108 protein-coding genes, 1 other RNA gene and 2 riboswitches (2 of these 111 only partly in view) are annotated in these 115,343 nt (G+C 58.1%); of the genes, 37 read left to right on the top strand and 72 right to left on the bottom strand.

Annotation, left to right across the window (positions count from 1 at the left end; genetic code table 11):
* Together BFP70_RS08060 and BFP70_RS08055 are read right to left on the bottom strand one after the other, a co-directional pair.
* On the bottom strand, positions 1-1,919 hold the 5' portion of the coding sequence (locus BFP70_RS08060; RefSeq protein ID WP_066010831.1) for a malate synthase G. 235 nt of this gene lie to the left of the window's left edge; only the first 1,919 of its 2,154 coding nucleotides appear in the window; it begins with the start codon at positions 1,917-1,919; the stop codon falls past the left edge of the window.
* 128 nt (positions 1,920-2,047) lie between these two features.
* Positions 2,048-2,437, bottom strand: a complete 390-nt coding sequence (locus tag BFP70_RS08055) for a hypothetical protein (RefSeq protein ID WP_066010830.1) — start codon at positions 2,435-2,437, stop codon at positions 2,048-2,050.
* 105 nt (positions 2,438-2,542) lie between these two features.
* On the opposite strand from BFP70_RS08055, the gene pepN reads away from it, so the two are divergent.
* Both pepN and gatB read left to right on the top strand, forming a co-directional pair.
* Entirely contained in the window at positions 2,543-5,089 is a 2,547-nt protein-coding gene (pepN, locus tag BFP70_RS08050) for an aminopeptidase N (RefSeq protein WP_066010829.1), read from the top strand.
* A 95-nt stretch (positions 5,090-5,184) separates the two neighbouring features.
* On the top strand, positions 5,185-6,702 hold the full coding sequence (gene gatB / locus BFP70_RS08045; RefSeq protein WP_066010828.1) for an Asp-tRNA(Asn)/Glu-tRNA(Gln) amidotransferase subunit GatB: 1,518 nt from the start codon (positions 5,185-5,187) through the stop codon (positions 6,700-6,702).
* 53 nt (positions 6,703-6,755) lie between these two features.
* Here the strand turns inward: gatB and BFP70_RS08040 are convergent, their stop codons facing one another.
* Positions 6,756-7,382, bottom strand: coding sequence for a DnaJ domain-containing protein (locus BFP70_RS08040; RefSeq protein WP_066010827.1), 627 nt, complete (start codon positions 7,380-7,382; stop codon positions 6,756-6,758).
* 116 nt (positions 7,383-7,498) lie between these two features.
* Between BFP70_RS08040 and BFP70_RS08035 the strand changes: the two genes are divergently transcribed.
* Positions 7,499-7,768, top strand: a complete 270-nt coding sequence (locus BFP70_RS08035; RefSeq protein WP_255356640.1) for a BolA family transcriptional regulator — start codon at positions 7,499-7,501, stop codon at positions 7,766-7,768.
* A gap of 10 nt (positions 7,769-7,778) precedes the next feature.
* On the opposite strand, the gene BFP70_RS08030 is transcribed toward BFP70_RS08035, so the two are convergent.
* The 3 genes from BFP70_RS08030 to BFP70_RS08020 all read right to left on the bottom strand — a co-directional run bounded on the left by BFP70_RS08030 (position 7,779) and on the right by BFP70_RS08020 (position 9,751).
* Positions 7,779-8,228, bottom strand: coding sequence for a DUF4177 domain-containing protein (locus BFP70_RS08030; protein WP_066010826.1), 450 nt, complete (start codon positions 8,226-8,228; stop codon positions 7,779-7,781).
* Positions 8,229-8,372: 144 nt separating this feature from the next.
* Positions 8,373-8,774 (bottom strand): VOC family protein, encoded by a 402-nt coding sequence (locus tag BFP70_RS08025; RefSeq protein WP_083217397.1) that lies wholly within the window; start codon positions 8,772-8,774, stop codon positions 8,373-8,375.
* Entirely contained in the window at positions 8,771-9,751 is a 981-nt protein-coding gene (locus tag BFP70_RS08020) for a DUF808 domain-containing protein (RefSeq protein ID WP_066010825.1), read from the bottom strand. The genes BFP70_RS08025 and BFP70_RS08020 overlap by 4 nt, the downstream gene beginning before the upstream one ends.
* 248 nt (positions 9,752-9,999) lie before the next feature.
* On the opposite strand from BFP70_RS08020, the gene cobS (BFP70_RS08015) reads away from it, so the two are divergent.
* The 7 genes from cobS (BFP70_RS08015) to BFP70_RS07985 all read left to right on the top strand — a co-directional run bounded on the left by cobS (BFP70_RS08015) (position 10,000) and on the right by BFP70_RS07985 (position 17,523).
* Positions 10,000-10,971 carry a cobaltochelatase subunit CobS gene (gene cobS / locus BFP70_RS08015; RefSeq protein ID WP_066010824.1) on the top strand — a complete coding sequence of 324 codons (972 nt, stop codon included), beginning with the start codon at positions 10,000-10,002 and terminating at the stop codon, positions 10,969-10,971.
* A gap of 53 nt (positions 10,972-11,024) precedes the next feature.
* Entirely contained in the window at positions 11,025-11,387 is a 363-nt protein-coding gene (locus tag BFP70_RS08010) for a hypothetical protein (RefSeq protein ID WP_176715515.1), read from the top strand.
* Between the two features lie 53 nt (positions 11,388-11,440).
* Positions 11,441-11,827 (top strand): hypothetical protein, encoded by a 387-nt coding sequence (locus BFP70_RS08005; protein ID WP_066010822.1) that lies wholly within the window; start codon positions 11,441-11,443, stop codon positions 11,825-11,827.
* Between the two features lie 90 nt (positions 11,828-11,917).
* Positions 11,918-13,786 carry a cobaltochelatase subunit CobT gene (gene cobT / locus BFP70_RS08000; RefSeq protein ID WP_066010821.1) on the top strand — a complete coding sequence of 623 codons (1,869 nt, stop codon included), beginning with the start codon at positions 11,918-11,920 and terminating at the stop codon, positions 13,784-13,786.
* Complete coding sequence (locus BFP70_RS07995) at positions 13,786-15,582, top strand: aminopeptidase P family protein (protein ID WP_066010820.1); 1,797 nt, start codon at positions 13,786-13,788, stop codon at positions 15,580-15,582. Before cobT (BFP70_RS08000) ends, BFP70_RS07995 begins: the two co-directional genes overlap by 1 nt.
* A 157-nt stretch (positions 15,583-15,739) precedes the next feature.
* The gene (locus BFP70_RS07990) at positions 15,740-17,137 is read left to right on the top strand and encodes an FAD-binding oxidoreductase (RefSeq protein WP_066010819.1); all 1,398 of its coding nucleotides are present in this window, start codon (positions 15,740-15,742) and stop codon (positions 17,135-17,137) included.
* On the top strand, positions 17,134-17,523 hold the full coding sequence (locus tag BFP70_RS07985; RefSeq protein ID WP_066010818.1) for a DUF4440 domain-containing protein: 390 nt from the start codon (positions 17,134-17,136) through the stop codon (positions 17,521-17,523). Before BFP70_RS07990 ends, BFP70_RS07985 begins: the two co-directional genes overlap by 4 nt.
* A gap of 125 nt (positions 17,524-17,648) precedes the next feature.
* Here BFP70_RS07985 and recN read toward each other — a convergent pair whose 3' ends face one another.
* From recN to BFP70_RS07920, 13 genes are all read right to left on the bottom strand, one after another.
* On the bottom strand, positions 17,649-19,301 hold the full coding sequence (gene recN / locus BFP70_RS07980; protein WP_066010817.1) for a DNA repair protein RecN: 1,653 nt from the start codon (positions 19,299-19,301) through the stop codon (positions 17,649-17,651).
* Between the two features lie 24 nt (positions 19,302-19,325).
* The gene (locus BFP70_RS07975) at positions 19,326-20,168 is read right to left on the bottom strand and encodes an outer membrane protein assembly factor BamD (protein ID WP_066010816.1); all 843 of its coding nucleotides are present in this window, start codon (positions 20,166-20,168) and stop codon (positions 19,326-19,328) included.
* 227 nt (positions 20,169-20,395) lie between these two features.
* The gene (gene lpxC, locus BFP70_RS07970; RefSeq protein ID WP_066010960.1) at positions 20,396-21,313 is read right to left on the bottom strand and encodes a UDP-3-O-acyl-N-acetylglucosamine deacetylase; all 918 of its coding nucleotides are present in this window, start codon (positions 21,311-21,313) and stop codon (positions 20,396-20,398) included.
* A gap of 297 nt (positions 21,314-21,610) precedes the next feature.
* Positions 21,611-23,383: a cell division protein FtsZ gene (ftsZ, locus tag BFP70_RS07965; protein WP_066010815.1), complete on the bottom strand. Its 1,773-nt coding sequence runs from the start codon at positions 23,381-23,383 to the stop codon at positions 21,611-21,613.
* Between the two features lie 268 nt (positions 23,384-23,651).
* Entirely contained in the window at positions 23,652-24,989 is a 1,338-nt protein-coding gene (ftsA, locus tag BFP70_RS07960) for a cell division protein FtsA (protein WP_066010814.1), read from the bottom strand.
* 10 nt (positions 24,990-24,999) lie between these two features.
* Positions 25,000-25,908 carry a cell division protein FtsQ/DivIB gene (locus BFP70_RS07955; RefSeq protein ID WP_066010813.1) on the bottom strand — a complete coding sequence of 303 codons (909 nt, stop codon included), beginning with the start codon at positions 25,906-25,908 and terminating at the stop codon, positions 25,000-25,002.
* Positions 25,896-26,819, bottom strand: coding sequence for a D-alanine--D-alanine ligase (locus tag BFP70_RS07950; RefSeq protein WP_083217396.1), 924 nt, complete (start codon positions 26,817-26,819; stop codon positions 25,896-25,898). The genes BFP70_RS07955 and BFP70_RS07950 overlap by 13 nt, the downstream gene beginning before the upstream one ends.
* Before the next feature lie 75 nt (positions 26,820-26,894).
* Entirely contained in the window at positions 26,895-27,842 is a 948-nt protein-coding gene (gene murB / locus BFP70_RS07945; RefSeq protein WP_066010812.1) for a UDP-N-acetylmuramate dehydrogenase, read from the bottom strand.
* A gap of 41 nt (positions 27,843-27,883) precedes the next feature.
* Positions 27,884-28,699, bottom strand: coding sequence for a transglutaminase family protein (locus tag BFP70_RS07940; RefSeq protein WP_066010811.1), 816 nt, complete (start codon positions 28,697-28,699; stop codon positions 27,884-27,886).
* A 135-nt stretch (positions 28,700-28,834) separates the two neighbouring features.
* A complete protein-coding gene (locus tag BFP70_RS07935; RefSeq protein WP_066010810.1) occupies positions 28,835-29,086 on the bottom strand; it encodes a DUF2484 family protein in 252 nt (83 codons plus the stop codon).
* A gap of 261 nt (positions 29,087-29,347) precedes the next feature.
* Positions 29,348-30,775, bottom strand: a complete 1,428-nt coding sequence (gene murC / locus BFP70_RS07930) for a UDP-N-acetylmuramate--L-alanine ligase (RefSeq protein ID WP_066010809.1) — start codon at positions 30,773-30,775, stop codon at positions 29,348-29,350.
* Positions 30,772-31,875 carry a UDP-N-acetylglucosamine--N-acetylmuramyl-(pentapeptide) pyrophosphoryl-undecaprenol N-acetylglucosamine transferase gene (locus BFP70_RS07925; protein WP_066010808.1) on the bottom strand — a complete coding sequence of 368 codons (1,104 nt, stop codon included), beginning with the start codon at positions 31,873-31,875 and terminating at the stop codon, positions 30,772-30,774. Before BFP70_RS07925 ends, murC begins: the two co-directional genes overlap by 4 nt.
* 13 nt (positions 31,876-31,888) lie before the next feature.
* The gene (locus tag BFP70_RS07920; protein ID WP_066010807.1) at positions 31,889-33,055 is read right to left on the bottom strand and encodes a putative peptidoglycan glycosyltransferase FtsW; all 1,167 of its coding nucleotides are present in this window, start codon (positions 33,053-33,055) and stop codon (positions 31,889-31,891) included.
* A gap of 200 nt (positions 33,056-33,255) precedes the next feature.
* Between BFP70_RS07920 and BFP70_RS07915 the strand changes: the two genes are divergently transcribed.
* Positions 33,256-34,188 (top strand): L-lactate dehydrogenase, encoded by a 933-nt coding sequence (locus BFP70_RS07915; protein ID WP_369820194.1) that lies wholly within the window; start codon positions 33,256-33,258, stop codon positions 34,186-34,188.
* Here the strand turns inward: BFP70_RS07915 and BFP70_RS07910 are convergent.
* The 11 genes from BFP70_RS07910 to BFP70_RS07855 all read right to left on the bottom strand — a co-directional run bounded on the left by BFP70_RS07910 (position 34,185) and on the right by BFP70_RS07855 (position 47,053).
* Positions 34,185-34,784: a class I SAM-dependent methyltransferase gene (locus BFP70_RS07910; protein WP_083217395.1), complete on the bottom strand. Its 600-nt coding sequence runs from the start codon at positions 34,782-34,784 to the stop codon at positions 34,185-34,187. The two genes, BFP70_RS07915 and BFP70_RS07910, sit on opposite strands and share 4 nt — an antisense overlap.
* Entirely contained in the window at positions 34,781-36,196 is a 1,416-nt protein-coding gene (gene murD, locus BFP70_RS07905; RefSeq protein WP_066010806.1) for a UDP-N-acetylmuramoyl-L-alanine--D-glutamate ligase, read from the bottom strand. Before murD ends, BFP70_RS07910 begins: the two co-directional genes overlap by 4 nt.
* A gap of 133 nt (positions 36,197-36,329) precedes the next feature.
* Positions 36,330-37,154: a leishmanolysin-related zinc metalloendopeptidase gene (locus BFP70_RS07900; RefSeq protein ID WP_066010805.1), complete on the bottom strand. Its 825-nt coding sequence runs from the start codon at positions 37,152-37,154 to the stop codon at positions 36,330-36,332.
* Between the two features lie 135 nt (positions 37,155-37,289).
* Positions 37,290-38,372, bottom strand: a complete 1,083-nt coding sequence (gene mraY, locus BFP70_RS07895) for a phospho-N-acetylmuramoyl-pentapeptide-transferase (protein ID WP_066010804.1) — start codon at positions 38,370-38,372, stop codon at positions 37,290-37,292.
* 1 nt (position 38,373) lies between these two features.
* Positions 38,374-39,813 (bottom strand): UDP-N-acetylmuramoyl-tripeptide--D-alanyl-D-alanine ligase, encoded by a 1,440-nt coding sequence (gene murF / locus BFP70_RS07890; RefSeq protein ID WP_066010803.1) that lies wholly within the window; start codon positions 39,811-39,813, stop codon positions 38,374-38,376.
* Entirely contained in the window at positions 39,813-41,297 is a 1,485-nt protein-coding gene (locus tag BFP70_RS07885; protein ID WP_066010956.1) for a UDP-N-acetylmuramoyl-L-alanyl-D-glutamate--2,6-diaminopimelate ligase, read from the bottom strand. The genes murF and BFP70_RS07885 overlap by 1 nt, the downstream gene beginning before the upstream one ends.
* Positions 41,298-41,402: 105 nt before the next feature.
* On the bottom strand, positions 41,403-43,193 hold the full coding sequence (locus BFP70_RS07880) for a penicillin-binding protein 2 (protein WP_066010802.1): 1,791 nt from the start codon (positions 43,191-43,193) through the stop codon (positions 41,403-41,405).
* The gene (locus BFP70_RS07875; RefSeq protein ID WP_066010801.1) at positions 43,190-43,555 is read right to left on the bottom strand and encodes a hypothetical protein; all 366 of its coding nucleotides are present in this window, start codon (positions 43,553-43,555) and stop codon (positions 43,190-43,192) included. The genes BFP70_RS07880 and BFP70_RS07875 overlap by 4 nt, the downstream gene beginning before the upstream one ends.
* A complete protein-coding gene (rsmH, locus tag BFP70_RS07870; RefSeq protein WP_066010800.1) occupies positions 43,552-44,580 on the bottom strand; it encodes a 16S rRNA (cytosine(1402)-N(4))-methyltransferase RsmH in 1,029 nt (342 codons plus the stop codon). Before rsmH ends, BFP70_RS07875 begins: the two co-directional genes overlap by 4 nt.
* Before the next feature lie 9 nt (positions 44,581-44,589).
* Positions 44,590-45,066 (bottom strand): division/cell wall cluster transcriptional repressor MraZ, encoded by a 477-nt coding sequence (locus tag BFP70_RS07865; protein WP_255356639.1) that lies wholly within the window; start codon positions 45,064-45,066, stop codon positions 44,590-44,592.
* A 916-nt stretch (positions 45,067-45,982) separates the two neighbouring features.
* Positions 45,983-47,053 (bottom strand): Mrp/NBP35 family ATP-binding protein, encoded by a 1,071-nt coding sequence (locus tag BFP70_RS07855; RefSeq protein ID WP_066010797.1) that lies wholly within the window; start codon positions 47,051-47,053, stop codon positions 45,983-45,985.
* Between the two features lie 283 nt (positions 47,054-47,336).
* On the opposite strand from BFP70_RS07855, the gene BFP70_RS07850 reads away from it, so the two are divergent.
* Positions 47,337-47,537, top strand: coding sequence for a DUF1127 domain-containing protein (locus BFP70_RS07850; RefSeq protein WP_066010796.1), 201 nt, complete (start codon positions 47,337-47,339; stop codon positions 47,535-47,537).
* 4 nt (positions 47,538-47,541) lie between these two features.
* Here BFP70_RS07850 and BFP70_RS07845 read toward each other — a convergent pair whose 3' ends face one another.
* Complete coding sequence (locus tag BFP70_RS07845; RefSeq protein ID WP_066010795.1) at positions 47,542-47,919, bottom strand: hypothetical protein; 378 nt, start codon at positions 47,917-47,919, stop codon at positions 47,542-47,544.
* A 210-nt stretch (positions 47,920-48,129) separates the two neighbouring features.
* On the opposite strand from BFP70_RS07845, the gene BFP70_RS07840 reads away from it, so the two are divergent.
* Positions 48,130-48,909 (top strand): 23S rRNA (adenine(2030)-N(6))-methyltransferase RlmJ, encoded by a 780-nt coding sequence (locus BFP70_RS07840; protein ID WP_066010794.1) that lies wholly within the window; start codon positions 48,130-48,132, stop codon positions 48,907-48,909.
* Between the two features lie 28 nt (positions 48,910-48,937).
* On the opposite strand, the gene BFP70_RS07835 is transcribed toward BFP70_RS07840, so the two are convergent.
* The 3 genes from BFP70_RS07835 to BFP70_RS07825 form a co-directional block, all read right to left on the bottom strand.
* Positions 48,938-51,358: an ATP-dependent helicase gene (locus BFP70_RS07835; protein ID WP_066010793.1), complete on the bottom strand. Its 2,421-nt coding sequence runs from the start codon at positions 51,356-51,358 to the stop codon at positions 48,938-48,940.
* A gap of 215 nt (positions 51,359-51,573) precedes the next feature.
* Positions 51,574-52,662: a GTP cyclohydrolase FolE2 gene (gene folE2 / locus BFP70_RS07830; protein ID WP_255356638.1), complete on the bottom strand. Its 1,089-nt coding sequence runs from the start codon at positions 52,660-52,662 to the stop codon at positions 51,574-51,576.
* 86 nt (positions 52,663-52,748) lie between these two features.
* Positions 52,749-53,927: an aminotransferase class V-fold PLP-dependent enzyme gene (locus BFP70_RS07825; RefSeq protein ID WP_066010792.1), complete on the bottom strand. Its 1,179-nt coding sequence runs from the start codon at positions 53,925-53,927 to the stop codon at positions 52,749-52,751.
* Positions 53,928-54,069: 142 nt separating this feature from the next.
* Here BFP70_RS07825 and BFP70_RS07820 point away from each other — a divergent pair, with 142 nt between their 5' ends.
* Entirely contained in the window at positions 54,070-54,621 is a 552-nt protein-coding gene (locus tag BFP70_RS07820; protein ID WP_066010791.1) for an isochorismatase family protein, read from the top strand.
* 19 nt (positions 54,622-54,640) lie between these two features.
* Here BFP70_RS07820 and BFP70_RS07815 read toward each other — a convergent pair whose 3' ends face one another.
* A complete protein-coding gene (locus BFP70_RS07815) occupies positions 54,641-55,270 on the bottom strand; it encodes an inner membrane-spanning protein YciB (protein WP_066010790.1) in 630 nt (209 codons plus the stop codon).
* Positions 55,271-55,309: 39 nt separating this feature from the next.
* Positions 55,310-56,410, bottom strand: a complete 1,101-nt coding sequence (gene ftsY / locus BFP70_RS07810; protein ID WP_066010789.1) for a signal recognition particle-docking protein FtsY — start codon at positions 56,408-56,410, stop codon at positions 55,310-55,312.
* A 178-nt stretch (positions 56,411-56,588) separates the two neighbouring features.
* On the opposite strand from ftsY, the gene BFP70_RS07805 reads away from it, so the two are divergent.
* A complete protein-coding gene (locus BFP70_RS07805; RefSeq protein WP_066010954.1) occupies positions 56,589-57,002 on the top strand; it encodes a hypothetical protein in 414 nt (137 codons plus the stop codon).
* A gap of 154 nt (positions 57,003-57,156) precedes the next feature.
* Here BFP70_RS07805 and xseA read toward each other — a convergent pair whose 3' ends face one another.
* Complete coding sequence (xseA, locus tag BFP70_RS07800) at positions 57,157-58,698, bottom strand: exodeoxyribonuclease VII large subunit (RefSeq protein ID WP_066010788.1); 1,542 nt, start codon at positions 58,696-58,698, stop codon at positions 57,157-57,159.
* Between the two features lie 226 nt (positions 58,699-58,924).
* On the opposite strand from xseA, the gene purD reads away from it, so the two are divergent.
* On the top strand, positions 58,925-60,187 hold the full coding sequence (gene purD / locus BFP70_RS07795) for a phosphoribosylamine--glycine ligase (RefSeq protein ID WP_066010787.1): 1,263 nt from the start codon (positions 58,925-58,927) through the stop codon (positions 60,185-60,187).
* Positions 60,188-60,292: 105 nt separating this feature from the next.
* Here purD and BFP70_RS07790 read toward each other — a convergent pair whose 3' ends face one another.
* Positions 60,293-61,672: an L-serine ammonia-lyase gene (locus BFP70_RS07790; RefSeq protein ID WP_066010953.1), complete on the bottom strand. Its 1,380-nt coding sequence runs from the start codon at positions 61,670-61,672 to the stop codon at positions 60,293-60,295.
* A 182-nt stretch (positions 61,673-61,854) separates the two neighbouring features.
* Between BFP70_RS07790 and BFP70_RS07785 the strand changes: the two genes are divergently transcribed.
* Complete coding sequence (locus BFP70_RS07785; RefSeq protein WP_066010786.1) at positions 61,855-62,880, top strand: Hint domain-containing protein; 1,026 nt, start codon at positions 61,855-61,857, stop codon at positions 62,878-62,880.
* An 80-nt stretch (positions 62,881-62,960) separates the two neighbouring features.
* Complete coding sequence (rpiA, locus tag BFP70_RS07780; RefSeq protein WP_066010785.1) at positions 62,961-63,746, top strand: ribose-5-phosphate isomerase RpiA; 786 nt, start codon at positions 62,961-62,963, stop codon at positions 63,744-63,746.
* Between the two features lie 167 nt (positions 63,747-63,913).
* On the opposite strand, the gene scpA is transcribed toward rpiA, so the two are convergent.
* Positions 63,914-66,043: a methylmalonyl-CoA mutase gene (gene scpA, locus BFP70_RS07775; protein ID WP_066010784.1), complete on the bottom strand. Its 2,130-nt coding sequence runs from the start codon at positions 66,041-66,043 to the stop codon at positions 63,914-63,916.
* Positions 66,040-67,080, bottom strand: coding sequence for a hypothetical protein (locus BFP70_RS07770; protein ID WP_141693129.1), 1,041 nt, complete (start codon positions 67,078-67,080; stop codon positions 66,040-66,042). Before BFP70_RS07770 ends, scpA begins: the two co-directional genes overlap by 4 nt.
* Here BFP70_RS07770 and BFP70_RS07765 point away from each other — a divergent pair.
* Entirely contained in the window at positions 67,052-67,570 is a 519-nt protein-coding gene (locus BFP70_RS07765; protein ID WP_066010782.1) for a DUF4174 domain-containing protein, read from the top strand. The two genes, BFP70_RS07770 and BFP70_RS07765, sit on opposite strands and share 29 nt — an antisense overlap.
* Positions 67,571-67,653: 83 nt before the next feature.
* Here BFP70_RS07765 and BFP70_RS07760 read toward each other — a convergent pair whose 3' ends face one another.
* The 8 genes from BFP70_RS07760 to BFP70_RS07735 all read right to left on the bottom strand — a co-directional run bounded on the left by BFP70_RS07760 (position 67,654) and on the right by BFP70_RS07735 (position 73,831).
* Entirely contained in the window at positions 67,654-69,657 is a 2,004-nt protein-coding gene (locus BFP70_RS07760) for an acetyl/propionyl/methylcrotonyl-CoA carboxylase subunit alpha (RefSeq protein ID WP_066010781.1), read from the bottom strand.
* 180 nt (positions 69,658-69,837) lie between these two features.
* A complete protein-coding gene (locus BFP70_RS07755; protein ID WP_066010780.1) occupies positions 69,838-70,047 on the bottom strand; it encodes a hypothetical protein in 210 nt (69 codons plus the stop codon).
* Between the two features lie 376 nt (positions 70,048-70,423).
* Positions 70,424-70,813 (bottom strand): hypothetical protein, encoded by a 390-nt coding sequence (locus BFP70_RS07750; protein WP_066010779.1) that lies wholly within the window; start codon positions 70,811-70,813, stop codon positions 70,424-70,426.
* Positions 70,814-70,900: 87 nt separating this feature from the next.
* Entirely contained in the window at positions 70,901-71,071 is a 171-nt protein-coding gene (locus BFP70_RS20985) for a hypothetical protein (protein ID WP_176715514.1), read from the bottom strand.
* A gap of 132 nt (positions 71,072-71,203) precedes the next feature.
* On the bottom strand, positions 71,204-71,326 hold the full coding sequence (locus tag BFP70_RS21370) for a hypothetical protein (RefSeq protein ID WP_255356637.1): 123 nt from the start codon (positions 71,324-71,326) through the stop codon (positions 71,204-71,206).
* Positions 71,327-71,516: 190 nt separating this feature from the next.
* The gene (locus BFP70_RS07745; RefSeq protein WP_255356636.1) at positions 71,517-71,948 is read right to left on the bottom strand and encodes a DUF6497 family protein; all 432 of its coding nucleotides are present in this window, start codon (positions 71,946-71,948) and stop codon (positions 71,517-71,519) included.
* A complete protein-coding gene (locus tag BFP70_RS07740; RefSeq protein WP_066010778.1) occupies positions 71,930-72,271 on the bottom strand; it encodes a hypothetical protein in 342 nt (113 codons plus the stop codon). Before BFP70_RS07740 ends, BFP70_RS07745 begins: the two co-directional genes overlap by 19 nt.
* A 27-nt stretch (positions 72,272-72,298) precedes the next feature.
* Positions 72,299-73,831: an acyl-CoA carboxylase subunit beta gene (locus BFP70_RS07735; protein ID WP_066010777.1), complete on the bottom strand. Its 1,533-nt coding sequence runs from the start codon at positions 73,829-73,831 to the stop codon at positions 72,299-72,301.
* A 429-nt stretch (positions 73,832-74,260) separates the two neighbouring features.
* Between BFP70_RS07735 and ffs the strand changes: the two genes are divergently transcribed.
* The 8 genes from ffs (at position 74,261) to BFP70_RS07690 (ending at position 81,740) form a co-directional block, all read left to right on the top strand.
* An RNA gene (ffs, locus tag BFP70_RS07725) (signal recognition particle sRNA small type) lies at positions 74,261-74,359 on the top strand.
* A gap of 185 nt (positions 74,360-74,544) precedes the next feature.
* Entirely contained in the window at positions 74,545-75,762 is a 1,218-nt protein-coding gene (locus tag BFP70_RS07720) for an efflux RND transporter periplasmic adaptor subunit (RefSeq protein WP_176715513.1), read from the top strand.
* A 45-nt stretch (positions 75,763-75,807) separates the two neighbouring features.
* Complete coding sequence (locus BFP70_RS07715; protein WP_255356635.1) at positions 75,808-77,700, top strand: MacB family efflux pump subunit; 1,893 nt, start codon at positions 75,808-75,810, stop codon at positions 77,698-77,700.
* Positions 77,701-77,767: 67 nt separating this feature from the next.
* Complete coding sequence (locus tag BFP70_RS07710; RefSeq protein WP_066010773.1) at positions 77,768-79,642, top strand: DNA polymerase III subunit gamma/tau; 1,875 nt, start codon at positions 77,768-77,770, stop codon at positions 79,640-79,642.
* A 10-nt stretch (positions 79,643-79,652) separates the two neighbouring features.
* Positions 79,653-79,997: a YbaB/EbfC family nucleoid-associated protein gene (locus tag BFP70_RS07705; RefSeq protein ID WP_066010772.1), complete on the top strand. Its 345-nt coding sequence runs from the start codon at positions 79,653-79,655 to the stop codon at positions 79,995-79,997.
* A gap of 3 nt (positions 79,998-80,000) precedes the next feature.
* Positions 80,001-80,600, top strand: coding sequence for a recombination mediator RecR (recR, locus tag BFP70_RS07700; protein WP_066010771.1), 600 nt, complete (start codon positions 80,001-80,003; stop codon positions 80,598-80,600).
* Positions 80,600-80,959 (top strand): TfoX/Sxy family protein, encoded by a 360-nt coding sequence (locus BFP70_RS07695; protein WP_066010770.1) that lies wholly within the window; start codon positions 80,600-80,602, stop codon positions 80,957-80,959. Before recR ends, BFP70_RS07695 begins: the two co-directional genes overlap by 1 nt.
* Positions 80,960-81,074: 115 nt before the next feature.
* Positions 81,075-81,740 carry a glutathione S-transferase family protein gene (locus BFP70_RS07690; protein WP_066010769.1) on the top strand — a complete coding sequence of 222 codons (666 nt, stop codon included), beginning with the start codon at positions 81,075-81,077 and terminating at the stop codon, positions 81,738-81,740.
* A gap of 55 nt (positions 81,741-81,795) precedes the next feature.
* On the opposite strand, the gene BFP70_RS07685 is transcribed toward BFP70_RS07690, so the two are convergent.
* The 5 genes from BFP70_RS07685 to murI form a co-directional block, all read right to left on the bottom strand.
* Positions 81,796-82,287 (bottom strand): holin family protein, encoded by a 492-nt coding sequence (locus BFP70_RS07685; RefSeq protein ID WP_066010768.1) that lies wholly within the window; start codon positions 82,285-82,287, stop codon positions 81,796-81,798.
* Positions 82,278-82,889 (bottom strand): holin-associated N-acetylmuramidase, encoded by a 612-nt coding sequence (locus BFP70_RS07680; RefSeq protein WP_066010767.1) that lies wholly within the window; start codon positions 82,887-82,889, stop codon positions 82,278-82,280. The genes BFP70_RS07685 and BFP70_RS07680 overlap by 10 nt, the downstream gene beginning before the upstream one ends.
* Before the next feature lie 73 nt (positions 82,890-82,962).
* Complete coding sequence (gene ccmE, locus BFP70_RS07675) at positions 82,963-83,406, bottom strand: cytochrome c maturation protein CcmE (RefSeq protein WP_066010766.1); 444 nt, start codon at positions 83,404-83,406, stop codon at positions 82,963-82,965.
* Between the two features lie 30 nt (positions 83,407-83,436).
* The gene (gene argC, locus BFP70_RS07670) at positions 83,437-84,465 is read right to left on the bottom strand and encodes an N-acetyl-gamma-glutamyl-phosphate reductase (protein ID WP_066010765.1); all 1,029 of its coding nucleotides are present in this window, start codon (positions 84,463-84,465) and stop codon (positions 83,437-83,439) included.
* Between the two features lie 145 nt (positions 84,466-84,610).
* On the bottom strand, positions 84,611-85,423 hold the full coding sequence (murI, locus tag BFP70_RS07665; protein ID WP_066010764.1) for a glutamate racemase: 813 nt from the start codon (positions 85,421-85,423) through the stop codon (positions 84,611-84,613).
* 318 nt (positions 85,424-85,741) lie between these two features.
* On the opposite strand from murI, the gene BFP70_RS07660 reads away from it, so the two are divergent.
* Together BFP70_RS07660 and purL are read left to right on the top strand one after the other, a co-directional pair.
* Positions 85,742-86,644, top strand: coding sequence for a LysR family transcriptional regulator (locus BFP70_RS07660; protein ID WP_066010763.1), 903 nt, complete (start codon positions 85,742-85,744; stop codon positions 86,642-86,644).
* A 359-nt stretch (positions 86,645-87,003) separates the two neighbouring features.
* On the top strand, positions 87,004-89,166 hold the full coding sequence (purL, locus tag BFP70_RS07655) for a phosphoribosylformylglycinamidine synthase subunit PurL (RefSeq protein ID WP_066010762.1): 2,163 nt from the start codon (positions 87,004-87,006) through the stop codon (positions 89,164-89,166).
* Between the two features lie 107 nt (positions 89,167-89,273).
* Here purL and cobF read toward each other — a convergent pair whose 3' ends face one another.
* The 7 genes from cobF to cbiE form a co-directional block, all read right to left on the bottom strand.
* On the bottom strand, positions 89,274-90,029 hold the full coding sequence (cobF, locus tag BFP70_RS07650; protein ID WP_066010761.1) for a precorrin-6A synthase (deacetylating): 756 nt from the start codon (positions 90,027-90,029) through the stop codon (positions 89,274-89,276).
* 79 nt (positions 90,030-90,108) lie between these two features.
* On the bottom strand, positions 90,109-90,774 hold the full coding sequence (locus BFP70_RS07645; protein ID WP_066010760.1) for an energy-coupling factor ABC transporter permease: 666 nt from the start codon (positions 90,772-90,774) through the stop codon (positions 90,109-90,111).
* Positions 90,775-90,807: 33 nt separating this feature from the next.
* Positions 90,808-91,027: riboswitch (cobalamin riboswitch) on the bottom strand.
* Between the two features lie 20 nt (positions 91,028-91,047).
* Positions 91,048-91,794 carry a uroporphyrinogen-III C-methyltransferase gene (gene cobA / locus BFP70_RS07640; RefSeq protein WP_066010759.1) on the bottom strand — a complete coding sequence of 249 codons (747 nt, stop codon included), beginning with the start codon at positions 91,792-91,794 and terminating at the stop codon, positions 91,048-91,050.
* The gene (locus BFP70_RS07635; RefSeq protein ID WP_066010758.1) at positions 91,794-93,101 is read right to left on the bottom strand and encodes a cobyrinate a,c-diamide synthase; all 1,308 of its coding nucleotides are present in this window, start codon (positions 93,099-93,101) and stop codon (positions 91,794-91,796) included. The genes cobA and BFP70_RS07635 overlap by 1 nt, the downstream gene beginning before the upstream one ends.
* Positions 93,098-93,886 (bottom strand): precorrin-4 C(11)-methyltransferase, encoded by a 789-nt coding sequence (gene cobM / locus BFP70_RS07630; protein ID WP_066010757.1) that lies wholly within the window; start codon positions 93,884-93,886, stop codon positions 93,098-93,100. Before cobM ends, BFP70_RS07635 begins: the two co-directional genes overlap by 4 nt.
* On the bottom strand, positions 93,883-94,299 hold the full coding sequence (locus BFP70_RS07625) for a cobalamin biosynthesis protein (protein WP_066010756.1): 417 nt from the start codon (positions 94,297-94,299) through the stop codon (positions 93,883-93,885). Before BFP70_RS07625 ends, cobM begins: the two co-directional genes overlap by 4 nt.
* On the bottom strand, positions 94,296-95,489 hold the full coding sequence (gene cbiE / locus BFP70_RS07620) for a precorrin-6y C5,15-methyltransferase (decarboxylating) subunit CbiE (RefSeq protein ID WP_066010755.1): 1,194 nt from the start codon (positions 95,487-95,489) through the stop codon (positions 94,296-94,298). The genes BFP70_RS07625 and cbiE overlap by 4 nt, the downstream gene beginning before the upstream one ends.
* Here cbiE and BFP70_RS07615 point away from each other — a divergent pair.
* Entirely contained in the window at positions 95,488-96,252 is a 765-nt protein-coding gene (locus BFP70_RS07615) for a cobalt-precorrin-6A reductase (protein ID WP_066010754.1), read from the top strand. The genes cbiE and BFP70_RS07615 overlap by 2 nt on opposite strands.
* On the opposite strand, the gene cobJ is transcribed toward BFP70_RS07615, so the two are convergent.
* The 7 genes from cobJ to BFP70_RS07580 are packed head-to-tail and all read right to left on the bottom strand — an operon-like array spanning position 96,222 to position 104,125.
* A complete protein-coding gene (gene cobJ / locus BFP70_RS07610; protein WP_066010753.1) occupies positions 96,222-96,959 on the bottom strand; it encodes a precorrin-3B C(17)-methyltransferase in 738 nt (245 codons plus the stop codon). The two genes, BFP70_RS07615 and cobJ, sit on opposite strands and share 31 nt — an antisense overlap.
* Positions 96,956-97,705: a precorrin-2 C(20)-methyltransferase gene (locus BFP70_RS07605; RefSeq protein WP_066010752.1), complete on the bottom strand. Its 750-nt coding sequence runs from the start codon at positions 97,703-97,705 to the stop codon at positions 96,956-96,958. Before BFP70_RS07605 ends, cobJ begins: the two co-directional genes overlap by 4 nt.
* Before the next feature lie 5 nt (positions 97,706-97,710).
* Positions 97,711-98,340, bottom strand: a complete 630-nt coding sequence (locus tag BFP70_RS07600) for a precorrin-8X methylmutase (RefSeq protein WP_066010751.1) — start codon at positions 98,338-98,340, stop codon at positions 97,711-97,713.
* Positions 98,337-99,479, bottom strand: a complete 1,143-nt coding sequence (gene cobG / locus BFP70_RS07595; protein ID WP_066010750.1) for a precorrin-3B synthase — start codon at positions 99,477-99,479, stop codon at positions 98,337-98,339. Before cobG ends, BFP70_RS07600 begins: the two co-directional genes overlap by 4 nt.
* Positions 99,476-102,709, bottom strand: coding sequence for a cobaltochelatase subunit CobN (gene cobN, locus BFP70_RS07590; protein WP_066010749.1), 3,234 nt, complete (start codon positions 102,707-102,709; stop codon positions 99,476-99,478). Before cobN ends, cobG begins: the two co-directional genes overlap by 4 nt.
* A complete protein-coding gene (gene cobW, locus BFP70_RS07585; protein ID WP_066010748.1) occupies positions 102,709-103,764 on the bottom strand; it encodes a cobalamin biosynthesis protein CobW in 1,056 nt (351 codons plus the stop codon). Before cobW ends, cobN begins: the two co-directional genes overlap by 1 nt.
* Before the next feature lie 4 nt (positions 103,765-103,768).
* On the bottom strand, positions 103,769-104,125 hold the full coding sequence (locus tag BFP70_RS07580; RefSeq protein ID WP_066010747.1) for a DUF1636 domain-containing protein: 357 nt from the start codon (positions 104,123-104,125) through the stop codon (positions 103,769-103,771).
* A 113-nt stretch (positions 104,126-104,238) separates the two neighbouring features.
* Positions 104,239-104,454, bottom strand: a riboswitch (cobalamin riboswitch).
* Positions 104,455-104,495: 41 nt separating this feature from the next.
* Here BFP70_RS07580 and cobO point away from each other — a divergent pair.
* Together cobO and BFP70_RS07570 are read left to right on the top strand one after the other, a co-directional pair.
* Positions 104,496-105,137 carry a cob(I)yrinic acid a,c-diamide adenosyltransferase gene (gene cobO / locus BFP70_RS07575; RefSeq protein WP_066010746.1) on the top strand — a complete coding sequence of 214 codons (642 nt, stop codon included), beginning with the start codon at positions 104,496-104,498 and terminating at the stop codon, positions 105,135-105,137.
* 280 nt (positions 105,138-105,417) lie between these two features.
* On the top strand, positions 105,418-106,863 hold the full coding sequence (locus tag BFP70_RS07570) for a cobyric acid synthase (RefSeq protein WP_083217392.1): 1,446 nt from the start codon (positions 105,418-105,420) through the stop codon (positions 106,861-106,863).
* On the opposite strand, the gene cobD is transcribed toward BFP70_RS07570, so the two are convergent.
* Genes cobD through BFP70_RS07550 form a run of 4 tightly spaced genes read right to left on the bottom strand, consistent with a single transcriptional unit; the run spans position 106,860 to position 110,134 of the window.
* A complete protein-coding gene (gene cobD, locus BFP70_RS07565) occupies positions 106,860-107,828 on the bottom strand; it encodes a threonine-phosphate decarboxylase CobD (protein WP_066010744.1) in 969 nt (322 codons plus the stop codon). The genes BFP70_RS07570 and cobD overlap by 4 nt on opposite strands.
* Positions 107,828-108,766, bottom strand: a complete 939-nt coding sequence (gene cbiB, locus BFP70_RS07560; RefSeq protein WP_066010743.1) for an adenosylcobinamide-phosphate synthase CbiB — start codon at positions 108,764-108,766, stop codon at positions 107,828-107,830. Before cbiB ends, cobD begins: the two co-directional genes overlap by 1 nt.
* On the bottom strand, positions 108,763-109,566 hold the full coding sequence (locus tag BFP70_RS07555; protein ID WP_066010742.1) for a hypothetical protein: 804 nt from the start codon (positions 109,564-109,566) through the stop codon (positions 108,763-108,765). Before BFP70_RS07555 ends, cbiB begins: the two co-directional genes overlap by 4 nt.
* Entirely contained in the window at positions 109,556-110,134 is a 579-nt protein-coding gene (locus tag BFP70_RS07550) for a histidine phosphatase family protein (RefSeq protein ID WP_066010741.1), read from the bottom strand. Before BFP70_RS07550 ends, BFP70_RS07555 begins: the two co-directional genes overlap by 11 nt.
* Positions 110,135-110,201: 67 nt before the next feature.
* Between BFP70_RS07550 and cobU the strand changes: the two genes are divergently transcribed.
* From cobU to cobS (BFP70_RS07535), 3 genes are read left to right on the top strand one after another with little or no spacing between them, the layout of a single operon-like run.
* Entirely contained in the window at positions 110,202-110,717 is a 516-nt protein-coding gene (cobU, locus tag BFP70_RS07545) for a bifunctional adenosylcobinamide kinase/adenosylcobinamide-phosphate guanylyltransferase (RefSeq protein ID WP_066010740.1), read from the top strand.
* Positions 110,714-111,721: a nicotinate-nucleotide--dimethylbenzimidazole phosphoribosyltransferase gene (gene cobT / locus BFP70_RS07540; protein WP_066010739.1), complete on the top strand. Its 1,008-nt coding sequence runs from the start codon at positions 110,714-110,716 to the stop codon at positions 111,719-111,721. Before cobU ends, cobT (BFP70_RS07540) begins: the two co-directional genes overlap by 4 nt.
* Positions 111,718-112,470: an adenosylcobinamide-GDP ribazoletransferase gene (gene cobS, locus BFP70_RS07535; RefSeq protein WP_066010738.1), complete on the top strand. Its 753-nt coding sequence runs from the start codon at positions 111,718-111,720 to the stop codon at positions 112,468-112,470. Before cobT (BFP70_RS07540) ends, cobS (BFP70_RS07535) begins: the two co-directional genes overlap by 4 nt.
* A 4-nt stretch (positions 112,471-112,474) precedes the next feature.
* On the opposite strand, the gene BFP70_RS07530 is transcribed toward cobS (BFP70_RS07535), so the two are convergent.
* Positions 112,475-113,356, bottom strand: coding sequence for a LysR family transcriptional regulator (locus BFP70_RS07530; protein WP_066010737.1), 882 nt, complete (start codon positions 113,354-113,356; stop codon positions 112,475-112,477).
* 106 nt (positions 113,357-113,462) lie between these two features.
* Here BFP70_RS07530 and BFP70_RS07525 point away from each other — a divergent pair, with 106 nt between their 5' ends.
* The gene (locus tag BFP70_RS07525; RefSeq protein ID WP_066010736.1) at positions 113,463-114,965 is read left to right on the top strand and encodes an aldehyde dehydrogenase family protein; all 1,503 of its coding nucleotides are present in this window, start codon (positions 113,463-113,465) and stop codon (positions 114,963-114,965) included.
* Positions 114,946-115,343, top strand: the beginning of a protein-coding gene (locus BFP70_RS07520; RefSeq protein WP_369820193.1) for an NAD(P)/FAD-dependent oxidoreductase. It continues 919 nt past the right edge of the window; 398 of the gene's 1,317 nt are visible here — the first part of the coding sequence; the start codon lies at positions 114,946-114,948; its stop codon lies off the right edge, out of view. The genes BFP70_RS07525 and BFP70_RS07520 overlap by 20 nt, the downstream gene beginning before the upstream one ends.

The raw sequence follows: 115,343 nt of genomic DNA, 5'->3' as shown, positions 1-115,343 counted from the left end.
TTACTCAGCGCTTGCGAAGAAATACGGCATGTCGCCCGGTCTTCCATCAGCCCGACATCATGAATATCGAGCACTTTAGAACAGCCCACCCCCTGATCAACCCAGCGAACGACATAGCCCAGGATCCCCTGAGCATTGTTTTCAACCTCTGCACGCAGTTCCTCATCCGAGAAATTGCGCCCCTGCGCCAAGGGCAGTGTCAATAAATCCGTCAACCTCGCAGGTCGCGCCAAGGCTGCGATCTCTGCCTGGCGCGCCAAGACATCGACCTGATGATAATGCATGGCATGCAGCGTTGCCGCAGTGGGCGATGGCACCCAGGCGCAATTCGCCCCAGCCTGTGGATGGCCGATTTTCTGCACCAACATATCCGCCATCAAATCCGGCATCGCCCACATACCTTTGCCGATTTGCGCGCGCCCAGATAGACCACAACGCAGGCCGATATCAACATTGCGGTCCTCATAGGCAGAAATCCACGCCTGAGACTTCATCTCCCCCTTGGGCAGCATCGCTCCGGCTTCCATACTGGTATGAATTTCATCGCCAGTGCGGTCCAGAAAACCGGTGTTGATGAACGCCACGCGCGATTTCGCCGCCCGGATACATTCTTTCAAATTGACCGAAGTCCGTCGTTCCTCATCCATGATGCCCAGCTTGACCGTGTTGGCGGGCAGGCCCAAGACTTCTTCGACAAAGTCAAACACGGCACAGGCAAATGCGACCTCATGCGGGCCATGCATCTTGGGTTTGACGACATAAACCGACCCAGTTTCAGAATTTCGAGGCGCTTCGGTCTTTTGCAAATCATGCAGCGCACATAGCGTGGTGACCATCGCATCCATCAGTCCCTCGAAGGCTTCATGGCCATCACGGTCCAAAATGGCGGGATTGGTCATCAGATGACCAACATTGCGCACCAACATCATCGCCCGCCCTTTCAGGCTGACCGTACCACCCTCAGGCGCGTCAAATACCAGATCAGGGTTCAGCACGCGGGTGAAATTCTGCCCACCCTTGGTCACGGTCTCCGCCAAGTCACCGCGCATCAGCCCAAGCCAATTGCCATAGGCAAGCACCTTGTCTTCGGCATCAACCGCTGCGACAGAATCTTCGCAATCCATAATCGAAGACAGCGCGGATTCCAATTTCACATCCGAGATATGGGCCGGATCCACCGCGCCGATCTGATGGTCAGCATCACGATCAATGATTACATGCAAACCATTGTTCTTCAGAACAATCGCATCAGGATCCTCGGCATCACCGCGCAAGCCAACAAATTGCGCGGGGTTCATCAAACCGGTCTGTTCCGTCCCGGAAACGAATAAGCCACCATTGGCGACGCGCAGCCCCGTCACATCCGCCCAACGCCCAGCTACCAGCGGGAAATGCTTGTCTAAGAACGCCTTCGCAGCTGCCACGACCCGCGCCCCACGCGCCGCATCAAACCCTTTGCTATCAGGCAGGTCGCCCAGCGCATCGGTACCATAATAGGCGTCATACAATGACCCCCAACGCGCATTGGCAGCGTTCAGCGCATAGCGCGCGTTCATAATCGGCACGACCAATTGCGGACCGCATTGAGACGCAAATTCTGGATCTGTCTGCGGGGTTTCAATGGTGAAATCATCGCCCTCAGGCACAAGGTAGCCGATATCACGCAGAAAATCTTGATAGGCCACATTGTCATGGGGCGCATCGCGATGATGCAAATGCCAATCGTCAATTTGCGACTGCATCTTTTCGCGCGTCTCCAACAATGCGCGGTTCTTTGGCCCGAATTCATGCACCAACATGGAAAGCCCGGCCCAGAACCTGTCCGGCACAATTCCCGTCCCCGGCAAGGCACGGGTTTCAATGAAATCCGCAAGCTCTTGCGCAACCGACATCTCTACCCGTTTTACCCGGTTGGTCATATGGCTCTCCTGATGGCTATTTGCGCGCAGTGTGCGCAAGCCAATCGGAACTGTCCAGAACCTGGAGGCGGGAAATTGCGTATGATCGTGCCCGCAATTCGTGCTGGCACAGTCATACGAAGTCGTTTTTACTGTAAAATGCCACTTTCTTCTGCAATGGCAGTGTCTTGTTGCACAGCGCTGGGTGATGCCACCTCATTTGGGGTGGTCGACACACCCGCACCATCCAAAGGCGCCTGCGGTGTGGCACCGCGCATCTCTAACGTGGTGCCAGCCGCGGCCGGGGCAAGCGCCGCCTGTTCACGCGCCACATTTTGGGCGCCCGCGCTTTCGGTCAAATAGCCCTGTTCGGACGTTATCGCGGGCCTGCCGCTTACCACATCCGGGGCAGATTCAAACGCTCCCGCCAGCCACGCACCAATCATGATCAGCGCAAAAACGACTACGGCAAACATCGTCCACAGCGCACCGCGATGATGTGTGTAGTCACGTGACAGTTCAGTTTCTGAGACAGACATTTCGGATCTCCAATGATTTGTGATCACATCGCGGTGGTGTTGCTTGAACACCTCCGCTTGGCCGCTTAACGTCTGCCCCCTGATCCAGTTCCAAAGGAGCCTGTCATGGACGGCACCATTCGCCTTGCAGATTATCGCGCCTACCCATTCACCATCGACCATGTGGCGCTGACCTTCCGCCTGTCGCCCGGGGCTACCCGCGTCAAAAGCCTGTTGCATATGGCACCGACAGCGCCGAATGCGGACCTGCATCTGGATGGCGAAGAGCTGTCACTTATTTCTTTGGCGATCAATGACAGCCCTCTGAATAAAAAAGAATATTCCGTCACCCCGACTGGGCTGACCATTGCTGCAAGCGCTGTACCGACAACCGCCTTCACCCTGTCCTGCGAAGTCGAAATCGCCCCCAATGCCAATACCGCGCTTGAGGGGCTGTATATGTCCAACGGCATGTATTGCACCCAATGCGAGGCCGAAGGGTTCCGCAAAATCACCTACTACCCGGATCGCCCAGATGTGATGGCGCGCTTTCATGTACGCATCGAAGGGGATCTGCCGGTCTTGCTGTCAAATGGCAATCCGGCCGGCAAAGGCGAAGGTTGGGCCGAATGGGATGATCCTTGGCCCAAACCTGCATATCTGTTCGCGCTGGTCGCCGGCGACCTTGTTGCAACCTCTGGCTGTTTCACCACACGCTCGGGCCGTAATGTTGATCTGAACATCTATGTGCGCCCCGGCGATGAAGATCGCTGTGATTTTGCGCTTGAAAGCCTGAAATTATCAATGCAATGGGACGAAACCGCCTATGGGCGTGAATATGATCTGGACCTGTTTAACATCGTTGCCGTTGATGATTTCAACATGGGCGCGATGGAGAATAAAGGGTTGAATATCTTTAACTCTAAACTGGTTCTCGCGTCCCCGGAAACGGCGACGGACACCGATTATATGCGCATAGAAGCGGTGATCGGACATGAATATTTCCACAATTGGACCGGCAACCGGATCACCTGCCGTGATTGGTTCCAACTGTGCCTGAAAGAGGGGCTGACCGTATTCCGCGATCAAAGCTTTACGCGCGATGTACGCCTTGGCCCGGTCAAACGGATCGAAGATGCTGCCACTTTACGCGCACGCCAATTCCGCGAAGACCAAGGACCGCTGGCACATCCCCCGCGGCCCGACCACTACCGTGAGATCAACAATTTCTACACCGTCACTGTTTATGAAAAAGGCGCCGAACTGGTCGGGATGTTAAAACGGCTTGCAGGCGATGATGGCTATAAGACCGCGCTGGATTTGTATTTCGACCGCCATGATGGTCAGGCCTGCACAATCGAAGACTGGCTGAAGGTGTTTGAAGACACGACCGGGCGCAATCTGGATCAGTTCAAACTGTGGTATACCTCTGCCGGGACGCCGCGTCTGGACGTGACCGAAGAATGGGACGGCGACACACTGACCCTGACCTTCACCCAAAGCACCGCACCGACACCCGGTGACCCGACCAAAGCGCCACGCCACATCCCCATTCAGATCGGCCTATTGGCGCCCGATGGCACAGAGGTTGTGCCCACCACCTTGCTGGAAATGACAGAGGCCACGCAGAGCTTCCATTTCCCCGGCTTAAGCGAACGGCCGACTGCATCTATCTTGCGCGATTTCTCGGCCCCGGTGATGTTGGCCCGGGATCTGTCGACGGCGGATCTGGCATTTTTGCTGGCGCATGACACCGATGGGTTCAATCGCTGGGATGCGGGCCATAGCCTGGCCAAGACCACGCTGATTGCGATGACCACCGGTGCCGATCCATCTGATGATTTCCTAACGGCAATCGGCGGGCTTCTGGCCGATGACAGCCTTGATCCGACCTTTCTGGCACATTGCCTTTCGCTGCCCAGCGATGATGAGCTGGCGCAGGCGATCTTCGCCAGCGGCAAGACCCCTGACCCCGATGCGATCTATGTCGCGCGCGCCGATCTGGCCCGCAAAATCGCCCAGACACATCAGACCCGCCTGGAACAGCTGTATGACGCGACCGAGGTCAAAGGCCCCTATAGCCCGGACGCACATTCAGCAGGCCAACGCGATTTACGCCGCGCATGTCTGGGTCTGTTAAGCCATATCGACGCGGGCCACCGGGCGCAGGCCCTGTTCGATAGCGCAAGCAATATGACCGACAGCCTTGCGGCGTTGACAACGCTGATCCGTCACGGGCGCGGGGCGCACGCACTGGAACAGTTCCGCGAGCGCTGGAAAGACAACCGTCTGGTGATGGACAAGTGGTTCATGGTGCAGGTTGGGGCCTGCCCACCCAAAGATGCAATTGCAACGGCACAGGCGCTCGCCGAAGATCCATTGTTTGACTGGAAAAACCCCAACCGCTTTCGGTCGTTGATCGGCGGCTTAGTGGCCAATCATGCGGGCTTTCATGCGGCCAATGGCGATGGCTATGCCTTTTTGGCCGATTGGCTGATCCGGCTGGACCCGATGAACCCGCAAACCGCGGCGCGCATGTCCACCAGCTTTGAGACATGGCGCCGCTATGACGCCACGCGCCAGGCCCATATTCGCGACGAGCTGACACGGATCAGCCAAACCCGCGGCCTATCGCGTGATTTGTCGGAAATGACCCAGCGCCTGCTGGGATAAGCCGCCCACACAACGAAGCTTGGGCGCGGCTGGCCCTTGCCCAAGCCGCGCCCCTGTCCTAGAAGGCATGAACATCTGCAACGAGGATCTTGACCATGCTCGACCATCTCAGCTTTGAGGCCCCTAAACCGAAAATCATCTCCGGTGCGAAATCGGATTGGGAGCTGGTGATCGGCCTTGAAGTGCATGCGCAGGTCAGCTCAAACGCGAAACTCTTTTCTGGTGCGTCCACGACATTTGGCGCAGAGCCGAATTCAAATGTCGCCTTTGTTGACGCGGCCATGCCCGGCATGTTGCCTGTGATCAACGAATATTGCGTTGAACAAGCTGTGCGCACAGGGCTGGGCCTAAAGGCCGAGATCAACCTGTTTTCGGCCTTTGATCGCAAGAACTATTTTTACCCGGATTTGCCGCAGGGCTATCAAATCAGCCAGCTGTATCATCCCATCGTCGGTGAAGGTGAAATTATCGTCGATATGGCACCGGGCGTCGCACGGCGTGTCCGTGTGGAACGGATCCATCTGGAGCAAGATGCGGGCAAATCGATCCATGACATGGATCCCACCATGTCCTTTGTGGACCTGAACCGGACCGGCGTTGCGCTGATGGAAATCGTGTCGCGCCCCGATATCCGTGGCCCGGAAGAAGCCGCCGCCTATGTGGGTAAGCTGCGCCAGATCCTGCGCTATTTGGGCACATGCGACGGCAATATGCAAAACGGCAACCTGCGTGCTGATGTGAACGTGTCGATTTGCCAGCCCGGCGCCTATGAGAAATTTGTCGAAACCGGTGATTTCAGCCATCTTGGAACGCGCTGTGAAATCAAGAATATGAACTCCATGCGGTTCATTCAGGCGGCGATCGAATATGAAGCCCGCCGGCAAATCGCCATTGTCGAAGATGGCGGCAAGGTGGACCAAGAAACCCGCCTGTACGATCCAGACAAAGGCGAAACGCGGTCTATGCGCTCAAAGGAAGAAGCGCATGATTATCGCTATTTCCCCTGCCCCGATCTGTTGCCTTTGGAAATCGAACAGGGCTGGGTGGATGATATCGCGGCCACCATGCCCGAACTGCCCGATGGCAAAAAGGCCCGTTTCGTGCGTGAATTCGGCCTGTCGGAATATGATGCCAGCGTCTTGACCGCCGATGTGGGAAACGCGGATTACTTTGAAGCAGTTCTTACGGTTGGCAATGACGGCAAACTGTCGGCCAACTGGGTCATCAATGAGCTGTTCGGTCGCCTGAAAAAAGACGACAAAGATATTTTGGAAAGCCCGGTGTCACCCGAGCAGCTTGGCAAAATTGTCGGTCTTATCAAAAAGGGCGACATTTCGGGTAAGATCGCCAAGGATTTGTTTGAAATCGTCTATACTGAAGGCGGCGACCCAGAGGCGTTGGTGGAAGAACGCGGCATGAAGCAGGTTACTGACATGGGCGCGATTGAGGCGGCCGTAGATGCGGTGATCGCAGCCAATCCGGCACAGGTCGAAAAAGCCAAGCAAAACCCAAAACTGGCGGGCTGGTTCGTGGGTCAGGTGATGAAATCCACCGGCGGCAAGGCCAATCCGGCCGCAGTGAACGAGCTGGTGTTGAAGAAGCTGGCGCAATAATCGCCAGAGTTTGAGAATGCAAAAACAGGCGGTCTGTTGGACCGCCTGAGATATTATTTGAAATTCCGGCTTTCTTTCAGCTGATCCCAGGCCCAGACAACCTCTTGCAGCATTTCTTCCTGGCTGCGGTCGCCGCCGTTCATATCCGGGTGCAGCACTTTGATCAGCGCCTTATAGGCCTTGCGGATCTCGGCTTTGGTGGCGGTGTCTTTCACATCTAGAATGCCCACGGCCTTCCGCTCTGTCGGGGGTAATTTGCGACCCACCACATTACGCCCTGGGTTTTTGGTCGCGTTATCGCCCAAAATTTCTTGCGGGTCTGAAATGCCGTGACGCGCCCAGCCCAATCGTTCGTCATTGGCACGGTTGAACGGCTTTGTCGGGCGCTCCCAAACCGTCGCATTCTCCAAAAACTTCTGGAACTCTTCCTCGGACTGGCCCTGAAAATAGTTCCAGTTGGAATTATATTCACGCACGTGATCTTTGCAGAACCAGAAAAAATCATCCAGCACCTTCGGATTCTTCGGTGCACGGTATTGGCCCGACTCGGTGCAGCCTTCACGGTCGCACACACGGGTCGAGGTTTCAAAAGCGCCGGACATGCCGCGCTTTCCTTTTTGTCGACGTTTCTTATCTGCCGCAGCAGAAATATTGAAACCGAAAGGATCGTTCTTTTGCATCTGGGTCAATTCTCCGAAACTCAGCGCATTTAGGGGGAGGTGCGCACTTGACCGTCTTGTTCAACTCGGGCCACGCACCATAATCTATTTCACCAAAGTTGAAAGAGGCCGTGCCCATGCCAAGCGAAAATATATCAGTTGCGGAGCAAATCCGCGAGCGGCTCATGCCGCTATCACCAGAGCTTTTGGATATAATCGACGAAAGCCACCTGCACGCTGGACATTCTGCCCAAGCCCGTGCCGGCGAAAGCCATTTCCGTATCCGTCTAAAAGCCAGCAGCCTGGCAGATATGGGGCGTGTGGCGCGCCACCGCAAGGTCCACGCCCTAATCGGGGCTGATCTGATCGCACGGATCCATGCGCTGGCGCTGGACATTGACACATAACCGCCCTCGGTTATTCGTCGTAATCCTCTTGGTCTTTAGGGGATTGGTCCGAATGGCTGCGTGATGCCGGGCCCAGCTTCGGGCTTGGCCCCTCGGCCACGGCGGCGGATAGGGCCATTGCACGGCGCTCTGCACTTGAAAGCGGCGGGGTCTGCGGCGCGACCTCATCATTGGCAGCAGTGTCGTCCAGATCCGCACCGTCCATCACATCTACATGGGCAGATGGTGCAAGGGCGCGACGAAATACCAAAAGATTATAATACACAGTGGTTTTGCCGGTCAGGCCCGCGCGTTCTTCGGCAGGTAGGGTTTCGGCACGCTGGAATTCCCATCCCTTGGTCGCCATGCGGTTCAATGTATCGGCCATGGTCTGCGCGAAACGTTCCACACCGGTCTTCAGACCGCGTGACTTTTCGCCTTTGGCAGGCGCTGATAGCACCTTATATTCATATTGCTGCATCGCTGCGCCTTGTCGTTTTTGTGAATGGCGGATGAAGGGCCGAAATTTGACGGCATGACGTTTTCGGCCATGCAGCCCCTTCCGTCAAGTGACGGTTGGGTGAGCCGCGCGTTAAATGCTGACGCCCCCCATCGCTGATCCAGCCTATTGTTCATACAGTTCTAATGGCAGCCCATCGGGATCGGCAAAAAATGTGAACCGCTTGCCCGTCAGCTCATCCACCTGGATTGGCTCCACGGTGATCCCATGCCCCGTCAGATAAGCGGTCCACTCGTCAATATCGGCTACGCGAAAGGCCAGATGGCGCAGCCCCTGCGCCTCGGGTCGGCTAACGCGCGGGGGTGGTGTGGGGAACGAAAACAGCTCAATCTGCGTGCCATCCGGCAGCGCAAGGTCCAGCTTATAACTGCCGCGGGCCTCACGGTAAGTTTCAGCAATGATCGGCAGCCCCATCACCTGATGATAAAACTGACGCGAACGCGCGTAATCCGCGCAGATGATCGCAACGTGATGGGTGCCGATCAAATCGGGGCGTGCAACGGTCAATGATCTGCCTCCGGCGATTTAGATTTGGAAAACAGGCCAAATAGTGGTGCAAGGATCATCGTCATCAACGGGATCAATACCAGACCATAGACTAACCCGAAGATGCCATCAAAGAACGCTGTCACCGCCCATTCGGTCAGGCCCAGCCATGCCTCCGGCACCATATGGCCCACTGCCTGCGCCTGATGATGCACCCAGTCATAGGCCACCGGCCAGCCCAATTCGGCCAAACCATGCAAGATGATGTTGCCGCCAACCCAGATCATCGCGGCAGTGCCCACGATCATCAGGGCTTTCATGAACCACGGCATGAACCGCACGATCCCCCGTCCCAACGCACGGGTCACACCCAATTTTCCCACCTCAGCCAACCACAGGCCAACATCATCGGCCTTTACGATCACAGCCACACCGCCATAGACCACAGCAGTGATGCCGATACCCACCAAGGCCAGCGTGATCGCCACGATCCACAGTGGGTCCCCTTCGGGCAGCGCCGAAAGTGCGATGGTCATAATCTCGGCCGATAAGATGAAATCGGTTTTAACAGCGCCTTTGATCTTGGACGCTTCCAGATGCGCACTGGGCAGATCCTTTGGCGCCTCGCCGCCGCTGGGATGGTGCGGATGCAAAACATGCCAGATCTTTTCCGCCCCCTCGAAGCAAAGATAAGACCCGCCCAGCATCAATAGCGGTGTGATCAGCCAGGGCGCAAATGTCGTCAGCAGCAAAGCCGCAGGCAGCAAGATTAGCAGCTTATTCTTAATTGAACCCAATGCGATCTTGCCCACAATCGGCAATTCTCGCGCCGGAGCAAAACCGTGGACATATTTCGGCGTCACCGCGGCGTCATCAATCACCGCGCCTGCCGCCTTGGCCCCAGCCTTCGCCGCCTGACCGGCGATATCATCAATCGAAGCCGCCGCGACCTTGGCGATCCCCGCCACATCATCCAGAAGCGCCAGAAGACCGCTCATATAATTCTCCTTCACCGTAATTCACCCGACCCTATGACAGGTCTGCTTACAGCCGCAACGCCTTAGAGCGCGCAAAGGTCCACCTAACCAGCCGATCTGCACATAGGCCCCGCCATGGGCGCCGCGAAAGGCAGCATTGCGAGTGTAACTCTGCGCCTGCCGCCCTCTTGCAGCCACGTTCAATATGTTCCACAACTCTGCAAAGCGCCGCGCAACGTTACGCGGTGATCTAAAGAAAGGTGCGACAGATGCTGGATATGAACGCGAAACCCACCGAGGAAATCGATGTCCGCGAGGTGTTCGGCATTGATAGCGACATGAAGATAAAAGGTTTTCTGGAGCGCACAGAGCGCGTTCCAGAAATCGACAGCACCTATAAATTTGATCGTGATACCACGTTGGCCGTATTGGCAGGTTTTGCCTTTAACCGTCGTGTTATGATCCAGGGCTATCACGGGACCGGCAAATCGACCCATATCGAACAGATCGCCGCCCGGCTGAACTGGCCGACGGTGCGTGTAAATCTTGACAGCCATGTCAGTCGGATCGACCTGATCGGTAAGGACGCGATCAAACTGGTAGATGGCAAGCAGATCACTGTGTTCCACGAAGGCATCCTGCCTTGGTCGCTGCGCAACCCAACCGCTATTATCTTCGATGAATATGATGCGGGCCGCGCCGATGTGATGTTCGTCATTCAGCGCGTTTTGGAGGCCGAGGGCAAATTGACGCTGCTTGACCAGAACGAAGTGATCACACCGAACCCGTATTTCCGCCTATTCGCCACAGCCAACACCGTTGGTCTGGGCGATACGACTGGCCTGTATCACGGCACGCAGCAAATCAACCAGGGCCAGATGGACCGTTGGTCGCTGGTCGCCACGCTGAACTATCTGTCACATGACGCTGAAGCGGCCATCGTGTTGTCGAAGAACCCCAATTACAACACCGAAGCAGGACGCAAAGTCATCAGCCAAATGGTGCATGTTGCCGACCTGACGCGAACCGCCTTTATGAACGGGGATTTGTCGACGGTGATGTCCCCGCGGACGGTGATTGCCTGGGCACAAAACGCACGTATTTTCAACAACGTCGGCTATGCGTTCCGCCTGACCTTCCTGAACAAATGTGACGAGCTAGAGCGCCAGACCGTCGCAGAATTCTATCAGCGCCTGTTCGACGAAGAACTCCCCGAAAGCGCTGCGACAATGGCATCGTAACGCCGAATTTATGACCGAATGCAAAAGGCGTGCCAGACGGTGCGCCTTTTATTTTGCCGCTGTTCTCCATTCAGCTTTTGGCAAGATTTGCAGCGCAGATTGCGCCCATGCATCATATTCTACGTTCCACGATTTTATTGACGCTGTGCTGCGTGTTTTTAACCGCCTGTATCAGCCGGTCTCCTTTGACGGCGCGCAAGGTTCTGCGCAACTGTGTCCGGATCTATGAAGGCCGGCCCGACCGCGCAGAGGAACACGCGCTTGCCGTGCAAGCCCTGCGCAATTACACCACACCCCATAGTGGCGCGCTACGCGTGATCCTATCACCCCATGTCACGCAGATGCCACGCACTGTGCGCAGTTGTGACAAGGCAATTTTGATGACGAAAAACAGCACAACTGAGCGTCGAGAATAACACGCCATGCGTGCATTCAGAATTTTGAAATCTTCCTGTGGGAGGGTTTCATTATGTGCTTCTTCTCCCGATGGTTCATCTGCTTTCTTGCCCTGTGCCTGTCTGCCGCGCCCATCCGCGCCGCCGAAATCGCAGAGCTGGAGCGGGTCTTTGCCACCTGCACCGGTCGACTGACCGCGCAATTGCAAGACGAAAGCCTGTGGGACACGCCGCAGACAGACCAACTGCGCAAAAGTCACGCAGCAATGGAGGAATTGCTGCTGGCGGTCGCAAATCCGGAAAATGGCCGTGCCCGCTTGACCTTGCGCGTTGAAGCGCGATTGGCCCATGCCCGGCTTTTGCGCGCGGCGCGATTTTCAAAGGATCCACGACAGGCGCAATGGGCCCAGCGTCGCGCTGCGCACCTGATCAATGACTGCGTGTCGATGCTGATGTCGTAGGCCGCCCACATCACGCGAACCGGGTAACAGCATGCGTGATCACCACATTCCCTACTTGCGGCCCGCTTGCACCAGTGCTTTATCTTGGACATGAGCAAGCCCAACGACAACCCCGCCGATCCGTTCAAAAAAGCCCTCGCTGAAGCCACCAAAACAATGGCAGATCGGCCGGAGCTGACAGTGAATTACACCGTTGATCCTTCGGGGCAGTCGGGTGACACGATGCGCCTGCCGCAAGTGTCGCGCCGTATGACCCGAAATGAGGTGCTTTTGGCGCGCGGCACCGCCGACGCATTGGCCTTGCGTATCCGTCATCACAATGAGGCAACGCACAACCGCTATCGCCCGCAAGGCGAAATGGCGGCCTCACTTTACGAGGCGATGGAAGCTGCACGTTGCGAGGCGCTTGGCGCGCGTGATATGCCCGGCACGCTGACCAATACCGACGCGAAACTGGCCTATGAGGCGGACCGCAAAGGCTATGGCCAGATCCGCAATCAGGCCGAAGCCCCGCTGCCCGCCGCCGCCGGCTATCTGATCCGTCAATTGGCCACGGGGCGCGACCTGCCGACATCGGCACAAAATGTTTTGGATCTGTGGAAACCCTTCATCGAACAAAGCGGCGTTGATCTGGGCGATTTACAAGATGTGCTCGCCTCGCAGGCGAATTTCGCACGGCTGTCGCGCAAGATCATCTCGGATCTGGGGTATGGTGATCAGCTGGGTGATGACCCCGACGAAAGCGATGGCGATGAGGGCGATCCCGAAGAGGCCGCACCCGAAAATGATCGCGGAGAGCAAGAGGAAACCGGCGAACAAGAGGACCGTGACACCGAAGCGCAGCCCGAACAGGCCCAAGAGCAGCAACAAGATCAGCAGCAAACTTCGGTTTCAACCGAAGATCTGGCCGATCAGGATGCCGGTGACGAGGTGGATATGCCAGAGGCCGATCAGGCCTCGGAGGCGCCGCCACCTGCCGCGTCAGAGGCGGATCCAAGCTATAAGATCTATGCCATTGACTTCGATGAGGAAATCGCCGCTGAAGATCTGGCAGAACCCGCTGAGCTGGAACGTTTGCGGGCCTATTTGGATCAGCAGCTGGAACCGCTGAAAGGTGCTGTTTCGCGCTTGGCGAATAAGTTACAGCGCCGCTTGCAGGCACAGCAAAACCGGTCATGGGAATTCGATCGCGAGGAAGGCATTCTGGACGCCGGACGTTTGGCCCGCGTGGTGGCCAACCCGACCATGCCACTGTCGTTCAAAATCGAACATGACACCGAATTCCGCGATACAGTCGTGACGTTGTTGCTGGATAATTCCGGCTCGATGCGTGGGCGGCCAATCTCGATTGCGGCGATCTGTGCCGATGTTCTGGCCCGCACGCTGGAGCGCTGCAACGTCAAGGTTGAAATTTTGGGCTTTACCACCCGTGCATGGAAGGGTGGCCAATCGCGTGAAAAATGGCTGTCAGAGGGACGACCCCATCAGCCCGGGCGTTTGAACGATCTGCGCCATATCATTTACAAACGTGCAGATACCCCATGGCGGCGCGCGCGCCCTAATCTGGGCCTGATGCTGAAAGAAGGCCTACTGAAAGAAAACATCGATGGCGAGGCGCTTGAATGGGCGCATAAGCGGATGTTGAATCGGCCAGAGGCGCGCAAGATCATGATGGTGATTTCAGATGGCGCGCCAGTGGATGATTCCACCCTGTCGGTCAACCCGGCCAATTATCTGGACAAGCATTTGCATGATGTGATTGCCATGGTCGAAAAGCGTCGCGCAGTCGAACTGATCGCGGTTGGCATCGGCCATGATGTCACCAAATACTATGAGCGTGCGGTCAAAATCACCGACGCAGAGGAGTTGGCAGGCGTGATGACCGAACAGCTTGCCGGCCTGTTTGACGCCGACCCGCGCAAACGCGCCAGAAGTTTGGGAATGCGTAGGGTCTCGTAATGTTTCAAGATTTCAGCGTAAAGACCGATCCTGCCTTGGGGGCTGCGCGCCTTGCGGTGCTGCGCGCACAATTGGCACAGCAGGGGTTGGATGGGTTCATTATCCCGCGTGCCGATGCGCATCAGGGGGAATATGTTGCTGACAGCGATGCGCGGTTAGCGTGGTTGACCGGGTTCACCGGATCTGCGGGATTTTGTATCGCGCTGAAAGATCACGCCGGTGTCTTTATTGACGGGCGCTATAAGGTGCAGGTGCGAACCGAAGTCGACCTGGCACAGTTCACCCCCATTGATTGGCCCGCCACCCGGCCCGGCCCGTGGCTGGCACAGCATTTAACCGCTGGCGCCAAGGTCGGGTTCGACCCTTGGCTGCACACCCGGCGCGAGATTGATGCCATGGAACAGGCATTGACCCAAAGCGACATCACATTGGTGCCCACCGAAAATCTTGTCGACGCTATCTGGCACGACCGCCCCGCCCCACCTGCGGCGCCGGCACGCATTCACCCCGCCGCCCTTGCCGGGGAGGACAGCACCAAGAAACGCACCCGTCTGGCGCGCAATCTGTGCCGCGATCAGGTGACAACCGCTGTCTTAACCCAGCCAGATTCAATTTGTTGGCTTTTGAACATTCGTGGCGCGGATATTCCTCGTAACCCCTTGGTGCAATGTTTCGCACTGCTTCATAATGATGCAAAAGTGACTCTGTTTGCAGCGGCTGAAAAATTTGATGATGCGGTGTTGGCGCATCTGGGGCCTGATGTCACATTGCGATCAATGACGGATTTTGCGCCCGCTATCGCGCAGCTGCAAGGCACGGTGCAAATTGACGCAGGCACTGCCCCCGTTCAATTGGCACGCGCCTTGCCTGATGGAACGGCGATCCGCTGGGCCGATGATCCCTGTGTTCTGCCCAAGTCCATAAAAAACACGGCAGAAATCGCAGGGATGCACGCCGCGCATCTGCGCGATGCCACTGCGATGGTTGAATTTTTATGCTGGTTGGACGATCACGCCCCGACCGGCACCTTGACCGAGATCGATGTGGTCACACGGCTGGAAAATTGTCGCCGCGCCACCGGTGCCCTGACGGAAATCAGCTTTGATACTATTTGCGGCGCCGGGCCAAACGGCGCCATCGTGCATTACCGCGTGACCGAGAAAACCAACCGCGCTGTGCACCCGGGCGAGCTGTTGCTGGTTGACAGCGGTGGCCAGTATGGTGATGGCACGACCGATATCACCCGAACAATGGCCATTGGCAGCCCCGACCCACAGGCCGTGATGCCCTTTACCCGCGTGTTGAAAGGCATGATTGCCCTATCGCGCGCGCGTTTTCCAAAGGGGCTTGCCGGGCGTGATCTGGACGCGCTGGCGCGAGCATCACTTTGGGCTGCCGGGTTGGATTATGATCACGGCACAGGCCACGGGGTTGGCGCAGCCCTATGCGTACATGAAGGCCCGGCGCGGATTTCACGCGCCTCTGATGTGGCGTTGCAACCGGGCATGATTTTGTCGAATGAGCCGGGCTATTACCGGGAAAACGCTTTCGGGATCCGTATTGAAAACCTCTTGTTGGTAGAACCCGCACCACCGCTGGGCGATCCGCGTGACATGATGCAATTCCAGACCCTAACATGGGTGCCCATTGATCGACGGCTGATCGATATGGACCTTCTTGGCCCGGCGGATTGCCGCTGGGTCAACGACTATCATGCACAGGTTTTGAACCGTATCGGACCAACGCTCAGCCCGCGTGCAAGGACATGGCTGCAACAGGCCTGCGCACCGCTGTAAGCAGTATCACATATTCAACATATATTACAGGCTGCGCAGCGTCAGCGCCCTGAAACCTGACAAAATTCCAATATCGGCAGATTTCCACCTGCCACCTAAAGAACGGCCTTCCCTATGCCATAACAGCGGCATAGACGACCGGCGAAAGGAACTGATCATGCCCCATGACGCCGCTATTACCGCTTTGAAAAACCTGCTTGGCACGCGCCTTAGCACCTCCACCGCTGAGCGCACGCAGCACGGGCAAAATGAGACGTGGTTTGCCCCCGCCCTGCCCGATGCGGTGGCTTGGCCAATCGACACCCAAGAGGTGTCGCAGATTATGAAGATCTGCGCGGCCCATCAGATGCCCGTCACCGCCTATGGGACCGGTACGTCGCTAGAGGCCCATGCCGTGCCAATCCACGGGGGCCTTAGCCTGAATATGTCCAAGATGAACAAGATCTTGGATGTCATGGCGGACGATATGCAGGTGCGCGTGCAACCGGGCCTGACGCGCGAAGAGCTAAACACAGACCTACGTGCCACTGGCCTGTTCTTTCCCGTCGATCCGGGGGCGAATGCGTCTTTGGGCGGTATGGCGGCCACCCGCGCCTCTGGAACAACCACGGTGCGCTATGGCTCAATGCGCGAAAATACCACCGCGCTTGAGGTGGTGCTGGCCGATGGCCGGATTATCCGCACCGGATCTCGGGCGGCAAAATCCGCCGCAGGCTATGATTTAACCGCGTTAATGCTGGGGTCTGAGGGCACATTGGGAATCATCACAGAGCTTACCCTGCGCCTGCATGGCCAACCAGAGGCCATCTCTTCTGCCGTCTGCGCCTTTGACGATTTCGACACTGCCGTGGAAACCGTCCAGGCCGTCATTCAAATGGGCATTCCCATGGCCCGAATTGAGTTCGTCGACGCGCAGATTGCAGAAATTTTCAATGAGGCCAATGGCACCAGCTTGCCTGAAAAACCCCATCTGATGATCGAATTTCACGGCTCTGACGCCGGCGTAGCAGAGCAATCAGAACGGTTCGGTGAGATCGTGGCCGATATGGGCGGCGCAGATTTCAACTGGGCCACGACGACCGAGGACCGCAATCGATTGTGGCGCATGCGTCACGGCGCCTACCCCGCCTGTATTGCCCATCGCCCGGGCTGCACCGGGCTGGTGACCGATATCTGTGTGCCCATGTCCCGCCTGGCCGAAGCCGTGGCCGCAACCCGCACCGATATCGACGCCGAAGGCCTGATAGGCCCAATCTTGGGTCATGTCGGTGACGGTAATTTCCACGCGATTCTTCTGCTGGACCCCAATTCGGCAGATGAACTTACACGCGCAAAAGCCGTGGCCAGTAAAATGGCCCATCGTGCGCTCGAAATGGGTGGCACAATCACCGGAGAACATGGGATCGGCATCGGAAAACGCGCCTATATGGCAGATGAGCATGGGCAGGGATGGCAGGTTATGTCATTGATCAAACAGGCGCTGGACCCGCAAAATATCCTCAATCCCGGCAAGCTTGTGCCCGATGCCAATCACGCGACAAAGGAAGCCGAATGAGCCTATCTCATCCAGATGATCTGTCCCATGTCTTTGCCAAAGCATGGGGGGGCCGCGACGCCGTCACATTGGCCGGCCTCTTTGCTCCCGATGCCGATTTTCTCAGCCTGACCGGCGGGCTTGCATCGGGGCAACAAAATATTGCCGAACTACTGGCCGGCGAATTCTCCGGCGCTTTTTCACGCGCCAGATTGGTGACAGGCAAATGCAAACTGCGCCCCGTAGGTCAACAGGCCGTGGTGATGCAACAACGTTTCGTACTGTCGGGCCTGATCCATGCCGATGGCTCCGATGCTGGCCGGGTCGGCGCAATTTTTTGCGCCACTTTGGGGATGAATGATCACGGCTGGGAAATCGTCGCCGCACAATTTGTGCCCGAGGCATAGCGCCCAACAGCCTGATCCCATTGGCCAGGCGTGAAAACCGCGCCCATTCATCTTGCTATAAATATCCAAAAATAACACGGGCTTTTCGCAGCCACCCAACGCAAAGGGTGGCGCGTTATGGCCCTTTATCCCGCATCCAAAAGCGACATGGCAGCAGCACGCGCAGCATCCGTCACCTCTGCCCCTGAAATCATCCGGGCAATTTCGTCGGTGCGCTCCTCACGGCTCAGTTCGACGACCTCAGACAAAGTCATGCCGTCAATCACCTGTTTTTGTACCCGGAAATGATCGCGCCCACGCGCGGCAACTTGCGGGCTATGCGTCACAACAAGGACCTGCGCCGCTTCGGCAACCTTTGCCAAACGCCGCCCCACCGCATCCGCCGTCGCACCGCCGACACCGCGGTCAATTTCATCAAAGATCATGACCAGCGCATCGGCTCCACGTGACAGCACCACTTTCAGCGCCAATAAAAACCGCGACAATTCCCCGCCCGAGGCGATCTTGTTCAATGGCCCTGACGGCGCGCCTGGATTGGTTGCGACAGTAAACGCGACATGATCAACACCCTCCGGCCCCGGTTCACCGGGTGCCAATTTGGTTTCAAACACCGCGCGGTCCATTTTTAACGGCGCAAGCTCTGCCGCCATAGCCTGATCTAACCGGCCAGCCGCTTCCAACCGCGATGCCGACACCCGCTGCGCCTGTGCCATATAGGCTGCATCAGCCGCCTTTACCGCAGCATCCAGCGCTACGATCCGGTCCTCGCCCGCATCCAGCGCCGCAAGACGTTCATGCAATGTCTGCGACAGCTCTGGCAGATCATCGGCCGCAAGCCCATGTTTGCGCGCCAAAGCCCTCAACGCGAACAGCCGTTCTTCGCAAGCTTCCAGCTCATAGGGATCAAAGCTCAATCCCTGCAACGCCTCTTCAACACCCTGCGCTGCTTCACCCAGCTCAATCAACGCCCGATCAAGCGCATTAAGCGGCTCGTCAAGCGTCCCATCCGCCCGATCCGAAGCGCCTTGCAGCCAACGATCGGCTTCGCGCATCAGCCCCTCGGCGCCTTCGGGCCCGAGCGCGGTCAACGCCCGCGCAACATCAGTGCGAATTTTCTCTGCCTTCTGCATATGCCGGCGCCGGGTGTCCAGCTCCGCCTCCTCGCCTTTTTCAGGCGACATCTTGTCCAGCTCGGCCGTGGCATGGCGCAGAAAGTCTTCTTCTTCGCGCACCGCATCCAACGCCTTTTGCGCCGCATCGCGGGCACGGCGCGCCTGTGCGCGTTCTCCCCAAGCCACTTTTAGCGCGGATAACAGCCCGTGATGCTCTGCAAATGCGTCCAAAAGGGCGCGATGGCCGCGCTCGTTCAGCAACCCACCGTCGTCTTGCTGACCGTGCAATTCCACCAAAGACACCGAAATCTTGCGCAGAACATCTCCACTGGCCCGCCGGTCGTTAATAAATGCGATTTTACGACCATCGGCGCGGTTCACCCGCCGCAAGATCAACTCCGCTCCGCTGGGCAGACCTGCTTCTTCCAACACAGCACGCGCAGGATGTCCCACTGGCACATCGAACACCGCCGTTACCTCGCCCTGCTCCGCCCCTTTGCGCACCAGCTCCGCACGGCCACGCCAGCCCAAAACGAAGCCAAGGCAATCCAGCAGGATCGATTTGCCCGCCCCGGTTTCACCGGTAAGCACGTTCAAGCCCGGACCAAAGTCCAGCTCTGTCCGCTCGACAATCAACATGTCGCGAATTTCTAGACTGCGCAACATAAGTTTACGCTCCGAAAGTCAGGGTTACAGCCATTCGCCGCGAACCACCTGACGATAGATTCGGTTCAACCAGTTGTCGCCCTTGCCCTCTGGCGTCAGGCCTTTGGCGGTCAGCAGCTTATAGGCATCCTCATAAAACGGTGAGGATTGGAAATTATGGCCCAAAATGGCCGCAGCCGACTGCGCCTCATCAGTGATTCCCAGCGCCAGATAAGCCTCGGTCAGACGCAGAAGCGCCTCAGGCGTATGGGTCGTTGTCTGAAACTGTTCCACAACCACACGGAAACGATTGATCGCGGCGGTGTAATTCCCTTTTTTCAGGTAATACCGCCCAATTTCCATTTCCTTCGCAGCCAAATGGTCGAACGCAAGATCGAATTTCAAGATCGAGGACCGGGCATAATCGCTGTCGGGATATTGTTCGATCACATCGCGCAGCGCCTGCAGCGCCTGGAAGGTCAGCCCCTGATCACGGCCCACCTCATCAATCTGATCATAATAGCTTAGAGCCAACAGATATTTGGCATAAGGTGCATCCTCAGACCCTGGATATGTGTCCAAGAAACGCTGCGCAGAGGACCGCGCCTCTTCATAATCACCGGAGCGGTGTTGTGCAAAGGCCTGCATGATCAATGCGCGCTTGGCCCATTCCGAATAGGGGTAAAGCCGCTCTACCTCTTGGAAATACGACAGCGCCTGATCTGGGCGGCGGGGATTGCCCACTTCCAGTTCATATTCGCCACGTTCATAAATTTGCTCAGCAGTGAAATCTTCAAAATTCGGCGCGGGCTCGCCTGCGCATCCCGCCAACGCTGCCATGACTACAAGATATCCGACTTTCGAAGCCGCAGATCCGATGCGCGCCATACCCTGCCCTATCCCGTTTCTTGCCGCGCCCGTTTATCGGGCGGGATACCTTTGACCCGCATCACACGCGGGCAACCTGAGCGTTCCTAACACAGAAAAATCCGGGGCGCAAAACGCCTTTATCATGAATTCCCCACGGTCGCGTGAGCGCGGCAGTAAGGTCACGCAAACACCCCGCATCTTTCGATACGGGGTGCAAATGATATTACAGACAATCGCGAACACGTTTACCCCGCAAGCGCGACCGGACGGCACACACCTGCACCGGGCAAAAGACGTTCTTGATCTGCGTCCAAAGTCACGTATTCAAAGGCATCTGGCTGTGCAAACAGCGCACGCAACAGACGGTTTGTCATCGCATGCCCTGCCCGATTACCGACATACCGTCCAAGGATCGGCGCGCCGGCCAAAGACAAGTCACCCAGCGCATCAAGCATCTTGTGGCGAACCGCCTCATCCGGGCGGCGCAAGCCACCGGGGCTCAGTACTTTGTCACCGTCAAACACAATCGCGTTTTCATAGGTGCCACCCAGTGCCAAACCATGCGCCTGCATATGATCCACATCCGCCTGACGGCAGAAAGTGCGGCACTCCATCAACTCACGCACAAAGGCACCATTGGCCATTTCCAAACGCTTGGATTGCTGGCCAATGGCCGCATCCGTAAAATCGATAGCGAAGTCGATTTCAAACCCATCTGCGGGCTCTAAACGCGCGGTTGCTACGCCGTCTTTGAATTCAACCGGCTTCAAGATACGGATTGCACGCAACGGAGCACGCAGGAAACGAATGCCTGATCTACGAATACCGGCAACGAATGGCGCGGAAGATCCATCCATAATCGGCACTTCAGGACCGTCAATTTCAATCAATGCGTTATGCACACCACACCCCGCCAATGCGGCTGTGATATGTTCGATTGTTGATACCGTTACACCATCTTCGTTTTCGATCAATGTGCACAGTTTCGACGGGGTCACGCGGTCCCATGTCGCATGCACACGATTTTGCATCCCGATCACATCAATACGGCGAAACACAATGCCGTGGTCGGCGTCGGCGGGGTGAAGACGCATTCTGACGGGGGCACCGCTATGCAGGCCCACACCGTTGAATGTTACCGATTTTGCAAGGCTCGTCTGCACGATCATATTCCTTCCAGCTACTGACTCAAAACCCCGTGAGGTGGTCTTGGTTCCCGAAACTGCACCTTTGACATTGCTATAGGCGTCGTTCCGTAGCTTCACTTAAGAACAGCTGGAAAAAACCTCAATTCACTCTTTGCAACATAATGAAACATTAATGATGCACTGCGGCAAAACCCCGCCTCCACCGCTATAATCCATTGATAAATAACAAAAATGCCGGGCGCTGGCCCGGCATTTTTAATTTAGAACGTGAGCGGTTTTATTTCAAAAACTCACCATTGTTGCAAAACTGTCTTAGTTTGCCTGACGACGCAGGAAAGCCGGGATCTCGATCCGGTCCTGATCTGGGTCTTGCTCATCATCATACGACTCGGGTGCAGGCGGTGCTGGGCGCGGCTGCGGAGCAGCGGCTGTGCGCTGCTGATGCACAGGCTGAGCCTGCTGCGGAGCGGCATGTGCCTGACCTTCTTGATGCCCTGTCATCCGGTTGATCAAGGAATTGATCCCAAAACGGGGTTTTTCCTGGTGACCGCCGGCTGCCGGCTGTTGCTGCGGTGCGCGCTCTGCCGCCATTGGCTGGCGCGGGTGATGGCCGGCCGGCTGTTTCGACACGGCGGCCTGCAAACGTGCCAAGGCTTCTGGCGAAGGCTGACCGGGCTGACGCGGGCGCGGTGCAACATATTCTGCCGGCTCTTCTGCGGCTTCCAATGATTGCGGCTGAGGAGCGCGTGGCTGGTAGGCTGGCGGTGGCAGATCTTCGCTTGCACGCTGCGGCGCGGATTGGCGTGGCTGCTGCGGCGCGTCGAACAAGGTGCGATCAGAGGCATAGCTTTGCGGTTGCGCGGCTGGCTGACGCTGAGGCGCAGGCTGCGGCTGCGCGGCTGCACGCGATTGCTGCGGTGCAGGCTGGCGCTGTGGCGCTGCGGCCACATTTACAGTCAAGTTCGGCTGCGCGGCTGCACTACGCGGCTGTGGCGCCGGTGCGGCCTGCTGTGGTTCAGCAGGCTGCGGTGCGGCCTGACGTGTTTCTTCAACCGCTTCTGCGGGCTGGCGCAGCGGCTCTGCCAAGGATCGGCGCGGAACCGGCACTTCGGTGGTGATGGCTGCGTCGATACCAGTTGCGACAACCGATACACGCATGCCGCCTTCCATATCGGGATCCAATGTAGAACCGACGATGATATTCGCGTCCGGGTCGACCTCTTCGCGGATACGGTTTGCAGCTTCGTCCAGCTCAAACAGGGTCAGGTCATAGCCACCGGTGATATTGATCAACACGCCTTTGGCACCGCGCAACGAAATTTCATCCAGCAGCGGGTTGGCAATCGCTTTCTCGGCGGCTTGCACGGCACGATCTTCGCCCGTAGCCTCGCCCGTACCCATCATCGCTTTGCCCATCTCATCCATGACGGCGCGGACATCCGCAAAGTCAAGGTTGATCAGGCCCGGGCGCACCATCAAATCCGTCACACCTTTAACACCCTGATACAGGACATCATCGGCCATTGCGAAGGCTTCAGTGAAGGTGGTTTTTTCATTTGCCAGACGGAACAGGTTCTGGTTCGGAATGATGATCAGCGTATCGACGACCTTTTGCAGCGCTTCCAGACCGGCTTCGGCCTGACGCATCCGCTTGGAGCCTTCAAACTGGAACGGCTTGGTTACGACACCAACCGTCAAAACGCCCAATTCACGCGCAGCTTGCGCAATGATCGGCGCTGCGCCCGTGCCCGTGCCACCGCCCATACCGGCAGTGATAAAGCACATGTGAGCGCCCGCAAGGTGGTCGACGATTTCTTCAATCGTCTCTTCCGCAGCGGCGGCACCTACGGCTGCGCGCGCACCCGCGCCCAGGCCTTCGGTGACTTTCACGCCCATCTGAATGCGCGCTTCGCTTTTGGATTGCTGCAGCGCCTGCGCGTCGGTGTTCGCAACAACGAACTCCACACCCTCTAGCTGCTGCTCGATCATGTTATTGACCGCGTTTCCGCCAGCCCCGCCAACACCAAAAACGGTGATGCGCGGCTTGAGATCCTCATGGTCGGTCATCATCAGGTTCAGTGTCATTTAGGTTCCGCCTGTCTATTTTGCCACGGCCCTGTCCCGGCCGAATATCTCGAAGTTACACTGAATTTATCGCTGAATCGCCCTAGCGTCACGCGAAAAACACAGTTTCTCCACAAAATCTGGCGAACACACGAACACCTTGGGCGGTATTTCGCGCATTTAACAGCATATTGTGGTCGTACTGCCTCTCACCCTATATCAGGGGCAAAGGTTAACGAAAGGTAAACTTCAACAGTTGGTTAATCGCCAAAGCTCATCCAAATCAAGCTTACCAATTGTCTTTGAACCAGCGGATCGCCCGACGCAAGCTACGGCCGTTCAATCTTTCGGCAGGGATCTCAAAATCCCACCATTCATCTTGCGGATGCGCTGCGAAAAGCGCCAATCCAACCACGGATGAGAAGCCAGAACCGGTCGCAGCGCCCGGCAATCCCTTTACGCGAAGCGGCCGACCGAGTCGCACATTCTGGCCAAGGATTCGCGCCGCCAAACCGTCAATGCCAGGCAGCTGGCTGGTGCCGCCGGTCAACACGATTTGCTGACTGGCCAGGTGATCGAACCCGGCCACATCCAACAGCGCGCGCACTTCTTCAAAAATCTCTTCGACTCGGGGACGGATGATCCCGATCAACTCGGCACGGCTGACGGTCTGGGAATCCTTTTCCCAATCGCCGGAATTGTTCGACAGCGCGATCATATCACGGTCATCCATTCCGGTCGCATGCACCCCGCCATGTACGGTCTTAATCCGTTCGGCCACATGCATAGGCACTTGCAGCCCCGCAGCGATATCGCGGGTGATGTGATCGCCACCCAAACGCACCGCATCGGCAAAAATCATATGTTTCTTCATAAAGATCGACAGGCCCGCCGATCCCCCGCCGATATCCAGACAGGCGGCGCCCAGCTCTTGCTCATCTTCCACAAGGCTGGAAATACCTGATACATACGCCGCCGAGGCAATGCCCGCCAATTCCAGATCACAGCGCCGGATACAATGCGCCAGATTGTGAATCGCGGTTTCTTCCACCGTCAACAGATGCATATCGACCGACAGTTTACGCCCGGTATGACCGCGCGGGTCGTTCAGCCCAGACCGGTGATCGAGAGCAAAATTCACCGGCTGCGCATGCAGCACTTCGCGGCCATAACCGATTTGCGGCATATCGCATGATGCCAGCACCCGCCCTACGTCTTGCTCAGTCACGGTTTCGCCCTCAAGCTCAACCAGACCATCCAAACCATAGCTGCGCGGCTCTGCACCGGCGAATGTCGCAATCACATGGTCAACACGGGTGTTGGCCATCTTTTGCGCGGCTTGCACGGCGGTGCGGATCGCACGCTCCGTCTCGGCCATCGCATCGATTTCCCCAAACCGGACACCACGCGATCGTGTCGTCGCCGCCCCGATTACACGAAACGCGGATTGCCCAGCCAACGGACCGGCCCCGCCTTCACGTTCGCCCAGATCGGCAGGCCCATCAAAGCGCAGCACCAGACAGGCGATTTTCGAGGTTCCAATATCCAACAGGGCAATCACCCCGCGCTGCATGGCAGCGCGGCGCATATTCCGCATGGCACGTTGGGCTTGATAAAGATCTGTCATGTCTGCCTGCTCAATATTGTTTGGCCACCGTTCGATAGGTCTCAAGCCCTGGGCTTGAGAGCCGGATCGTCGGCCGCTCATTGTTGCGAAGGTCAAGATGGGTGAAATCACGTGCTAAAAGATCTTCGGCCGCATCCAGCGCCAAAAGACGTTCAATCGCCGGAATTGGATTATCCGCAGGCAGCATGATGCGCTGATCATCTTCTAAAGCCAGATCCCAGCGCCGTTCGCCCACGCGGATCAGACCGCGGATGCGTGGCAACAATGGGCCAGACGCGATCAAGATCCGCAGCGCCTCTGGCACCGCGCGGTCCGCACCCTTACCCGCCACCAGCGGCAAATCGGGGCGCAGATCCCGTTCCAACAATGTCGCAACGCGGTGGCCTTCAGGGTCCAGCATTTCCAACCCGCCCGCCGTGCGCCACAAAATCGCGGGTTCGCGTTCGCGCACGTCGGCCTCCAGTATGCCGCCGGGGCGAATAACCATCGACACATCGGCCACCGCATCAAGGCGCAAAACCGTGTTGCGATAGGCGTCCAGATCCAGATCGAAAGAGGACGCGGGCAATGTTACTGGCAGCATAGTACGAATGGCCGCATCGACCTCTTCCCCAGCACCTTCGATTTTCAACGCCGAGACCATAAACTCTGGCCGTGTCTGGACCGCACGTTTTGCATCGATGAAATGTTGCCAAATCGTGGCTCGGCGACCTTCATCGCCAAAATACAATCCAACACCCAGCACAACGACAAAGATCGGTGCGCCGATCCGCACGACCGAACGCACCAAAGGCGTCAGCCACAGCCGCTGCAACCGAAACGCAAGCCGCGACGGGGCCGGATCACGCCGGCGCGAACGTAAGACGGCGCGCTGCCCAGCCTGAGGCGGGTAACGGCGGGGCGGGTTTATCGGTCGCATGATGCATCCTCCACCATCCACGCGACCAGCTCGGGAAAGCTGACGCCCTCTTGCGCGGCCTGTTCTGGAACAAGGGATGTCGGCGTCATACCGGGCTGAGTGTTGGTTTCTAACAAGATCACGCCATCGCTGCCACGGCTGTCATCCCAACGGAAATCCGTACGCGACGCACCCCGGCACCCCAGCGCCTGATGCGCACGCAATGCGTAATCTTGGCAAATTTCTGCGATATCCGCAGGGATATCCGCCGGACAATAATGCTGCGACCCACCGACTGTGTATTTCGCCGCATAATCATACCAACCGCTGGTGACAATCTCTGTCACACATAGCGCGCGGTCCCCAATCACCGAACAGGTCAACTCCCGTCCCGGCGCATAGGTTTCCACCATCACCATATCTGGCATCTCATCGGACAATTGCGGCGGCTGATTGGCCCCGCCATGCACGATATACACGCCGACCGAGCTGCCCTCATTATTGGGTTTCACGACATAGGGCGCGGGCATCACATGATCAGCACTGGCCTCTGCCTTGGGCACAATCACGCTTTCAACCACTGGCAGGCCGGCGGCGCGAAACGCATCTTTGGCACGCGACTTGTCCATCGCCAATGCGGAAGCCAACACGCCCGAATGCGTATATGGCAGATGCAGCCATTCCAAAATGCCCTGAACACAGCCATCTTCGCCCCAACGGCCATGCAACGCGTTGAATACATAATCTGGTTTTATGTCAGCCAATTGCTGCACAAGATCGGGGCCGGCATCGACCTCAATCACATCATATCCCGCCTGCCGCAGCCCCGTGGCGCATTCGCGCCCGGATACCAAGGAGACCTCCCGCTCTGCGGAGGGGCCACCCATCAAAACTGCAACACGTTGGGATGCCCTGCTCGACATACCCGCCATTTTCGCCTCTGCCGGGGTTATCCCCGTGCTTTGTTCATTAGTGCCGCCATCTACTGCGCCTTGGCGGACTCGGGCCTATTGGCCACCCTCTTCCGGGGTGTCACGAGTGCCGATGCGCATGATTTCCCATTGTAGCGAAATGCCGCTCGTTTGCAAAACCTTTTTACGGACTTCTTCACCAAGATCTTCCAAATCTGCCGCCGTGGCACCGCCTGCGTTGATTAAGAAATTAGAGTGCATTTCAGACATTTGCGCACCGCCCAATTTGGCGCCACGCATTCCAGCATCATCAATAACCTTCCAGGCTTTCAAATCATGTTGATCATCTGCCCGCCCGGTTGAGCTGTAGCCTGCCGGATTGCGAAATGTCGACCCGGCAGACCGGTCCTTCGTAGGTTGGCTTGCATCGCGTTTTGCGATTTGATCCGCCATACGTGCCTCTAGCGCCTGAGGATCGCCGGGTTGGGCAACAAATACGGCCTTGGTAATCACCCAGCCCTGCGGCAAATCACTTTGACGGTATTGCAGGTTCAGATCCTGTGCCGGGATGGTTTTCACCTCGCCTTGCCGGGTTACAACCTCGACCTCCAGCAAATGATCCGCGACATATGCGCCATAGCAGCCTGCATTCATCCGCACTGCACCACCAATCGCGCCGGGAATCGTGCGCAAAAAGGTTAGGTCCAGACCGTTTTGCGCCGCACGCCGCGCCACATGCGCATCCAATGCCGCAGCGCCGGCGACAACCCGACCTCCATCGCAGTCAATCGTGTTGAAGCCCCGGCCCAGCCGGATCACCACAGCACGCAACCCACCATCGCGCACGATCAGGTTAGAGCCAACGCCCATCGGGAAGACGTCGACTTCCTCCGGCAATGCGGCCAAAAACGCGGCCAGATCGTCGCGATCTGCAGGTTGGAAAAACAAATCCGCCGGACCACCGACGCGCAACCATGTCAGGTCCGCCAAGGAACGGTGTTCGGTCAGGGTGCCTCGGGGCGTATATGCGGTAAGAATGCTCATACCCGTGTCGTAGTCATCCGGCGCCGCACACACAAGATCCCTTACTCAGCCGTTTCGATCTCAACTGCATACTCAAGCTGCGACTGCACACCTGCGCCCCAGTATGCCCCTTCCAGCGGCAAGGTGCCAAGCTGATCTGGCGCGGCACACAGGGCAATATGCGCGTCGTTCACAACAACACCAAAACTGGGGTCATAGCCAATCCAGCCCAAACCAGGCAGATGCACCTCGGCCCAGATACTAAGGTGCCACTTACCATCCACAGCCTTATCCAGCCCGGTGTAACCTGACACATATCGCGCCGGAATCCCCTGCGCCCTTGAACATGCCACGAATAAAGATGTCAATTTTGGAACAACCGCCTGTGCCTGCACCAGAACCGGATCAGGCAAGCGGGCCAGGTTGTCTTGATCCGCAACACCCGTTACGCCATGCAACCGATCGCATAGTAATTCCAGATATAGCAGCGGATCGCCTTCTGCCTCTTCGGCGATCTGATCGGACAATCGCGCCACCGGGGCCAACACATCGCCCACCATGCAAAAGGACATATTTGGCGGCGGCGACAGAGGCAGCGATGTTAAGGCCGCTTTCTGCGCTGCTTGTGTCACAGTGCGGGCCAAGATCACCGTTTCAATCTTGAGATGTTTGGTAGACCCAGCAAATTCCAGATCCAGCACCGCGTTGCCATATAGATCGGACCCGCGCCTGCGTGAAACCGGCGGGGGTGAGATATGTATCTGATGATCCTCAACCTTGGCACCATCGGGTCGCGGGCTCAGCCGCAATCGATGCGCCCCCAATTTGACCGGGGCTGAATAGCTGTATTCAGTCACATGACGGATCGAGAATTGCATCTGGCGCTCCTGACTGGGTCAATGCCCACTCAGGGTAACGCCGCACTGCAGCAATGCAATGCGGCGCGCGCATACAAACCGGAAATCCCGTGGCGCGGGCCCAGTTTGCCGAAATTAACGGCACCGGCGGTCGGCTCAATCGTGATCGAACCGACCTTCACGCGCGGCACGCAGCAGGTATTTCACCGGCCAGCGCAGCACAGAGACCCCACCTGCCAGCACCAAAACACCCCAAAGCGGGCCATTTTGATACGTCACCCACCCCACCATCGGAACCCCTGTGGCAATCAAGGCCCAGGCAGCAGGCCAATGGAAACGTTGCGGGCCAAGCGCCACCATCGTGGCGGCAATTACCCAAAGGCAGACGGCAAACAAAGAATGGGTCATGTCAGACCTCGTGAAAAGCCAAAGCAGGGACAGGCCGGGACAGGGTCCGACCCCGCATGAAATAGAAAAGCGACCGACGTCATGACAGTCACGACGCCGGTCAAGGTTAACTCCATCCCGGCGGACAGGAGGGAGTGGACCAGCCGGGTCGACATTATCGCCCGGATCTGCGCAGGGCGATACGCATCGCCCCGCTTCGCATCTGTTGCAGCGCTATGCTGCCAGGGGACATCGGGAAAATGGCGCAATGCCCCAGTCACCTTAGGCCCCCAATTTTGCGGGCAAGCCGTTGGCCCAGGCCGAAATCGTCCCCGCGCCAAGGCAGACGACAATATCACCGGGGCGCGATTGTTCACGCACCAGCCGGGCCAAATCCTCTTCTGACAAGATCGCGCGCGCATGGCGATGGCCATGCTGAATCAAACCGGCCACAAGATCTTCACGCTCCGCACCCGGGATAGGGTCTTCGCCGGCCGCGTAAACCTCTGCAATGGCAACCACATCTGCCTCGTTGAAACAGGTGCAGAAATCCTCGAACAGGGAATGCAGGCGCGAATAACGATGCGGCTGATGCACAGCAATCACACGCGCACCCGGCGTGCCCGACACCGCCTGACGCGCGGCTTTCAAGACGGCTGCAATCTCAACCGGGTGATGGCCGTAATCATCAATGACCGCCACGCCGCCCAGCACATCCCCGACCTTGGTAAAGCGCCTGTTGACCCCTTTGAAATTGGCCAAAGCATCGCGGATCTCCTCGCGTTTCATGCCCAAATGGCGCGCCACCGCGACTGCGGCCAGTGCATTGGACACGTTATGATCACCCGGCATCGGCAGGCGACAACCTTCGATCACCGTTGGCCGCTCGTCCTCATCCAGTTCGCCTTGCAAGGCAATGTCAAATTGCGCAACGCCTTGCACATAGGTCAGGTTGATCGCACGCACGTCGGCCTGCGCATTGAAACCGAAGGTGGTGACCCGCCGGTCGGAAAGCTTGCCGACAAGGGTTTGCACCTCTGGATGATCGGTGCAGCATACGGCCAAACCATAGAACGGAATATTTGAGACAAACTCATAGAACCCTTTGCGCAGCGCATCAAAATCGCCCCAATGCTCCATATGTTCGGGGTCGATATTGGTGACAATCGCAATGGTGGCAGGCAGCCGGTTGAATGAGCCATCGGACTCATCTGCCTCAACGACCATCCATTCTCCCTCACCCGCTCGCGCGTTCGAGCCATAGGCATGGATCACCCCACCATTGATTACGGTCGGATCATATTTACCGTAATCCAGCAACGTGGCGACCATCGTCGTGGTCGTGGTTTTCCCATGCGTCCCCGCAACAGCGATATTGGAGCGCAAGCGCATCAATTCGGCCAGCATCTCGGCCCGACGCACGACCGGCAGGCCACGTTTGCGCGCCCCTTCCAGCTCTGGGTTGCCCGGTTTGATCGCCGAAGAAATCACCACAACCCCGGCATTGCCCAGGTTTTCCGCCCGCTGCCCTTCAAAAAAGGTCGCGCCCAGCTCTTGCAGACGGTCGGTGATTTTGGATGCTTTGGCATCCGATCCCTGAACCGTAAACCCCTGGGTCAGCAGCACTTCGGCGATCCCGGACATGCCAATACCGCCCATACCCACGAAATGGATCGGCCCCAATTCACCCGGAAGTTTCGTGGCATTCATTGCGCGTCTCCTGTCAGTTCATCTACGATTGCGACCAATCGTTCTGTCGCATCCGTAATTCCACAGCGCCCTGCGGCCAACGCCATTTGCAATGCGCCATCCGGATTTTCCAACACCAGCGCGACCTGCGCGGCCAATGTATCGGGTGACAAACGGCTTTCGGGAATGACGATTGCCGCGCCAGCCTGTGACAACCCCTGTGCATTTGCCGTTTGATGATCACCCGCGGCAGCCGCATAGGGGATCAAGATCGACGGACGCCCGATCACAGAAATATCGGCAATCGAAGACGCACCCGAGCGCGAAATAACCAGCTGTGCTTCGCTAAGGCGGCGTGGCACATCGCGAAAGAATGTCTCTACATCCGCCGAAATTCCGGCCTTTTCATAAGCAAAGATAACCCGCTCCCGGTCTTCTTCACGCGCCTGATGGGCCACGCGCAGATTGCGGCGCAACGTATCGGGCAAGGCCGCCAATGCCTCTGGTACCATATCGGACAGAATCCGCGCACCTTGGGATCCGCCCATTACCAGAACGGACATCGGATAATCACCAGGCACGATATAGGGTGCGCCGGCCCGCTCCATCACCGCAGCGCGCACCGGGTTTCCCGTATGCACCGGCTCCACCCCATCGGGCAATTGCGTGGGCCAGGTGCCGCAGGCAAACCGCGTGACCTTCTTCGCAAACACCGTGTTTACCCGACCGGTGACACCGTTTTGCTCGTGGATAGCACTGGGAATGCGTAAAACTGTTGCCGCAGTCAGTGCCGGGATCGTGGGATAGCCGCCAAACCCTACAATGGCCGCGGGGCGATCCAAAACATTGCGCGTCAGGGCCGACAACACGCCACCCGCGATACGCAACGGCACCATCAGTTTCGACCAGAAACGCCCGCGCGCGAATGTCGCCGAGGACACCATATCAATCTGCACCACATGCGGGAAGCCACCCGCATAGCGCGCCCCACGCGCATCCGTTGACAGCTTCACTCGCCAGCCGCGCCGCGTCATGACTTCGGCCAAGGCCTGTGCGGGGAACATATGCCCGCCCGTGCCACCAGCTGCGATCAACAACAGCGGAGGTTTGCTTTCTGACATATTTCAGCCCTCTCTACTGGTGGTGCCGGGATAAAAGATCGGAAATCTGACCTTGGGGCCGGGTGCGCGTCAGCGCCAAAAGCATCCCAACTGCGATACCAGACGCAATAACAGACGATCCGCCATAACTGACGAAAGGCAATGTCATCCCTTTGGCCGGCAACAAACGCACCGCAACACCCATATTGATAAATGCCTGCACACCAAATGCCGCCGCCAAGCCACAGCCCGCCAAACGGGTGAACGGATCCCGTTCGCGCATCAAACGCAGCATAGAGCGGACGACGATCGTCGCATAAAGCGCGATGATCACCATCACTAGGATCAGACCATATTCTTCTGCAGCAACGGCAATGATGAAATCAGTATGCGCATCGGGCAGTGACCATTTCACCGTCCCCTCGCCTACGCCCACACCAAAGAAGCCGCCCTCCTGGATCGCATTTGTCGCATAGCCAATCTGCGTGCGCGGATCGATCTCAGCCGAAAGGAACCCGTTGATCCGGCGGGCGAAATGCTCTGACATATTATAGGCAAACACACCGCCTGCCGCCGTCAGACCACCAATCGCCAACAGCAGCACAATCGGTGCACCGCCGACGAAATACATCACACCCCACGCAAACAGCACCAGTGAGGCTTGGCCAAAATCGGGCTGCAATGCCAAGCACACAACGATAATCGCCGTCAGAACAAAGGAATATAGCCGCCCGGGCGGGCCTGCCACCTCATGTGCGGCGGCAATGAACCATGCTGCGATAATCACAAACCCAGGTTTCAGAAATTCTGACGGCTGGACCGACGCAAAGCCAAAAGAGATCCACCGCACCGCACCTTTGCCAAAATCGGTCCCGATCACCGGCAACGCCAAAATCGCAGCAAAGGCAAAGAAGAAACCAATCACGCCAAGCCTGCGCACCTGCGTCGGCGTCATCATCGAAATCAATGTCATCACCACCAGGGCGACACCACCAAAAAACGCCTGACGCTTGACATAATAGAACGCCTCAAGCCCGTTCTTCTCGGCCAGCGGCACAGAGGCAGCCAGACCAAGGAGCATCCCAATACCAAACAAGGCAAGGATGCAGGAGAGGGCCCACTTGTCGAGGGTCCGCCACCAACGTGGAAGAATAGGGTCACCAGCGCGCGCAGGCGCGGTGCCAAAAACCATTTCTGTCATGGGCTGTACTGCCGTCACTGCCTCAAAATTGCCCGTTTTCCGGGTCTAGAAATCAATGTAAACCAATTTTAACGGCCTGACTAGCACCTTTCGGGCAAAAGCGATCAACTACAAGTGGCACGGCGCTCTTGCGACGCCATAGGTGGTTGGGCCTTGCAAGATTACCGCTAAATTTTGACCTGCTGAACAGGGGGAGAGCCATGATGAAGGTCGGTATTGTTGGTGCAGGAATGGTTGGGTCTGCCGCGGGCTATGCGTTGGCGCTGCGCGGCGGAGCCAGTCAGATCCTGTTCGTGGATCACAATCACGCATTGGCCGTGGCGCAGGCCGCCGATATCGCCCATGCGGTGCCATTCGCCCATCCCTGCCAGATCAGCGCGGGCGATTACGCAGGATTGTCCGGCGCGCATGTAGTGATTTTAGCCGCCGGGGTGGCGCAAAAACCGGGCGAAAGCCGTCTGTCCTTATTGACCCGCAATGTTGATATTTTCGCCGATGTGGTGGGGCAGGTCCGTCACCATGCACCCAAAGCGTTACTCTTGGTCGCCTCGAACCCGGTGGATATCATGACCCAGGTCGCGCTGCGCGCATCAGGCCTGCCTACGCAACGAGTGATAGGATCGGGCACAATCCTTGACACCGCGCGATTTCGTTGGCTGCTGGCGCAGCATTTGGGTGTTTCGCCACATTCCGTGCATGGTTATGTCCTTGGTGAGCATGGAGATTCAGAGGTTTTGACATGGTCAAGTGCCCAGCTTGGCTCTACCCCTATTGTCACCGCCGCAGCGCAGCTGGACCGGGCGGTCACGCCCGAAATCATGGCACGAATTGATACGGATGTGCGATGTGCCGCCTATAAGATCATTGTCGGAAAAGGTGCAACCTATTACGGTATTGGCGCAGGGCTTGCACGAATATGTCAGGCCTTACGCGATGATCAACGCGCGGTATTTACCTGCTCTATACAGATGCCACAGGCCTTCGGTGTTGAAAACATCGCACTGTCCCTGCCGCGTGTGATCGGGGCGCAGGGCATTGTGAACACATTGCAATTGGACCTGTCCGAGACTGAGCACGCCGCGATGCGCCATTCTGCGCAGGTTTTACACGATACCGCCGCAGCAGTGCTTTAGCGCGCCTGCGCCAACCAAAGGCTATGGCCCCGGCAGTCTGGATCTTGTGCCACAAAGCGCAGCGGCAACAATCCGTTTTCCTCCATCAACAGGGCATATTCCGCCGGTGACAAGCTGGAGTGATAGACCGGCTGGCCGGCCACCGCGCCCATCGCCTCCCCCGCCTCTGGGCCACAGGTAAACATAAGCCGTCCACCCGGGCGTAAATGTCGGGCGAAGATCGGGAACATCTGCCGCTGCGCCTTCGGGGACAGATGAAAGAAGCTGTTAAAGGCCACAATTGCATCGTAGCGCTGCCCCAAATCCAAGCGCTGCATATCCGCCTGCACCCAAATGCCCTGCGGCACTGCGCGACGGGCCAGATCCAACATAGGCGCAGCGATGTCCACACCGGTTAGTGCAAACCCCTGTTCGATCAACCATTTACCAATCGGCTCTCCGGAACCGCAGCCCAGATCCAGCACCGATGCGCCAGGCCCCAGCCCCGTTACCAGTCGCTGTAACCAAGGACGTTCAAATAGACTGCGATTGCGTTGTGCATGCCACTGCGTGGCAACACGCGCATATGTGGTGGAAATATCACTCGGCAGGGTCACGTGTTGGCGGGGCTGGCTGTAGCCGTTGCAACAAGCTGCGCGAAATGATCACCGCGTTTTTCAAAACTGGCATATTGGTCAAAACTGGCCGCAGCCGGCGCCAGCACCACGGTGTCGCCCGATTGCGCATCACGGGCACAGGCCGCCACGGCCGCCTCCATGGTTTCACAAATCTCATGCTCCAGCCCGGGCAGATCCAATGCGAAATCGCGCGCCGAATGGCCAATGAAATAGGCTTTGACCACCTGCCCAATATGCGACTTCAACGCGCTGACACCGCCGTCCTTACCCAAGCCACCAGCAATCCACCGGATGGATTTGAACGCATCCAAGGCCTTGGCCGCTGCATCTACATTCGTGGCTTTGGAATCATTGACCCAGCGCACACCGCCAATATCTGCCACGGTTTGCGACCGATGCGGCAGGCCTGCAAAACTGTGAAACGCGGCCTCAATCTGGCGTGGGGCAATGCCCACCGCACGGCAGGCAGCAAAGGCAGCACAGGCGTTTTGATGATTGTGCACCCCCGGAAGGCCGCTGATGTTACGCAAATCAACCGAGGCCACCTGCCGCCCCTTGCGCCATTCCGCTAAAAAACCTTTGCGGGCGAAAACAGACCAACCCCAATCCCCCAGCTTTCGCGCTGCAGAAATGCGGATCAACCGGTCATCAAGCGGCCCGACTGAAATTTGATTGGCCAGATATATCCCTTCGGGCTCATCAACGCCGATGATCGCCCGGTCGGGTCCACCTTCGGCAAATAACCGCCGTTTGGCCGCAAAATATCCGCCCATACCGCCATGACGATCCAGGTGATCAGGCGACAGGTTAGTAAACACCGCCACATCTGGCGTCAGCGCACGCGCCAAATCGGTCTGATAGCTTGACAGCTCCAGCACCAGAACTTCGCCATCTTCGGGGGGATCAATATCCAACACGCCGCGCCCAATATTGCCCGCCATCTGGCTGGGCCGTCCGACGCTTTGCAAGATATGATGGATCAGTGCGGTTGTGGTGGATTTCCCATTCGACCCGGTAACGCAAATCACCCGCGGCATCGTGTCAAAATCATCCCATCCCGCGCTGGACCAAGACCGAAAGAACAGCCCGATGTCATTATCTACCGGAACGCCCGCCAGCATGGCCGCCGTGATGACCTTATTGGGCTGTGGATACAGATGCGCAATCCCGGGCGAAACGACCAACAAGGACACATCATCAAATGCCCCAGCCCGCGTCAGATCCCAGCACGAAAACCCAGCCTGTTGCGCGCGGTCACGGCCTTCAGGGCTGTCATCCCAGCACAGCGGCTCTGCCCCTCCTGCGCGCAAAGCAGCCGCCGTCGCAAGGCCTGACCGGCCCAGCCCCAATACCGCGATTTTCTGACCATCAACACCTTGAACCGGAATCATTATCTGCCCCAATACTGCCGCCGCAGGGGTCAGCCCCCGCACAACCGGGATATGTCAACCCAAAGCGCGGGGAAAGAGGAAAGTCATCGCGCCGCCCCCACATCACATATGACAGGGGCAGGCACATGGCGGCCTAGGACGCCGCGCGCCGCGGGCGGCGCCTACGCGAAAGAAACCCGGCGAATGCAATTCCCGACAGGGCCATCGTCGCCGTCGCAGGCAATGGAACAGGTGCGATTACATAGCCAAGATCGCGCAACGATGCGAGCGTCACATCCGAGACGGTGGCCTCTTCTGACAGGTAACCCGTCATCAATGCGTCCGACCCGCAGGCCCAGCTTTCGGCCCAATGCATGCCCGACGTTCCGGCCACACCGCCCCCTTCAATTGGAACCGATACAGCTGATCCATCACAGCTTTCTTGATAGGCCGCGAGCCCAAATTCCCCGATATAATTGCCCATATCATCTTTAAGATCATTATAGACCGTGCCAAGCCGAGAGGTCAGATACCAACCTGTCCCAAAGCCCAAAGCATGCGCCATCTCATGCAAGACCACGTTATCAAGCGTGCCTCCCGCGATCATGCTGTCAAGATCCGCGCCATCAATCCCGATCACGGCCGAGGTCGCATACGCCCATGTGCGATCCGCATTCAAACGGAACATTGTCGTGGTCGATGCCAATGTGCCCGACGCGGCGCTCAGCGGTGAGGCGCTTGTCAAAAGTTCAGCAGTGACGACCAACGGACCAAAATCAATCAACGGGTCGACATAACCCAGAACTTTGGATTCCCAAAATGTTTGCGCACGCTCAAACGCGTTGCGGATCTGTGTGCTCGTGTCGTCTTCAAAAACCAATGTAATATCAAATGTGGCACTATGTGCGCCTGATCCGACGATATTGCCCCCCAACAGGCCGATCGCAGCAGCGCCTAATATATGCGTAAATTTATTCATCACGATATTGTTCCCAGGCTTCCCAAGCCCAAGAGTGGCACGATTCTTAACGAAAGGCTTACGGAAATGCGCGCCGTTAACCTATTGGGCGGGTTTTCGCCGTCCCGCCCGCTTCGCTGCCTGTCTTGCGGAAATTTACCGCAACTTCAATGTCGCCAGACCAATCAGCGCAAGGATCAACGAAATGATCCAGAACCGAATAACGATCTGCGGCTCTGACCAGCCTTTTTTCTCGAAGTGGTGATGGATCGGTGCCATCAAAAACACACGCTTTCCTGTGCGCTTAAAGTAAAACACCTGAATGATCACCGACAGGGCCTCAACGACGAACAAGCCGCCCACAATGGCCAAGACGATCTCATGCTTGGTGCAAACAGCAATCGCACCAATCGCGCCGCCAAGAGCCAAAGAGCCTGTGTCGCCCATAAATACAGCAGCCGGTGGCGCGTTATACCACAAGAAACCCAAGCCACCGCCAATCAGCGCGGCGGTAAAGACCAGAATCTCACCAGTGCCGGGAACATAATGCACATCAAGGTATTCGGTGAAATCGACCCGTCCAACGATATAGGCAATCGCCCCCAAGGTACCGGCAGCGATCATCACCGGCATAATCGCCAACCCATCCAGACCATCGGTCAGGTTCACGGAATTGGCGGCGCCCACAATCACGACCATGGAAAACGGCACGAAGAATACGCCCAGATTTAACAAGACATCTTTGAACACCGGAAAGGCCAGCTGCCCTGACAGTTCCGCCGGGTGCAGATACGCGGCAGCCGTCCCTGCCCCTGCGGCCAGGATCAGGCCCAAGGCCATACGCACCCGGCCCGACACGCCTGCCGTGGTCTGTTTCGACACTTTGGCATAATCATCGGCAAAACCAATCGCGGCATAGCCGTAAGTCACAGCCAAAACGATCCAGACATAGCCATTGTCCAAACGCGCCCATAACAAGGTCGACAGTAAAATCGCCGATAGGATCAAGATCCCGCCCATTGTCGGCGTGCCGGCCTTGGCAAAATGTCCTTCCGGCCCATCGGTTCGGATTGGCTGACCCTTACCCTGTTTGCGGCGCAAAATATCGATCAAAGGCCGACCGAACAGAAATCCAAAAATCAGCGCGGTGAAAAATGCGGCACCTGCGCGAAAGGTAATATACCGAAACAGGTTGAAAAAATCCCCGCCGTCGGAAAGGTTTGCAAGCCAATACAACATCTTAAATGTCCTTATCCAAACCGACCACCACCGGTTGGGCCAATTTTTTCAGCGCCGTTACAATGGTGCTGACCTTCGATCCTTTGGAGCCTTTGACCAAAACAACATCTCCGGCATCCACCAGGTGGCGCACTCGCGGGATTAACTCCGCTGCATCCGCCACCCATTCCCCGCGTTTTTCATAAGGCAGCGCATCGCGCAATGCCTGCATTCGCGGCCCGACCATATGAACAGTATGAACCGTTTCCAGTGCAGGATGCAGCGCAATTTCGGCATGCAGCGCCTGTTCATCTGGACCCAGCTCCAGCATCTCACCCAGAATGGCAACGCGGCGACCGACTTTCACCCGCCCAACGCCATCGCGCGGAAGCTGCGCCGCCAGAACCTCCAATGCGACGCCCAACGATGTGGGGTTGGCATTGAACGCGTCGTCGAACAGATCAAAGCTGTCTTCGGCATTGACCGGATCCAGACGAATGCGTTCGCGCGATCCGCGCCCCGCAGGGGGATGCCATTGCGCGATATCCAGGGCCGCAAGGGCGGGATCGCCGCCCAAGGCCTCGACCGCAGCCAAAACCCCCAGGGCATTCGCAGCAAAATGACGCCCCGGCGTTGCAAGTTTGAACAACATCGGTGCTGCATGCATTCGCGCCTGAACAACCGTCACATCACCTTGTATTGTCGCATCCAGCAGTTGGTAATCGGCCCCATCCTCGGTGCCAAATGACACCAGCTCCCCTTTGACAGCGGCATAAAGGATCGGGCTGACATCCAGATCATTGGGCACCACCGCCACACCATTTGGCACAAGCCCTTTGAAAATAGCGGCTTTTTCGCGTGCGATCCCGCCCAGATCATCAAAGGCTTCCAAATGCGCCGCCGCGACAGTTGTGATCAGCGCGACATGGGGCCGGGTCAGCCGGGCAAGCGGCGCGATTTCACCGGGGTGGTTCATCCCGATCTCAATCACCGCGAAATCGCAGTCTTTGGGCATACGCGCCAAGGTCAGCGGCACACCCCAATGATTGTTGAAACTGGCCTCTGCGGCATGCACTGTCCCCTGACGGGACAAAACAGCGCGCAGCATTTCCTTCGTCGATGTCTTGCCGACTGATCCAGTCACCGCGACGATGCGCGCGCGTGTGCGACTGCGCGCGGCGCGGGCCATATCCTCTAGCGCGGGCAACACATCGGGCACAACGATCAACGGATCGGCCTCGGTGCAGCCCTCGGGAATGCGCGACACCAGCGCACCCGCAGCACCCGCATCCAATGCTTGGCGCACAAAATCATGCCCGTCACGCGCCGCCGTCAACGCGATAAACATATCCCCCACGGCAATTGAACGCGTATCAATCGACAGGCCCGCCACTGCAAAATCTTGCGTGGCACGTCCCCCTGTCGCAGCAACCATGTCCTGCGAGGTCCAAAGAGCAGTCATCAGATTTTCCCGTCTAGTGCGGCCACAGCAACCGACGCCTGTTCAGCATCGTCGAACGGATAGACATCGGTGCCGATGATCTGTCCGGTTTCATGTCCCTTGCCCGCGATCAGCAAGGCGTCACCGGGTTCCAAGGCATCAATCGCGCGCAAAATCGCCTCGGCACGGTCTGCGATCTCAATCGCATCGGGGCCTGCGCCCTGCATGACTGCGGCGCGGATCTGCGAGGGATCTTCGCTGCGCGGATTATCATCCGTGATATATACACGGTCTGCATGGGCCGTAGCAGCCTGCCCCATCAAAGGGCGCTTACCAGTGTCACGATCGCCACCTGCCCCGATAATAGCGTGCAACCGGCCCATGACATGGGGGCGCATCGCCTGAAGTGCCGTTGCCACCGCATCAGGAGTATGGGCGTAATCGACGAAAACCGTTGCCGTATTTTCACGCGTCGCCACCAATTGCATACGCCCGCGCACGGTGCTTAGCCGCGGCATGGTTGCAAACACCTCCTGTGCATCTGCACCGCAAGCAATCGCCAGCCCAGCCGCCGTTAGTACATTCATCGCCTGGAACCCGCCGATCAGCGGCAGTCGCACCATTTTGACGCTGCCTTCCCACGCAAATCGCAGATCTTGGCCCGTTGCATCATAGCGTTGCCCCAAAAGCTGCAATTCGCAGTCCTTGCCGACGCCGATGCGGATCATCTGCTGTCCGCGTGCAGCAATATATTTTGATAGTTCAACGCCTTTTGGATCATCTGTATTCAGAACGGCAACACCATCTTCGGGCAAAACACGGGTAAACAAACCGGCTTTGGCGGCGAAATATTCCTCAAATGTTGCGTGATAATCCAGGTGATCTTGGGTGAAATTCGTGAACGCCGCCGCCGACAACTGCACACCATCCAACCGGAACTGCGCCAAACCATGCGACGAAGCCTCCATCGCGGCATGGGTCACACCTCCGCGTGTCATGTCAGCCAGTAATCGGTGCAAGGTGATCGGCTCGGGCGTGGTATGGGCCGACGGGGCGCTATAGGCACCTTCAACCCCGGTAGTGCCGATATTCGCAGCCTCAAACCCCAGCTCCTGCCAGATTTGACGGGTGAAGGTGGCAACCGATGTCTTGCCATTGGTGCCCGTCACAGCAACCATAGTAGCAGGTTGTTTTTCGTAGAATAATGCCGCGGCATAGGCCAATGCCTGACGGGGTTCTTCCGCAATGACCAACGCAGCACCTGCCGCGCGAATGGCGTCGCCTGCCTGCGCTTCGCCTGCGCGGTCGGTCAAAATCGCCGCTGCACCTTGTTCCAATGCCATTGGCACGAATTGCGCCCCATGCACCTGCGTTCCCGGAAGCGCCGCGAACAGGTGCCCCGGTCGGGTCGTACGACTGTCCACCGACAGCCCGGTCACCGCGCGATCCGCGCCCCCAAGAACCGTAAGGCCAAGCGCGCTTAACGGCTGTTCCCCTGCTGGCATCGACATGCTCGTATATTCCTTGTCCTGCTTGCGCCCATTTATCGCGGCTGGTCGGGAAAGGTCAACGCAGACAAGCCCCGCGATCGGCGCAAACTTGCGTGCGGATTATTCGCCCTTCAGCTTGACCAAGCGAATGCCTTCCATCGTGGTCGCGGCCTCATGCGGGCGCAGACCCAAAAGCGGTGCTGTGCGGCGAATAACCTCGGCTGCGACGGGCACGGCCGTCCAACCGGCAGTCCGGCGCGGCGTGCTGCCAGAGTTTTCCGAAGGTTCATCCAATGTCAGAACCAGAACATATTTGGGGTCTGAAATCGGAAATGCTCCTGCAAAAGTAGCAATAACACGATCATCGTAATATCCGCCGGTCGGTTTCACCTTATCCGCCGTACCGGTTTTACCGCCCACCTCATATCCGGGCACATCCCCGAAAGAGGCGGTTCCGCGCGTCACAACAACCCGCATCATTGCCAGCGATTTACGCGCCACATCTTCGCGCATGACACGTTCGCCGCGCGGTCGGGGCTGGTTGTGCAGCAATGTGGGTTGGATCTGCACACCGCCATTGGCAATGGTCGCATAGGCGGTCGCCAAATGCAGCGGGCTTGCAGCCAGCCCGTGGCCATAGCCGATCGTCATTGCCGAAACATCGGTCCATTTCGGTGGCAGCTGCGGCTGCCCAGTCGGGGCCTCGATCATCTCAACCGGGGTGGGTTTCAAGAACCCAAGCTTCCCAAGGAATTGCTTTTGCGCGTCCGGGCCAAACATTTCCACGATATGGGCGGTGCCGACGTTGGACGAATGCTTGATCACATCTGTGACCGATAAGGTTTTCCCGTAATTATGGAAATCGCGCACCCGAAACCGGCCCACGCGCATCGGGGATTGGCTGTCGACCATGGTATCGGGGGTTACCAGCCCCAGCTCCATCGCTTGTGCGACTGCAAAAATTTTGAAAGTGGAGCCCAGCTCATACAGGCCCTGCACGGCTCGGTTGAACAGCGGGCTGTCAGAAGCATCGCCCGAGGTCAGCGGCCGGGGCCGCTTATTGGGATCAAAATCGGGCAAGCTTGCCATTGCGACAATTTCGCCGGTCTTAACCTCCATCAACACGGCGGTTGCACCCTTGGCGTTCATCAGTTTCATGCCGCCGTCCAGGATTTCTTCCAACGCGGCCTGAATCGTCAAATCAATCGACAGCTGTAAGGGCGCCCCTTCATTGGCAGGGTCACGCAACCAACCGTCAAATTGCTTTTCAACACCGGCCACGCCGATAATTTCTGCCGACGACACGCCTTCCGTGCCGAAACGCGCACCGCCCAGAATGTGGGACGCCAATGCCCCATTCGGATAAAGCCGCATCTCGCGCGGGCCAAACAGCAAGCCCGGTTCGCCGATATCATGCACGGCCTGCATCTGCTCGGGCGAAATCTTCTTCTTGATCCACAAGAATTTACGGCCACCGGTAAAGTCAGCGATCATCCGATCACGGTCCAGATCCGGAAAGATCTTCAACAGCTTATCGGCGGTGCCAGTTGGATCAACCATCATCGGCGGCTGCGCATACAGCGCATGTGTGACCAGATTGGTGGCCAAAACACGTCCTTCGCGGTCGGTGATATCCGCACGCTGCGCCAAGATCGAATTGCCCGAACTGGCCAAGCGTGGCTCTTCGGGCTCGGACGCGGCCAATGTGCCCATACGCAGACCAACGGTGGTAAATGCCGCCACAAAGGCCAGCCCCATCACCAGCAAGCGCCCCTCGGCACGCGAGCGCGCCTTGTCGCGCGTCGCCTCACCGCGGATGCGGATATTCTCTTTTTCGATCTCTTTTGGGTTTTGACCCTTGGCTCGAGCATCCAAAATCCGGGCCAAAGGACGAAGCGGTCGGCGGATCATTGCGTCACCCCCTGCCCCGATGAAACATTTGAGGCAATTACATCAATCGGATCATTGATCGACGCGGGCTCTGGCGCGGCCGGATATGGTATTTCCTCAGGATCAGCAAATTGCTGCGCGTCCAATGGCAACAATTGCAAACGGGAGAAATTCAAATTCACCAATTCGCGCAAGCGATCTGGACGGTTCAGATAGGCCCATTCCGCGTTCAACACGCCCAAACCTTCTTGCAAAGATGCCATTTCGCGCTGAATCGCACGCAGCTCATCGCGTTTATCTTGCGTGTCGTAATTCACCCGATAGGCCCAAAAGGCCAATCCCATCACACAAAACGCCGTGGCAAGATAAATCAGCGATCTCATCGGGGTCTCCGTCGTTGCGCAGGGGTGTTGGGGGCATCCGCATCCAGAACCGGCTTGGGCAAGCCCAGATTGCTGCGGTCCACGCGGGCCGCTGGTGTGTCAGTGCGAACCGCCACGCGCAGCTTTGCCGAGCGCGCGCGGGGGTTCTCGGCCAGTTCCAGATCATCCGGGCCGATAGATTTGTTCCTGGCCTTAAAGGCAGGTGCGTCGGCCTGTTGCACAGGTGCATAACGCGAGCCCTGCCCGCCGCCGCCCGAACGCGCCTGCAAAAAGCGTTTCACAACACGATCCTCAAGCGAGTGGAAGCTGACGACGGCCAATTGCCCGCCCGGCTTTAACGCGCGTTCCGCCGCCTCCAGCCCCGCGATCAATTGACCAAATTCATCATTCACCGCGATACGCAGCGCCTGAAAGCTGCGCGTGGCAGGATGGGATTGCCCCGGCTTGGGGCGTGGCAAAGACCGTTCGATCACACTAACCAATTGATGCGTGGTGGTGAAAGGCGTGTCCTCACGGGTTTTGACAATATTCTTGGCAATCCGGCGCGAGGCGCGCTCTTCGCCATAGTGGAACAAGATACCCGCCAGCGCCTCTTCTTCCATGTCATTGACCAGATCTGCAGCCGACGGCCCGTCTTGCGACATGCGCATATCCAGCGGACCGTCCTTCATGAACGAAAATCCACGTTCGGCCAGATCAAGCTGCATCGAGGACACGCCAAGATCCAGCACAACCCCATCAACCAACGCCCCGGCATATGCATCCATGTCAGAAAACGTGCCCTGCACCAGCTGTAACCGATCCCCATATTGGTCACGCCAGCTGGCCGCCATGTCAAAGACCATCGGATCACGGTCCACGCCGATCACCTTATCGGCGCGCAGATCCAACAGCCCACGGCTGTAGCCCCCTGCACCAAATGTGCCATCGATCCAAACACCGGGCACGGCGCCGTCATCATTTGCCACCGCCTTCAGCAAGGGCCGAAGCAGGACGGGGATATGTGGTTTTCCGGGTCCGCTCATGGCTGCACCTTACAGGAGAGAGAACGGGTCGAATTCTTCGCCGTGCTCTTCAATGACTTTGTGGCTCAGAGTTTCCTCGAACGCGGCATGGGTTTCGGGCTTCCAAATTTCAAAGGTTTCGCCGTTACCGCTAAAATATGCCTCTTTTTCAATCGCGATCTTTTCGCGCAAGAAAGCGGGCAAAACCATCCGGCCATCCGGGTCGATTTCCATCGGGTGGGATTTGCCCAACACATATTTTTGCAGCAACAGACGGTTCTTATCACCACGCGGCTTGGCGGCAATATCGGCAGCCAGCGCTTCAAAAGCGGCCTGCGTGTAAACAATAAGCTGTTTTTGATTATCCAGACCGTAGACGATGATCATCCGCGGACGATCGGCGTTCGGGCGGTTTGGGTCGCCATCGCACAGTTCTTGACGAAACAACGAAGGGATCGACATGCGACCCTTGCTGTCCACCTTAAAGGTGTATTCGCCTATGAACATGCCCGCCAATGCGAACCCTCTCGTTGCATGGACCCGTCGGTCCGTGAAGTCGATCTGTCTGGATCACCGTGCCCCGGCTTAGCGATCCGCCTTGTGTCAGAAATGGAAAACGGCGGATCGAGCTGCTGCCACTGCCCGATCCACCGCCATCGTCCCATTCCTGGGGTGTCCAACTACGCGCGCCACCTGGGGGGATGTCTGCTCGCTCGCGCGTCGGATCTCTTTGGTTCGCAATGAGGGGTGCCTGTATGAAACCAGCTCTTTTCGCCGTGAGGTCTTTTCGCCTCGTTGTGCCCTTCTTTGCGATGACCAATGTTTGCCACGGGAATTCACGGGAGGCAACACAAAAGGGCCACGATGCTCACGCCGACTCTGTGGGAAACCTTGTGGATAAGGGAGTTAAGTTAGAACGCAAGGGGAACGAAGTAGCTAGGTTTAGGGATTTATTCACCATAATTACCCACATATAGTGGTAAAATTTTTTTGGATTTTTCTCCGTGAATTCCCATGGAGCATGCGCAAACGTCACCCAAGGGACACATGTCCAGCACAAAAACACCCTATTTACACCAGAATCGGAGTGACTCACGGCGCCGTGATTCGCCGTGATCCAGCGAGTCGGGGGAATATTCCCTCAATTTCCCATAGACCAGATTTCCCGGCCGGAAATTCCCGTCAAATCCCGCCAAAGTGGCGCTGGGAACACAACAGCGCCCTTGGACGCACCCGCCTCAGCCCATAACTTTGCACGATTGGCCCCTTGCCTGCGCCACCTCGCACGGCCTATGGCCCCAAACGCAAACAGCCGGACCCATTTGGCCCGGCTGCTCCCTTATGATCCCTGATCTCCCATGCGATCCCATGGTGCCCATGAAATCCCATAGCCCGCCGGCACATGGCCCAGCGGGTGACAGAGTTACAAAATGCCCGTCGCGATAAGGTTGCGTGCAATCTGGCGATAAGAATCGGCAATCGCCCCATCCCCTGCCGCAATAGGCGTGCCACCGTCGCCGGCAATACGCACCTCTAACTCCAGCGGCAAAGCCCCAAGGAAAGGTAGCGACAGGTGCTGCGCCTCGGCCTCGACGCCGCCATGACCAAAGATATGCGCCTCATGACCACATTGCGGGCAGACATAGGTCGACATATTCTCAATTAAGCCAAGAACCCTGGCATTAAGCCGCCGGAACATATCCAGCGCCTTCTTCGCATCTAACAGCGCGACATCTTGCGGCGTCGAGACAATGATCGCGCCGTCAAGTTTGGTCTTCTGGCACAGTGACAGCTGGATATCGCCCGTGCCCGGAGGCAGGTCGATGATCAACACATCCAATTCGCCATACAGATCCCACTTCACCTGGCCCAGCATTTGCTGCAACGCGCCCATCAGCATCGGGCCACGCCAGATCACCGCCTCATCTTCCTTCAGCATCAATCCGATAGACATGACGGTAACACCATGCGCCTGAAGCGGATGAATGATCGTGCCGTCGGGCGAGGCCGGGCGTTTAGTTACGCCCATCATACGCGGCTGTGAAGGTCCGTATATATCAGCATCCAGCAGGCCGACCGATTTGCCTTCGCGCGCCAAAGACACGGCCAGGTTAGAGGCCACAGTGGATTTCCCCACACCACCTTTGCCAGAGCCTACGGCGATGACCTTCTTGACGCCGGCGACCGCCATCGGTCCAGCCTGCGGTTTGGGATGACCGCCGATCTGCGGCGCTTTGGGCGCCCCCATCCCCTTCGGCGGACCCGCCGGGATCACCAGTGACAGGCTTGTGACGCCTGCAACGGCTGTTACTGCGGCCTCTATCGTCGCGCGCGCTGATTCCAGCTCTGATTGCGGGGCGCCCTCTAATACAAAGCGCACCGCGCCTGATTCTACTGCCAAAGCCCGCACCAAATCGCGCGAAACAGGATCGGATCCGCCCGGCAATGGCACGTTTCGCAGTGCATTTAGGATGTCTTCTTTGCTCGGGCTCATGATGCCTCCATGCCAGTTTTGTGCAACCTGTGGCAAAACTGTCGCGATGCGCAAGGGCTCAGACCGGGTTTGATGCAAGATCAGGCGCCCTACGCAACAAAACACCAAAATTCGGGCATGATTAGGTTCAAAAATGATATGCGTTTAACGCATGTCGGCCTTGTAGAACCGTCCGTTGTGAAATGCCTCCGTTAGCGCCATCTTAGGTTCATCAGCAGGGAACAACCTTGCAGCAACCAAGACGGACACAACGTCCGAAAGCACGCACAAAGGAAACAGTCTAATGGCATTCGCACAGGATATCCAAGGCACACGCGCTGGTTCGGGTTTCATGGCCGGCCTGAAAGACGCGATCGCACGCCGCAAAGTCTACAACTTGACACTGCGTGAATTGAAAAGCCTTTCAAACCGCGAACTCGACGATCTGGGCATCGCCCGTTCGATGATCACCCGCGTCGCTGCAGAAGCAGCCTACGCAAAGTAAGAATTCAGTTTCCAAAGGCCCCTCCTCCTCCCTGGGCCTTAGGAATTGGCGGAACCCTCCTCCTCCTCCCTGAGGGTTCCGCTGCAAATATACCGACCACAGGATCCCGATGATCCATGTCGGACGCCAATGCGAAGGCCTCCTCCTCCTCCCTGAGGTCTCGTATTCGAAGCGGTGGCTCCTCCTCCTCCCTGAGCCACCGCTTCACAAATCCCCGGGCAAGGGTAGACATTCGGGTAGCGAATACCCAACTAAAATACGAACGGCTCCTCCTCCTCCCTGAGCCGATCGTTTCGGCGGAACCCTCCTCCTCCTCCCTGAGGGTTCCGCCATTCAGATACCGGACCCCCTCCTCCTCCCTTGGGGCATCCGGGATAGGCAACCTTCACCTCCTCCCGAGGGTATGCCGACATTCCGACGGTCCTCTCCTCCTCCCTGGACCCGAGGCTTTAAGACGGTGACGCCCCTCCTCCTCCCTGGGCGTCACCGTTTTTTCATTTCAGGGGTGGCCATTATACATCGCGATGCGGATTGGCCCCTTGCGCCGGGCTGCCCGACACGGCATCACCAAGCACAGCCAAGGAGTTGTGCCATGCTGTCCTACCAACACGCGTTCCACGCCGGAAATCTGGCAGATCTGCAAAAACATGCGCTTTTGGCGATGATGCTGGAGTATCTGATCCGCAAGGACAAACCCGTCAGCTATATCGAAACCCATTCCGGTCGCGGGCTATATAATCTGTCGAGCGTTGAGGCGACAAAAACCGGAGAGGCCGCGCAGGGCATTTCCCGTGTCGAAGGAATGAAGTGGTTTTCCGATGATCATCCCCTGGCGCAGGCTATCGCCGCGATTCGGGATGTGCACGGAGCGCAAAGCTATCCTGGCTCCCCGCTGATTGCGCGCCACATTTTGCGGAAAACCGATACTCTGCATCTGACAGAACTGCATCCGCAGGAATATGCCGCGTTGCGCGATGTGACCGGCCGTGGTGCAAAACTGTATCGGCAAGACGGCTTAGAACTGGCGATGGCATTGACGCCTCCGACCCCACGGCGCGGTCTGATGCTGATTGACCCCTCTTGGGAGGTCAAAACCGATTATACCGACGTGCCAAAGCTGATTTCCCAGGTTGCACGCAAATGGAATGTGGGGATTATCGCGCTGTGGTATCCGATTTTGGCCAGCAAAGCGCAACTGCCGATGGTCATGCGGCTGCGCGCAGAACATCCCGATGCCCTGATCCATGAGGTGCATTTCCCCCCTGCCCGCGAAGGGCACGGCATGATCGGATCTGGCATGTTTATCCTAAACCCGCCATGGGGCATCGAAGGCGAGGCACAGCGCCTGTCTAAGCTGTTCGCAACATTGTAAATATTCGCACTAAGGCGCCGGGAATGGCCTAAAACGGCACATCCCCGGCCGCATCCGCGGACACCACGAAAGATGCCAAAAGCTTCTTCGTGCCAGCTTTGTCAAATTCCACGATCAGCTTGTCGGCCTCTGACCCCATTACCTCGCCATAGCCAAATTTCTTGTGGAACACCCGCGCACCAATTTCAAAGGCGATCGCATCCACATCGTATCGGCCCGGACGGCTGGGCGATTTGGGTTGTGAAGCGCCGCGTGATTGTAAGCGCTTCCACCCCGGAGAGTTATAGACATCGGCCTTGGCCGCGCGCTCATCAATCTGATTGCCCATGGTCGAGCCATAATTTTTCTGGCCCAATCCCGGTGGCGACATCACATCCACATGCTGCGCTGGCAATTCATCGATGAACCGCGATGGCATTTGTGTCTGCCATTGCCCATACACACGTCGATTGCCTGCAAATGAGATGTAACAGATCTCTTCTGCGCGGGTGATCCCCACATAGCCAAGGCGGCGTTCTTCCTCCAACCCCTGCATCCCAGATTCGTCCATCGAGCGCTGGCTGGGGAACAGCCCATCCTCCCAGCCGGGTAAAAACACGACAGGGAATTCCAGCCCCTTGGCGCCATGCAATGTCATCAATGTCACTTTATCATCCGTTTCTTCAGATGAATTATCCATGATCAATGCGACATGCTCCAAAAAGCCCTGAAGGTTTTCAAACTGCTCCAATGCCTTGATCAGCTCTTTCAAGTTCTCCAAACGACCGGGCGCTTCCGGCGTCTTGTCATTTTGCCACATCGCGACATAACCGGAGTCTTCTAGGATCTGTTCCGCAAGACGCAGATGGGAGTGATCATTGGCCGGGGGAACAGCGTCCTCCATAACCTCAAACAGCTCATCTTCATCATCCGCCGGGCTGCGCGCTGTCGCCGATGAGGCGCCAAGGATATCGGCATGCCAACGATCGATATTGTCAACAAATGCCCGCAGCTGGTTGCCGCCCTTGCCGCCGATATCACCCGCCTGCAGCACCAAACGCGCCCCATCTAGCAGGCTAAGCCCGTTGGACCTTGCTGCGATTTGGATTTTCTGCTGCGCCTTATCGCCCAAACCGCGCTTGGGTGTGTTGATGATGCGTTCAAAAGCCAGATCATCTTCAGGCTGGATCGCCAAACGGAAATAAGCCATTGCATCGCGAATCTCCATTCGCTCATAAAAACGTGGTCCCCCAATAACGCGATACGGCAAACCAATAGTCAAAAACCGGTCTTCAAACGCCCGCATCTGATGGGACGCGCGGACCAAAATCGCCTGATTGTTTAACCGCTGCGGATCAAGGCCCCGAGTGCCGCGCGACAAAGCCTCCGCCTCTTCCCCGATCCAACGCGCTTCTTCTTCTCCGTCCCAATGCCCGATCAGGCGCAGCTTCTCACCGCCCTTTTGCTCAGTCCATAAGGTTTTTCCCAATCGCCCTTCATTCCCAGCGATCAATCCGGAGGCGGCCCCTAAAATATGTTCCGTCGAGCGATAATTTTGCTCCAAACGAACAACTTTTGCGCCGGGAAAGTCCTTCTCGAACCGCAAAATATTGCCAACCTCGGCTCCGCGCCACCCATAGATCGACTGATCATCATCCCCAACGCAGCAGATATTTTTATGCCCTTGCGCCAGTAACCGTAGCCAAAGATATTGGGCCACATTGGTATCTTGGTACTCATCCACCATGACGTAACGGAACCAGCGCTGATATTGCGCTAAAACGTCAGGATGGGCTTGAAATATTGTCACCATATGCAGCAAAAGATCGCCAAAATCGACCGCATTCAAAGCCCGCAAACGATCTTGATACAGCGCATATAATTCTGACCCGCGGCTATCAAAAGCCGCTGTCTCGCCGCCAGTAACTTTCGATGGCGTCAACGCCTTATTCTTCCAACCATCGATCAGTCCCGCCAATTGTCGCGCAGGCCAACGCTTTTCGTCCATATTCGCTGCGATAATAAGTTGCTTTAAAAGCCGGATTTGGTCATCTGTGTCCAAGATGGTGAAATTCGATTTCAAGCCCGCCAATTCGGCATGCCGCCGCAAAAGCTTTACACACACCGAGTGAAACGTGCCCAACCAAGGCATTCCCTCAATTGAACCGCCCAGCAACGCGCCTATACGGTCCTTCATCTCCCGTGCAGCTTTGTTGGTGAAGGTCACCGCCAAGATTTCATTTGGACGCGCCTTAGCGCTGTGAATCAAATGAGCGATACGGCACGTCAGTGCTTTGGTCTTACCTGTACCTGCGCCAGCAAGCATCAAAACCGGACCGTCCATGGTTTCAACCGCATCACGCTGAGCAGAATTTAAACCGTCCATATAGGGAGTAGGCCGCGCAGACATCATTGCACGTTGCGACAAACTCATCGCGGCTTCATATGGGTCATCATCATAGCTATTCATGATGTGAACTTATCCTGTTCACGCGGCCTCGCCAAGGCATGTTCGCAAAATGTTCACACATCACTTAGGCTGAAAAAGGGGCTCTGCCCCTGCGTCTTCGACGCCACCCCGGGATATATTAAGCAAGATGAAAGGGCTTTCAGCTTGCCACAAATATCCCGGGGGAATTGGCCAAAGGCCAAGGGGGCAGAGCCCCCCTGACGTCACTCAACTACTTACCCTGCGTGGATAAGGCTCGAAAATAGCTTTGGATCCAAGCTTTCCGACAAAAATGTCTTACCCTCAACGAGGATTGCGACAGCATCATGGCTGTGCAGACTCTCTTGATGAGATGCCACGACCCGGTAATCGCCAATTCGATCGTCGCCTTGCAACGCAGCGGCGAAAGCCCGCACAGCATCTTCGACAAAGATCGGATTGGCGGCATTAAGTTCCGCGAAGGCTTGTTCATCTTCGCGTTTGACCATCACTTGTGTTTCGGTCGGTATAGCTGTTCTCACGAGATCTATCAGATCTTCAAACCACAGAACATCGCCCTCATTGATCCGCACAGAGATACGCGCAACCGAGCGTTGCGAATGTGGGGTCGCCAATCGACCGCGCTGTTGGCGCGCGTGTTCCGACAGCTCCAAAGAACAAGGACAGGTCGAGCTGTAGACGTAATCCAGATGCAAGATCTGGCTACGTTGTCCGTGGCGCTCGATCATTTCCAACGCGATGTCGTAATATTGCCATCCTGACAAGCCAGAGCGCAGGGAATCACGGCGCGCTGGGTAGGAAAATGACATCGCGAGCCGAGCATCAAAGCTATCGAGATCGGATTTATAATCATCCAGAACCGATGCCATCACTTCTGCAGAGAAATTCGATTCAGCATGCGCGTAGAAGGAGCGCATGATCCGGCTCATATTGATGCCTTTTTTCTCGGCCTCTAGGCTGACTGTGCCAGTGACCGATGTTTCCAGCTCACGGTCTGCGCCTTCGCGGCTATGATAGCGGATTGGCAAGCGAAAATTAGAGATTCCGACATGGCCGATCCGCGTTTTCGCCCCAACGATCAGCGATGAAGGGCCGTTTTGCAGATCTGGCATCGTATTTTTATACGCGTCATCCACGATGAAATCGCGATCATAATTGCGCGACAAATCCGGGTAGTTGGACACGGCGCGGTCAGGTAGCAATCGTGCAATCGCCGGATCAAGCGCGGCCACCTCTTCAGGGGTGGCCGCCTGCGCCCAGTCGCGAAGTGTCTCTAACGCGGATTGAGCCGCATCGCGCGTCGTGATTTTACGGGTCATATTCATTCGCACCCCCATCGGGTCTATAGAGCCTTCTATATGGAGGTGCTCGAGCGCATGTCCACGCAAAAAACTCAGATCGTTAACAACACTTAAACTGCCCCCAAGGCATTCAAGATATCAGTTAACAAATCGTTACCATCTTCGATCCCCAGTGAAATTCTTACCAAACCGGGCGTGATATTGATCAAGGCACGCTCCTCTTCGGATAAATTCTTATGGGTGGTCGTGGCCGGATGCGTCGCGATAGATTTCGCATCGCCCAGATTGTTTGAAATAGAAACGATTTTCATCGCATTAAGGAACTTGAACGCAGCCTCTTTTCCACCCGCCAGATCCAATGCAACCATGGTCCCACCAGAACCCATCTGCGCCATCGCCAAACCATGTTGTGGATGGCTGGTCAGCGCCGGGTAAATCGTCCGTTGAAGTTTCGCATGCCCGTCGCAGGCTTTTGCCACCAGCTCGGCATTGGCGGCCTGCGCCCGAACCCGCAGGTCCAGCGTTTGCATGCCAGACAACATGATCCATGCGTGGAACGGGCTCATCGCGCCGCCGGTATGTTTTACATAGGTTTCCAGCGGACCGCGGATATAATCCTTACTGCCCAGCACGACACCACCCAATGCCCGCCCGCCACCGTCAATATGTTTGGTCGTCGAATAGGCGATGATATCGGCACCCAATTCAACCGCCTTGGAATAGATCGGAGACGAGAATACGTTATCAACCACGACCGCCGCACCGCCCGCATGGGCAATATCGGCCACTCCTTTGATATCAATCACCTCCAGGCCCGGGTTCGACACGGATTCAAAGAAGCAAACTTTGGTATTGGGTTGCATTGCCGCCTGCCATGCGGAAAGGTCCGTGCCATCCACCAAGGTCACCTCAACCGAGAAGCCTTGCAACACCTTGAGCACGTGCAGGCATGACCCGAACATCTGCCGGGCCGCGATGATATGATCACCGGCTTTCACCAATGAGGTCAGCGCACCATTGATCGCCGCCATACCGGAGGCACAGGCAAAAGCGTCCTCGGTGCCTTCAATTGCGGCCATCCGGTCTTCAAACATCCGCGTGGTCGGGTTGCCGTAGCGCGCGTAGATAAATTCATCATCCGTGGGGTTCAAAAACCGTTGCTCAGCGGCCTCAGCAGACGGGTAAAGAAAGCCTTGCGTCAAGAACATCGCTTCGGCCAGCTCGCCATATTGGCTGCGGCGAATACCTTCGTGAACCAGTTTCGTACGGGTGTTCCAGTCGCTCATCATCTTCCCTCCTGCAGCTATCTGCCGCGTGTTTTACCGCGATACTCTGCCCTCTGACGCGGGTCAATAACATGGCAGATCTGCACCACGCGAAAAGCCTTCGAAATGCAAGGCCTTGGTAACACATTCGCGCTAGCGTCGGCACATGAATAAAGCTCTTTTGATTCTCGATATGCAGGCCGAAATGCTGACACGGATCGACGCCGGTCGTGATCATGTCAACGGCAATGCAAACACGCGTATTTCACTGCTGGCGAAGGCCTGCCGTGATGGGAATGTATCTGTGATCCATATCCGGCACCGGGACATGAAGCCCGGGGCGATTTTCCATCCGAATGCCAAAGGCGCCAAACCCCTGCCCTGCGATCTGGCGCGCGGCGATGAAATGGTGTTTCAAAAAAGCGGATCTTCCGCATTTTCCGGCACGGATTTACAAAATCACCTGATGCATGCGCGGATATCAGATCTGATCATCTGTGGTGCCGAAACCGGGTTCGGCGTGGCCTCGACTGCGCGTGCGGCCTGTGATCTGGGCTATGGTGTCACGATTGTCGAAGATGCCGTGCTGGGTTTTGACCTGCCCGACAGTGGCGTCAGCGCACAACAAATCCATGATGTCACTATCGGGCTGCTGCGGTCAGGCTTCGCAGATATCAGCACAACCGCCGCGCTGATCAATGAATTTTCACCGCGTTAACCTTACGAAGCGGACATTATCACTCACCGTCGCCGGTTGCGTCCTTGTCGATGCCATAAGTTTTGATCAGCCCGCCTTGGGCCATGAAAAACACGAACATCAAGCCCGTCAGACCGAATGTCTTGAAATTCACCCAAGCCTCTTCTGACATTGTGCGCCAAATCACCTCATTCGCGATGGCCAATCCCAGAAACAGTAAGGCCAGGCGCCGCGTCAGAATCACCCAGCCCGCGTGGCGCATTGGCAATGACCCTTCCATCACCAGTTTTAACCATGGTTTGTCGCGCCACAGCCCATAGAACAACAGACCCGAGAACAGCAGATAGATGATTGTCGGCTTCATCTTGAAAAATTTCGGATCGTTCAACCACACCGACAAACCACCGAAAACCACCACCAAAACCAAGGTTGCTATTTGCATCGGCGCAAGGCGCCCGGTCAATCGCCATAACAACAGCGTCGAAATCACGATCAGCGGGATAAACGCAGCCGTGGCCAGCACAAAACCCGAATATTCAACCCCGTGGATCAGGAAGCTATCGTCTTTGATCTTCATATAGGTGACGAAAAACGCCACGATGGGACCAAATTCCAGCACCGCTTTCAGCGCCGGGCTGATGGTCTTACCTGTTGAAGGCTCATGCGCCATGTCGTGCTCCTGCTTGGTCTGTCTGCGATGCCTGTGCCATCATGCCTCGTCCAGCCCAACCAGCGCTTTGGCGAAATCTTCAGGTTCAAACGCGGCCAAATCGTCAATTTGTTCACCAACGCCAATCGCGTGGATCGGCAGACCAAACCGGTCCGCCAAAGCGACCAGAACGCCACCCTTCGCCGTACCATCCAGCTTGGTCATCACCAGCCCCGACACGTCAGAGATATTACGGAAAATATCCACTTGGTTCAGCGCGTTTTGCCCTGTCGTCGCATCCAGAACCAACAGCGTGTTATGCGGCGCGTCAGGGTCTTTTTTACGGATCACCCGCACAATTTTTGCCAATTCTTCCATCAGATCAGATCGGTTTTGTAACCGCCCCGCTGTGTCGATCAGCAACAGATCTGCGCCATCGGCTTCCGCCCGCGTCATCGCGTCAAAGGCGAGGCTGGCCGGATCAGACCCTTCTGGTGCCGTGAGCACAGGCACATCGGCCCGCTCACCCCAGACCTTCAATTGCTCCACCGCAGCGGCGCGGAACGTATCGCCGGCCGCAATCACCACCGATTTTCCTGCCGCCTTGAACTGCAGTGCCAGTTTCCCGATGGTTGTGGTTTTGCCAGAACCATTCACCCCGACAACCAATACCACCTGCGGGCGTTTTGGATAGATCGGCATCGGCCGCGCGACAGGATCCATGATCCGCGTGATCTCTTGTGCCAAAAGCGCCTTGATCTCGGACACGGATAGTTTCCGCCCCATCCGCCCCTCGGCCAGATTGGCCGAAACGCGCTGCGCAGTATCTACCCCCATGTCAGAGGCGATAAGCAAATCCTCAAGGCTTTCCAAAAAGTCGTCATCCAGCACCCGCCGCGGCTCATTGGTGGTGGCCCGGCCCAAAAAACGCCCAAACACGCCACCATCTTTGCCCGTGGGCTGTGGTGCATCCTCGCTGGGCAGGCCAACCGGCACCACTGCGGGCGCTGCGGTCTGATGTTGTGGCGCCACGTCGGGGTCGGCGGTTGGCTGCGCGGGTGCATCAGCGGCCTGCCCTTCTGTCACCAGATCCTCCAACCCATCCTCCAAACGCGAAGATGAACGTGTCAGACGCGATTTCAACTTTTTGAAAAATGACATTGGTGGTCCCTGCTGGTTTCTTATCACCTAATCAATCAAGCGCCGTGATGGAAGGGCAGAACCCAAGGAAAGACGCCGCTTGGGGCAAGATGGATTACGCGGGTTTGGGTTTTCAAGCGCCCTTGGACCTGTCACTGTCAGCACCACCGTATATATTGTGTTTTTCAGGGAGCCACCAATGATCCTCCGCTTTGCCTGCATTTTCCTTATGACGGCCTGTTTTGCGGGGTGGGCAGGTGCGGCCGATGTGTCGCCGCCGCTTGATGCTGCGGCGTTTGACGCGCGCACATCGGGCAAAACCATCACCTATTCCTCGGGCGGAATGCCCTATGGGGTTGAACAATATCTACCACATAATCGCGTGCTTTGGGCCTTTGCAGAAGGGGAATGCAAAGAAGGCACATGGTTTCAAAACGGGCCGCAGATCTGCTTTGATTACCAAGATGACAATGGGCTGCAATGCTGGACATTTCATGACACCGATAACGGGCTGATGGCGCGGTTCATGGGCGATGATGACAGCACGCCGCTGATTTCACTTACCGAAAGTGCAGAGCCACTGGCCTGCCCCGGCCCCGACATCGGGGTCTAGACCCGAAGCAGGCCCACCGGGCCTGCGACCGCCTGCGCGCGGGCTCGATGCCCAAGCGAAGGCGACCTTGGTCCGCTCTGCTCCATCGCATGCTGTACCATCCCGGCTCGTTCTAACGCCGCCGACCGCAGTTGGGCTACGGCCCTATCAGGGCTTAAAACAGACTGCCCTGATCTCCCGCATCTTCATCAGGATTGGCCTTGGGGCTCTTGCGTGGCTTGGCCGTGGCTTTTGGCGCTGCGCTGCGCCCACCGGCATCAATCACCACACGCCCATCGGCAAATTCCAGCTCCAATGTCTTGGCCGCACTTGCAACCGCAGATGAGGTCACAAGCTGATCGCCACTGCGCACAATCGCATAGCCCCGCTTGAGCGTCTCACTATAGCCAAGCGTCTGACGCATCTGCTCCAATTGTCTGACCTGTTCGTGCAACTGCCCCAACTGGTTTTTCTGTGACCGCACCATGCGCTGCGACAAATCCGCGATCTTGGCCTGCGCATCGGCATGTGACTTGCGCGCCTGTTGCAAATTGCGCAGTTTTGCCGCCTTAAACCGCTGCGACAGGGTCACAATCTGGCGCGATTCATTGGCCAAATAACGCGACAAGAACCCCGGCGACATCCGCGCCTCCAGCGCGGTAAAACTGGCGCGATTGCGCAAACTGGCGCTGCGCAAAGCCGGGTTCAGCCGCTCAGCCCACAGGTCAAACCGCTGCTGCGCAGGCGCGATCAGCGCATCAGGCCGCCCCAGTGCACGCGCCAAATCGCTGTGACGTTGCCGCCACGCATCAATCCGGCTGCGGATAGCACGACGCATACGCGTCTGTGCCTCCCCCAGCCAAATCGCCAAATCGCGCCGAACCGGGACAGCCATTTCGGCCGCAGCTGTGGGGGTAGGCGCCCGGCGATCAGAGGCAAAGTCAATCAACGTTGTATCCGTTTCATGGCCCACTGCGGAAATCAGTGGAATGGCACTTTCGGCTGCCGCCCGGACAACGATTTCTTCGTTAAACCCCCAAAGGTCTTCAATTGACCCGCCTCCGCGCGCGACAATAATCAACTCCGGCCTTGGGAGCGGCCCACCCGGAGCCATCGCATTAAAGCCGCGAATGGCCCGTGCGACATCTGGCGCACAGCTTTGCCCCTGCACCGCGACAGGCCAAATCAACACATGGCGTGGAAAGCGGTCGCGCAACCGGTGCAAAATATCGCGAATCACCGCCCCCGAAGGAGAGGTCACAACACCAATCACCCCGGGCAACCAAGGCAGCGCCTGCTTTAAATCATCCGCAAAAAGCCCCTCGGCTGCCAAAGCACGCTTGCGCGCCTCCAACATCGCCATCAGGGCCCCCGCACCAGCCGGCTCCACCGTATCCACAATCAATTGATATTTTGATTGTCCGGGAAATGTGGTCAGACGCCCGCTGGCAATGACCTCCATCCCCTCTTCGGGACGGACCTGCATCTTGGACACTTGTCCCTTCCAGCTGACAGCCGCAATCACCGCACGATCATCTTTCAGATCGAAATACATGTGCCCCGAACGCGGAACAGAAACGCGCCCAACCTCTCCACGCACCCGCACGCGGCCAAATTCGCCCTCAAGCACGCGCTTGACCGACCCGGAAATCTCCGAGACGGTATAGTCATGCGCATTGCCACCGGGCTGCGGTGTGTCATCTTCAAATAATTCCATTGCTCTACATTCCACCATCGTCGCGCCGGGTGCAATCTGTTGCGTTGCACAGCAAGGCTCGTCCGAAGCGGGGCATCGAACCCCGCTTCATCCGGTCGGCCAGGCGCTGTCGCGCCACCTCCGGCCCGATGGACAGCGCGCATAAACCATTCAATGTCGGCTTTATCTTGCAAGCTCGCCATGCCCCCCTTAAAACCGCCCATGCACAAGGCAAAGGGGATCTTCAATGAATATTTTGGTGTTGGGCAGCGGCGGCCGTGAGCATGCTCTGGTATGGGCCATCAAGCAAAACCCGAAATGTGATCGTCTTATTGCTGCTCCGGGCAATGCGGGCATGGCGCAAATTGCCGACTGTGCCAATATCGACCCATGTGATACGGATGCTGTGCTGGCGCTTTGCGCAGAAAACGCGATTGATTTTGTCGTGATTGGCCCCGAGGCACCTTTGGCTGCAGGCGTTGCTGATCGGCTGCGCGCACAGGGGTACCTGACATTTGGTCCCTCCGCTGCCGCAGCCAAACTCGAATCCTCAAAAGCTTTCACCAAAGAGATCTGCGACGCCTGCGACGCCCCCACCGCCAAATACGCCCGCTTCACCGATCTGGATGCGGCCAAAGCCTATGTCCGGGCGCAAGGCGCCCCAATCGTGGTCAAAGCCGACGGTCTGGCCGCCGGAAAAGGTGTCATCGTCGCCATGACCCTGGACGAAGCCTATGCCGGCCTGGAGGATATCTTCGGCGGTGCTTTCGGAGCCGCCGGCACCGAGGTCGTGATAGAAGAATTCATGGAGGGCGAAGAAGCCTCGCTCTTCATCCTTTCGGATGGTGCCAATATCGCCGCAGTCGGCGGCGCACAGGATCATAAGCGTGTAGGCGAAGGTGATACCGGGCCAAACACCGGCGGCATGGGGGCCTATTCCCCCGCACCGGTCCTGACCCCTGAAATCGAAGCCATTGCGATTGACACAATCATCAAACCAACCGTCGCAGAAATGGCCCGGCAAGGCACCCCGTTCCAAGGCGTGCTCTACGCAGGCCTGATGATCAAAGACGGCCAGCCGCGGCTGGTCGAATATAACGTGCGTTTCGGTGACCCCGAATGTCAGGTGTTGATGCTCCGCCTGGGCGGCCAAATCCTCGACCTGCTGCTCGCCTGCGCCGAAGGCCGCCTTGATCAGGTGCAACCCAATTGGGCCGACGATGTCGCAATGACAGTCGTTCTCGCGGCCAACGGCTATCCCGGCACGTATAAGAAAGGCACACAGATCAACGGTCTGGATGCACTTCCTAATACGTCAGATCAGGTCGTATTCCACGCGGGCACAGCAGCAAAAGACGGCGCAATCATCGCAACGGGGGGGCGCGTGCTCAATGTCACCGCCCGCGGCGCAACATTACAAGACGCACAGCGCCGCGCCTATGATATGGTCGACGCCATCGACTGGCCCGATGGGTTCTGCCGGCGCGACATCGGCTGGCGCGCGCTTTAACCCGACCCCATCCTTACTGTCACCGCCTGCTTTCATCTTGCCTGAAATATCCTGGGGTGAATTGACGCGTCAGCGTCAAAAGGGGCAACGCCCCTCCCTCAACCCTCAGCAATTAGGCACATTCACCGCCAACCCGCCCAAGCTGGTCTCTTTGTAATGATCATGCATGTCCCGCCCGGTCTGACGCATCGTCTCAATTGCGGCATCAAGCGGCACAAAATGCTTCCCATCTCCGCGCAGCGCAAGCGAGGCCGCCGAAACCGCCTTTACCGCACCAAGCCCATTGCGCTCGATACATGGAACCTGAACCAGGCCTTTCACCGGATCGCAGGTCATGCCCAGATGATGCTCCAAAGCAATTTCCGCAGCATTCTCCACCTGCTCTGGACTGCCGCCCATGACGGCGCATATCCCCGCCGCAGCCATAGCCGCCGCTGACCCAACCTCTGCCTGACAGCCGCATTCCGCCCCGGAAATAGAGGCATTATGCTTAATCAATCCGCCGATTGCCGCTGCCGTCAACAAGAAATCGGGGACCTTGGCCGCTGTTGCCCCGGGAACATGCTCCAACCAATAGCGGATCACAGCCGGCACCACCCCAGCAGCCCCATTCGTCGGCGCCGTCACCACCTGCCCGCCGGCTGCGTTTTCCTCATTCACCGCCATCGCATAGGTGGAAATCCAGTCGTTCACCACATGCGGCGCCTGCAGATTGGTCCCCCGCTCGGCAAGTAGGCTCTCATGAATCGCTTTCGCACGGCGACGCACTTGTAAGCCGCCTGGCAAAACCCCTCCTTCAGCCAAACCACGTTTCAGGCATCCCGACATCACTTGCCAGATCTGCGCCAAACCGGCGTCTATTTCGACAGAGGGTCGCATCTTACGCTCATTGGCCAGCTTCATCTGCGCAATGCTCAAACCCGATGCACGCGCCATTTCCAGCATCTCATCAGCGCGCCGAAACGGGAATGGCACCGGCGACGGGGCCTCTAGCGCCACGTGATCCAGCGCGTCCATCTCAGCCCCGCTTAACACGAACCCACCACCGATGGAATAATATGTCTCTTGCAGCAGTATATCGCCCTGCCGGTCCAGCGCGGCAATCACCATCCCATTTGTATGGCCAGGCAATGCCGGGCCAAAATCAAAGATCAGATCAGCCTGCGGATCAAACCGCATCGGTTCCAAACCAGGCGGTTGCAAGATAGCGGTTGCCATATTGCGCGCCAAGACATCTTCCGCCTGACGCGCATCATATGTCGCCGGCTCAAACCCTGCCAACCCAAGGATCACGGCACGGTCAGTCGCATGCCCCTTTCCCGTGAAGGCCAACGAACCATGCAAACGCACCCGCAGCCCGGAAGCCACAAAAGGCGAGCCGCGCAGCAATGCGAGGAACCGCGCCCCCGCCACCATTGGTCCCATCGTGTGGGATGAGGACGGGCCAACGCCAATCTTGAACATGTCGAACACACTTAAAAACACCGTGTACCCCTTTTCCATTTCACCCAGACTGGCACAGATCTGCGTGCCATGCGGGTGAAATGCGACCTTTAACCGACAAATCTGCACGTTGCGCAGCCGGCGAAAGGCTACGTTAAGACTAACAATATATCCAATTCGGGCGGTGCCATGCCGGTGCCTTTGTGAATTTGGAGCCTGAGTAGATGCCCAGTTTTGGCGCTTGGCAATTGTCGGATTTGTCTTGGACGGGGCCAAACCCGTTCAGTTCCAACGCGACAGGCAACAGCTCCTCTCCGGGCAATACAACCTTTACGATCGGTCCAACCGCCGATCTTCGCATCGTCAATCTGAACGATAATGATGCGAATTTTGAAGATGGGGATGGCTCGCAGGAGTTGGCAGCACCAATGACCTTTAACGGTGTCTCCTATGGCAGTGGCGCGGCAGGCGAGGTGGAAACTGAATATAGCTATATCATTCGGCCGAGCGGATCGACCAACCCTGCAGATAACATCACCATTTATGTGCTTGAATTTGAGGGAGATGTGGCCGGAATTGCCTCATCCGAGCGCCTATTCGCCGGACAAAGCTACGATATCGTCGCAATTGAAAGCAATGATCCAGTCGTGGCCTATTCCGCAATGGCGGTCTGCTTTGCTGCCGGCACAAAGGTCGCCACCAAAAACGGTCCCGTGGCCGTGGAAAAGCTGCGCGAAGGTATGCGTGTGCAAACACTTGATAACGGGTATCGGCCGGTGGCCTGGGCGGGACGCTGGCTGGTCAACGGTCGCGGCGCCAATGCGCCTATCCGATTTGCGCCGGGGGTGATCGGCAATGAAACCGCTTTGCATGTGTCGGGTCAGCATCGTGTCTTACTGCGCCCCCATGACGGCCCTTTGGCAGGTGAGGAAATCCTGGTCGCCGCCAAAGCCTTGATTGGACTGCCCGGTGTATGCCACGCGCCCAAACCACGGGTAAATTGGGTGCATATCTTATTTGAACAACATGAGGTTGTATTTGCAAATTCTGCCCGCGCTGAAAGCCTGCTGCCCGCGCCACAAGCTTTACGTGGGATTGGCCCACAGCAGGCCAGCACGCTGCGCCAGATCTTGAAAGACGCAGCACTTCCCGAGCTGCCCGCTCGCCCCGTCGTACCCACCGGGCGCGCCATGCGTTTGCTGCGCCTGCATCGCCGTGCTGATTGGGTCGGGATAAATCACCCGTTGTGAAGAATTTGGCAGGTTTAGCCCTATCCCATGGCCGCGCAGGTGATATAACCGACGCGACCCAAGTGACAGGAGCCCCGCATATGCCCGCCGAGCTTTCCCCGATTGATAAAGCCAAATTTGCCGCCGCCCGCCGGGCCGTTGATTTCGTCGAAGACGGCATGCGTGTCGGCCTTGGCACCGGCTCTACCGCCGCATGGATGGTCCGGTGCCTTGGCGAGATGGTGCGCGAAGAAGGTTTGCGGATCACCGGCGTTCCGACCAGCTCTCGGACTGCGGATCTGGCCCGTCAGGTGGGGATCACCGTTGTGGGGCTGGATGAGGCCAAATGGCTGGATTTGACCATTGACGGCGCCGATGAATTCGACAGCGAGTTGAACCTGATCAAAGGTGGTGGCGGTGCGCTGCTGCAAGAAAAGATTGTCGCCACCGCATCGGATCAGATGATTGTCATCACCGATGCCGCGAAAGAAGTAGCGCATCTGGGCGCGTTTCCGCTGCCCGTAGAGGTCGTACCATTTGGATGGCAGACCACACGGGCGCTGATTGAGGAAATGCTGGTGTCAATGGAGGTGCTGGGCCGGTCCACAACCCTGCGTCTGAATGGCGAACAGCCCTATGTGACCGATGAAGGCAACTACATCGTGGATCTGCATCTGAACAAAATCAGTAATGCCCGCCAGCTGGGGCTGGTACTGAACCAAATCCCGGGTGTGGTGGAAAATGGTCTGTTCGTGGACATCTGCGATATGGTCATCATCGGGGACACGGATGGGAAGGTTGAATTGCGCGATATCAATGAGGGCACTGTGGTGCATGAGCGCATTGATTTCGCAGAAGAAGACAATATTTTCCGCGACCTGAACTGAACGCCATCGTTGCAAATTTGAATATGGGGGCGCGCAGCAGCATCTGTGCGCCCCCATATTTTTATACGTAGCCGGGGGCCAACCCCCGCTTTTCTTCGTGCCGAAGAAAATTCACCCCCGGGATATTTTCAGCAAGTTGAAAGCCAACAGGCGCGCAGATCAGCCGATCAATTTTGCGCCTTAAGGATATCGATGATTTCCTTGGCTGCGGCGGGAATATTCGTTCCTGGTCCGAAGATCGCCTTGACCCCTGCATTTTTGAGAAAGGCGTAATCTTGTTGTGGGATCACGCCGCCGCAGATGACGATGATATCATCTGCGCCCTGGGCCGTGAGCGCCTCGATCAATTTTGGCGCCAATGTTTTGTGGCCGGCGGCTTGGCTGGAGATGCCGATGATATGGACATCATTATCGATTGCGTCCTGCGCGGCCTCTGCCGGGGTTTGGAAAAGCGGGCCAACATCAACATCAAAGCCGATATCTGCAAAGGCGGTGGCAATGACCTTGGCACCGCGATCATGCCCGTCCTGGCCCATTTTCACCACCAGCATCCGTGGGCGGCGTCCTTCTTCTTGAGAAAATGCGTTAACATCAGCCTGAATTTGTGCAAAACCTTCATCGCCATCATAGGCTGCGCCATAGACACCTGCGAGGGTTTTGACTTCGGCCCGGTGACGGCCGAATTCTTTTTCCATAGCCATTGATATTTCCCCGACACTGGCGCGTTGACGTGCGGCCTCGACCGCGGCTTCCAGCAGGTTGCCGCCTTGTTTGGCGCGCCGTTCCAGCTCTGCCAAGGCGGCGGTGCATGCGGCCTCGTCTCGGGTCATGCGCATTTTGGTCAGACGGGCGATCTGCGCATCGCGCACTTTGACATTATCGATATCTAAAATATCAAGGTCGTCTTCCTGCTCTAGTCGGTATTTGTTCACGCCAACAATGACATCTTCGCCCCGGTCGATCAGGGCTTGTCGTTTGGCCGCTGATTCTTCGATCTTGAGCTTGGGCATGCCAGAGGCGACGGCCTTGGTCATTCCGCCCATGTCTTCGACTTCTTCGATCAGCTTCCAGGCTTCGTCAATCAGACTGGCAGTCAGACTTTCGACATAATAGCTGCCGGCCAACGGGTCGACGACATTGGTGATGCCCGTTTCCTCTTGCAAGATCAGCTGAGTGTTGCGGGCGATCCGGGCCGAGAAATCAGTGGGCAGTGCAATTGCCTCATCAAGCGCATTGGTGTGCAGCGATTGCGTCCCACCAAGGGCTGCCGCCATTGCCTCATAGGCTGTGCGGATGACGTTGTTATACGGGTCTTGTTCTTGCAAGGACACGCCGGAGGTCTGGCAATGCGTTCGTAACATACTGGATTTTTCTGATTTTGGTTCAAACTCCGCCATCACGCGCGCCCACAAGGTGCGCGCCGCGCGCAGCTTTGCGGCCTCCATGAAAAAATTCATTCCAATAGCGAAGAAGAAGGACAGGCGGGGGGCGAAGCGGTCCACATCCATTCCCGCTTGGATCGCTGTGCGGACGTATTCGCGGCCATCGGCAATCGTGAAGGCCAGCTCTTGCACCAGGTTCGCCCCCGCCTCTTGCATATGGTAGCCAGAGATCGAAATGGAGTTGAACTTCGGCATTTCATTGGCAGTATATTCGATGATATCCGCAATGATCCGCATCGAGGGTTCGGGCGGATAGACATAGGTATTGCGAACCATGAATTCTTTTAGAATGTCGTTTTGAATGGTGCCCGCCAGAAGCGCTTTGTCATGGCCTTGTTCTTCGCCCGTCACGATAAAGCTGGCCAGGATCGGGATCACCGCGCCATTCATCGTCATTGAGACCGAGACTTTGTCCAAGGGGATCCCGTCAAAAAGGATCTTCATGTCCTCGACGCTGTCGATGGCTACACCGGCCTTGCCAACATCGCCTTCAACCCGTGGGTGGTCGCTGTCATAGCCCCGATGGGTGGCCAGATCGAAAGCGACCGAGACACCTTGTTGGCCTGCGGCCAAAGCGCGGCGATAAAAGGCGTTGGATTCCTCGGCGGTGGAGAACCCGGCATATTGGCGGATTGTCCACGGGCGGCCGGCATACATCGTCGCCTTGACGCCGCGGGTGAATGGCGCCTGACCTGGGATGGTGTTCAGGTGGTCTAACCCTTTCAGATCATCGGCCGTATAGACCGGCTTGACGGTGATCCCTTCCAGCGTGTGCCAATCCAAGCTGTCAAGCGGCTTGCCACGCAGTTCCTTCACGGCCAGAGACGACCAGCTGTCGAGCGCTGTATTGGTCATGGTTCGATCCTTCCTGCGAGAGCGCCTTCAGCGACACATAGGTCAGGCTGGCGCACGTTGGTGTCGACGAATTGGATACCCGGCGGGCCGCTGCGCAGCCATGCCAGATCATGGTGGTCATGCGCGATAAGCTGTGCGGCCTGCGCGGCGGAGAACGGACGATACCGCCCGTATTGACCGGCATTGAACCAAGGTGCGGTTCCGGGCGCCATTGCGACTTTGGGCGCGGTTTGACCCAACATGGCGGCCAATTGCGCATTGGGGGCGCCGGCCAGATTCTCATGACGCCACACGACCAGGGGGCGTGGTGCAAAGGCGGCTTGGATATCGCAGATCAGGCTTTGCCAGCCACGCGGATCGGCGGCGATCTGAGACAGGTGCTGCGCGTTATGTGTGATGCCGCTGCGCAATTGCTCCAATCCCAACAGCGAGCACCACCAATCATGCAGATCACGGATTGACAACGCGACCACGGTAATATGTTGGCCCAACGCATCACCTAGGCGCTGCAAACGGGCCCGCGCATCGGGGTAAAACCGTCCCGCATCCCACAGATGTTGTAACCCGCCCAAGACGTTCTCTTCGCTGATAATGACACTGCGTGTGCCGCGCGCGCGCTCAACCGCGATCATCCGGGCGAAACGGCGCGCAGATCGTGCCCCCACTACCATATCTTGCACGCGCAACAGGTCGGCGCGACGGATCAACCCGGCCCAGTGATGGCCAGCACGCAGATAACTTGGCCCCCAAAAGGTGACATCAGACGGGCAATGACCAGACAGCCAATGTTGCAAAGACGTGGTGGCGGTGCGGTGCGCGCCCACATGCAAAATCACATCCATCACTCGACTGCCCTTGTTTACCTTATACTGATCGCAATATGGCACAGTATCCGTAGGGCAGTGGTTACCATCCGCCACGAATTGCCCATTAACAGGCCATGTTTTCTGCCCAACACCATAGGCGCAGGCCACCACACACCCTATATTGATATCAAAGGAGAGCGTGATGCCTGCAACCCAGATCCGACGGACCATATCGGGTGTTTTATGCGCTGTACTTAGCATTGTGCCATTTGGCACCGCGCTGCAGGCCCAAGGCGTGCCGGGGGAAAATAGCCCCTCGGAAGGCGTTTCCCCGATGGCGCAGATCGATCCGGGCGCCGATTTCACGCCGCTATCGGCGGATGGGGTCAATCTTTCTGAACTGATCTGGTTGGCGCGCCCGGTTGTTGTCTTTGCCGATAGCCCGCTTGACCCGGCCTTCACCGACCAGATGGAGGCGCTGAACGCGCGTTGGCCGGAGTTGGCGGCCCGCGATGTGGTTGTAATCTTCGATACCCGGCCCGAACCGCCCTCTGCGTTGCGCCAAAAACTGCGTCCGCGCGGGTTTTCACTTGTGTTGATTGCCAAGGACGGCACCGTCAGCCAGCGTAAACCCTTCCCGTGGGACGGGCGCGAGATTTTACGCTCTATTGACCGGATGCCACTGCGCCGCGAAGAGGTGCGCAGCGGCGCAGCGATGTAGCAAAGACCACCGCCGACCATAGGCTGCACATCCGCCAAAGGGCAGATATGGATGGCACTATGATCCGCAATGGCCATCGGCGATCACTCAAATTCAAGGATCACGTCATCGACAGCCAATGAGGCCCCCGGTGTCGCATTGACAGATTTTACCACGCCCTTTTTCTCGGCACGTAAGATGTTTTCCATCTTCATTGCCTCAACCGTGGCCAGTGCCTGCCCCTCCTGAACCTCATCACCGACCTCAACGTTAATCGACACGATCAGGCCCGGCATCGGGCATAGCAGCAACCGCGATGTATCTGGTGGCAATTTTTCTGGCATAAGCTGCCACAGTTCATGCTGGCGCGGGGTCTGCACCAAGACCTTCAGATCGGCACCGCGCAGGCGGATACGGAACCCCATTGAAACCTTATTGACCTTTAGCACCAATGGCTTGCCATCAATACGCAATTTGGCCAAGGGCTGGCCTGGCACCCAATCAGAGGTCACGCGATGCTGCGTGCCATCAGGGAACGTGATTGTGGAGCCTGCCTTATCGGCCTTGACCGATACGGTGATTGACTGCCCTTGCAAGGTCACAACCCAATCATCGCCCACCTGGCGTTCATGATTGCCCAATGTGCCCGAAATTTGCGTGCGCCGAATTTCCGCCACCCGCTCCATCGCCGCCACAGCGGCCACGACATTGTGCAGCGCATCATCACTGAGCGACACCCCGTCAAACCCGTTGGGATATTCTTCCTCAATAAACGCTGTGGTGATATTGCCCGAGGTAAAACGGTCATGATCCATCACCGCCGCGCAGAACGGCAGGTTATGACCAATGCCTTCGACCTCAAACATATCCAGCGCCAGACGCATCTCTTCGATCGCATCGGCGCGGGTCGGCCCCCATGTGCAAAGTTTGGCAATCATCGGGTCGTAGAACATGCTGATCTCGCCACCCTCAAACACGCCGGTATCATTGCGCACGATGCCGCCTCCCTCTGTCGGGCCTTCGACCGGAGGACGATACCGCGTCAAACGCCCGATAGAGGGCAAGAAATTGCGATAAGGATCTTCGGCATAAAGACGGCTTTCCATCGCCCAACCGTTGATCTTCACTTCCTCTTGCGTGATCGACAGCGCCTCGCCATTGGCGATACGTATCATCTGCTCCACCAGATCCACACCGGTGATCAGCTCTGTCACCGGATGTTCCACCTGCAGGCGGGTGTTCATTTCAAGGAAATAGAAGTTCCGATCGCCATCAACGATGAATTCCACTGTGCCCGCGCTGGTATAGCCCACCGCCTTGGCCAGCGCCACGGATTGCTCCCCCATCGCGCGACGGGTCTCTTCATCCAAGAAGGGCGACGGGGCCTCTTCAATAACCTTCTGATTGCGGCGCTGAATTGAGCATTCGCGCTCTGCCAGATAGATACCGTTGCCATGCGCATCGCACAGCACCTGAATTTCGATATGGCGCGGCTGAGTAACGAATTTCTCAATGAAAATGCGGTCATCGCCAAAGCTATTGGCGGCTTCGTTCTTCGACGATTGAAAACCTTCACGCGCCTCTTGGTCGTTCCACGCGATCCGCATGCCCTTACCGCCGCCGCCTGCGCTGGCCTTGATCATCACCGGATAGCCAATCTGACCTGAGATCTTCACCGCCTCATCCGCGTCTTCGATCAAACCCATGTAACCGGGCACCGTGCTGACCCCAGCCTCTTGGGCAATTTTCTTCGAGGTGATCTTATCCCCCATCGCCTCAATCGCGCCGACAGGCGGACCGATAAAGGCCACGCCTTCGGCTGCCAGCGCTTCTGCGAATTTGGAATTCTCGGATAAGAACCCATAGCCCGGATGGACGGCCTGGGCACCAGACGAACGAATCGCCTGCATGATTTTATCAATCACAATATAGGATTGGTTGGCAGGGGGCGGGCCGATATGGACCTTTTCATCCGCCATTTCCACATGCAGCGCCTGTGCATCCGCATCGGAATACACCGCGACGGTTTGAATGCCCATTTTGCGCGCGGTCTTGATGACCCGGCACGCGATTTCACCCCGGTTGGCGATCAGAATTTTCTTGAACATGGCACTCCCTTCCCGTTAGGCGCGATAACTCCTCCCGCGCCTATGTCCGAGCTGTCGACCAGCGCCCCAATCTGGGACGCGGACATGAAAACACCACCCAAGCGGATCGCCTGAGTGGTGTAAAAACCCTGTCCTGCCGCGCGATTGGCGCGACGGATCAGTGCAGCATCTGCCTGCGTCTTAGTAGCAAGGCGCGCCGATGTTGACATTGCAGCTTGCGCCGCCTGCAAGCGCGCCCAGCGCACCGCCGGCCACGACGTTGTTGTCGGTCGCATCTGCGATAAGCGCACCGGCCGCACCGCCTGCAAGCGCGCGCTGGCCTTGGGTCTGCATGCAGCCAGAAACCGCGGTCGCTGCAAGGATCGAAAGAAGAAGAGTGGTCTTACGCATGGAAATGCTCCGTTGGATTTATCAATCACAACAGACATTAGTGCGCCGCGCGGCGAAGGAAAGACCCGTTTCGCGCAAAACGCACCTGCATCGGCAAAGGGTCGCGCATTGGCCGCTTTTGGTTGGGGCAGATACGGGGCCGAATACGGCCTTATCTTCCAGTCGGTCTGCGCCTGCCCGCAAACTGGCCCGACCATCAGGGCAGGCCAGTTCACTTGGGACAAGGTAGGCAGTGCATGTCGCGGCGCCGCGTTCAAAGCCGGACGCCGCTGTGCCCCAGATATTTGGACCCCGCGACCACGTTTGACAAATGCCAAACCCGTGTCACGCGCGGCATCAGCAGCCGCTTGCCCAAAACATACTGAGGCCAGCAAATTCACGCCCAATCCTCTTCATCATCATCAAAGCCGAAATCTTCTGTCTCGGCAAAGACCTCTGGAAAAGACGCCTCGGCCTTTTTCAGATCAATCTTCAGCAATGCGTCATAAGATTCGGGATCAAAGGGATCTTCGGCAGGGACCACTTCGCGGCCAAACAGCCAGCTGATCCGGCCCGCATCAAGGTTGCCACGTTCAAACGGCTCTTCCCCGAAATGCGTCCAAAGTGCCGCGATAAACCCTGCATCAGCGCGGCGATCTTCGGCCGCGCGATCACGATACCGCTCACGGCGGATAATTTTCGTCGCGCCCTTCTTATTGGCGCGACGGATCACGAATTGATAATCCGTGCTGGGCAACCGGCCCGGGAACCCACGATGTTTCAGCATATCTGCGTCTCCTTGTTCTGAGACCGCAGATGCCACGAAGCAGCGCCGCCCTTCAAGGACCGGCGCACCCGCGGGGGAAACTGCTGATTAATTATCGTCGCGGAATTCGGGCTGATAGATCGGCTGCCCGCATGGCTCCATGATGACAAGGTTCTCATTGACCCGTCCCGGAGGGGCGCAGCGTCCTGGCGTCTGGATGACACCGCAACCTGCAAGGCCAAGACTGCCCAGAAGACCCGCTGCAAGAATGATACGCATGGAAATGTCCTTTCATAATGCGCGCCCGACGGGGCGGCATTGCGTAAAAGATAGGACACGCACCGGCTGCACCATACACAACCCGGTGAGCACCCCTGCCCGCCATGCAGGCAGGGGGCTGCAGAAACTGTCTTACATTTTGCTGGTATAGGTCGGTTCAACCGTGACCGGTTCAACCATAACCGGCTCTGGCTTGGGCGCGCAGGCTGCAACGAAAGCAACGAGCGCAACGGCGAGGAGGGCTTTCTTGGACATGTCAGTCTCCTATGGGCGCGGAACATTGCCGGGCCACAAAATGGGAACCACAAGGGCGCGCGCCCCTGGGAGGCCACACGGCCTGTTGGAATCGTAGCAGATTTTTTGCGCCACTCTAGGGGGATTAACATGTCCCCCGCCCAACTGTTTGCCGATGCCCGCGCGGCATGCACAAATTTGTCACAGCCCATCAGAAGAACTCCCACTGACAATGGCCGTCGACAATGGAATATGCCTCAAAATATTGCACTGCATCGGGGTTTGCCTCCCCGAAGGGAATGTCGCGATCGGCCAAACTGATCACTATCTGCTCTGGCTGCGGGCCAACATTGGGGATGCGAGGCACGGCGAAAGTGTCGCACAGCGCCAGCATATCATCCAAGGCGACCTCCGCATCGACCTTGGTGGCATCCGCAATTGCAGGCGCGACAAAGCGGAACCGAATCGTGCGCCCGGCAGAGCCTTGCGCATCTGACACGGTTTCCTGCCACCGGATATCTTGTCCCGATGGTACGGAGATCGGCACCAGCTTGGGCGTAAACCCCTCTGCCAGCGCAGCGCCCGCCAACACCATCGCGGCCGTTATATGAACCAGCGCCCGGATCATTTCAGCGCAGCCCATGTCAACCACCGCGACCGCAGCCCCGGATCCGCCAGCAGATCTGCCAAATCCTGTTCCAACTTCGCGCGCGGGAAGCGACCATCGACTTCGCCTCCCGCGCGGATCACGAGGCCGCCCTCCCCTGCGGCCACGCGGACCATGGGACGAAACCCACGCAGATTTTGCAGGCGGCGCCACATGTCTTGCCGAACCCCACGGGCCAGACGGCGCGGATTGGCCAGCGGAAAAGCACTTTCCACCGCCAGATCCCAGCGCAAGGGCCAGCCGCGTGCATGGGTTAGCACGCCGCAGCCCTCATCAATCATCAACCATCGCGAATTCATCTGCGGTCTCGTCCTTAAAGCCCCGCCTTACAGCGGGATATTGTCGTGTTTCTTCGCCGGCATGCTGCGTTTCTTCGACCGCAAACTGGCAAAAGCGCGCGCTACCCGGCGTCGTGTAGAACGCGGCTGGATGACCTCATCAATAAAGCCCTTTTCGGCGGCCACGAACGGGTTTGCGAAACGATCTTCGTAATCGGCCACCCGAGCAGCGATCTTGTCAGGCTCTCCCAATTCAGAGCGGTACAAAATTTCAACCGCACCTTTTGCGCCCATCACCGCAATCTCTGCCGTGGGCCAAGCATAATTAAAGTCAGAGCGCAAATGTTTAGAGGCCATCACATCATAGGCTCCGCCATAGGCCTTGCGGGTGATTACAGTCACCATCGGCACCGTTGCCTCGCCATAGGCGAACAGCAGCTTGGCACCGTGTTTGATCACACCGTTATATTCCTGACTGGTGCCCGGCAAGAAACCCGGAACGTCCACAAAGGTCAGGATCGGAATTTCAAAGCAGTCACAAAACCGTACGAACCGCGCGGCCTTGCGGCTGGAATCAATGTCCAGACAGCCCGCCAGAACCATTGGCTGATTGGCAACAATACCGACCGTCTGCCCCTCAAGCCTGATAAAACCAGTGATAATATTACCCGCATAATCGGCCTGAATTTCAAAGAAATCGCCCTCATCCGCGACCTTATGAATCAATTCTTTCATGTCATAAGGCATGTTGGGATTGGCGGGCACCAGCGTATCAAGGCTGTCTTCGACCCGTGCCACATCATCAAAGAATGGGCGCACCGGCGCCTTTTCACGATTCGACAGCGGCAAGAAATCCACCAGACGGCGGACCTCGTGCAGGGCCTCCACATCATTTTCAAACGCCCCGTCGGCCACTGACGACTTCTTAGTATGCGTCAAGGCCCCGCCCAGCTCTTCTGCCGTGACCTGCTCATTGGTGACGGTTTTCACCACGTCAGGCCCGGTCACAAACATATACGAGCTGTCTTTGACCATGAAAATAAAGTCGGTCATCGCCGGACTATACACCGCGCCCCCAGCACATGGCCCCATGATGACCGAAATTTGCGGGATCACGCCAGAGGCTTCGATATTGCGCTGAAACACATCGGCATAGCCAGCAAGGCTGGCCACACCTTCTTGGATCCGCGCACCACCGGAATCATTGATCCCGATCACCGGCGCGCCGTTTTGCATCGCCATATCCATGATCTTGCAGATCTTTTCTGCGTGGGTCTCGGATAAAGATCCGCCAAACACGGTGAAATCCTGACTAAACACATAGACCATGCGGCCATTGATCGTGCCCCACCCCGTGACCACACCATCGCCATAGGGTTTATCCTCTTGCATCCCGAAGTCGGTGCAGCGATGGGTCTTGAACATATCGAATTCTTCAAAGCTGCCCTCATCCAGCAGTAATTCGATCCGTTCGCGGGCCGTCAGCTTCCCCTTGGAATGCTGCGCATCAATCCGGCGCTGCCCCCCGCCCAAACGGGCTTCGGCGCGGCGATCTTCCAGCTCGTGCAGAATGTCTCTCATCGGGGGCTCCTCCTCATAAGGTTCGCCGCACAGTAGCGACGCGCAAGATTATTTCAAAGCAGAGTTTAGAAGATTTGCAAACTGTTACCAGGAGGGTCAATGCAAATTGCAAATTTGCTTAAGTAGGCACGGCATTGAAACATCTCATCTGCCTGAAAAGTTACAGATGATTTCTGGTTTTGGCCATCTGTGACCCCTGCCACAATCGACACGCGGCCCCAAACCAAGCAGCAAAATACGTCACTGCGATGAATATCGCGCCAAGGATGGTGAAAAAACGCACGTCAAAGGAACGACCGTCGGCAGCAGGCTTTGCAACTTTGACGCATGCACTGCGTGTCACATGTCTGCCTGGGCCAAGATGCCGCTTCGTGGAAATGGCAGTCTACGCGGGCTTGCAATACGATATGATCTTTTCTATACGGTGCGCGAGAGGTTGGCGCGGGCGAGCGCCTCGCCAACCCGGTCAGGTCCGGAAGGAAGCAGCCGCAACGAGCCCCGCTTGGGTCGCTGTCCAGCCTCTCACCTTATTACCCACATATATTTCAGCCGATGCACGCGGACACTGACTGCGTGTTTTGCACCAATTTCCCCCAGCCCTATCGCGCCGCGCGGCTGGGTATAAGCGCCAATTTGCCCAGCGCGGCATTTGTCAGTGACGGAAGTTGCGCCTGACGACGTTTTACCTGCACGACAACGTGCAAGGTTCCAGCGTGACATATCTCAAATCGAAAATCGCCGCTCTGGCAGGGCTTATCGTGATTGCAGGCCTTGGCTGGCTGTATCTGGGCCAATCTCAAGGGCAAGAGACCGCGCAAAGAAGCACGGTCAAAGTTACAACAGGCACCGTGCGCGAAACTGTCCTGGCCACCGGGCTGATTGAGGCGCAAAATCTTGTGTCGGTCGGTGCGCGGACCTCGGGTCAGATTGAGGCACTGAACGTTCAGGTGGGCGATGATGTGGCGGCAGGCGATACAATCGCACAGATCGATTCACTTGAGCAGCAAAACGCGGTGGCGCAGGCTAAGGCTGATTTGGCGCAGTTGAACGCCGAAATTGTGGCGCAAAATGCCGAAATCCGCCAAGCTCAACTGGATTTGACGCGGCAAGAAGGGCTAAATGAAAAGCGGCTTTCGGCCACGTCGGACCTGGAAACGGCGCAGGCCGCGCTGTCGGTCGCACAGGCACAGCTTGTTTCGCTTGATGCGCAGAAATCCCGTGCTCAAATTGAGGTATCCTCGGCCGAGCTGGATCTGGACCGCACAAAAATTACCGCGCCGATTGATGGGACCGTCGTCGCCGTGGTCAATGGCGAAGGCACCACGGTGAATGCTGCACAAGACGCGCCGACAATCGTCAAACTCGCGCAGCTGAATGAGATGCAGGTCAAGGCGGAAATCTCCGAGGCCGATGTGATCCATGTCGCCCCCGGTCAGGCCGTCAGCTTTTCATTGCTGGGCGCACCCGATATGGCGTTTGACGCCGTGTTGGACCGGATCGAACCGGCCCCTTCTTCGATCAAAGACGATGATGAAATCGATACCGATAGTGCAATTTATTACAACGCGCGCTTCTCGGTCGACAACCCGGACCGGCTGTTGCGGATTGGGATGTCCGCCGATGTGACGATTACGCTGAACCTTGCCGAAAATGTGCCCGTCTTGCCTCTATCTGCCTTGCCCAAAGCCGGGCCAGACGGGCGGATGATGGTCTTGGTGGCATCTGGTGACGGCGTGCAGCGTCGGTTCATTGAAATCGGCCTGCGCGATGCGACACAGGCGCAAATCCTATCGGGGCTTAGCGCGGGTGATGACGTGATTGTGGACAGCAGCCCGTCTGCGGCCCCCTCTGGTACACCGCCCACCAACATCAAACGCAGCGGCGGCACGGGCGGTGGTCGTGGTAGCCCGCCCCCGATGATGGGCCTGTAACTCATGTCGTTGATTGATTTGAAAAACATCTCCCGTCAGTTTCAGATGGGTGAGCAATCTATCCAGGTTCTTCGCAGCATTGACCTGCGCATTGATGCCGGTGAGATGGTGGCAATCATCGGCCAGTCAGGGTCGGGGAAATCCACGTTGATGAATATCCTGGGCTGTTTGGATCGGCCCAGCTCGGGCCAGTATCTGTTTGCCGGGCGCGATATTTCAAAGATGTCTGACGAAGATCAGGCCGCCCTACGCCGCAGTCATTTCGGTTTTATCTTTCAACGCTATCAGCTGATGCCGGAGCTGGACGCAGTCGGCAATGTCGAAATCCCGGCGATTTATCGCGGCACGGCACGCGCCGCCCGGCGCACCCGCGCCCGCGCGCTGTTGACCCGGCTTGGCTTGGGCGACCGGCTAACCAACCGCCCCGGCGCCTTGTCGGGCGGACAACAACAGCGCGTATCGGTCGCCCGGGCGTTGATGAATGGCGGCGATGTGATCTTGGCGGATGAGCCGACCGGCGCGCTTGACAGCGCTTCCGGAGCAGAGCTGATGGCACTGCTGCGGGAATTACATGCCGATGGCCATACCGTCATCCTTGTGACCCATGATCCCCAAATCGCGCAAAGCGCCGATCGCGTCATCGAAATCAGCGATGGCCGCATCGTGGCAGACAGCCGCCGCACCCCGATTGGCACCGTGAAACCATTACCCACCCAAGGCCCAGGCAAAACCGGGATTTTGGCACGCATGGACCGGCTGCGTGAGGCCACGCGGATGGCGTTTAAATCCATGCTTGCGCATAAGCTGCGGTCCTTTCTGACCATGCTGGGCATTATCATCGGCATCACCTCTGTTGTGTCGGTCGTGGCGTTGGGCAGTGGGTCGCAACAAAAGGTGCTTGAGAATATCGCGTCAATCGGGACATCCACCATCGACATCCGCCCCGGCACCGGATTTGGCGACAGGCGCGCCAACCGGGTGGAGACATTGGTGGGCAGCGACGCAGAGGCGATGATCGGCCAGCCATTTGCCGAAAGCGTATCGCCAGAAGTGTCCACGACAGCGAATGTGATCCACGGTTCGGTGACGGCCTCCGCGCAGTTGAAAGGCGTCTCGGCGGGATATTTTCAACTGGGCGCCTACACCGTAACCGATGGCGCGACATTCACCCAATCCGATGTGACAAACCGCGCACAGGTCGCGGTGCTGGACAGCGACGCCGCCGAAACATTCTTTGGCAGTGACAGCCCGCTGGGCCAGCGCGTTCTGATCGGGCGCGTGCCGCTTCGGGTGATCGGGGTTGTGGCATCATCAGGGGCCAGTTTCGGGCCGCAATCCATCAAGATTTTTACGCCCTATACCACCGCGATGACCCGCGTAACGGGCGGTGAGACGGTGGACTCCATCTCTGTCCAGGTTCCAGACAGCTATGATATGGCTAAGGCCGAAACCGAAATCACGGCACTTTTGACCCTCCGCCACGGCGTCGTCGATTTCTTTTTGACCAATTCCGATACGATCCGCGCGACCATTCAATCCACCTCCCAAACCCTGACCTGGCTGATCTCAGCAATTGCAGTGATCTCACTGGTGGTGGGCGGAATTGGGGTGATGAATATCATGCTGGTATCGGTGACTGAACGGACCAAGGAAATCGGTATCCGCAAGGCGGTAGGGGCACGCCAATCCGATATTGTGGCGCAATTCCTGATCGAGGCAGTGATGGTCTGCCTGATCGGTGGCGCGCTTGGCGTGGGGCTGGCCTTTGGGGTTGGGCAGGCCTTGGCTGTGGTGTCGCCCGATACACGCATGGTCTATTCCGGCGCAACAGTGCTGGCGGCCTTTGCGTCGGCTTGTGGGATTGGCGTATTGTTCGGTTGGTTACCGGCGCAATCGGCGGCACGATTGGATCCGGTGGTCGCATTGGCGCGGGAATAGCCACGGCTGCGCCTTTACGCCGCCCCTTCCACACCCTAGATTGGGGACGAAGTTTGAAGGAGCCGGCATGAGCGACGCGACGGGACCACAAGACCCCATTTCCCCAGCCACCGGCAAGGGCGGCTATCAGGTTCTGGCCCTGAAATACCGCCCGGCAACCTTTGCCGATCTTATCGGGCAAGAGGCCATGGTGCGGACGCTGAAAAACGCCTTTGCAGCGGATCGGATCGCCCATGCTTTTGTAATGACCGGGATTCGCGGCGTGGGCAAAACCACCACCGCGAGGATCATCGCCAAAGGGCTGAACTGTATCGGCACGGATGGAACCAGCGGGCCGACCACCGAACCCTGCGGCACATGTGAACATTGTGTGGCCATCGCCGAGGGACGCCATGTCGATGTAATGGAAATGGACGCAGCTTCACGCACCGGGGTCGATGACATCCGCGATATTATCGAAAGTGTGCATTACCGGGCTGCGTCGGCACGCTACAAAGTCTATATCATCGACGAAGTGCACATGCTGTCCACCAACGCGTTCAATGCGCTGTTGAAAACGCTGGAAGAACCGCCAGCGCATGTAAAATTCATTTTCGCCACCACAGAAATTCGCAAAGTTCCGGTAACGGTGCTGTCGCGCTGCCAACGGTTTGATCTGCGCCGGATCGAGCCCGAGGTGATGATGGATTACCTTGCGCAGATTGCCGTGAAGGAATCCGCGCAGATCAACAGTGACGCGCTGGCACTGATCACCCGCGCCGCCGAAGGCTCTGCCCGCGATGCGATGTCCTTGATGGATCAGGCCATTGCGCATGGGGCGGGAGAAACCACCGCCGATCAAGTGCGCGCGATGCTGGGCCTGGCTGATCGTGGTCGGGTTTTGGATCTGTTCGACATGATCTTGAAAGGCGCTGCAGCCGAGGCACTGAACGAAATCTCTGGGCAATATGCCGATGGTGCGGACCCGCTGGCCGTGCTGCGCGATCTGGCCGAAATCACCCATTGGGTGTCGGTGATCAAGATCACGCCAGAGGCCGCCGAAGACCCCACTGTTCCACCCGAAGAACGTCGCCGCGGCCAAGGCATGGCCGAAAAAATTCCGATGCGCGTGTTGTCACGTATGTGGCAAATGCTGCTGAAAGCAATTGAAGAGGTCAGCCAGGCCCCCAACGCAATGATGGCCACCGAAATGGCCGTCATCCGTCTGACGCATGTGGCGGATCTGCCCGACCCAGAGGCACTGATGCGCCGCATCCAATCTGGACCTGGTGCCCCCGCAGGTGGCCCACCCGGCGGTGGTGCGCGTGGCGCAACCACTGCTGCGCCGTCCTCTGGCCCTGCCGCGCAGGCCGGATCAGTACAGACGGGCAATGACGCAGCCACAGGCACACAAATGGCACAGGGCGGGATTGATCCGCGTGCAACAACGATGCGCGCCCGGTTTGGCGCCCCGATTGCCCGCGCCAGTGGCAATCTGGCATTGGCTCAGGCCCCTGATCACGCATTGGCCCGATTTGCCACCTTTGACGATGTCGTCGCACTGATCCAGAAAATGCGCGACATGACGTTGTTGATGGAGGTTGAAGCGGGGGTGCGGCTGGTCTCATACAGCCCCGGCCGGATCGAATTCCAACCCTCGCAAGAGGCATCGCGCGATCTTGCCTCAAAGTTGGGTCAACGGTTGCAAAGCTGGACCGGCCAACGCTGGGGCGTGTCCATCGTCAATGAAGGCGGCGGCGAGACCATTGCCGAACTGCGCGACGCGGACCGACGCCATGCCGAAGCGCAAGCCAAGGAAAACCCGTTGGTGCAGGCGATTTTCACTGCCTTCCCAAATGCAAAATTTGAAGAGATCACCACCGCCGAAGACATCGCCCGCGAATTGCAAGATGCGGTACTGCACGAGGTCGAGGATGAATGGGATCCCTTTGAGGACCAATAAGGAGAGACATATGTTCAAAGGTATGGGCGGCATTGGCGATATGGCCAAAATGATGTCGAAGGCAAAGGAGATGCAAGACCGCGTGCAATCCTTGCAAGAAGAGATCAAATCGATCGAAGTCACCGGCGAAGCCGGGGCTGGGCTGGTCAAGGCCCGTGCCAATGCAGGCGGCGATCTTCTGAGTCTGGATATTGATCCGACGATCCTTGTTGCCTCAGAAAAAGAAGTGGTGGAGGATCTGATCCTGGCCGCGATCAAGGATGCGCAGGCGCGGGGCAAAGACCGCGCACAGGTCGAGCAGCGCAAGCTGCTTGAGGAATTGGGCCTGCCCGCCGATATGAATCTGCCGTTCTAATATATGGCGCAGGCACGCGACGAGATTGAGGCGCTGATCGCATTGATGGCGCGTCTGCCGGGGCTTGGCCCCCGGTCGGCGCGCCGTGCTGTATTGCATCTGATTTCCCGACGCGGGGCACTGATGGCCCCACTGGCACGGTCGATGGCGGATGTGGCAGAAAATGCACGCGAATGCTCCGCCTGCGGCAATATCGGCACTCAGACGCTTTGTGACATCTGCTCTGATCCGCGCCGCGCCACGGGCGAGATATGCGTGGTCGAAGATGTCGCAGACCTATGGGCGATGGAGCGCGGCCAGGCCTTTCGCGGGCGCTATCACATTTTGGGTGGCACCTTGTCGGCGCTTGATGCCGTGGGCCCAGAGGATCTGGGCATCCCGCGGCTGCTGGACCGTATTCCCGCTGAAAGCGTGACGGAGGTTATCTTGGCGCTGAATGCCACGGTCGAGGGACAAACAACTGCGCATTACATCGCACAGACATTAGAGGCGCGCGATATACGGGTGACATCGCTTGCCCAGGGTGTACCAATCGGTGGAGAGCTTGACTATCTGGACGATGGCACCATTCAAGCCGCCCTACGCGCCCGCAAGGCATTTTGATGCCCGTATCTCCGGATGTAGAGCTGTTCTTGCGCGAGCAGCTTTTGGGCCGGGTGCGCACGCGGCGGATGTTTGGCGGCTATGGCGTCTATGCAGATGACAAATGCGTGGCCTTCTTGCTGAATGATGCGCTGTATCTGCGCCCCATTGCGCCCGCGCAGGACTATCTTATTCGCACCGACCACGAGATTGTGACCGACAGCCCGGTCAAGGGCGCACAGCCCTATCTGCGGATTGATCCTGATTTGTGGGAAGATAGCGATTGGCTGATGGGGCTGATAAACGTAATGCATGCAGCGCTGCCGCCACCCAAACCAAAACCTGCCAAGCCCGATGCCGCCCGAACGCCAAAGCAATAGGCACCCCGCGCAGGGACGCACGACAAGACCTCTCCCAGGGATTGAACCCCGCGCGACGCAGGTCTATCACGGAAACAGTTAGTCCCATCCTATTAACCTGTTTACGAGGCAGCGAATGAACCGGCTCTATCACGTTCCTCTATCGCCCTTCAGCCGCAAGGTTCGACTTGTGCTTGCGGAAAAGAAGATCGAGGTCGAGCTTGTCGAAGAACGCTATTGGGAACAAAACCCAGAATTTTTGCGCCGTAGCCCGGCTGGCAAAGTCCCGATTTTACGATATGAGGGCATGCTGCTAAGCGAAAGCCAGGCGATCTGCGAATATCTTGATGAGCTGAACATCGAGCCAAAGCTGATGCCAAAAGACCCGTTGGAACGCTATGAGACACGCCGGATGTGTGCGTGGTTCGACGATAAGTTCAACACCGAAGTGACCTCTCGGATCATGGGTGAACGGGTGTGGAAAAAGATCCGCAAAGAAGGTTATCCCGACAGCCGAACAGTCAAGGCCGGGCTCTCCGCGATCAAATACCATTTGGATTATATGGATTGGTTGCTGCAAGAACGCCGCTGGCTGGCGGGTGATACGATGACGTTGGCCGATTTTTGTGCCGCAGCGCATCTCAGCTGCCTTGATTATATCTCGGATGTGGATTGGAATCGCTCGGAAAACGTGCGCGACTGGTATGCCAAGATCAAATCCCGCCCGGCCTTCCGCTCACTTCTGGCCGATCAATTGCCCGGCATGCCCCCCTCGGCGCAATATGCCGAGCTGGACTTTTAACCCCTGCACCATATGCAAGTAATGCGGGCCACCGACTGCCGGAGGCCCGCTTGGACTAATGCCCTTGCCATTCGCGCAGCGCGGGATTGTCGTTGACCGGATCCTGCGCCACAGGTGGTGGTGCAGCAATTTCCCCGGTGCCAGCGGGCCGCCGCGCACGGTAGTGATAGGCCTCTCTGGCGCCGAAATAGAACCCAACAATAGCACCCAGCAGCCACCATAGCGGCTCTGGCACATGGTTCAGCCCGATCATCCGCTGTGCAAATGCCACCGGGTCGATCATCGCATAAATGAACAGCCCCAGAGTTCCCAATGCCAGCATCGGCCGTGGCAATCGGTTCAACCCATTAACGAAACGGTCAAACCAGCCATCGCGTGGATTGGCGAATTCCACCCCATATTCATCCAGCGCGGCAATATAGGCCTGATGAGCAGCCTGCATTTTCTTTGTGGCGTTTGGCACAAATGTTTCGGCCACCCCAACCGCCGCCTGTCCCAGTGCCGATGTTGCGGCAGGCGTGCCAATCACGCGAGAAATCAACCCCATGACGCGATCCTTTGGCGGTGCTGCGCCTGTGTCAGATGAAACCGTGGGCTGATAAATTCCTCAGCGCGGCGGATCCACCCGCCCTTACCTCCGGCCCGCGTCACCGCGTATTTACGGCTGGCCGGACGCGCATCGCCCAAGCCATAATAATAATTACGCCGCGCAATCCCGTAAGCATCGGCCAAATGCAGCGGTGCCGCCTGTGCCGCGGTCTGTGCCGCGGCAATGGTGCGTGGTCCGATAACCCCGTCCACGTTGATCTCTTGTCCCATTTGGACAAGCAGCTTTTGCAAGATCATCACCGCATTGCGACCTGCGTTGACATACATGTCAAACACCGAAGGATGCAGAGTTTCGGGCAATTGCGCGATCTTGGGCCGGGTAAAATAATGCTCTATATAGATCGCGATTGCATCAGCGCGCGACAGGCGGTGCACATCGGCTATCGTAACATCGCCATCCCCGGTCAGATCAATGCCAAGGGCACGCATCGTCCCGATGGTCACGCCGTATTTTGTCGCGCCGCCCGGATCATCGGGATCATTCACGAACCCGCCCTCGCGGGCAACAATATCAGTGGCAAGGTCTGTAACAGTTTTCATAGATCCATATCCCCATAAATATGGGAACAGGATCAGGTCAGATCGTTAACCTAGCCGATCCGCACCGCACGCTTCAGCTTTGCGGGGGTTGATAGATGCCCTGTTCTTTCAGCGCATCTGTAACCTCTTTGGGCATGTAATTTTCGTCATGTTTTGCCAGAATTTCGCTGGCGATGAAAACACCATCACGCAGCTGCCCGGTCCCAATCATGCCCTGTTTTTCTTTGAATAAATCAGGCAGAACCCCGGCGAAAATCACTGGGACACTTGCGCCGCCATCGGTCACGCGAAACCGGATTTCGCCGCTTGGATCGCGCTCGATCGAGCCCTCTTCGACCAAACCGCCCAGCCGAAACACCTCACCCGGTTCGGGCGGCATTTCGGCGATTTGCGACGGGGCGCGGAAAAAGTTGATGCCATCGCGCATCGCATAACCGATCATGCCTGTGGCGACGATCAACGCAACTGCAGCGGCGGCCAGAACCTGAATTCGGCGCTGTTTCTTTAAACTTTTCATTCCGCGTCCTTTAGGATCAATTCTGCCCAATTACGGGAAGACCGGCGCCAACATCAGCCCCGCTGTTTCATCCAGCCCCAACATCAGATTGGCGTTTTGAAGCGCCTGTCCCGAAGAACCTTTGCACAGGTTATCCAAAGCCACCACAACCGTGGCACGGTTCGGGATCCTGTCACCGCTGACGCCGACGTGAACGAAGTTAGATCCTGCCACAGAACGTGTAGAAGGCAATGCACCGAAAGGTAGCACTTCCAGGAAGGGCTCATCAGCATATTTCTGTGCCAAGGCTTTATAAACCGCCTGCGGGTCGCCCTTTACATAGGCAGTTGCAAGGATCCCACGGTTGAACGGCGCCAGATGCGGCGTGAACTGCACCTGTACCGGCCGGCCCGCTAATTTTGAGAATTCCTGATCAAACTCACCCAGATGACGATGTTTGCCCCCCGCCGAATAGGCATAGGTGCCCCCCGACAGCTCTGCATGCAGCAGATTTTCCTTTAGCGCGCGCCCAGCACCCGAAACGCCGTTCTTCAGATCCAGGATGATATCGTCAAAATCAATCACCCCTGCTTCAATCAACGGGCAAATGGCAAATTGCCCAGCCATCGCATTGCAGCCCGTGCCCGCGACAAGACGCGCAGCTTTGATATCATCGCGGTAAAATTCGGTCAGCCCATAGACGGCTTCGGCCTGCATCTCTACCGCGGCATGGGCCTTACCATACCATGTTTCATATGCGACAGGATCGCGCAGCCGGAAATCTGCCGACAGATCGACGATCTTAAGATCTGTTGGCAGCTCTTTGATAACCGCCTGAGAGGTTGCATGCGGCAAGGCACAAAAGGCCAGATCAACGGTCGAAAAATCGATCTCTTCGATCTTGACCAAATCGGGCAAACCCAGATGTCGCAGATGTGGAAACACATCACCCATTGCCATGCCAGCCTTACGCTCCCCCGACAATGCGGTGATGCGCATATCAGGATGTGTTGCGATCAGGCGAACAAGCTCTGCCCCGGTGTAACCAGACGCACCGAGAATAGCGATGGATTTAGACATAAGGTCATCCTTGCGCGAAAAACGTAAATCATGCCCTAAGGCCATTGGGCCAGGGCGCACCCTTTGTCGGTGCAAACCCTGCGGGCGTCAAGCCGGGCAGCGCCCCGTTGACGCGCTATTGCAGCAGGCGTGATCAGATCACGACCTAGGCCTGCTCAAATGTAACGGTATGGCGCAAGAACCGCGTCGCATGGCGTGACACGGTCGCCGGATCCCCTGTCGTCAGGAATTTCGACTCTGTGCCCGGGCCCAGAAATTCCGGCCGCCGCTGCAGATAATCTGCGAGGCTAGAGGCCACCAGATCCGCCTGCGAGAACACTTTGACACTGTCGCCAAGCGCCTGCTGGAACGTGTCTTGCAGGATCGGGTAATGGGTGCAGCCCAAAATCGCCGCATCGGGATAAGGCATCCGACGCAGCAGCGCCTCAACATGAGATCGCACCAAAGCATCGGCCAAAATATCATCGCCATGTTCGATCGCGTCCACGACACCGCCGCAGGGTTGGGCCTCGACATCCACCCCCACCGCGCGGAACGCCAGCTCGCGCTGAAATGCCCGGCTGGCCACGGTTGCCGGGGTGGCAAACAGCGCGACATGTTTCACCGCAACCTCATGCGGGGGAGAGTTATCCCCCCACTGGCGTTCGGTCAGCGCCTCGATCAGGGGGACGAATACGCCCAAAACCCGCTTGTCCTTGGGCAGCCATGTCTCCTGCATGCGCTTTAGCGCCGCAGCCGAGGCCGTGTTACACGCCAAGATGACCAAATCACATCCCTCATCCCAAAGCCGCGTCACAGCCGCCCGTGTCAGGTTATAGATGTCATCTGCATCACGCACACCATAGGGTGCGTTGGCATTGTCCCCTAGATAGACGAAAGGCACATCCGGCAGGCGCTTGGTCACCGCATCGAAAACGGTCAACCCGCCCAAACCACTATCAAATACGCCAACAGCCATCGCCTGCCCTCCTCGGTCCCCGGCCTGCGCCAGTTTGTTGTATTATGCGCAAACACAGCCACGGGGAACAGGGCAAAACGCCCGATCTTGGTGCACAATTTCGCGCATGGGGTCATCGGCCACAACTGGCCCATGTTTTCGTTTTATTCTACAGCGCGTAAAATCTACGCGCCGCCCCGGTAGGGATCAGCGAAACCGCGCCGTCAAGGCAACAATCCCCTCAAAGGGGGGCGAAAACCCTCAGATTCACTTTGTTAACCTACGTCGTGCAAGCTATGTCATGGCAGGTATGCGTTTAGAGTAAGTCAGGGCAATCGAATGGACTGGGACAAGCTAAGAATATTTCACGCCGTGGCGGATGCGGGATCGCTGACCCATGCGGGGGATGCGCTGCACCTGTCGCAATCGGCAGTCAGTCGACAAATCCGGGCATTGGAAGAAACATTGGGCACAACCTTGTTTCACCGCCATGCGCGCGGCCTAATCCTTACCGAACAAGGGGAGCTGTTGTTCGATGCCACATCCACCATGGCCAAAAAGCTGGATTCTGCCGCAGCCCGGATCCGGGATTCGGAAGAAGAGGTCTATGGCGATCTGCGCGTTACCACGACAACCGGCTTTGGAACCTTGTGGTTAGCCCCCCGCCTGACCAAGCTGTATGAACAATATCCCGAACTGAAGATCGATTTGATGCTGGAAGAGCGCGTCCTTGATCTGCCCATGCGCGAAGCCGATGTCGCCATTCGAATGAAAGAACCCGCGCAGGCCGATCTGGTGCGCAAACGCCTGCTGAATATCCGCATGCGGTTTTATGCCACTCCTGAATATCTGGAAACACATGGTCGCCCGGAAACCTTGGAAGATCTGGCCGCGCATCGCCTGATCTGCCAGAGCCCAAGCGTGGCGCAGGTTGCCGCAGGTGCGGCATTGGCGCAAAAAGCGCTGGCCTATGACATGCCATCGACATTGACGGTGAACAATTACTTCGGGATCTTGCAGGCCGTGTTGAACCATATCGGCATCGGCATCCTGCCCGACTATTTGGCCACTGACAAACGCATCGAACGCGTGCTGCCCGATGCGCAATCGGGCGAAGTCCCAGTCTTTCTTGCCTATCCAGAGGAGCTGCGCCAGTCGCGCCGCATCGCCGCATTCCGCGACTTTGTTCAAGATGAAATCCAAGCCTATCGTCGCAGCCAAGCCAGTGAAAGTGACGGCTAATCGCCCGACATTCCCGGCATGCATAGCGGATATGCAATTAGGGGCGGAGAATCGACTTGCTTAATTCATAAACTGCACATAAATCAGGCGTAGACGGTGATGATCTGACGAAAGTCTCATCACCTTCTACCTCCCTGTTGGACTTAAGGCCGAGCTTAGGCTCGGCCATTTTTTTATTCAGGCCCTGATTTCTTACCCTGTGGCATAGACGCGCGGCGCAAAGCACGGCCAATACGTGCAAACCCGCATGTATTTCCGTGAATTTGGGCAAAAATCCCCAGCTGTAGGCTGCATCCCCTTTCCCAAAGCCCCGTGATGCAATATGAGACGCGCGAAACCGTGCCACCTCGGAGGATGCCATGAGCGAGCCGCAAATCACCCCAGAGCTGATTTCTGCACACGGGCTGTCGCCCGACGAATACCAGCGCATCCTGGAAATCATCGGACGAGAACCGACATTTACCGAGCTGGGCATTTTCTCTGCGATGTGGAACGAGCATTGCTCGTATAAATCGTCGAAGAAATGGCTGCGCACGCTGCATACAACTGGTGATCAGGTGATCTGCGGCCCGGGCGAAAACGCAGGGATCGTTGATATCGGTGACGGTCAGGCGGTGGTGTTCAAAATGGAAAGCCACAATCACCCGTCCTACATCGAACCTCACCAGGGTGCCGCGACCGGCGTTGGCGGAATTTTGCGCGACGTATTCACCATGGGTGCGCGCCCGATTGCCGCAATGGACAGCTTGTCCTTTGGAATGCCCGACCATCCCAAAACCGCCCATGTCGTCAAAGGCGTTGTTGAAGGTGTGGGATCATATGGCAACTGCTTTGGCGTGCCCAATGTCGGCGGCGAAGTGCGCTTCCACCCATCCTATAATGGCAACTGCCTGGTCAATGCTTTCGCAGCCGGTTTGATCGACAGCGATAAGATTTTCTATTCGGCAGCCAGCGGCATTGGCATGCCGGTCGTTTATCTTGGCGCGAAAACCGGCCGCGACGGCGTTGGCGGGGCCACCATGGCCTCGGCGGAATTCGATGACACGATCGAGGACAAGCGTCCCACCGTTCAAGTCGGCGACCCCTTCACCGAAAAGCGTCTGATGGAGGCCACACTAGAGCTGATGGCGACCGGCTCGGTGATTTCGATTCAGGACATGGGTGCGGCTGGTCTGACGTGCTCCGCCGTGGAAATGGGTGATAAAGGTGGCTTGGGCATCAAGCTGAACCTAGAGGCCGTCCCGCAGCGCGAAACCAACATGACCGCCTATGAGATGATGCTGTCAGAATCGCAAGAGCGGATGCTGATGGTGCTGAAGCCTGAAAAGGAAACCGAAGCCCGCGCGGTGTTTGAAAAATGGGATCTGGATTTCGCCATCGTGGGTGAAACCATGGCCGATGACCGGTTTCTGATTGTGCATAACGGCGACATCAAGGCCGATCTGCCGCTGTCGAAACTGTCATCAACTGCGCCGGAATATGACCGTCCATGGATCGAAACGCCTAAGGCAGAACCCGCTGCCGCGCTGCCTGCCATTGGAACCATTGACGCGTTGAAATCACTGATTGGCTCACCCAATTACAGCGCAAAGAACTGGGTCTATGAACAATATGATACGCAGGTCATGGCCGATACGATCCGCCGCCCCGGCATGGGCGCAGGCGTAATCCGCGTGCATGGCACCCATAAGGGCGTGGCATTCACCTCCGATGTGACGCCGCGCTATGTGAAGGCGGATCCGTTTGAGGGCGGCAAGCAAGCCGTGGCCGAAGCCTATCGCAACCTGACCGCGGTCGGTGCCCTGCCATTGGCCACCACCGATAACCTGAACTTTGGCAACCCTGAAAAGCCCGAGATCATGGGCCAGTTTGTTGGCGCGATCAAAGGTATTGATGCGGCTGTGCGCGCGCTAAACGTGCCAATCGTATCGGGTAATGTGTCGCTGTATAATGAAACCGACGGAAAGGGTATTTTGCCCACGCCAACAATCGGCGCCATTGGCCTGATTGAAAATCTGGATGATCTGATTGCCGGCTTGCCTTCGGATGGGGATCTTGCGCTGGTAATCGGTGAAACCAAAGGCCATTTGGACCAATCCGCCCTTGCATTTGAAGCCTTCGGCCAAGAAACCGGTCAAGCGCCGCATGTGGATCTGGACGCAGAGCTGGCAAACGGCACTTTCTTGCGTGCAAATCGCACAGTGCTGAAATCTGCCACCGACTTGGCAGATGGCGGTCTGGCATTGGCGGCCTTTGAAATGGCACAAGCCGCTGGTCTGGGTCTGTCATTGGACAGTGCCGAGATCGCGACGCTGTTTGGCGAGGATCAGGCGCGCTATTTGGTCGCTGTCGATACGGCTGGCGCGCAGGCGCTGGAAGAGGCCGCAGCCGCCGCTGGCGTGGCCGTGACCCGTGTTGGCCGCTTTGGCGGCGAAAACGTCACACTGGGTGGCGAAAGCGCATCCCTGACAGAGCTGTCCGCGCTTTATACCACCAGCTTTGAAACGGCTGTGTTCGGCTGAGGTTGACTGGCAGATAGCGAATACAAAGGCCACCCCTGGAACAGGGTGGCCTTTTACATATCCAGGGTGCTGGGCGCGTTGTCGGTGGTTGCCCCGCCTGTATTAGGTCAACGATTTCGGCGCATCAGGTAAATATCCATGATCCAGCCGTGCTGCGCGCGCGCGGCAGCACGGGCTTCAATGATCTGCGGAGCCAGGTCGGCCAATGGGCCAGCGCGCAAGATCTGCTCCTTCATACCGACAAAGCCGCCCCACCAAATCTCAATGCCCTGCGGATCCAATGACTGAAACGCACAGGCCCCGTCCAGCATCACCACCACCGTATCCGCGCCATCAGGCCAGCCGTGATCGCGGATTTGTCGGCCCGTAGTGATTGTCACCGGTGCACCAATCGTGTTCAGCGGGATCGCATGGGCCGCGCATAGCGCGCCAATCGCCGTAATGCCCGGCACTACATTCACCGAGGTTTTGCGAACCCGGCCCAACCTTTGGGCAATTCGCAGGCTGCTGTCATATAGCGACGGATCCCCCCATATCAGCAGTGCCACGCGCCCATGTTGCCCCACCACGGCATCAATATGATCAAGCCACGCATCTGCAATCGCATCGTGCCAATCATCCACGCCCTGATGATAGTTGGGGTGATCGGCATCGCGCACCGGAAGCTGAAATTCGACTACCCGCGTCGCTGCCCCCGCCAGATGATCTGCGCAGATCTTGCGCCGCAATCCCGCCAAATCCGATTTTTCTGCCCCTTTCAACGGGATCAAAATCAGATCCGCATGGCGCATGGCCTCAATGGCCTGCAATGTCATATGGTCAGGGTTGCCGGTGCCAATGCCGATCAGGGTCAGGTCAATCATCGTCGTACTCCGGCGTCAGGGTCGATATGCAAAAGGGGGGCCAAAGCCCCCCTGTCGCTCAGTAAGCTGTCCGCCTGATTTAGGCGTAGAGGCGCTTGGTCACAAGACCCGATCCCTGTAGACCTTTGGCGCGTTTGGCCAATGCCAATACCGCCAGATCTACCAGTGGCTCCAACAAGACCACGGACATATAGGCAATGCCGAAAGTGCCAACGGCCGAGATCACCGCCATGCCCTGACCGTAGATCGCCCAGAAAGCGACCCATGCCACAATGCCACCCTGGTAGGCGGTCGACAGTTTCAGCGCCTGCGCATAGGTCAGGTCAACATAGGCTGTGCCCGGCGCGACAATCCGCCGTGCCAGCGCCTGAATACCAAACAGCGGCACAAGCAGCGTGGTCAGGTTCATCCCATATTGCGGCAGGTCGATGGGCGCGAAAAACAGCCCCTGAATCAACAGCCCCAACGCCAGACCGATGGCCGCAGGCGCGGTGCCCAACAGCAGCAGTAAGGTCGATCCAAGGATCAGGTGCACCTCGGAGACGCCAACGGCAAAATGCGGCAGCACTTCAAAAAAGATAAACGTCCCAACAGCCGCAATGACGGAACGGACGGCAATCGACGGCAGCGCGGCAATCCCGCCCTCATCCTTGATCGTCTTCATCGCATAGGTCACAGCACCGGCTGCCGTCGCGTAGCTGAGCGTGATTTTGGCGGCATCCACGATGCCCGGTTCGATATGCATAGCTCTTCTCCTGTTCCGCCACACCCGACGGTTGGTTGAAATATCACCGAAGGCAGGTCTCCTGGCTCGCGGGTCAAGGTGCTGAACCGGCCTTCCCAGACCCTACGGGCCCAGTGGCATTCCGGTAGCACTCTCCGCATACAGTCGCGGGGGCGGCCGGGGTTTTGGGTGCCGCGATTTGGTCCACCCTTCCCCATTCCCAATGAAGCCCGGCGCTTTGCGCATCATGGGCACCATTCGATCTATTGGTTACACGAAACTACAGCCCCGTGGTCAAGTGTTTTCAGGTCCTACGACCCCCATGTCATCGGCCAATGGCCCATATAGGATCAGCGCTGGCTGATCTGTGCGCGCATCGCGTAAATGCGCGGCAAGATCGGCCACCGACATCCGGTGAAGCATCTGCTCGGCACGGCCCACGGCTTCGGCCAGAAGGGCGGGTGTGGTACCGGGCAAGCCATGCGCAATCAGCCCTTCGGCCAGTTTCGGGAATGTGCGTTTGCCCATGAACACCACAGTCGTGGCCTGGGCGTCGGCCAGGGCGGGCCAGTTGATCGTGCCGGGCAATCCACCCGTCACATCCGCGCCAGTCAAAAATTGCACCCGTCGCGCCGACAATCGCCGCGTCAGCGGAATTCCTGCCGCCGCCGCAGCAGCACAGGCCGAGGGAACACCGGGAATAATTTCCGACGCGATCCCCGTATCACGCAGCGCGACCAGCTCTTCTTCCAGCCGGCCAAATAAACCCGAATCACCCGATTTCAACCGCACAACGCGTTTGCCCGCCTGCGCATGCGCGACCAAAAGCGCGTTGACATGGTCTTGCTTTGTGGACGGTTTTCCCGCGCGTTTGCCCACAGCAATCAGTTCTGCCTGTGCCCCTGCATGGGCCAACACCGGGCCCGAGGCCAGATCGTCAAACAACACCACATCCGCGCGGCCCATCCGGTCCACCGCCTTGAGCGTCAACAGCTCTGGGTCCCCTGGTCCCGCCGATACAAAAGACACAAAACCCGCCATTACCCAGCCTTTGCTATAAAATGAAAGAACGATCCGCTGACCTTGTCGCGCACCGCACCAGTTTCTGGCACTGGCCTATCATTGGCATCATATACATCCGCCAGCGGTGCATCGGGCTGCGCCACGATGGAGGCATAATGGAATTCATGCCCGCGCAACAGTTGCCCCGGCTGAAAACCCGGCATAGATGCGGCCAATCGTGCCTTGCGATAGCCCAGATGCATCTTGCGCTTTGCAAATGATGTCTCCAGACCCAACAGACCCAGCATCGGATGCGTGATACCGTCTTTATCTGTGATGGCTGCGCCCAAGACCATGTAGCCGCCGCATTCGCCATGCACCGGTTTTTGCGCCGCAAACGCGTGCATCTGCGCATGAAATTGACCGTTTGCAGACAGTTTCGCGCCATGTAACTCAGGGTAGCCGCCCGGCAGCCAACAGATATCGGCGCTTGAGTCAGGGCCTTCATCAGCCAATGGAGAGAACGGTATGATCGTCGCGCCCTGCGCACGCCATGAGGCGATCAAATGCGGGTAAACAAAGGAAAACGCCTCGTCTTTTGCCAAGGCGATCCGGCCGCCGGGCGCGGGGCAAAATGCCGCCACATCCGCATCCGAGTCACGCGCCAGCCCCCCCGCCGCGGCACATATCGCGTCCAGATCACAATTTTGCGCGACAATCTGACCCGCCTGCGCCAATAGCGCATCCAGATGCGCAGTTTCAGCGGCTTGTACCAAGCCCAGATGCCGCTCTGGCAGGGTGATCCCGGCGGCACGCGGCAAAACACCCAAGACCGCAATCCCGGCCTCTTGCATCCCGTGGCGCACCAAGGCCTCGTGGCGCGGCGACGCGATCTTGTTTAAAATCACGCCCGCGACCTGTACCTTGGGGCGAAACCGCGCAAACCCCTGTGCAATGGCCGCCGCAGATTGTGCCTGACCGGAGCAATCCACCACCAGCACCACAGGCCAGCCCATATACTGCGCCATATCCGCGCTGGAGCCATTTCCCATCTCACCCGGTGTGGCAACCCCGTCAAACAGTCCCATCGCGCCTTCGGCGACAATAATATCTGCCTCACATCGTGCCAAACGGTTCAACAGCCCCGGTCCCATCGCCCAGCCATCCAAGTTAACCGAGGCCCGGCCGGACGCCGCTGCATGAAACGCAGGGTCAATGTAATCCGGCCCGCATTTAAAGGGCTGGACCGCCATCCCACGCATGCGCAACGCTGACAGCAGCCCCAGCGTAACGGTGGTCTTACCGCTGCCCGATGAGGGGGCTGCTATGATAATCCCCGGTGTCATGTTTGTGACCCTTCTGGAAAACGTGGGGCGGTCCCAACTGGCCTATAACGCCGATCGTAATCTCCGGCATAAAGGCGGCTTTCGTCGAAGGCTTCTGCACCCAGCGACTCGCCGACCAAAATTAAGGCGGTACGGGTGATGTCCTCGCCGACCTCCAGTGCAATACTGGCCAATGTGCCGCGAATGATTTTCTGGTCTGGCCAGCTTGCACGCCACACTACCGCCACGGGACACTGCGCGCCGTAATGCGGCACCAGTTGCGCGACGACATCGGACAGCACATGGATGGACAAATGGATGGCCAAAACCGCACCGGTGCGGGCGAAATTTTCCAATGTCTCACGCTCGGGCATCGCGCTCGCTCGACCGGAGGTCCGCGTTAAGATCACCGATTGGGCGATCCCTGGCAAGGTCAGCTCCGTGCCAAGCGCGGCTGAGGCCGCGGCAAAAGACGGCACGCCGGGCGTTATGTCGTAGGGGATATCCAACGCACGCAAACGGCGCATCTGCTCACCCACCGCAGACCACACTGAAATATCCCCCGAATGCAGCCGTGCGACATCATGGCCCGCCGCATGCGCCGCCGCGATTTCGGAGATGATCTCATCCAGGCTCAGTGGGGCCGTGTTTACGATGCGCGTATTTTCACCGCAATGCGCCAGCAGCGCGACAGGGATCAGGCTGCCAGCATACAGGCATACCGGACAAGACGCGATCAGGTCGCGCCCGCGCAATGTGATCAGATCCGCGGCACCCGGGCCTGCACCGATGAAATGCACCGTCATTGCGTTTCTCCTTCTGATCCGTGATCTGGGCCTTTTGGGCCGTCGGTTTTATGTATTTCCGGCACGGTTTCCGCCACAGCCAAAACCACCGTGCCATAGCGGATGCACTGCACTGTCAATTGCGCCGGCCCAAAGTGCCGCGCCGCCACCAGGGCTGCGGCCTGCGACACAGAGCCGGTGCCATATCGCGCCTGCGAATGGGCCGAATATCCGGGCGTTACAACCCCTTCGACAGACACCGCCATCACCGCTCTGGGATCCGTCTTTCCTAACAAGGACAGCAGCGCATCGGCTTTTTGCGTCGCGGTGGCAATCCCGTCTATGGGACCGTACTGCGCGTATAGGCCCGCAATGGCACGCGCCATGGTCTGTGATGTGGCCTGAGTGTTGAATCCGATCCCTGCGACTCTCATAGCGTCACCGCCCATTGCACAATGGGCCGGCCCGGCACCCAGCCCCGCATCCGCCCCAATGGCGCAGCTTGAGCCAGATCACAGCGCAACAACGTGCCACCATGCACACCATACAGCGCCATCAGCCGCGCTTCGCTGTCCAGCGTCACCGCATTGGCCACCACCCGCACACCAGCAGGCAATTGCATCAGTTGGGTGAACAGCTGTGCACTGCCGCCGCCGCCGACGAACACCGCATCGGGCGGCGACAGCCCGGCCAGACATTCCGGCGCGGCGCCGTGCACAGGCTGCATTCGCCCCGACAGCGCGAACCTGTCGATATTTTCCTTGATGTTGCACAGCCGGTCGGCGCGCGGCTCTATCGTTATGGCGCGCCCGCCCGCCCGGCACCATTCCACCGAAACCGAACCAGAACCACCCCCGATATCCCAAAGCAAAGCATTGGAACGCGGGGCCAGCGCCGCCAGCGTCAGCGCCCGCACAGGTGCGCGGGTGATTTGACCGTCATGGGCAAAAAAGTCATCGGGCAGGCCCGCCCCTCGTGACATACCACAGTCGCGCGCCAGTGACGCCCCGTCCAGCGCCACAGCGACCGGGGCACTGACATCGCACAGATCATAGGAATCTGCGCGGGTGTGGCGCAGACGTTCGCGCGGACCGCCCAATGCTTCTAGGCACCAGATCGACATCGCACCGCAGCCCTGCGCAGTCAGCCACTGCGCCAATTGTCCAACCGCTGCACCGTCGCGCAACGTGCAGATGATCTGACATCCCCGCGCCAGATGCAGATGCAAATGTGCAAAGGGCTGCGCATGAAGGCCCAGGCAGACGGTGTCTTCCAGCCGCCATCCCATACGCGTCGCCGCCAAAGACATCACACCAGGCACGCCAAAGGACCGCCATTCCCCCTGCATCAGCTGCTGCGCCAAAACCGCGCCCGCCCCGTACCAAAACGGATCACCCGACGCCAAGACCACCACCGGATAGCCCCGGCCCCGATGGGCCATAACCGGCGCGATATCAAAGGGCACGGGCCAAGCCTCCCCGCGATCTTGCGCGCCCACCAATGCCAGATGCCGTGGGCCACCAAAAATGATCTGGGCTACGTCAAGCGCGTCACGGCTTGCCTTTGACAGCCCCTCTGGTCCATCTTCGCCCAAACCGACAATGGTCAACCAAGGATCAGACATGCAGCGTATCCTCTTGCTGGGCGGCACGACCGAGGCCAGCCAACTGGCGCGCCTGCTGGCCGATGCCCGTATACGGACGGTGTTTTCCTATGCCGGGCGCACCGCGGCCCCGGTGGCTCAACCGCTGCCCATGCGCATTGGCGGATTTGGCGGGGTGGATGGGTTGGTAACCTATTTGCGCAAAACCGGCGTCACCCATGTCATCGACGCCACGCATCCATTCGCTGCACAAATGAGCCTGAACGCCGCCGCCGCCTGTGCGGATCTGCGCCTGCCCTTGCTGTCTTTGGAACGCCCCGCATGGTGCGCCGTCCCCGGCGACATTTGGGCGCATGTTCCCGATATCACCCAAGCGGTGACCGCGCTGCCTGACAGACCCGGCCGGGTGTTTTTGGCCATCGGCAAACAACATATCGCCGCATTCGCCGCCCAACCGCAGCATCATTACTTGCTGCGGTTGGTGGACCGCCCGCAACAGCCAATCGCCCTGCCCGATCATCATGTCATCGTGGATCGCGGGCCGTTCGATGCCGCCGCGGATACCGCATTGCTGCGTGACCATCGGATCACCCATATCATTGCCAAAAACTCCGGCGGCACCGGCGCGCAGGCCAAGCTGACGGCAGCGCGCGCGTTGGGGCTGTCGGTGATCATGATTGATCGCCCGACACCTCCGGTGCGCGACACCGTGACAAGCCCGCAGGCCGCGATGAACTGGCTGATCGACCATCGTCACGGCGCGGCGGCGAAACGCGGCGTATAGACCCAATCGCCCACGCGCCGGGTCTGCGAATTTCCGACCAGAACAACGGTGCGCATATCCGCCATTTCCGGCGTTGCATCGGCCAAAGGCACAACACGGATGGTTTCCTGGGGCGTAGAGACGGAACGGGCAAAGATGATAATCCGCTCTGGCGCGCATTCCTCGCGTAAAATCTGCAAGACGCGGGCAAACCCCTCCGGGCGTGATTTGGACCGCGGATTGTAGAACCCCATCGCAAAATCCCCTTGCGCGGCATGGCGCAGGCGCTTTTCGATCAATGCAAAAGGTTTCAGATTGTCAGACAGGTTGATGGCGCAGAAATCATGCCCCAGGGGGGCCCCCACCTTGGCCGAGGCCGCAAGCATCGCGGTGATCCCCGGCAGGATCTGAATATCGGGATGCGGGCCACTGTGGGTTTCCAGCGCCTCAAATAAGGCAGAGGCCATGGCAAATACCCCCGGATCGCCAGATGACACGATCACCACGCGCCGCCCCTGCCCCGCCAGATCCAGCGCATGATGCGCCCGGTCCAGCTCCACACGGTTGTCACTGGGGTGCAACACCAATCCCGGGCGGGCCGTCACCCGCGCCACATAGGGGATATAGCCAATGATATCCGTGGCCTGATCCAAGGCGGCGTGCACCTGCGCCGTCACCAGCGCATCATCCCCCGGACCCAGCCCGGCCACCTGCACCCAGCCCGTCATTGTGCCGCCCCCAATACAGCCGCCGCTTCGGGTCTACGGCCATGGCCATGCACGACGACAATCGCAAAATACGGGCAGTCATCATCTTTCACATCGGTCAGGCGCGCAATGCGTTGCCCGGGCATCGTGCCGCGTTCAATCAACCAGGCGCTGTCCAGCTTTTGCGCCGCTGCCAAGGCCCGGCGCACCTTTGGCAGATTGCGCCCTGTTTTCATGATCACCAACGCATCCGAGCTTGCCATCCGCTTTACCAGCGCCGCTTCTGGTAAGGTGCCCATCAGCACCGTCATCACATCATCGCCCCAAGTGATCGGCTCGCCCGTGGCATTCCAACACCCGGTCATACCGGTGATACCGGGGATCACCTCGATGTCGACACTGTCGCGCAACCGGATATACAGATGCATGAACGACCCATAGAAAAAGGGATCGCCCTCGCATAGCACCACAATATCTTGTGTTACTGCCAGCTCTTTCAGACGCATGGCCCAATCGTCGTAAAATCGTGACAACAGGTGGATATAATCCGGGCTGTCAAAGGGCAGCTCTGTCGTCACCGGATATTCCATCGGATATTCAGTAACGTTTGGGGCCAGCATCCCCTCCACGATCTGCCGGGCCTGCCCCCTGCGGCCCGCTTTGCGGAAATAGGCCACATGGGCCGCGCCCCGAATTGCACGGTCCGATTTCACCGCCATAAGATCCGGGTCGCCCGGGCCAAGCCCCGCGCAGATGATGCGTCCCATCGGTCTTACTCCTTGCGTGAGGCCAGCGCGTTTACCGCAGCCACCGTAATCGCCGACCCGCCCAGCCGGCCGGCCACCGCCATACATGGCACCGGCTGCACCTGCATCAGCGCAGATTTCGATTCCGCCGCGCCAATGAAACCAACCGGACAACCGATGATCGCTGCCGGGCGTGGGCAAGCCGGGTCTTCCAGCATATTCAACAGATGGAACAGCGCGGTCGGCGCGTTGCCAATGGCCACCACCGCCCCGGCCAGATGGGGCCGCCACAGCTCCAGCGCCGCAGCGGAACGCGTGTTGCCCATACGCTGGGCCAGCTCTGGCACCGCCGGATCGCGCAGGGTGCAGATCACCGCATTATCGGCGGGCAGGCGTTTGCGCGTGATCCCTTCGGACACCATATACGCATCGCACAGGATTGGCGCGCCGGCCTCTAATGCTGCGCGGGCCGCAATCGCAAACCCATCAGAGAACTGCGCATGCGCCTCCAGCCCGACCATTCCCGCAGCATGGATCATGCGTACAGCGATGACCTCTTCTTCGGGCGTGAACCGGTTTAGATCGGCCTCGGCCCGAATGGTGGCAAAGGACTGAAGATAAATCTTCGCCCCGTCCTTTTCATAGTCGAAACTCATCGGTGAAACTCCGCAAGCGTGGGGATCTCATCAGCCGATAGCCCGGTCAGGACCGGCACGTCGGATGTGCTCCCATCAAGGATCAGCGCAAAACCATCAGGCCTCGCGACCAGCGTCTTATCGGTCGGGCGCGGGTGGGCACAGCCCTTTTCGCATCCCGAAACATGTAATTTCCGGTTTTTTGGCAGATGACTGGCCAGTTCCCGTGCCAAAGACCGAATTTCCGCATGGGCTTGGAGACATCCCGGCGCACCGGTGCAGGCCGAAATCCGCAGGCGCGGGTCATCCGGATCGATTATGATCTCAGGGCTGTCAGGGACCTTCGTGATGCCCTCCAAGACCAAAATCCGCCACGGGGTAATGCGAAGCGGGGCGCTGGCCGCCAGCGCCGCCAGGCCATCCGAGCTGAGCTGGCCAAACGCTGTCCCTATGGCAGTACCGATATCACAGGCGCCCGGGCGCAACGGCGGCACCGCGCGCGCAGGCGCAACAGTGGCGGCCAATGCACCATCGGGGCGCGCGCCATTGGCGATCAGCGCCGACATCCGCCCCCGACCATCAGGCCCGATCCCACCGCAGGACACAAACCACCGCGCCAGCTCCACGGCCATCACCCCGGCCTCTTGTGCCGAAACCGCCGCGCCCAAACTCAGCCCATCGGCGCGGATTATCACTTGCCCGCGCCCGTCGCGCTCAATTCGGATATCCGCACTGGCCTCATTTAAGCGGCGCTGCGCACCCGTATCAATGCAAAAACCGAACTTGCTTGGCAAATCAGGACCATCATCCAAAGCTGCCATAAGATCACGACAGATCGTATAGGCCAGATTATCTGCCAGTGGCGTGACAATGATATTGCGCCGCGCCTCAGATTGAACATCGGCATCGATCAAATCGACAGCCTGCAATGCCCTGATCAACGCGGGATAGCTCGCCTTGGTCACGCCACGCAGCTGCAAGTTGGCGCGCGTCGACAGGTCGATCAGCCCATTTCCAAACCGCTGTGCCGCTAGCGCGATCGCTGCGGCCTGATCTTGGGTCAAACGGCCCAAGGGCGGGCGGATGCGCACCACCAACCCATCGCCAGAGCGCATTGGCCGCAGCGCACCGGGACACCAACCATGGACCTGCGCGCTCATGATCGCGTCTCCAGATCCGCTAGGATCGAATTGCGCCGGGTGACCCACAGCCCCGCCTCATGCAGCCGCGCAAACAGATCGCGCATGGCGCGCAAAGCTTGCGGATTATGTTGCTGCAAGAAGGCAACGATATCTGGCCGCCCCAAAGTGGCCTCATGATACAGATCGAACAAATGCCCCGGCACCACCTGCGCCAGCTGCGCAAAGGCTGCCATATTGTCCAGCGTCGCAGCAATCTCTGCCCCGCCACGAAACCCATGTTCGGTCATGCTGTCGACCCATATCGGATTGGCAGCACGCGCCCGCACCACCCTTGCGATTTCCTCGGTCAAGGACCGGGCCCGCGGATCACCGACCCGGGTGCTGTCCAAATGATAGATTTCGGGGGCCGACGCCCCAATCCGATCCATTGCGGCGGCAAACCCCGCCTCATGCCCGGCGTAATCCGACGCCAGCAACAGATCAGTTTCAGGCAGATCCTGCGCGTGGATCAAAGCGCTGGATTTTTGCAATCGTGCCTCCAACCCGGCACGATCTTGCGCAATCTGACCATCTTTGCCGATTGCATAGCTGGAGGCGGCCAGCCATGCCTCTCCCGCAGCAATCCGGGCATCTTCGGTGAACTGCGCCGTCAGATCCCCCATCCCCAAACCATATTGGCCCGGCTTGGGACCAAAGACACGGGGCTGACGCGTGGCATAGGGGTTTTCGGCCTCTGGTTCATCACGCACAGCCAGCATGTCGGCCCCTGCTTCAAACAGCTGCGCCAGGCTGGGAAAGACATCGCGAAACAGCCCCGAGACCCGCAGGGTCACATCAATGCGCGGCCGTCCCAACAGGGCCGGAACGATCACCTCGACACCCGACACCCGGCCAGAGCCGTCGTCCCACACCGGCTTCAGCCCCGCCAAATGCAAAGCCATGGCGAATTCTTCTCCGCTGGTGCGCATGGTCGCGCTGCCCCACAGATCCACCACCAGCCCCTGCGGCCAATCACCGTGATCTTGCAGATGGCGGCGCAGCAACTCTTCCGCAAGTTTGACACCTTGCGCCTGCGCCGCTTTTGATGGCACCGCCCTTGGGTCAACAGAAAACAGGTTGCGCCCTGTCGGCATTACATCCGCGCGCCCGCGTGAGGGCGACCCCGATGGCCCCGGTGCCACCTTGCGCCCAACAACAGCCGCCATAAGCCCCGCTTGTTCAGCCGTGCCACACGGACCACTGCCGAGCACGTGCAAACCCTCACCGAACTGGCTTTCTTTTATGTCGCAAACGAAGCGGTCGATGCGGGTAATCACCTCCGCAGGAGAGGCCTGCGGGCTGAGCCCCAGATCCTCATGCAGGCCAAGCGCATTTGTTTCGGACTGAATATCCGCGACCAAGCGCAAACGGCGATTGGGGTCTAACCCATCTGCGGTGGAATATTCATCCAGCAACCGCTCCAGATGCGCCATTTGCGGTGGCGTGGCAGCACCGGTCATCGGTGGCGGCATATGACCCAACGTGACCGCGCCAATCCGACGTTTCGCCTGTGCTGCCTCACCGGGGTCATTGACGATAAACGGATAAACCACCGGGGTCGCACCGATCAGCGCCTCAGGCCAGCAAGACTGCGACAAGGCGACCGATTTGCCCGGCAACCATTCCAACGTGCCATGCGCCCCCATATGGATCAACGCATCGATGTTCTGCGCACGCAGCCACAGATAAAAGGCCACATAGCCATGGCGCGGGGTGCGTTGCAGGTCGTGGTATTCATCGTCGCGCGCGTTCACATCGCCGCGTTCGGGTTGCAAAGCCACATAGGTTTTGCCGATCTTGCGCGCGGTAAAATACACCATCCCGTCTTCGATCGCCGGGTCGGCTTCGGGTGCCCCCCATGCTGTGACCAGATCGTCTTGTAATTCCTGCGGCAACGCCTGCAACGCAGCGCGGTACTGTTCCAACGGCCACGCGATCTGATGGTCCCCCAGATCTGCCAGCCCAAGCGCCTGCGTATCATACCCCGCCGCGCACAGCCAGCCCAGCGCGGACTCGGTTGAGGCCAGCGCATCAAGGCCCACAGCATGGGCCATCTGCCAAGCGCGCCCCGGATATGTTGACAAAACGATGGCCACCCTTTTGTCATGCGCGGGCGTTTGTGACAGCGCCACCCATGCTGTAACCTTGGCCACCACCGCTGCGATCTGCTCTGGCACGGCGCGGTGCACGAAACGCGAATATTGCAAGTCGGCGTCTTTGACCCCGGGCTGTTTGAAGGACACGATACCGGAAAATACGCGCCCGTCCACCTCTGGCAAGACGACATGCATCGCAAGATCAGCCGGGGATAATCCGCGCTCTGCCTCGGCCCATTCGCGTTTGCGCGCGGTAGACAACGCGACCTGAAACACCGGGCATTGTGCCCCATCGAATGGGGTTCTCCCCTCCTGCCCCTGAGCAGAAAAAGCCGTCGCATTCACAATGGCACAGGGTTGATCCGCTTGGATATAAGGCGCGATCCATTGCGCAAACCCCGGCGTTTTAAGAGAGGGCGCGAACACGCCACATGCCTGATGGCCGGCGGCGCGTAATCCCTGAATCAGCGCATCCACCGGGGCCAGATCATCTGCACTTAGATAGGATCGGTAAAATGTGACATAGATCGGCGCTCCGTAAGGCGGCTGATCAATCCCCCCATGATCGGGATCATAAAACCCCCATTTCGGCACGGGCACCTCTGGGGCCACCGGTCCAACCGGCAAATGCGCCGCACGCGCCAAAACGGATAAAGCCTGTTGCGCCGCGATCGGTGTGCCCGCGTCGCAAAAGCCCTTAAGCTGCGCCAGAACATCAGATGCAACATTGGAAACCGCATCAAGACGCGGATCGGGGCGCCCATCGGCGGGCACAATAGCCAATGCGATCCCGTTGCGCCGCGCAAGATCCTGAATACAGGCAACGCCATAAGGCCAGTAATCCACTCCGCCAATCAAGCGGATCAAGATCGCCTTGGCGCCCGACAGCGTTGCCTCCACATAAGTATCCACGGAAACCGGATGGCGTAGCCCTACGATATTGCACAGCCGTGTCGATGGCAGCGTTCCTGCTGCGCGTTTCCAGCCTGCCGCAAAAGCACCAAGATCACTGTCGGAATAGGACAACACCACAAGATCCCCGGGCGTTTGCCCGGGATCCATGGGAACATCCGTTTCTTCAAGGCCACGGCTTTCGCGGAAGACAATATGCATCAGGCAGGCACTGCCGTCAGAACCGCGCGGATGGCATCGGCATTTACATCATCATGTTCGGCAATGATCACCAACTGCGTCACCCGCGGCTCATCCGTCATCCATGGTCGATCAAATTGATGACGCACCCGTGCGCCAACTGCCTGCACCAACATCCGCATCGGCTTACCCGTCACTGCAACATAGCCTTTGACGCGCAATATATTTTGCTCTGTTGCCAAACGCTCAATGGCTGCGACCAGAACGGCAGGATCGGACACCTCGTCCAGCTCCATCACCACGGTTTCAAAATCATCATGCTCGTGATCGTGATGCCCGTCATGATGGCTTGGCCGCGCCTCCAGATCGTCTTCGGCTGCTGCTCCCAGACCCAAAATCACCTTGGGATCAATCACGCCTTCTGACATCGACAAAATCGGCAATTTGCGCGGTGCTTCCGCTTCGATAACTTTACGTGCTGCGGCCAGGCCCGCGTCACCCGCCAAATCGGCCTTCGACAAGATCACGATATCGGCGCAAGAGATCTGATCCTCAAACACCTCGGACAGCGGGGTTTCGTGATCGATTGAGCTGTCGGCCTCGCGCTGTGCCTGCACCGCGTCGACATTGGGGGCAAACCGGCCGGCAGCCACCGCCTCGGCATCCGCCAGCGCGATCACACCATCGACAGTGATTTTTGACCGGATCGCCGGCCAATCGAACGCCTTTAGAAGCGGCTTAGGCAGCGCCAGCCCCGATGTCTCAATCAAAATATGATCCGGACGGGGGTCCAGCTTCATCAATGCTTCAATTGTCGGGATAAAGTCATCCGCAACAGTGCAGCAGATGCAGCCATTGGCCAGTTCAACAATATTTTCATCCGGGCAGTTTTCATCTGCGCAACCGCGCAAAATTTCGCCATCCACACCGACAGTGCCGAACTCATTGACCAATATAGCCAAGCGCTTCCCATCCGGGTTTTGCATCAGATGCCGGATCAACGTGGTCTTACCAGAGCCCAAAAAGCCCGTGATGACAGTGACAGGGATCTTATTCAGATCTGTGTTCAGCGACATAAGTTCACTCCTGCGGGGGGATACGGGCAAGGCTTTGCTTGCGGAAAATAACAGGGCGTTGGCGCCATGGCACAACACCATCTTCGGTGGCCGCATAGGCGCTCACACCGGCGGCAATATCGGCGGCATCCTCTGGCGTCAAACGGCCATAGACATAAGACCATTTCCCCGGTGCGTTCAACGCGATTGAACACCCTTGGGAACAGGCCGACAGACATTCAACCGCGCGCAGCTCCACATCAGGTGGCAAATCCGCATCTACCAATGCCGCATGCAGCAGCGCACCGGATCGGGGGGCGGCAGGATCATCTTGTGCAGCGATACCGCGGCACGTCGTACAAACGTGAAGAACAGCGCGCATTAAAGGGCCCTTCCGTATCATTCCAATTGTGGCGGAACGCCGGGGAATGCACAGACCCGCTGCAAGGTAGAGACACCTGCAGATCAGCCCGTTGCGGAACACCCCGTCCGCCGTCGATAGCGCCTCGCGCAGGCAGGTCTCCCGGCTTGCGGATCAGATGGTATGTCCATCCTACGATCTTCCCCTTCCCAGCACGAAACGCCAGTGGGCATGAAGACCAATCCGGTCACGGTCGCGGGGGCGGCTGCGATAGCGGATCAATGGACGATCCCCCTCGCATTCCCTCTTAGCCTGTCATAACAACAGGAACCAGCGCGTCTCTTCATGCGATCAGCGCACGCCCAATGTCAAGTCACTCAAGGAGCCCTCAATGGCCGAACCATCCGCGAATCTCGACACGACAAAAGTCGAAGACACTGATCGCCATGCTTCAAAAATGGCTAAGAAAAAAGCAGCACGTGATAAAATCATGGCGTCAAAATCAGGCGAAAAAGGCCTGATCATCGTCCATACGGGCGCAGGCAAAGGTAAATCCTCCTCCGGGTTCGGCATGGTACTACGCTGTATCGCGCATGGCATGCCCTGCGCTGTGGTGCAGTTTATCAAAGGAGCATGGGACACCGGAGAGCGGCGCCTGCTCGAAGGAAATTTTAGCGATCTTTGCCAATTTCATGCGATGGGCGAAGGCTTTACTTGGGAAACGCAAGACAAGGAGCGCGACATCGCCGCAGCGCGGGCTGGTTGGGAAAAAGCGAAAGATCTTATTCGAAACCCAGAGATCCAGTTTGTTCTTCTTGACGAAATCAATATCGCATTGCGCTATGATTATTTGGATATCAACGAAGTCCTAACGTTCTTGATCGATGAAAAACCTCCTCTTACACATGTCGTTCTTACAGGACGGAACGCGAAAGAGGCCCTGATCGAGGCCGCTGACCTGGTAACAGAAATGACGTTGGTAAAACACCCGTTCAGGTCAGGCATCAAAGGCCAAAGGGGCGTGGAATTCTAAACCCAGCCGGAACCCACAACTCTGCTATCGGGGGCCAGCCCCCGAACCCCCGGGATATTTACTGCAAGATGAAAGGAAACCTTTTGTTAAGCATAACGCGGCACACTTCATCCACGGTACAGGGAGGGATCCCGATGGCCGTGCAAGGTGAAAGCACCGTGCCTTCCCCGCATTTGCGGCCCAAGGCACGGTGCCCATCTGATGCTGCTGCTTTCATCTTGCCGATAAATATCCCCGCCGGAGGCAGTCACAACAACATGTGTCATCGGGTTCAATTCTAATGCCGGGAATAATGCTTCAAGGTACTGGCTCTAACGTTGGCAAATCGCTTTTAGTGGCAGGTCTATGCCGCGCCGCCAGACGCAGGGGGCTGACTGTTGCACCATTTAAGCCGCAAAACATGTCAAACAATGCCGCTGTTACGAAAGACGGCGGCGAAATTGGTCGCGCGCAAGCATTACAGGCCCTTGCATGCGGGCTGACGCCCATAACAGATATGAACCCGATTTTGCTGAAGCCCGAAAGCGATCAGGGTGCGCAGATCGTTGTTCAAGGTCAAAGGTGGAAGACCGCAAAGGCGCGTGACTATGCCAGTTTAAAGCTACAATTGATCGGTGCTGTCATAGAGAGCTTCCAGCGATTGAACGCCGTTTATGATCTGGTGGTTGTCGAAGGTGCGGGGAGCCCAGCCGAGATCAATTTACGCGCCAATGACATTGCCAATATGGGGTTTGCGCAGGCAGCCGATATACCGGTCATTTTAACAGGTGACATTGATCGTGGCGGTGTAATTGCGCAGATTATTGGCACACAAGCTGTGCTTGATTCTGCGGATGCTGCTCTGGTCGCAGGTTTTTTGGTGAACAAATTCCGCGGCGATCCATCCCTGTTTGACGATGGCTATCAGATGATTTCCCAGCGTACCGGCTGGCCAGGTTTTGGTGTGATCCCATGGTTCGATCATGCATGGCGTCTGCCCGCTGAAGATGCACTCGATCTAACCTCTGGTCCGTCGACAGGCGGGGTGAAAATTGCATGCCTGACACTGTCAAGAATCGCGAATTTCGACGACCTGGATCCTTTGAAATCCGATCCCGGGATTGATCTGGTAATGGTGCGTGCGGGCGAGCCTATTCCGGCAGATGCACGGCTGGTCATTTTACCCGGGTCGAAATCCACCCGTGCGGATCTCGCCTATTTGCGCGCGCAGGGATGGGATATCGACTTGCAGGCACATTACCGGCGCGGCGGACATGTGCTTGGCATTTGCGGCGGCTATCAAATGCTGGGCCATAGCATTTCTGATCCCGACGGGATTGAGGGGCCTGCAGGCACAATGCCCGGATTGGGTTTATTGGACATTCACACCGTCATGACATCAGACAAACGTCTTACACGCACCCGCGCCCGCCACCTAGGATCGGAGCAATTGATCGACGGCTATGAAATCCACATCGGGCGTAGCGAGGGGGCGGACCGCAGCCGTCCCTTTGCCACGGTTCATGGTGTGAATGAGGGGGCGATCTCATCATGCGGACGTGTGACAGGCACGTATCTACACGGGCTTTTCAGCGCAGATGCATTTCGCACGGCTTGGTTGGCGGGGCTTGGGATATATGCACGCCCATATAACCATGCACGCAGCGTCGAAGAGGCGCTTGATGCCCTGGCCGATCACATGGAAACCCATGTTAATGTCCCTGCATTGCTCGCCCTGGCGCGTTAAATCGTGTCCAGCGCATGCGACAGGCGTTTCCATTCCGCCTGCGTGCCCGGCAGCCCCAGTCGCAGCCAGCGTGATGAATAGGGAAATATGCGGGACCAGATTTGCGCCCGGGCCAGATGCTCTTGACTGGCCTGCGCAGCACCTGTGTCATAGGTTCTAAACAGAGCCGTTCCCCCCACCAGTTGCCAACCTGCAGCCTGCGCCATGCGATCCATCGCGGCGCTTTCTTGTGACAGCCGCATAACAGAATGATCCCGCCACGCCCGGTCTTGCAGCGCAATCTTGCCAATCTCAATTGCGGCTCCAGACACCGGCCAAGGCCCTGCCATATCGCGCAATCGCGCCACCATATCTTGGTCACCAAAGGCGAACCCCAGACGCGCCCCGGCCAGCCCCCAGAATTTCCCGAACGAGCGTAGCACGATCAGCCCGCCTGCCCCCCCCTGCAACTGTCCAATCATCGTCTGCGCCGGGTCGGGATCGGCGAAGCTTTCATCGACGATCAACAGACCTACTTGCGCGCGGATTTGCGTCAGCTCTGCTTGGGTATAAAACTGCCCGGTAGGATTGTTAGGATTGACAACCACCGCCAAATCCGCGCCGGCCAATGCAGTTAGGCTTGGCACCTCATCAACCTGCCATCCCGCCTGCAGCAAGGCCGCACCATGTTCATTATAGGTCGGGGCTAGGACCTTTGCGTGCCCGGGCGCGCGCAACCGAGGGACCATCTGAATAGCGGCCTGCGCACCTGCGGTCGCAATACCGTGGGCCGTTGTGCCAAAGGCTGCGCGCGCGACCTGCATAAGCGCCTCTTTGGTCGCTTCTGTGGGCAGCATCGTCCAGACATGTGCTGGCAGATTGGGCAGTGGATAGGGCACACGGTTGATCCCCGTTGACAAGTCGATCCAATCGTCCCCGCCATACAGCGCCTTTGCAGCGTCAATATTTCCACCATGATCGCGCATCATATCCCCCCAACAATCGCCAGCAGGGCAATCGCCCCGCACCAAGCTCCCATCGCACGGCGATAAAGATCAAGGCCGCGCGCCAAGTCAACGGGCTGTGGGTCCGGGGCATGTGCATTGACATAGGCATCATCGGTCAGCTGATCGCCATAGACACGTGGGCCTGACAGCCGCACGCCCAGGCCCCCCGCCATGGCCGCCTCGGGCCAGCCCGCATTGGGGGAGCGATGATGACGGGCATCGCGCGCCATTGCCTGCAGCGCAAATAACGGGTGGCGTGACACCACCGCAAAGATCAATCCGGTCAACCGCGCGGGGATCAGGTTCACCAGATCATCAATCCGCGCAGAGGCCCAGCCGAATGCCTCATGTCTGTCAGTGCGATGCCCGATCATCGAATCCAACGTATTGATCGCCTTATAGGCGGCGATCCCGGGCAGACCCGCAACAAGGCCCCAAAACAGCGGTGCCACAATGCCATCTGAGGTATTTTCCGCCAGGCTTTCGATTGCGGCGCGTGCCACGCCGGCTTGGTCTAACTGGTCTGGGCTGCGCCCGACAATCATCGCCACCGCCGCGCGTGCAGCATGTAAATCGCCTTGTACCAAGGGGGTCGCCACAGCACGCACATGATCATGCATCGACCGCAGGGCAACCAATGGCCAGGCCACAATGCCGCCGATCACCACCCCAATCAGGCCGTCTGGCAAAAGCTCTTGCACGATGCCCGCGCTCAGCACGGCAAGGGCGATCACCACCGCCGCTGCCGCAACACCTTTGAAACGCGCCCACCGCCCCCGGTTCCACGCATGGTCCAGATAAAAAATGACAGCACCCAGCCATGTCACAGGATGGCCAACCCGCCGATAGATCCAATCGGGCCAACCCAAAGCCAAATCACATAGAATGGCAACAACCATCATCGCAGCAAAGCTCATGCGCCGCCCCCCTGAAATCTGCGGATACCACGCAGCCCTGCCGCCAAAAGCGCCGCTGCAGCCCCCGCGGGCACGGTGCCGGGCGCAAAAATCAACCCTCGCGCTGCCCCGGTATGCGAAATACAGAACCCCAGCGCGCCAAGGCGTTGTGCCACTGCTTGCGTGGGATCATCTGCCGGCCCGCGCAGGCACAGCGTGCGCCGCGCGCTTTCGCTGGCCAGTGCCGCAAATTGCGCAAGCTCGTGCGCCTGGCCCCACTGCCTGACCAAATCGGCAATCTGCGGGAAGGCCATGTCATCCGCCCGGGTGCGCAGCCTTGGGCCATAAAATCCGCCAATCACCTCGTAACGGGGCACCAAAGGCAAATGCGCCAAAATATCCCCCCGCCGAGAGGCCCATAGGATCCGGTCCCCACGGCGATACATCAGCGGGTCGCTGGCCCCTTCCGCGCGCACACAGGCCCGCGCCAAAGCATGGGGTGTAGGCGCCGCACCGGCTGCCAGATGCGCCAAGGCCAGCAACGCGGCCGTGGACACACCCGTGCCAAGGGCGGGCGGACAGACAGGCCGCAACCGAACATGTCCGCGCAGCGCTACACCCAGATCCAACAGAACCCGACGTGCCAGCGACAGCGGCAGCACCTGCCCCGACAGATGCAACCCGCGTCCGGGCCGATGATGTGCCCAAACCCCCACATCCGCACAGGGTATGGTGATCAACGCGACTGGCCCGTCCGGCCCCATCCTGCCTTGCAAAAACTCTCCGAAATGACCGGGTATAAACACTGAATTAGGCTGCATCAGGGGTCCAATTTACCTGTGCCACACCCCAATCCGCCCCATGCACGGTAATCCGCGTCACCGACAGCGGCGCCACCGCGAAGGTCAGGCCTTGTTCAACCGATCCCAATGCCCGCGCCAGCCCCGCGCGCACCACCCCAGCATGGGCCACAACCGCCACCCGCGCCTGCAGGGCGGCCAGCGCATCCAGCGCAGGCCAGATCCGGGCGCATATATCTGCAAAACTTTCCCCCCCCGGCGCGCGGTGCACCGACAGCTGCGCGCGGGTCAACGACCCCAGATCAGGCAGATCATCAAAGGCCATGCCTTCCCACTGGCCGAAATCTTGCTCCCACAGCCGGGCGTCTTCTACCACCTCACACGCTCCCAGTGCCTGACCGGTTTGCACGCATCGCATAGCGGGGCTGCTGATCCAGCGATCCACCTGCCCCAAATGCGCGCGCAGATGGTGAAAAACAGCCGGCTCTGGCAGGTCTGCCGCCACGTCACGTCGCCCCGCCATACACCCGCCATGACGCGCAGGCGCGTGGCGGATCAGCAAAAGCTCGGTCGTGGATGGTGCAGACATGGGGCTATTTCTCCTTCCCTGATCGGGCCTGTTATGGTTTGTCAGCGCCCTGTGAACAAGGTGCGTGATGATTCGATGCTGTCTCATAACCGGGGGCGCCCGCTCTGGCAAAAGCGCAATCGCCGAAGCCCGTGTGCTGGCGCTTGCCGCCCAGGCTCAGGGCACGGCGCTGTATATCGCCACGGCACAGGCTTATGATGATGAGATGCGCGCCCGGATCGCGGCCCATCAGGCCCGGCGCGGCCCAGAATGGCATACGGTGCACGCGCCGCTGGATTTGGTCACCGCTTTGGCCCAGGCCGATGGTCGCCCCACCTTGGTGGATTGCCTGACGCTGTGGCTTAGTAATCTGATGCTGGCCGGTCACGATTGGCGCGATGCGGCCCAAGCGCTGCTTGCGACCTTGGCCCAGCATGACGCGCCGGTCGTTTTCGTGACAAATGAGGTAGGCATGGGGATCGTCCCCGAGAATGCTCTTGCGCGTGCGTTCCGTGATGCGGCAGGGACGTTGAACCAGATGATTGCCAGTCACGCGGATGAGGTCACGCTTGCCGTATCTGGCCTGCCTTTGAGAGTTAAATGATGAAATTCACTGCGCTATCGTCCATTCCTGCTTTGGCCAATTCCCTGCCCGGCCCGGATGAAGAGGCCTATGAGGCCGCGCTGGCCCGCCAGAACAGCCTGACCAAACCGCAAGGATCTTTGGGCCGGTTAGAGGAGCTGGCGCTGTATATGGCACGGTGGCGCGCAACCTATCGCCCCCGGATTGATACAGCACAAGCCGTTGTTTTTGCCGGCAATCACGGGATTTGCGCACAGGGTGTGAACCCCTATCCACAAGATGTCACCCTGCAGATGGTGGCGAATTTTGAAAATGGCGGCGCCTCCATCAACCAATTATGCCGTGTCAACGGCGCAGAGCTGTCGGTAGTGGCGCTGGATCTGGACCGCCCTACGCAGGATTTCACCCAATGCCCCGCGATGACCGAGTCCGAAACGCTTGACGCGATGAACCGGGGCGCTGCGGCAGTCAACCGCAGTGCCGATGTGCTGATCTTGGGCGAAATGGGCATAGGCAATTCAACCATTGCAGCCGCCCTTGCGACCGCATTGTTTGACGGCTGCGCGGCCGATTGGGTTGGTCGTGGCACCGGATCTGATGATGAGGGACTCGCACGCAAGATCACCGCCATTGAGACCGGCATCGCCCACCATGGGCCAATGGATCCAATGACCACATTGGCCACGTTGGGCGGGCGCGAACAGGCGGCAATTTGCGGCGCCGTGCTGATGGCGCGGGCGCATCGCATCCCGGTCATTCTGGATGGGTTTATCTGCACCGCTGCCGCTGCTGTGCTTTATGCCGTGGATCCCCGCCTGCTGGCCCATTGCATGGTCGGCCATGCCAGCGCCGAGCCGGGCCATCAACGCCTGTTGGCTGCGATAAACAAGCGCGCGATACTGGATTTCGACATGCGCCTTGGCGAAGGATCAGGTGCCGCGCTGGCACTGGGCATTTTGCGCAGCGCATTGGCATGCCACAACGGCATGGCGACCTTTGGCGAAGCCGGGGTGTCTGAGGCATGATACGCGCCGTTGCCGCGTGCATCACCCAGATCCAATTGGCGGCCATGATGCTGACCCGCCTGCCCGCAGGACGTTTACACGCCCCCGCCCCCAGTCTGGCGCAGGCGGCCTGGGCCTTTCCACTGGTTGGGTTGGTTGTGGGGCTGTTCGCGGCGCTGACCGGGATGGGCGCTGCGGCTGTGGGTCTGCCCGCGCCGATGGCAGCAGGGCTTGCGCTTGTGGTGCAGATCATGATCACCGGCGCTTTGCATGAAGATGGTCTGGCCGATCTGTGCGATGGGTTTTGGGGCGGGCAAACCCCGGCAAGGCGGCTGGAAATTATGCGCGATTCCGCCATCGGATCATATGGAACGCTGGCGCTGATTGCATCAATCGGACTGCGCTGGCAGGCGCTGATCATCATCGCACAGGCCGATATATGGCCGGTACTTCTAAGCGTGGGCGCGGTGTCCAGATTGGGTCCGGTGCTGCTGATGGGGCTGATGTTACCCGCCCGCGACGACGGCATGGGCCATAGTGCACGCGCCAAACTCAGCCCGCGCAGTGCAATCGCCTGGGTCTTGGGCATGATTGCCGGTCTAGCCTTGCCAGACCCGACGCTGGCACTGGCCTGCGCGGTGATTGCAATCGCCGCCACAGGGGCCTTGGCACGGCGCAAGATCGGCGGCCAAACCGGCGATGTATTGGGCGCGTCGCAGCAGTTTAGCGAGATCGCCTTGCTATGCGCGATCTGCGTCTCTGTGACGTGATTGGTCACAGTGACCCGCGCAGCCAGTCCAGCAATTGGCATAAAGCGCGGTTGCGTTCCGCCCCCTCTGGCCACACCAGAAAATAAGCGCCTTCGACGGCGGTGTAGCCGGAATATGCCGGTATCAATCGACCACGCCCGAATTCCGGTTCAGCAATGAATTCAGGCAAAAGCGCAACGCCGAAACCCAAAACCGCCGCCTCTGTCAGGCTGGCGAATTGGTCAAACAGCATCCCACGCCGACGATCGGCCGCAATCCCATGCCCTTCAAACCAGCTTTCCCACGCGCCAGGGCGGCTTTCCAGATGCAGCAGTGGCTTGGCCATCAGCGCATTTGGGACCATCTCTGGGCGCTTCAAAAACCCCGGCGCACAGACCGGGATCACCCGATCGCCAGACAGGTGAAGATAATTCACCCCGGCCCAGTCTTGCAGGCCGTAATGGATCGCAGCATCAAATTTTTCACGTTCAAAATCAAAGGGCTCAATCCGTGTTGACTGATGCACGATTACATCGGGATGGCGCGCCATGAACCCTTTCAAACGCGGCCCCAGCCAATGCATCCCAAAGGATGGGTGGATCGCCAAATTCAACATATTGCGCGACCCGCTGGCGCGCAGCTTCAAACTGGCACGGGCCAGATCTTGCAGATAATCACGCACAGAGGCAGCATAGATGGCGCCCGCAGGCGTCAGCCGCAGCCCTTTGCCTTCGCGCACCAACATCTGAACGCCAATCTGATCCTCCAACACTTTCAACTGTCGGCTAACCGCTGAATGGGTCAAGGACAGCTCTTGCGCGGCGGCCGTGGCTGTGCCCAGCCTGTCTACCGCCTCCAATGCCAGCAAGGAATTCACAGATGGCAAAAAGCGGCGTGGCGCAATCATGTGAGTTTTCCTCCAACCATTGTCAAAAACGATCAATAGGCGGAACCGCCCGGCTTGGCTAGTGTAGCGCAAAGATCGCTTGCACGCCCCAACCGGAGACATCGCTTTGACCCATTCGCAGTTCCTCGCAGCCGCAGGCTTCACCCAAGCCGAGCTGACGGGCGGCACATTATCCGTCCATTCGCCCATCGACGGTGCCAAAGTCGCTGATCTGGTGGAAACATCGCCCAAAGAAATGCCCGCAGTCATCGCGAAATCGCAAGAGGCCTTCAAAGCATGGCGTCAACTGCCCGCCCCGCGCCGTGGCGAATTGGTTCGACTGCTGGGTGAAGAACTGCGCAATGCGAAGGCCGAACTTGGGGCTTTGGTCACGTTGGAGGCCGGCAAGATCACCTCTGAAGGGCTGGGCGAAGTGCAAGAAATGATCGACATTTGCGATTTCGCCGTTGGTCTGTCGCGCCAGCTTTACGGGTTGACCATCGCCTCAGAGCGGCCCGGCCATAAAATGACCGAGACATGGCATCCGATGGGCCCAGTGGGGGTGATTTCTGCGTTCAATTTCCCGGTGGCCGTTTGGTCATGGAACACCGCGCTTGCGTTGGTTTGTGGCAATCCGGTGATCTGGAAACCGTCAGAAAAGACACCGCTGACCGCAATTGCATCGATGAAAATCATGGAACGCGCCCTGGCCCGATTTGGCGAGGACGCGCCAGAGGGTCTGGTGCAGCTGGTGATCGGCGGCCCAAAAATTGGTGAGGCATTGGTGACATCCACAGACGTGCCAATCATTTCGGCCACGGGATCCACCCGGATGGGTCAAAGCGTCGGGCCGCAGGTCGCCGCACGCTGGGGACGGGCGATTTTGGAACTGGGTGGAAATAATGCAATGATCGTCGCGCCTTCTGCCGATCTGGATATGGCGGTGCGGGCAATCGTTTTTTCGGCGGTTGGAACGGCGGGGCAGCGATGCACATCGCTGCGCCGGTTGATCGTCCATAACTCTATCCGCGAAGAGCTGGTGGCGCGGGTCACCAAAGCCTATGCAAGCCTGCCCATCGGTGACCCGCGCAACGACGCCACGCTGATCGGGCCTTTGGTTGATAGTGCCGCGCGCGATCGAATGCTGGCCGCATTGGAAGCTGCGCGATCACAGGGCGGCATCGTGCACGGCGGCGAGGTCGTGACCGGCACCACCCCGCAAGGTGGCGCCTATATCGCCCCTGCACTGGTGGAGATGCCCGCGCAGACCCAGACGGTAAAAACCGAGACATTCGCCCCTATCCTTTACGTCATGGGCTATGAGGATCTAGAGGATGCGATTGCGCTTCAAAATGATGTGCCACAAGGGCTGTCATCTTGTATTTTCACACTGAACCTGCGCGAAGCGGAAACGTTCCTGTCCGCGGTTGGATCTGACTGCGGGATCGCCAATGTAAATATCGGCCCATCAGGCGCAGAAATCGGCGGCGCTTTTGGGGGTGAAAAAGAGACCGGCGGCGGGCGTGAAAGCGGCTCTGACGCATGGAAAGGATACATGCGCCGGCAGACCTCAACGGTGAATTATTCGGCCGCGTTGCCCTTGGCGCAGGGTGTCAAATTTGATATCTGACTTGGCCCAAAACCTGTGGCGGCACTGTGATCACGTCGACGAACATGCCGCACCGCTGGATATGGATATGGACGTTGATCTTGCGGTGATCGGCGGAGGGTTCACCGGCTGTGCCGCCGCGTTAGAAGCCGCGAGAATGGGGGCCAAAGTCGCGGTGATTGAAGCGCATACCGTGGGGCATGGCGGCTCTGGGCGCAACGTTGGGCTGGTCAATGCCGGGGTATGGCTGCTGCCCGAAACCGTGCAAAAACAGCTGGGCCCAATTGCTGCGAAACGTTTGTTGAGCGCGTTTTCCACGGGGCCAGAGCAGGTGTTCGACCTAATCGCGCGCGAAGAAATCTCCTGCGAGGTCAGCCGCACAGGCACCGTCCATCTGGC

The organism is Thioclava sp. SK-1 (assembly GCF_001705665.1).
Classification (GTDB): domain Bacteria; phylum Pseudomonadota; class Alphaproteobacteria; order Rhodobacterales; family Rhodobacteraceae; genus Thioclava.
The sequence above is the reverse complement of the archived record's forward strand: the minus strand, read 5'-3'. Positions and strand labels throughout refer to the sequence as shown.

Excerpts from the sequence above, each read along its gene's own strand:
- murI (WP_066010764.1), bottom strand. The coding sequence starts at position 85,423 with ATGGCTGTTGGCGTATTTGATAGTGGTTTGGGCGGGTTGACCGTTTTC.
- cobU (WP_066010740.1), top strand. The coding sequence starts at position 110,202 with ATGATTCGATGCTGTCTCATAACCGGGGGCGCCCGCTCTGGCAAAAGC.
- BFP70_RS07900 (WP_066010805.1), bottom strand. The coding sequence starts at position 37,154 with ATGAATAAATTTACGCATATATTAGGCGCTGCTGCGATCGGCCTGTTG.
- rsmH (WP_066010800.1), bottom strand. The coding sequence starts at position 44,580 with ATGAGCGGACCCGGAAAACCACATATCCCCGTCCTGCTTCGGCCCTTG.
- BFP70_RS07995 (WP_066010820.1), top strand. The coding sequence starts at position 13,786 with ATGTTTCAAGATTTCAGCGTAAAGACCGATCCTGCCTTGGGGGCTGCG.
- BFP70_RS07855 (WP_066010797.1), bottom strand. The coding sequence starts at position 47,053 with ATGAGCCCGAGCAAAGAAGACATCCTAAATGCACTGCGAAACGTGCCA.
- BFP70_RS07690 (WP_066010769.1), top strand. The coding sequence starts at position 81,075 with ATGAACCGGCTCTATCACGTTCCTCTATCGCCCTTCAGCCGCAAGGTT.
- BFP70_RS07815 (WP_066010790.1), bottom strand. The coding sequence starts at position 55,270 with ATGGCGCATGAGCCTTCAACAGGTAAGACCATCAGCCCGGCGCTGAAA.
- BFP70_RS07760 (WP_066010781.1), bottom strand. The coding sequence starts at position 69,657 with ATGTTCAAGAAAATTCTGATCGCCAACCGGGGTGAAATCGCGTGCCGG.
- BFP70_RS07985 (WP_066010818.1), top strand. The coding sequence starts at position 17,134 with ATGAGCCTATCTCATCCAGATGATCTGTCCCATGTCTTTGCCAAAGCA.
- purD (WP_066010787.1), top strand. The coding sequence starts at position 58,925 with ATGAATATTTTGGTGTTGGGCAGCGGCGGCCGTGAGCATGCTCTGGTA.
- BFP70_RS07600 (WP_066010751.1), bottom strand. The coding sequence starts at position 98,340 with ATGAGTTTCGACTATGAAAAGGACGGGGCGAAGATTTATCTTCAGTCC.
- BFP70_RS20985 (WP_176715514.1), bottom strand. The coding sequence starts at position 71,071 with ATGCGTATCATTCTTGCAGCGGGTCTTCTGGGCAGTCTTGGCCTTGCA.
- BFP70_RS07955 (WP_066010813.1), bottom strand. The coding sequence starts at position 25,908 with ATGCGACCGATAAACCCGCCCCGCCGTTACCCGCCTCAGGCTGGGCAG.
- cbiE (WP_066010755.1), bottom strand. The coding sequence starts at position 95,489 with ATGTCTGATCCTTGGTTGACCATTGTCGGTTTGGGCGAAGATGGACCA.
- BFP70_RS07530 (WP_066010737.1), bottom strand. The coding sequence starts at position 113,356 with ATGATTGCGCCACGCCGCTTTTTGCCATCTGTGAATTCCTTGCTGGCA.
- BFP70_RS07835 (WP_066010793.1), bottom strand. The coding sequence starts at position 51,358 with ATGAATAGCTATGATGATGACCCATATGAAGCCGCGATGAGTTTGTCG.
- BFP70_RS07615 (WP_066010754.1), top strand. The coding sequence starts at position 95,488 with ATGCAGCGTATCCTCTTGCTGGGCGGCACGACCGAGGCCAGCCAACTG.
- ccmE (WP_066010766.1), bottom strand. The coding sequence starts at position 83,406 with ATGAAAAGTTTAAAGAAACAGCGCCGAATTCAGGTTCTGGCCGCCGCT.
- BFP70_RS07880 (WP_066010802.1), bottom strand. The coding sequence starts at position 43,193 with ATGATCCGCCGACCGCTTCGTCCTTTGGCCCGGATTTTGGATGCTCGA.
- BFP70_RS07750 (WP_066010779.1), bottom strand. The coding sequence starts at position 70,813 with ATGCTGAAACATCGTGGGTTCCCGGGCCGGTTGCCCAGCACGGATTAT.
- rpiA (WP_066010785.1), top strand. The coding sequence starts at position 62,961 with ATGCCCGCCGAGCTTTCCCCGATTGATAAAGCCAAATTTGCCGCCGCC.
- BFP70_RS07570 (WP_083217392.1), top strand. The coding sequence starts at position 105,418 with ATGCCGGGAATAATGCTTCAAGGTACTGGCTCTAACGTTGGCAAATCG.
- cobJ (WP_066010753.1), bottom strand. The coding sequence starts at position 96,959 with ATGACGGGCTGGGTGCAGGTGGCCGGGCTGGGTCCGGGGGATGATGCG.
- BFP70_RS07710 (WP_066010773.1), top strand. The coding sequence starts at position 77,768 with ATGAGCGACGCGACGGGACCACAAGACCCCATTTCCCCAGCCACCGGC.
- BFP70_RS07915 (WP_369820194.1), top strand. The coding sequence starts at position 33,256 with ATGATGAAGGTCGGTATTGTTGGTGCAGGAATGGTTGGGTCTGCCGCG.
- BFP70_RS07920 (WP_066010807.1), bottom strand. The coding sequence starts at position 33,055 with ATGACAGAAATGGTTTTTGGCACCGCGCCTGCGCGCGCTGGTGACCCT.
- BFP70_RS07625 (WP_066010756.1), bottom strand. The coding sequence starts at position 94,299 with ATGAGAGTCGCAGGGATCGGATTCAACACTCAGGCCACATCACAGACC.
- cobM (WP_066010757.1), bottom strand. The coding sequence starts at position 93,886 with ATGACGGTGCATTTCATCGGTGCAGGCCCGGGTGCCGCGGATCTGATC.
- ftsZ (WP_066010815.1), bottom strand. The coding sequence starts at position 23,383 with ATGACACTGAACCTGATGATGACCGACCATGAGGATCTCAAGCCGCGC.
- ftsY (WP_066010789.1), bottom strand. The coding sequence starts at position 56,410 with ATGTCATTTTTCAAAAAGTTGAAATCGCGTCTGACACGTTCATCTTCG.
- BFP70_RS08035 (WP_255356640.1), top strand. The coding sequence starts at position 7,499 with ATGCCAAGCGAAAATATATCAGTTGCGGAGCAAATCCGCGAGCGGCTC.
- BFP70_RS07735 (WP_066010777.1), bottom strand. The coding sequence starts at position 73,831 with ATGAGAGACATTCTGCACGAGCTGGAAGATCGCCGCGCCGAAGCCCGT.
- BFP70_RS08040 (WP_066010827.1), bottom strand. The coding sequence starts at position 7,382 with ATGCAAAAGAACGATCCTTTCGGTTTCAATATTTCTGCTGCGGCAGAT.
- BFP70_RS07940 (WP_066010811.1), bottom strand. The coding sequence starts at position 28,699 with ATGCAATTCTCGATCCGTCATGTGACTGAATACAGCTATTCAGCCCCG.
- BFP70_RS07645 (WP_066010760.1), bottom strand. The coding sequence starts at position 90,774 with ATGCATATCGAACCGGGCATCGTGGATGCCGCCAAAATCACGCTCAGC.
- cobT (WP_066010739.1), top strand. The coding sequence starts at position 110,714 with ATGATGAAATTCACTGCGCTATCGTCCATTCCTGCTTTGGCCAATTCC.
- cobS (WP_066010738.1), top strand. The coding sequence starts at position 111,718 with ATGATACGCGCCGTTGCCGCGTGCATCACCCAGATCCAATTGGCGGCC.
- cobT (WP_066010821.1), top strand. The coding sequence starts at position 11,918 with ATGAGCAAGCCCAACGACAACCCCGCCGATCCGTTCAAAAAAGCCCTC.
- BFP70_RS07885 (WP_066010956.1), bottom strand. The coding sequence starts at position 41,297 with ATGCCAGCAGGGGAACAGCCGTTAAGCGCGCTTGGCCTTACGGTTCTT.
- BFP70_RS21370 (WP_255356637.1), bottom strand. The coding sequence starts at position 71,326 with ATGTCCAAGAAAGCCCTCCTCGCCGTTGCGCTCGTTGCTTTCGTTGCA.
- BFP70_RS07705 (WP_066010772.1), top strand. The coding sequence starts at position 79,653 with ATGTTCAAAGGTATGGGCGGCATTGGCGATATGGCCAAAATGATGTCG.
- BFP70_RS07635 (WP_066010758.1), bottom strand. The coding sequence starts at position 93,101 with ATGACACCGGGGATTATCATAGCAGCCCCCTCATCGGGCAGCGGTAAG.
- mraY (WP_066010804.1), bottom strand. The coding sequence starts at position 38,372 with ATGTTGTATTGGCTTGCAAACCTTTCCGACGGCGGGGATTTTTTCAAC.
- BFP70_RS07715 (WP_255356635.1), top strand. The coding sequence starts at position 75,808 with ATGGGTGAGCAATCTATCCAGGTTCTTCGCAGCATTGACCTGCGCATT.
- BFP70_RS08055 (WP_066010830.1), bottom strand. The coding sequence starts at position 2,437 with ATGTCTGTCTCAGAAACTGAACTGTCACGTGACTACACACATCATCGC.
- BFP70_RS07745 (WP_255356636.1), bottom strand. The coding sequence starts at position 71,948 with ATGGGCTGCGCTGAAATGATCCGGGCGCTGGTTCATATAACGGCCGCG.
- BFP70_RS07925 (WP_066010808.1), bottom strand. The coding sequence starts at position 31,875 with ATGTCAGAAAGCAAACCTCCGCTGTTGTTGATCGCAGCTGGTGGCACG.
- BFP70_RS08020 (WP_066010825.1), bottom strand. The coding sequence starts at position 9,751 with ATGAGCGGTCTTCTGGCGCTTCTGGATGATGTGGCGGGGATCGCCAAG.
- cobS (WP_066010824.1), top strand. The coding sequence starts at position 10,000 with ATGCTGGATATGAACGCGAAACCCACCGAGGAAATCGATGTCCGCGAG.
- cobA (WP_066010759.1), bottom strand. The coding sequence starts at position 91,794 with ATGGCGGGTTTTGTGTCTTTTGTATCGGCGGGACCAGGGGACCCAGAG.
- BFP70_RS07580 (WP_066010747.1), bottom strand. The coding sequence starts at position 104,125 with ATGCGCGCTGTTCTTCACGTTTGTACGACGTGCCGCGGTATCGCTGCA.
- BFP70_RS07740 (WP_066010778.1), bottom strand. The coding sequence starts at position 72,271 with ATGAATTCGCGATGGTTGATGATTGATGAGGGCTGCGGCGTGCTAACC.
- BFP70_RS07975 (WP_066010816.1), bottom strand. The coding sequence starts at position 20,168 with ATGGCGCGCATCGGATCTGCGGCTTCGAAAGTCGGATATCTTGTAGTC.
- cbiB (WP_066010743.1), bottom strand. The coding sequence starts at position 108,766 with ATGAGCTTTGCTGCGATGATGGTTGTTGCCATTCTATGTGATTTGGCT.
- BFP70_RS07695 (WP_066010770.1), top strand. The coding sequence starts at position 80,600 with ATGCCCGTATCTCCGGATGTAGAGCTGTTCTTGCGCGAGCAGCTTTTG.
- purL (WP_066010762.1), top strand. The coding sequence starts at position 87,004 with ATGAGCGAGCCGCAAATCACCCCAGAGCTGATTTCTGCACACGGGCTG.
- BFP70_RS07755 (WP_066010780.1), bottom strand. The coding sequence starts at position 70,047 with ATGCGTAAGACCACTCTTCTTCTTTCGATCCTTGCAGCGACCGCGGTT.
- cobN (WP_066010749.1), bottom strand. The coding sequence starts at position 102,709 with ATGCATATTGTCTTCCGCGAAAGCCGTGGCCTTGAAGAAACGGATGTT.
- gatB (WP_066010828.1), top strand. The coding sequence starts at position 5,185 with ATGCTCGACCATCTCAGCTTTGAGGCCCCTAAACCGAAAATCATCTCC.
- cobF (WP_066010761.1), bottom strand. The coding sequence starts at position 90,029 with ATGATTGACCTGACCCTGATCGGCATTGGCACCGGCAACCCTGACCAT.
- BFP70_RS07770 (WP_141693129.1), bottom strand. The coding sequence starts at position 67,080 with ATGGTCCGTCGGATCTGGGTTGCAGGCATCACGCTCTCCTTTGATATC.
- cobD (WP_066010744.1), bottom strand. The coding sequence starts at position 107,828 with ATGCGCGATCATGGTGGAAATATTGACGCTGCAAAGGCGCTGTATGGC.
- BFP70_RS07550 (WP_066010741.1), bottom strand. The coding sequence starts at position 110,134 with ATGTCTGCACCATCCACGACCGAGCTTTTGCTGATCCGCCACGCGCCT.
- BFP70_RS07850 (WP_066010796.1), top strand. The coding sequence starts at position 47,337 with ATGGCATTCGCACAGGATATCCAAGGCACACGCGCTGGTTCGGGTTTC.
- BFP70_RS07555 (WP_066010742.1), bottom strand. The coding sequence starts at position 109,566 with ATGCAGCCTAATTCAGTGTTTATACCCGGTCATTTCGGAGAGTTTTTG.
- ftsA (WP_066010814.1), bottom strand. The coding sequence starts at position 24,989 with ATGACAGATCTTTATCAAGCCCAACGTGCCATGCGGAATATGCGCCGC.
- murC (WP_066010809.1), bottom strand. The coding sequence starts at position 30,775 with ATGAATGCCACGAAACTTCCGGGTGAATTGGGGCCGATCCATTTCGTG.
- BFP70_RS07840 (WP_066010794.1), top strand. The coding sequence starts at position 48,130 with ATGCTGTCCTACCAACACGCGTTCCACGCCGGAAATCTGGCAGATCTG.
- argC (WP_066010765.1), bottom strand. The coding sequence starts at position 84,465 with ATGTCTAAATCCATCGCTATTCTCGGTGCGTCTGGTTACACCGGGGCA.
- BFP70_RS07950 (WP_083217396.1), bottom strand. The coding sequence starts at position 26,819 with ATGGCGGGTATGTCGAGCAGGGCATCCCAACGTGTTGCAGTTTTGATG.
- BFP70_RS07680 (WP_066010767.1), bottom strand. The coding sequence starts at position 82,889 with ATGAAAACTGTTACAGACCTTGCCACTGATATTGTTGCCCGCGAGGGC.
- scpA (WP_066010784.1), bottom strand. The coding sequence starts at position 66,043 with ATGACCAATACAGCGCTCGACAGCTGGTCGTCTCTGGCCGTGAAGGAA.
- murD (WP_066010806.1), bottom strand. The coding sequence starts at position 36,196 with ATGATTCCGGTTCAAGGTGTTGATGGTCAGAAAATCGCGGTATTGGGG.
- murB (WP_066010812.1), bottom strand. The coding sequence starts at position 27,842 with ATGAGCATTCTTACCGCATATACGCCCCGAGGCACCCTGACCGAACAC.
- BFP70_RS08030 (WP_066010826.1), bottom strand. The coding sequence starts at position 8,228 with ATGCAGCAATATGAATATAAGGTGCTATCAGCGCCTGCCAAAGGCGAA.
- BFP70_RS07660 (WP_066010763.1), top strand. The coding sequence starts at position 85,742 with ATGGACTGGGACAAGCTAAGAATATTTCACGCCGTGGCGGATGCGGGA.
- xseA (WP_066010788.1), bottom strand. The coding sequence starts at position 58,698 with ATGGAATTATTTGAAGATGACACACCGCAGCCCGGTGGCAATGCGCAT.
- cobG (WP_066010750.1), bottom strand. The coding sequence starts at position 99,479 with ATGAGCGCGCAGGTCCATGGTTGGTGTCCCGGTGCGCTGCGGCCAATG.
- BFP70_RS07605 (WP_066010752.1), bottom strand. The coding sequence starts at position 97,705 with ATGGGACGCATCATCTGCGCGGGGCTTGGCCCGGGCGACCCGGATCTT.
- folE2 (WP_255356638.1), bottom strand. The coding sequence starts at position 52,662 with ATGAATATGACCCGTAAAATCACGACGCGCGATGCGGCTCAATCCGCG.
- BFP70_RS07990 (WP_066010819.1), top strand. The coding sequence starts at position 15,740 with ATGCCCCATGACGCCGCTATTACCGCTTTGAAAAACCTGCTTGGCACG.
- cobW (WP_066010748.1), bottom strand. The coding sequence starts at position 103,764 with ATGTCGCTGAACACAGATCTGAATAAGATCCCTGTCACTGTCATCACG.
- BFP70_RS07875 (WP_066010801.1), bottom strand. The coding sequence starts at position 43,555 with ATGAGATCGCTGATTTATCTTGCCACGGCGTTTTGTGTGATGGGATTG.
- BFP70_RS07825 (WP_066010792.1), bottom strand. The coding sequence starts at position 53,927 with ATGATGAGCGACTGGAACACCCGTACGAAACTGGTTCACGAAGGTATT.
- BFP70_RS07685 (WP_066010768.1), bottom strand. The coding sequence starts at position 82,287 with ATGGGGTTGATTTCTCGCGTGATTGGCACGCCTGCCGCAACATCGGCA.
- recR (WP_066010771.1), top strand. The coding sequence starts at position 80,001 with ATGGCGCAGGCACGCGACGAGATTGAGGCGCTGATCGCATTGATGGCG.
- murF (WP_066010803.1), bottom strand. The coding sequence starts at position 39,813 with ATGACTGCTCTTTGGACCTCGCAGGACATGGTTGCTGCGACAGGGGGA.
- BFP70_RS07765 (WP_066010782.1), top strand. The coding sequence starts at position 67,052 with ATGCCTGCAACCCAGATCCGACGGACCATATCGGGTGTTTTATGCGCT.
- BFP70_RS07935 (WP_066010810.1), bottom strand. The coding sequence starts at position 29,086 with ATGACCCATTCTTTGTTTGCCGTCTGCCTTTGGGTAATTGCCGCCACG.
- cobO (WP_066010746.1), top strand. The coding sequence starts at position 104,496 with ATGGCCGAACCATCCGCGAATCTCGACACGACAAAAGTCGAAGACACT.
- BFP70_RS07820 (WP_066010791.1), top strand. The coding sequence starts at position 54,070 with ATGAATAAAGCTCTTTTGATTCTCGATATGCAGGCCGAAATGCTGACA.
- BFP70_RS07865 (WP_255356639.1), bottom strand. The coding sequence starts at position 45,066 with ATGTTCATAGGCGAATACACCTTTAAGGTGGACAGCAAGGGTCGCATG.
- BFP70_RS08005 (WP_066010822.1), top strand. The coding sequence starts at position 11,441 with ATGTGCTTCTTCTCCCGATGGTTCATCTGCTTTCTTGCCCTGTGCCTG.
- BFP70_RS07805 (WP_066010954.1), top strand. The coding sequence starts at position 56,589 with ATGATCCTCCGCTTTGCCTGCATTTTCCTTATGACGGCCTGTTTTGCG.
- pepN (WP_066010829.1), top strand. The coding sequence starts at position 2,543 with ATGGACGGCACCATTCGCCTTGCAGATTATCGCGCCTACCCATTCACC.
- BFP70_RS07785 (WP_066010786.1), top strand. The coding sequence starts at position 61,855 with ATGCCCAGTTTTGGCGCTTGGCAATTGTCGGATTTGTCTTGGACGGGG.
- recN (WP_066010817.1), bottom strand. The coding sequence starts at position 19,301 with ATGTTGCGCAGTCTAGAAATTCGCGACATGTTGATTGTCGAGCGGACA.